We start from the raw sequence: 115,343 nt of genomic DNA, 5'->3' as shown, positions 1-115,343 counted from the left end.
ATATATTTAATATAATGTATAGAATATATTTATTGGGGGTTGAGTTATGGACTGTATGTCTTATTATTACTTCGAGGTACATGTTTCTTGCTATATAGATGAGTGTAACTTAAATAATAAATATTGTGATAATATTTTTGGATATGAAGTCAATGAAGTTAAAAAAGGTGTAGTAAAAAGCATAGAGGAAGGATTTAATTTTACTTGCGTGATCGATAATATAAAAAGAGATATTCTAAAAGAACTAAAGTGCAATTGCGATATTAATCATTCATCTATTAATATTTGCATAAATAATGTAATAAAAATAACATCATTTGATTATGATAAAATAAAATGTAAAAGAGAACAATACGATATATGTTATGTATTAGATTGTAGCAAATACTATTGTTAATAATAATAGCTGTTGATGGTATAAAATCAACAGCTCTCTTGTAAATAGGATATAATATTTATATTTTCAGATTTCATATCTTCTTCATACCAATCTATTATCTTTTGTAATTCTAATGTATACTCTTCATAACTTAATTTATATAACATTAAATCTTCTATTAATTCTACCATATCCCAATATACGTCTACTAGTAAATCAAATTGACCTTTATTTATATTTTTAATTTTATCAAAGACATTTATTTTCCTGTTTATATCTCTTATATCATCTATATTATTAATGTCTATATCTTTTATTAATACTAGATAGTCCCTAAATATTTTCAGTATCTCTATTGAAAGATCATTTAACTCATTTTGAATATTATCTTTATTTAGTGCCTTCCTATAGTTTTCAAAATAAATTTCAATTTCAGGATTTATATCCGTAAAAGGAGGTTTTATAACATCTTTTATTATAAATAATTCTTGTAGTTCCTCATTCTCACTTAAAACTTCGTCTAAAACTAATAAATTGTAAGCATCAGCTAGTGGATCATGTACATCTCCAGTAAATTTTATATTTGCATACTCCAATAAGTTCTTTAAAGATATATAATTTATACATTTTATGCCATAATCCATATACTTTTCCTTTAGATCTATAAACATGCCTTTTATATTATTTACAAATCTAGGATGATTGTATTTATCTGCACTTCTTCTGTCTGTATGTGTAAAACAAGTTAAATCTAAGTTTCCAAAAGTGTATATCCCTTCTATATTATTTAGATTCCCTAACCATTTCTTGAAATCTCTCATAACTTTCTCATAACTTGGGGCATACTTCATATCTTCATTCCCTATACCTGTTAATTCTTGTATATGCTCATATATACCTTGATTACTTACAGTTTTTATTAGAGATTTAAAAGTATTTGTTTCTTTTGTAATCTCATCGTACATAACTGCGCCAATAGCTATTATATCTGCATTTAATATATCTCTTCTACATTTATTACTTGGCATATTCATTTCAAAATCTATATATACTTTCTTCATAATACATTCCTTTCTATATGAAGTTATTATTACTTATATTGTATCACTTTTATATTAGTTTTTTCAGTTATTTACTACTAATAATATAATTATCTCAAAATAATAAGCTAGAGATCAAAAAATCCCTAGCTTATATTACTAAAAGCTTTGTGCTAATTTTAGCTTATTTATATTTTGTTCTTGTTCTTCTAAATACTTATTTATATGTTTTATATATATATTAGTATATTCTTCTACTTTGATAATAAAGTTATCTATTATATTATCAAAAGATATACTTATATTTATCTTTTCATATATAGATCCATAATCTTTTATATGTTCTAATATGTCTATTTGGCAATATTGTTCTATTAGCCCCAATTCACGTTCTAATATATTATAAGGTACATAATCTAGCTCCTTGCAATCTATTTCTAGAGATTCCATATTTTCTTTTAATGTAGTATTTATATTTTTATTTAATATATTAAACATTCTTATGAATCCTATTTCATCCCTTGCTTTTGATAGAATGTACCTAGTGTCTTCAATGGTTTTTACACTTTTTCCTCTGAACTTATTTTGTGCCCTATTTATATTTCTTTTTACACAATGTTCAATAACGTTTAACTCTATTTTATATGAATTTATATCTTCTTGCATTTTGCTCAACATTTCTGACACAGAATCCCCCCCTTGATAAACTAAAAAAAAATAATAATAATATAATTTATTCTACTTTGTATATAATAATTCATCATACTAAATAAAAATTCCTTTAAATTAAAAGAATATTTATACAATTAAACTTTGTAATAAAAAAAATAACAACCAAGATATCTTAGTCGTTATTTTTTAATATTAGAATTTATATTAAATATTTTAAGCTTCAGCTCCTGAAAGTTCTTCTAAATCTTCTTTTTCCCATTCTAAAGCCCTTTTTACCGCTTTTTGCCATCCTCTGTATAACTTATTTCTTCTCACTTCACTCATATCTGACATAAATTCTTTATCTACATTCCACTTTGCTTTAATCTCTTCTTTACTAGACCAGAACCCAACTGCAAGTCCTGCTAAATATGCAGCTCCTAATGCAGTAGTTTCTATAACTTTTGGCCTATTTACAGGAACATCTAATATATCAGACTGAAATTGCATTAAGAAATTATTAGCAGATGCTCCACCATCTACCTTAAGAGCCTTCAGTTCTATCTTTGAATCCTCTTGCATTGCATTTAAAACATCCTTAGTTTGATAAGCTATTGATTCTAATGTAGCTCTAACTACGTGTTCTCTCTTAGAACCGCGTGTTAACCCCATTATAGACCCTCTAGCATACATATCCCAATATGGTGCACCTAGGCCTGTAAAAGCAGGAACAACATATACTCCATTTGTATCTTCTACAGAATTAGCATAGAATTCTGATTGCTCTGCATTATATACTATTTTTAATTCATCTCTTAACCATTGAACAGCGGCACCAGCTATAAATATACTTCCTTCTAATGCATACTCAACTTTTCCATCTACTCCCCATGCTATTGTAGTTAAAAGTCCATTATCTGATTTAACTAATTTTTCACCCGTGTTCATTAACATAAAGCATCCTGTTCCATAAGTGTTTTTTGCCATACCCTCTTCAAAGCATGCCTGACCAAATAGTGCTGCTTGTTGGTCTCCTGCATCTCCACTTATAGGTATTTGTACTCCATCAAATAATTCAGGAGATGTGCTTCCATAAACATAACTTGATGGTTTAACTTCTGGCAACATAACTTCTGGTATATCTAGTTCTTTTAATAACTCTTCATCCCACTTTAATTCATTTATATTGTATATCATTGTTCTTGATGCATTAGTATAATCTGTTACATGTACTTTTCCTCTTGTTAAGTTCCATATTAACCAAGTATCTATATTCCCAAATAACAGTTCTCCATTTTCTGCTTTTTCTCTAGCTCCATGAACATTATCAAGTATCCATTTTATCTTAGTTCCAGAGAAATAAGCATCTACAACTAATCCAGTTTTTTCTCCTATTGTTTTTTCTAATCCTCTATCTTTTAATTCATCACAAATAGATGCAGTTCTTCTACACTGCCATACTATAGCGTTATGTATTGGCTTTCCTGTATTTTTATCCCAAACAACAGTAGTCTCTCTTTGGTTTGTTATACCTATTGCAGCTATTTCATCTGCCTTTATGCCAGTTCTTTCTAGAACTTCTTTTACAACTCCTATTTGAGTTCCCCATATTTCCATAGCATCATGTTCTACCCAACCACCTTTTGGATATATTTGTGTAAATTCTTTTTGAGCAACTCCAACTATGTTTCCATCATGATCAAATAATATAGCTCTTGAGCTAGTAGTTCCTTGATCTAAAGACATTATATACTTTTTTTCCATAATTTCTCCTCCTCATTAATATATAAATAAAATGCTATACATTTATAAAATCGTTTTCCACAGGATTATTTTCTTTTTCTTCTATTATTTCATTTGTTAAGTAAGTTCTGATACCTTTTTCATAAATGAATCCACCTATATATGCCCCTATAATAGGTCCAACAATAGGTACCCAGAAATAATTGTTTATTCCAAGGGCAGTGCTTCCCCATCCTGACATTAATGCAAATAACTTAGGACCGAAATCCCTTGCTGGGTTCATTGCAAATCCTGTTAAACTACCAAAACTTGATCCTATAATAGCAATAGTTAAACCAATCATTACTGGCGCTAAATTTGACTTTGGAGCTGCTGAGTTTTTCTCATCCCCTACTGCAAATATTACCATAACTAAAAACATCGTTATAACTATCTCTACAAGCAGAGCTTCAAAGTTGTTTAAATATGATTTTGGATAAGTTGAAAATATTCCTGCACTAGCTAAACTTTCAATTTTACCTCTAACTATGTTGTTAGCTGCTTCAAATTCTAAAAAAGCATCTTTATATAACATATAAGTAGTAGCAGCACCTGCAAAACATCCTAATATTTGTGATACTATATAAGGAATTATTTTATTTTTAGGGAAGTCCCTAAATGCGGCAAGTGCTAATGTAACAGCAGGATTTATATGTGTTCCAGATACAGCTCCTGTAAGGTATATGGCCATTGTAACTCCTAGCCCCCATATGACACTTATTTCCCATTGAGTTACTGTAGCACCATTTAAAACTAAAGATGCAACACATCCAGCCCCTATAAATATCAAAATCCAGGAACCGATAAATTCAGAAATACATTCTCCTAGCAAAGTTTTTTTCATACTCAATTCTCCTCTTTTCTTTATTACAAAAAAAGAAGAGCACGTTAATACTTAAAGTATAAACGGCTCTCTCTTCTCCTGCCAAATTAATTAAATTTATATACATTATACTATATAATAAAACTATTTTCAATTTAATATAAAATATTTTTTAAATCTTCAGAATATTTATTCCCATAAATACAATTTACTTGTAGATACTGATAATGCTCCACTTTTTAAAACGTCCATTACCTCAGCCTTAGTTTCTATAAGCCCACCTACTATTATAGGAATATCTACATTATCTCTTATTTTTTTAATAACCTTAGGCATTATACCTGGCATTAGCTCTATAGCATCAGGAGTAACTTTATGTAAACTTTCTATTATATTATTAAGAGATATAGAATCTAATACAAAGAATCTCTGTATTACTTTTACATTTTTTTCTATAGCCCTTTTTACTATATTTGTTTTAGTTGTTATTATGCCATCTACACTTGAATTTTCAGTTAGATAATCTATTATTATAGGATTTGGTGAAATTCCAGTTATCATATCTAAATGTACAAATACCCGTTTATCATTTTTTGTAGCTAAATCTATATTATATTTTAAATTCAATATATCTCCATAAAGTAAAAATATAACTTCGCAGTCTGAATCTATAGCTTTTTTAAGTTGTTCATAATTTTTTACTGCAGCTATAATAGGATTATCTTCAAGTAATTGTCTCAAGTGTACACCCCCAATTTTTCTATTTATATTGTTTTATGTATTTTAATATTAACATATTTCTACAAAATATTCTATATAAGTATACACTAATTAAATATAAATGCATATAATTAATATCTATATTATAATAATATATATATTATTACAATACATTATATATAAGAAGGGATTATATAAGATGATATATGAAAATAACCTATTGTTTTTATTTTATTTGTTTTTTAATATCCTAGCTTTTATTATTTATAAGATAGACAAAAACAATGCAATTAGTCATAAGTGGAGAATTTCTGAAAACAAATTAATTTTTTTTGGAATAATAGGACCATTTGGAGCTTATACTGGCATGAAGGTTTTTCATCACAAAACCCGTAAGACAAAGTTTAAGATTTTAATTCCTTTGTTTTTAATTATTCATATAGCTTTTGTATTATATTACTTTAAATTAATATAATTTTGTAATAAAAAAGCAGGAAACTAATCCTGCTTTTACTCTTTATTTTCATGATCATAAAAATCTAAAAATGAATATTTCTCTCCATCTTTTTGCCAACCTAATATAGCATCCATATTTACATTTTGAGCTGCTTTAAAAATAGATTTTTCTACATCTTGGAAATTAGGTTTTAATTGATTAATTAAATCCTTTATCTCATGTCTTTTATTGCCAGTCTTTTTAGCAGCAACCATACAAGCACAGTTCAAAGGCCATATACCGCTGTTTTGTATAAAACGTATAATATTTTCTTCTCTAACATAGTATAACGGACGTATTAATTCTAACCCTTCAAAATTTGTTGCATGTAATTTTGGAAGCATAGTTTTAAAATTACCTGCACATAGCAAATTCATCATAGTTGTTTCTATAACATCATCAAAATGATGGCCAAGGGCAAGTTTATTACACCCCAACTCCTGAGCCTTATTATAAAGTGCTCCTCTACGCATTCTGGCACACATATAGCAAGGATAATCTTGAGCTATTCTATCTGCTACCTCGAAGATCTGAGAATCGAACAAATGTATCGGTATATTTAAATACTCGCAATTGTCTATTAGCAATTGTCTTATATCTTTATGATATCCTGGATCCATGGCTATAAACTCTAGTTCAAAATTAATTTGCCCGTGCCTTTTTAATTCTTGAAATAACTTAGCCATAAGCAAACTATCTTTACCTCCAGATATAGCTACAGCTATTTTATCTCCTTCTTCTACTAAGCTAAAATCTTTTATAGCTTTTATAAATTTAGACCATAAATGCTTTCTATATTTTTTTATAACACTTTTCTCAATATCCTTAAGCGGTTGTCTTTCATCAAAGGGAACTATAATTTCACAGCCCTTTCCAGCTAAATTGCTCATTTTATCACCTCGGTTTTATATTTATAAATGAAATTACTATATATATTTTACATTACACATGAAACTTATTTTATCATAAAATATATTATTTTCAACAATTAGTTACAAACTTATCATTTTAATTTTTTTGTACAAAGCTGTAACAAATTTGTCCTATTCTCATAATCTATTATTAGGTAGCTAGTCTACTTAATATCAGCAAGGAGGAATAGACATTGAAATATAATAACCATCAATGTAATACATGCGGAACTGGCAATAATAACTTAGCCAGACCATTTGTAGAAAATCAAGTTTTTGATAAAATGTATGATCCTAAAACAGCGTTAAAATGTGGAACTATATTCCCAGAATTATATCTTTTATACCAACACCCATTCCCAGAAATATATCTTAAAGATTCTAACTACAAGAATAAAAAGAATGGGGGGAGATAATAATGGCTGCTATGAATAGATGTGAATTATTGAAAAAAATACAACAAATTGAATTTGTATGTTTAGATATGAACTTATATCTAGATACTCATCCTGATGATAAAAATGCGCTTGCGACTTTTAACTCATTTGCAAATCAGCTTGCTCAATTAAAATGCACCTACGAAAGTTATTATGGCCCATTATTAAACTTTGGCTTTTCTCTAAGTAAATATCCTTGGCAATGGATAGAAGAGCCTTGGCCTTGGGAACCAGAATATTATCATAATCAATAAATAGGAGGGTCAAAGTTTTATGTGGATTTACGAAAAGAAATTACAACATCCAGTTAATATAAAATGTAAAGATATAGAAATGGCTAAATACCTTATAACTCAATTTGGAGGACCAGATGGAGAACTAAGTGCAGCTATAAGATATTTAAGTCAAAGATATACAATGCCTACTGGAAAAGGAAATCCTTTACTGTCTAAAACCATATATGTATTAATTGAAATAGTTTATATCTACATTTAAATAATTTCAGAGTTAATTATCTTTTATTTAATTCTTATGTCTATATAATTCTATTAAATATGTTAAGTTATCTTACTATAGTTTTGTTATACTATTATTAATATAAATAATTCAGGAGGGAATCTATGAAACTGCAGAGATATACTAGATATACAAGAGAAAATGTACATGATATATTTTCACCAGATACTCCATTTTCACCTGGAACAGGTACATGGGGGCTTCAGGGTATAATTAGTTATGGAACTGATAAAAGCAACTTTGTGTTTTTTGTTACTTTAGAAAAAGGCCGTACACATAATCAATATAATTATAATGACTCAATATCTGAATCTGGTGTCTTAACATGGGAAACTCAAAACAAGCATGATTTACATAGCCCTACTGTTATTAAATTTATTGATCATGATTCTGATTTAAATGATATTCATTTATTTGTTAGAAAAAATAAAAGTGAAAAAGACTATATATATTTAGGAAGATTATCCTATTTATGTCACGATGCTACAAGTAGTAATCCCGTACACTTTAAGTGGAAAATAATAGATTGGGATCTAGATATAAATAGAGCAACAAAACTAGATCTTTCTTTATCTGATATAAAAAACCAACATAATCCCTTTGCTCAAAATGCTAATAAAAACTCTTTAACTTTAGTTACCGCCCCTAAAACTTTCCCTTCAAGTAAACAAGGTCTTCCACGCGATGATTTTCAAAGAATCGATATAGACTTTGATGAAAAAAATAAATCAAATACAATTAACGGTAACTGTGGTGAAGAACTTGTTATAAAATATGAGAAAGAAATGCTAATTGCCGCTGGCAAAATTTTATTAGCAAATAAGGTGGAATCAAGTCGCGACAAATATGGAAATGCTGCAAGATTTGATATCATTTCCTATAGCTTGGATGGTAGGGAAAAATATATCGAAGTTAAAACTACAAAAGGTAATATTTATTCTAAATTTTACGTTTCTAGTGGTGAAGTAAATTTTTCTAAAAAATACTCGGATCAATATTATTTATATAGAATTTATGATTATGACAAAACTACTAACTCCGGAAAGCTTTTTATAAAAGAAGGCTCCCTCGTTTCTTATTGTGATTTAAAGCCTACTAGCTTTGAGGCTACAATAAATAAATAGATAAATAAATAGAAATCTCCTTTACTAAAAATTAAAAAGCTTCTTGTTATCAAGAAGCTTTTTAAGCAAATATTTCTTTGTACTTATAGTACCATTCTGTATTCCATTCATTATCTATGCATAATTGTAATAACTGATCCTCATCTTGTATACCTGCACGGGTTATAATCGCATGAGTAGTATGATTTACTATAAGTCCATTTTCTACATTGTCATATAACATCGGAAATATAGAATAACTCCTTATATGAGAAAACTCACTATATTCTAATATATCATCGGTCAACTCATCATATTCTATTGAGTATTTATTCATTCTTTGTTTCTTTAAATTTTTCTTCGTTTCATCCATTAACTTATTATACTTAGCTGCTATAAGCTGAACCTTGTCTGAATCTCTTATGTTTTTACTAACCTGTTCTGAATATTCTAGATAATTTCTTCTTGATCCTACGCCTGCTTCTTCAATTTTTTTATATAAAATTTCCGCTATTTTATATACTCTTATATATTGTCTATTATCAAAATAAGTCTTGTCCATCTCTGGTATAAGCTCAGCATAATATCTTGCACTCGCCTTATCTGTTCTCAGTATACTATGTAGTTTATCAGTGCTAATCCAGAGATAACCTCTTTGATCAATTATAGTAGAACCTTCCCATGCATTATTTATTTCAGTAACAGTGTTTAAATTCATATTTTCTTTTTGTATTGGCCTAGAATAATCAGTGCCTTTGAATGGTGTATAGTTATTCGTTGGGTAATTATAATTATACATCTTTTGTCATCCCCTTATATATCTGATTTATCTTTTCCATAGCTTCTTCTGATTTAGGATGTTTACATTTATCTGGATGAATTATTTTTGCTATACTATCTCTCCATTCCCTTGCCTTTTTTTTATCATAGTAATGACCTTTATTTACATTTAGCTTTCTTAGTCTAATCTCACCATCTAATTCTAATAAATAATATATTAGTTCAGCTTCTTTTGAATAAAAATATTGGTTCTTAGATTTAGATAGATAAACATAATTCTTTATCATAAAAGACTTTATATTTTGTATACCCTTGTATATTGATTCCCAGCTTGACCCATCTATATTGAATAAATTGGTACTTTCTGAATTAATTTTCTCGGCTACTTCTTCAATAGTTCCTAATTGTTTCAATTCATCTATTGATTCTACTTTTAACCACTTCATACTACTCCTCCTTATATAACGCTATAGCTAAGATTTTATCCTGTTTATTATAAAATAATTCATTTATGATAATTTAGAACTAATTAAACTAATATATAAAATATATTTCAATAAAAATCTAACTACATAAAAATGACGCGCCAATTCATCATTATCACGCGTCATTCAAAATATTTTCTTATTTTGCTTCTTCCTCTACAAGAGACAAGATCTGCTTTAGTATTTCATATACTTCCACACCATTTATCTTATTTTTAAATGTATATTTTTTAAAATAATTATAATGTGATTTTGTATCTTCAAGTGCATCTACAATTTCTTCTTTGCTAGACTTGTCAATTAATTTTTTAAATTTATCATATTGATTTTCGAAATACGAACTATGATTTTGTTGTTCTATTTTATATTGTGCATATCTGTAAAAACAAAGTAATGAATCTTTTATTACTTCGATATCGTGAGCCGAGTTAATAATATCCTTCAATTGGTCAATATCTATATCATTACCTATGTCTTTATAATTATTTTCATTTATATATTTTAAACTAAATCCATTATCTCTATAGTTATTAATTTCATAAATTACATCTTCTAACTGAAGTTCCAATCCAAGGTCTATATTTTTACTACTTTCAAGCAAACTGCTTAATTGTTTATATCTGTCTATGTACTCTTCATTCTTACCAATTCTTTTTAATATTCCTGCCTCTTTAGTGCTTTCTATAATAAATCCATTCCATAATAATATATCAACCTCTTGACTATAGTCTTTATCTACATATGTAGGTTTAGTTAAATTACTACTTCCAATTAAAGCTATACTTGGTCTTAATCTTTTATTACTATTAGTAAATTTAATAGCTAACTTTTTATGGTATTGTCTATATCTTACTCGGTTATATATATTTTCATCTTTAATAATTACTTTTATTTTTATATCTGAAAATTCCTTTTTTATAGATAAGGCAGCATTTATATAGTCATCATAGTAGATTTTATTACTTCCTATTATAATAATTTCTTTATCTCCATCACTTTTCCACTTATTAAGATTATCTATAAATGACTTATCTATAGAGTATGATCCACTTATTACTTTTGAATCTAAATATCCATACCCTAATATAAGCTTTTCTCCTTCATATTTTAGAACTTCGTGTATACCTCTTTTAAATAAACTTTTACTTCCCATTCTATTCAATACAGCATATCTCATATAATACCTCCGCTAATCTTCTATATAGTCATAAACCAATACTTTTTCTTGATTTGTTTCTATAATAGATTTTAACAGGCTTTTATTATCCTCAGAGGTTTCGTTCTCATATATATGATGTATACTATCCAAATCAATTTTCAGTAAATCAACTCTTTTATCTTCTATTAAAAAATCTATTATACTCTTTTTACTATATTTACTTCTATCATTAACGTATTTTCTATAGTGACTCATAGCATCACTATTATTTGCTAGATACTCTAATAATCGCTTCCCTTCTATTAAATCCAATACTTCCTTGTACTCACTTTTTACTAATTTGGTAATAAAATCTTTGTTGAGACTTTTATTATTTTTGAATTCTATTTTTACAGAACAATAGTCTCCTTCAAAGTAATCTAATTCTGTATTTTCTAGGTATTTAATAATTATATTATCTATATGTCTCTGCTTCCTGTCTAACTCTTCTTTATATTCTCTAATTTCTACATAATGATCTACTAATTTTTTATTTATATCGATGAAACCATCTTTATTATAATTTAAATTTTCATTTGTATATTTATCTTCACTCATATAACTCCTCTAAATCGATTATTATATAATTCATTTATATATCAAAGACTAAATTATTCAGTTCATTCTTAATGTTTCTCCATTGAGGTATATATAAATCCATATAAGCTATAAATCTTTCTCCATGATTCGGTTCTAATAAATGAACTAATTCATGAACTATAACATATTCTAAACAACGAGTTGGCTTCTTAGCTAACTCAAGATTTAACCATATACGTTTAGCTTCTATATTACAACTTCCCCATTTTGTTTTCATCTTTCTAACATTCCAAGAGCTAACTTCTACACCTATTGCATTTTGCCATTTCTCTATTATTGGCATTATATCCTTTTTTAGTTGCTCTCTATACCATTCGATCATAACTTTTTCTCTTTGTTCTTTAGTACTATCTACTCTTACATAAAGATCTATATATTTCTTATTTCTTATTTCCAATTTATTCCTATTTTTAGTCTCTACTATATTTAATAAATATCTACTACCTTTAAAATAATGACTTTCTCCTGAAATATATTCTCGCTCTGGCTGCCTCTCCTGCTTTTCAAATTTTAGTTTTTGCTTCTTTATCCAAGCTATTTTTGATATAGCAAACATACGAACAGCCTCATAGTCAAATCTTAAAGGAGCAGCGATACGTACTCTACCTTCAGGCGGATATACTGCAAGGTGTAAATTTTTAATATTTTTTCTAATTACGTCAATTTCTATATCGCCTATACTAATTTTATGCATATTAATATTCTCCTTGCTCTTTAACTATTTCTAGTATAAAATCTACCTTTTCCTCATTTTTCATATATTTTTTTATAGCATTTCGTACTGCTTTTGTTTTAATCTTATTTCCTCTCCATCCATCCAGCTTAGATTTGCATACTTCATTATGAATAACCAAAGCTAAATCTTCATTTCTATCTAAATTATCATATAAGGCCATCAAACACTTTTTATTTATAGATTTTGGGTAGTCTTTTGATCCTTCAATTTTCTTAACTTTCTTAGATAACTCTATTATTTCTTTTAAATATTGCTCATAATTTTTCACTTGTTCTTTACGTTGTTGAATTAATTCATCTAGCAATTTTGACATTTTTTCATAATACTTTGGATTTGTAGGTGTTTCATCTATTATTGCTCTACGCACATTATTTTCAATAGTTTCTGCAACTGATTCTTTATTCTTTTTAATTCCCTCAGGCAAATGGTTAATTGCATCTTCGCCACGTTCTATAATCAACTCAATTAATGACATATCATCAAAGGCAGAAATCTTTTCACTATCACTTGCATCTATATATGAATCAATTAAATGTCTCATAGCAGGCTCATACAACTTTAAATCTATGTGATCTCCACTAGCTAGTTGCACTTCTTTTCTTACATTATCATAGTGTCTAACTTTATTTTGTATTAATTTAGCTTCTTCTAAAGTATATCCTGCTTGCTCCATTTCATTAGCTATATTAGCATAAGCTCTTATTAATTTAGCAGTAAACTTATATAAATTTTTTCTCTTTTGCTCATTTAACTTTAATTCTTCTTCATTTTCTGTATTTTTGCTAGCGAAGTAATGTCTATAATTAATAGTATCTTTTGGAGGTTCTACTGGTTCGCATAAAGCGCTTATACTTTCTAAAGCCATATCTAATTTTTCTTTGCCCTTTTCTAATCTATTTTTTAATAAACCTTCAATATCTTCTTTTTCATAGTCACTAAATACCTCTGATGTATAATCTGAAATAGACTTCTCCAGACTTTTAAATAAATCTTTATAGTCTATTACGCATCCATACTCCTTGTCATCATTATCTAATCTATTAACTCTACATATAGCTTGGAACAACCCATGATCTCTCATTTTTTTGTCTATATAAAGATATGTTGCAGATGGAGCATCAAACCCTGTAATTAACTTATTTACTACTATTAACAATTTCATTTGAGCAGGTTCTTTTATAAACTTCTTTTTAACTTCTTCTTCAAAGTCTTCTGGAGATTTTCCATTTAACATTTTCATATAAATCTCATATTTTTTTACTTTATCTGTAGTAGATTCATTATCTATACTTTCACCTTTTTGGTCACTAGCATTTGGTTTATATGATGTTATCATAGCACACTTCTTAAATCCGCTATTTTGGAACATCTCATAATACTTACACGCCTCGTATATACTTCCAGCAACTAGCATTGCATTTCCTTTACCATTTTGTAATCTATCTTTTGTTCCCATATCGAATAATATATCTGCAACTATTTTTTCTAGTCTAGACTTAGAACTTAAAACACTTTGCATAGTTCCCCATTTTTGTTTTAATTTTACTTTAGCTATATCTGTTAAACCTCTAGTTTTTACTTCAAACCATTGATCAACTTTATCTTGAGATATGATATTTTGATCAATATTTCTAGCTTCATAGCGTAAATCTAACACTACTTCGTCTATTACAGCTTCATCAAACTTATATGTATGAATATATTTCCCAAATATCTCTATACTTGTCTGTTTATCTTTTTTCAACAATGGAGTGCCTGTAAATCCTATAATTACTGAATCACCTAATATACTTTTCATTGCTTGATGTAATTTTCCACTTTGAGTTCGATGACACTCATCAACAAATATGTAAACATCTCCTTTAACTTTGAAGTCCTTAGGTAAATTGTTTTTAATTTCCTCTATATACCCCTCATAATCAACTTCATCATTTTCTCTATTTTTAAACTTATGTATTAGTGAACAAATCAAATTTGGTGTAGTAGAGTTTAATGTATATATTAAATCTTTTCCACTTTTAGTTCTATATATATCTTCCTCTATGCCCATGAATACTTTCTCTATCTGCTTATCTAACTCATCTCTATCAGTTATAATAAGTACTCTCGAATTATTTATATTTTCTTTTATCCACTTTGCAAGCCATACCATAGTCAAACTCTTACCACTACCTTGAGTATGCCAAACAATTCCACCTTGCCTTTTATTTAAACTTTCTTGCGCTGCCTTAACTCCAAAGTACTGATGAGGTCTACATATCTTTTTTATTCCTCTATCATAAGCTATGAAGTTATGAATTATCTCTACAATTCTCTCTTTGTTACATATTTGCTCAATATGTCTATCTAGTACATTTTCTGTGTCCCTATCTTCTTTCCATGTAAGATAGTATTTTTCTGGTGTTTCTATAACTCCATAACGAATACCTTCAGTATCATTACCTGCCATTACAAGTTGTATAGTAGTAAAAAAATTTTGTATAAAACTATTTTTTTGATTATCTAAATTTTGTCTTATACCTTCAGATACAGAAACAGTGCTTCGTTTAAGTTCTAATACTCCAATAGCTATTCCATTTATATAAAGTACTATATCAGGACGTTTCGTATTTTCGCCTTTTACTGTAACTTCTTCTGCTATGCCAAATTTATTATTTGATGGTTTTTCCCAATCTATAAAAAATACAGTTTGTTTATTGTGACTTACACCGGTCTTGACCTTTACACCATAGCGTAATAAACTATATATTTCTTTATTTACGTCATATAAACTTTTACTTTGATTGGTTGCAACTTGAACAAACTCATAAATAGCTTTATCTATAAGTTCCTTATTATATCCTCTTTTTGTTAGATATTTTTTTAATATATCTTCTTCAACATTACTATTATTTCTTTCATGCCAGCTACCTAAATAATCATATTTAAGCTGATCTCTAAATAATTTAACTATTCTATTTTGTGTAATACGCTCTTTTGCGCCTACATTACTCACTTTATATCAATCTCCTTTTACCTATTAAAAGTTCTTGCATCATTCCTTGTTTTATATTTTTGTATTTATTTAACTTTTTCTCAATTAATTCTATTTCTTTATCCATAGCAGATAAAATTCTAGATATTTCTATTTGTTCACTTATGTTAGGCTTTTTGAATTCAATCGATAAAATATTTTTAGAACTCAAACTTGGTACTCCTGACGCTTCACTATAGGATAACCAGTCTATCATACAAAATAAATAGTACATGAATTTCGGATCTACCGATTCTTTTAATTTCGTATAAAATAATGTATCAATTGTCCAGAATGGAGTATCTATATATCGTGGTACATTAATTGTTCCTTTTCTTCCTATTAATACAGATGGCTTATCATATAGAAAACTATTGCTTTTTCCAATCACTCCACCTGTACCTAAAATAGGGTATTTACCATTGTTAACTTCTACATTATGCTGAATTTTTCCATGAGCAATTTCTAATACGTCTCCAAATCTAACAAGATTCCACTTATCATTAAATCCATCTAACCTCTTTGTACCTGTAAGGAGTGCCTGCATTGTTCCTTCTTTTATCTTATTCTTCTTATCTATTAACTTTTCTATTGATATAACAAGGTTATCTATGTCAGAAAGGCATCTACCAATTGCCTTTTGCTCATCAATACTTTTAGGTAATGCTATTTGAAATTTAAATACTTCATCTAATGTAATACTCGCTTGATTTGCATTACCTCTAAATATTTTTTCTATATGATTTAAATACCTTTTAGTTTTTAAATTATAATATAATAACATTTGTAAATATATTCTATTATCCTTAGTTCTAAGTAAAACTGCATTTTGATTTAACAAACTTCCTTCATATTGTTTGTCAACTTTAATAACTTTTCCGACCATTGAATCATACATGGGAGGTTTAGATCCAACAGTCGATAAAATTATATCTTCCTCTTTTAGCTGCCACTTGTTATATAAATTTATATTATCACTGCTTATAAATATGGGATTTTCATCTTTTATTGAGCTATGTGTAGTATCACTCACTCTTATTATCCGAGTTCCATAATTTGTATAGTCAGATGATTTAAATGCATAGCCTTTTGTGTAATTAACAATATCTCCAATTGTATATACGTCCCAGTCAATAGGTGTAATACCCACATCAGTATTTTTATACCCATCAGGAATTCTTTTATTTATTACCATGTAAATCCCATCCTTTTTAAGTGATCTTCAACTTTAATGGTTAATCCTTCTACGTCAGATTCTATCATAAGAATAGTCTCCTCATATCTATTAGCAAGTTCTATAATTCTTTCTGAAAGTTTTTGAGATAACTCATCCAATAATACTTCTATATCATCATATACTTTTCTAAACCATTTATCATTTATAACGATTTCTTTAATTTCTTCTTCTGTTAATTCACTATATTTTTTAATAACCATCTTCTCTAATTTTATTTTAGATTCTTTAACTTCCTTATCAATAGATGATAACTCTGATATTAAATTTCCGTATAAGTTAAGTACTCTAAGCTCATCAGCATAGTCAGGTAATTTTTTTATTTGTTTTATGCGACTCTCCAAGTTTTTCTTGGTAACTTTATTATCAATTATTACTTCAGAAAGTAAGCCTTCCTCATCCCCATGCGCTTCTATGAATTCCTCTTGTTTTTTAATAATTTCATCTTTTTTATGTTGAAGGATATCTATTTTATTCTGATCTTGTTTAAAATATTTTTCGACTATTAAACTTGAAGGAATTATTCTACCTTCAAATCCCTTTGGCTTTTCTGATTTCTTTATCGTTCCATCTTTCTTTTTTGATTCTGAATATATCCACTCAAATTCCTTAGCAGATTCCCATCCATCTGTAGTAATGACATATACATCATCCTGCATTACTTCATTCCAGTATGTCATTAAGCATTGGTATACATCATAATAATCAACTAACTCAACATCTTTAAAAGTATCTAATACGTCCTCTGATATAATTTTGATAAATTCTTTATGGTTATTAGTATTTGATAAGTTTTCTAGCAAATACTTATTGTTGTTTCTCCACGCATCAAAGGCTGAATAAAATTTTTGTTGATGACTTTTGAATTCTATATGATTGAATATTGTACTTCTTATATCTTCTTTTTTTATTGCTAAATAAGAATAGTTTTCTCTATTACTTTTAATAAAAATTTCTGCTTTCAAATTTGGATATACATTCCAATACTCTTTCAAACTATCAATATCTGATTTAGGTATGCCTCCAAGTAAGTGCGCTGATATATCTTGTAAATCTTCATCTTCGCTAGATTCAATATATCGTGGTATATTAAGGTTGTATTCATTATCTTCATTTGATATCTCTGTTCTCGGAACCATGCGGCTGTATTTAGGTATTTCTATAGTATTATTAAACACATCAACTATTTTGTGGATATCTTGTTCTCTTAATCTATTCTTATTTCCATCCTTAACAAAACCTTTACTTGCATCTATAAAGAATATACCTTTTCTAGCTTCTGCGTTTTCTTTATCAAGCACTATTATACACGCTGGAATACCAGTTCCATAAAACAAGTTAGCTGGTAATCCTATAATACCTTTTATAAGACCCTTTTTAACAATATTTTCACGTATTTGAGCTTCAATATTACCTCTAAAAAGTACGCCATGAGGTAAAATAACGGCTGCTTTACCATCACCCTTTAGAGATTTGATTATATGTAACAAGAAAGCATAGTCACCATTTTTTACTGGAGGAATCCCATATCCATCAAAACGTTCATATATATCGTGTTCTGGATTGATTCCATTACTCCATGATTTAGTTGAGAATGGAGGGTTTGCTACAACAAAATCAAAAGTTTTCAGCTTTCCATTTTCTATAAAATGTGGACTAGCTATTGTATTATCTTGCCATATTTCGGCCATTGGTTGATTATGTATTATCATATTCATTTTAGCAAGTGCAGCTGTAGAGTTATCCATTTCTTGTCCATATATACTAATACCATTAGGTGCTTTATCTGCGGCTTTTAATAGCAATGACCCGCTCCCACAAGTTGGGTCATACACAGTCTGTTGCTGACTTGTAGATTTATCTATTCCAACAATTTTTGTAAGTATTCTAGATATTTCAGCAGGTGTATAAAATTGTCCCTTACTTTTTCCTGATTCTGTAGCAAAATGTCTCATTAGATACTCATAGGCATCTCCTAAAATATCATCACCTTGAGCTTTGTTTTTACTGAAATCCAACTTATCTTCAAATATAGCTACAAGTTTTGTAAGCTTATCTTGCATTTCTTTTCCCTTACCTAATTTATCAGGATCATTAAAATCTGCAACATCTATTATTCCTTTAAGATCATTAGCCTCAGCAAGCTTAGCTATTATCTTATTTATTCCATCCCCAATATCTTTTTTACCTTTAAGAGCCACCATATCGTCGAAACTTCCACCTTCAGGTACTTCAATTAATGAATCTGGATCGTTTTTATATTTATCTGTTACATATTTTACAAACAGTAGTATCAATACATAATCTTTATATTGAGATGCATCCATCCCACCTCTTAATTCATCACAGCTTTTCCAAAGTGAGCTGTACAATTCACTTTTTTTGATTGCCATAGTTTTCTCCCTTTCTTATCTAAAGTTATTATTTATCAAATTTTACAGGTCCATATATATTTTATTAGAATATAACTTTCATAACTTAAATTATATTATTAAGCACACATATAATCAATCTGAACAAGATTCTATGTAAAATTAACATATTAATATATGAAGTATAAAACTCATAAAAATAATATATAAACGATTAAATGTCTCTAAATAATATATAAATGAAAAGACGTGACTGATTGTTACGTCTTTAATCCTCATACCCGCATAAACTCAAACCTGAATCTATAGCTTCTTGCTTTGTACCTTCAAATATTTTACTCGCGCTAGATAATCCTCTACATTCTTTATTAAAATGGTACTTAGTACCTGTTCTTGTAGTATAAACTATATCCTTAGCATTATTAGGGCTATTACTAAGAGCTTTAGATTCATATACACTCATATCGTATTTATCACCTTTATTAGTTGCATAACCTTCTTTTTCCCATATGTTTGATTCATTATATTTTACATTTTCTTCAGCTTCACTTAAAATATCTAAGTGCTTTCTACTCCCATATATATATGCAACTTTAGCAAGAGAAGCTAAAATAATTTCTCTATTATATAACTTTAAATCTCCGTTTTTTTCATACCATATATAGCCTAAAAGTCTGTCGTACTTATCTCTATTTTCTACATCTGGCTCTATATAAACTGTTTTATTATTTAATTCTTTATAAGCAAAGTTTGAAGCTTCAGATCCGAACTTCTCATTTTTTTCAGGTGTATTAATAAGTAGTATTCTTATTGATTCTACATCTCCATTTTCAAATTTAACTTTTACAGTATCACCATCTATAGGATCTACAACTATACCTTTTCTAGCATTTTTAGGTATACTATAAGCTACATTATTTTGAGGTTCTTTCTCTGTATTAGATGGTTCTTCTACTATAGCTTCTTCTGATTCTTCATTATCTAATGTATTTTCATTATTAGTTATTTCAACAGTAGTAGTATTATTACTTTGGTCATTATATATGTCTATATCCTCTGTTGAGCAGCCAGTTAGATTTAATCCAAGTATTATAGTTAATATAAACAATAAATCCTTAAACTTTGTTATCACAATCTCTCCCCCTTAAAATAATCTATAAATACTTTCATTTATATTATATATTTTAATCATAAAAAAAGAGTAGCATATTCTACCCTTTCATTATACAAAAAATTACTTCTATATCTCAGATACTATTTTTCGTATTTGTACTTCACTTACATTAAACTTTCTTGCAAGTTCTTTATAATTCCCACCATTAAAACTTTCTCTAATAACTCTATTTCTAATAGGTTTAACAAGTGAATTTTCTGTAGGTATGTATAGCGAACTACCTCCACATAATTTGCATATTTTAATAAAGTCATCTATTCCTATTTCATCAACTATGTCTATAAATGAAGTCGGTATATCTTCTTTAGTTAAATACTCCAACATATTATCACCCCTACTAATAAAAAATAAATAAAGTAAAAACGGAGCTTATCTATAGTAAATATCTATTAAAATCGCCTATATTAATTATACCATTTAATGGAATAATTAATATAATATTGTTTTTTTAGATCTACCAATTGAACTTATTTTAATAATAGTTAATATAGTATATATGATAAAGACCATCATAAATACTATATATTTATTTATATTAAAACCTTTGATAATCGCCGCACAATAACAAAGAACGTTATAGTGATAGTTTTATCTTTCTTTCATCATTTTCTTGTAAGAGTTACTTTGTATTAGACCTCCCCTCTGTCGGTCTTGGCTTATCTTTTATTTTAGTTAAGGTCTAGTATCTATAGTTTCAATACAACCCTTTTCAAGGTAAGTATCATATCTTTCAGAAAGGATAGAAGCTTGCAGCTTCTTTTATTGTGGCCCCCCATACAAATATAATACCTCAATCTCCTCTTTTAAGACCTTGATATACCTAGAATTTATAACTTATTTGTTATATAATGTGTTACTTATGTCTGAGGTTATAATAATAATAGCCCTCTATTGAGGGCTATTTGCTAATTTAAGTATTATTCTATGTCTTCTATAGTATCTATATCAGTTTGCTTTATGAAGTCTTTTAATCTTAATTGTAGACTATCTATGATTTCATGAGTATAGTTTATATATTTTTTTCGGTTAGCTTGTAAAGCTGGATTTTCAAATAACCTCAACAAGTCATTTATATCATATCTTATATCTTTCATTGCATTACTTATTAAGCTGTTATGATTTGGCGCTTTACATATCATGCTTAACATCTCCTTATATTTAATTTATTTATAACGGTATCGTTAACAAAGTTACTTGTATAGTGATTTATATTCTATTTATAGATTGATTTAATAGCCCTCATATAAGGGCTAAAAAGGTATATATTTTAAGTCTATAAGCATACTATCCTCCCTTTTGTTAACCGCCTTATTCATAAGCTCCATATCATAATTATTATATTGTTCTTCAAATAAAGCCCATAATTCTTCTTCGTCATACTCTTCAACTATTGAAATTCTCTGCTCTTTTCGATATTCTTCTTCCAGTCTTAACATCTCTTCAAAATACTCTTCACTATCAAATAACTTTGTCATTTTATACACCCCTTACTGATTTTATCTAGTACTATTTTTCCCCTGTAACCGTTGTAATATGTGCGTTACAAGGAAAAATATATATAAATATAATGCATAATAATTAGCGATATGAGGAAAAATAAGTACATAAAATAAAACAAATATATAGGAGGAATAAATAATGACAGTAGAAAAAGTAAGTAAGGACTCATGTATAATAAAAACAAATAGAGGACAAGCAAAGGAACTCTTCGATGAAATCACAGATGTATTAGAAATCATAAGAAAACAAGGCCATATAGTAACTAGAACCATGGAAGATACAAAAGCTCCAGAAGGAAAAGTAAAATATCTAGTAAACGGTATGAGTATAACAAAGGTAAAAAATCTATTAGAAAAAATAATAAAAGCTGCAATGGTAGGAGCATAACAAAAAGCCCCAAGGTAAATCCTATGGGGCTATATTTTTGTCTAAAAATCTTGTAAGTAAATATGCAAAGCCTATATAAAACTTTAAAATCAGAACCACTAAGATCCAATAATCATATTACGTTGGAAAAAGTATAATAGGACACTAACACATCCGACGAAAAATAATACCCTTCCCACTATAAGCAAATGGTGAACAGCACTTCACTTTTGGCACCTATAAAATCCTTCGTTGCCCCATGAAAATATGGATTCTAGAGCCAAAGGAATGAACGGAAGGGCATAGCAGAGCAACGGTTTTATGCCCTGGAGTGGGCTAACTACTTTAAAATACCTTTATAATGTGAACCAATCCAGCTAAGTGTGCGTTCTTTGCACTCTTAGCTACATCTCGCTAAAATAAAAATAAAGGTATCTTGTCTGCAAGAGATGATACCTTCCTTAAGCATGTTCTTCATTGAAATTCTTTTAGATAAACTAAGCTCTTAGTACTTATGAACGGAGCTTGTGGCCGATTGCTCTTTATCGGGTGTTGCGAAATGAATATGTACGTTAACTCTACTAATTATATATTCTATGTAAACTAGCTTATTATAGTATGTATGAGTGTTAGTTCCAGGTGCTCTTTCCTGGACTATAATCGAAGTAATACTATTATAAGCGGATAACAAAATCATCTTAACTATGCTGCTTCTATATTTAGTAGTGTTGATAATAAGATTATTCCAAGTACATCTACTAATTATATTTTAAATATAATAACTCTTTTATATTATCAATAACATTGCCTATTAAATTTGTATATCTACTATTATATTTCTACAATGTTTTCTTTAGATTTAATAGCATTTTTAAATCTTTTTTCTAATTTTAAACTTTTTAAAGTATTACTAGATATTTTTATTGATCCCCCATCTAATTTTGTTACCCAGAATTCTAATTCATTATTATTATTAAACATATTGTAACCTACTATATTATATCCCCCATGCTTTGTTGTAATCCACATCATTATTCATCTCCTCTTATATTTATTTTTATCTAAAATAAGTATCTCCTGAAACTTTATACCCCTGTAGTTCACTTATTATGTAAGGACTAGGTTTATATTCATTACAATATGATTCTATTTTATAATTAAAACAATCTCTTCTATAAAAACAAGTTGCACATGTATCATTTTTTTCTATTCTTTCTATAATATACTTATTAATTGCAAAATCTTGATATGGAACCATTATACAATACCCCTTTTCAAAATTAATTTTTAATATGAGATTTAAGACTATTTAAAATTCAAAAATAAATTTGTATAAATTTTGTATTTAATACTAACTTAATCAAATATACTCAATTGTCTGAAGTCACGTTTTTCTTCGTATTCTATCCACCCTTCATATGGGTTACTTAATTTTTGATTACTATTTGATGATAAACTTATTTGTTCACTATAACTATCAGGGTATTTTCCTGTAGTTAACCATTCATTGTATATACTATTCGTTACTTCAATTTCATTTAAGATATTTTTTATGTATTCTCTAATACCTGTATACCCCTTTTTTATCCCTTAATATAGTCGCTTATATCAACAGCATCAATTATAGCTTGAATTTCTAAGTCTCCTAATTTAGCTAATTCAAGTTCTACTATATGAAGTATATAGTTTATAACATCTAACTTTTCGCTTGTATCTCGTGAGTTTAGAATATCTACAGTTAATTTATAGCTTGAATACATCCCATTAACGAATTCTTTTTGTACAACACCACTTATCGCATCATCATATGCATAAGTTTTCTCGTATATTATTCTACCTAAAGTAGTTTCTAGCATGTTTTTAACCTTTAGAAAGGGTAATTCTCTATTTATAACCATATTCCTATACCCCTTTTATTTTTATAATTTATTTATATATCGAAACTGTCATCATACTCTAATAATTCTTCAGCCGTAAATAATGGATTAAGTGGATATTTTGCAAGTGGTTCACTTCTTTCCCCATCCTCTTCTATATCAAAAAACTCATCCATGTAATACTCACTATTTTTATATGTATATAATTCATCGCATCCATAAGGTAGTATTCCTCCATTGATAGAAACCTTACAATCATTATTAATAATATCAATAGACCAATGCTTTGCCATTTCTTTATTTTTACCTTCTGTAATTCTGAGATTTATATCTATATAATCATTGCTATTTATCACGATTTCTATATTGTTATCTAAATTCATAGTAAAATATTTAACTCCATCTTCGTTGTGTTCATTTAATCTTATTTCTTTTGGCTTATAACTTATTTCTTGAGCAAAAGAATTAGTATCTATATAAATCCTCATAGCCTGTTTCATTTTAACACTTTCATTAAAGCATTCTGTTATAAAATCTACAGCTTGTTTGTATGTAGTAAGAACTTGGACTGATGAACGGTCTTCACCGTCTACAAATCTATTAAACTTTATTTTAGAATCAGCCAGATGTTCTAGTATTTCTCGTCTTATTAGATTTCTCATGAAGTCACTTGGCTTTATGTTTCTTTTTAAACAAATTTGATTAATTGCATCTTTTTCATCATCTGGTAATCTTACTTGCATTTTTGAATCTAAATTAGTGTTTTCAGGTTCATAAGGGAACATTCTACCTTCGTCATCAATCAATACATTGAATAGCTTATTATTTTTATTTCCATCTTTTTTTATAATTTTTTCTTCTTTTACTATGTTATATATTCTTTTTATTCTTGGTATCTCACTCTCAAGCATTATATAATTTATAGAACCCTCTCCGTAATAATCTTTTTCCCTATCAAGAACTCTGCGTTCAAACTCTATATGTAAAACTTTTTCTTCTTCTGATAAACTATTAAAGTTTTCTTCTAACTCCTTAGCATCTCGATCTCTACGCTCTAATGATTTTTTGCGGGACTCATCAGAAAATCCAAGTGATTTCATCATTATATTAAGTTCGCTTTTTTCTTCAACTGCTTTTTCTCTTAAACGTTTTTTTCTACCCACTTCCTTTGTTTCTTCTAGCTTATCTAAATATTCTTTAACTCTATCTCTCATTACCAACACCCCTTTATTTATTATTTATATTTGTAGTATAATACATATTTGTATCACAATCAAGTGTTTTTTATAATATTTGTACTACAAATATATTTAGTAATATTATAGGCTAATTTTTGTATTTTATACATAGAAGTTTATGTGTTGTATATTTAAGCTCAATACTTTATTAAAACTTTGATATTCTCATATTACTAACTAAATATGCACTCTTAGCGATATCTCTCAAAATAAAAATAAAGGTATCATATCTAGCAGGTATGATACCTTTATTTTTATAGTTTTTATTGAATTTCTTTTGATGAACCAAGTTCTTAATACTTATGAATGAGGCTTGTGGTCGATTGTTCTTTATCGGGCGCTGTACAATGAATATGTACGTTAAATACTATCAACTATCTAACCTAGATGGCTAGCTTACTATAGTATGTATTAGTGTTAGTTCCAGGCACTCTTTCCTGGGCTATAAGTGGAGGAATACTATTATAAGCGGATTAAGAAAATAGTATTAAGGATATAAAAATATAGTTTTCTATAGCTTGAAAAGATATTATACATCCAACTTCTTTAGTAAAAAAGATTAATATATGATTATAAAAAGGGCATATATCGATTATTACTCCTGTTTTATTTAGACTAATGTTATTTCTTTTTAATTTTAAAGAACACTAGAAAAATCTAGATTAACATCTGATGAATTCTAGCCCTTAAATTTAAACTACTATATATCTTAGCTTATTATTTAATATTGCCTTTTTTAGGTAATGTTGAAATTTTTAAAAATGAATTAACATTTAATATAGTAAAATATAATTAGTACACAGTTATATCAACCTGTGTACTAACTTATAGTTTAAATTTATATTTGTTGCTTATTTTAGCTATTTAATTTTTCTTGTCTTAACTCTTCAATCTTGTATTTTGTTATTTTTATAGTTTCTATGATTTTTAAATTTTCCTCAGTTTCATTTCCTATATCATTTATAGTGTCCCTTAATGAATCTAATGCAGAATTAAAGTAGCTTCTTAACTCTAATTCTAGATTTTCAAAAACTTCTGTTTTTATTCCTTCTAATGATTTAATTATCTCTAATTTATTTTCATGTAATTCTTTAAATCTCTTATTTTCCTTTACCTGAGACATAATGTTTAGAATCATCTCTAGTCCTGAAACTACAAATGGTATAGCCTTAACAGCTTTAGCTGCATTTCCTGCCATTTTTACCGCTTGATATGGTTTAAATTTATACCCAACTTTTCTTCCTACATTGTAAATAACTTTATGAAAGCTTTCTACAGGTATATTACCTGGAAGCTTTATTTTTCCTAACATCCCTACATTTATATTTTTCCCCTTATTTTTATCATCTATTTTATCAAATCCAATGCCATTAATATTATCCTCATATGATCTACCTTCATTGTTATATTCCATTTTAATTTTATTTGATATATTTAAGTACTCTTTTTCAAGAGATTTATAGAAATAAGATTCTTCCAGTTTAAGTTTGACTCTCTCGAGATTATTTTTAAATAAATCTTTAAATTCTAATATATTCTTCTCTATTGTTGAGTCATAGAATTCACCTATAATAGTATCTATATTATCTTCTGAAAGAGCTTTTAATTTATTCATTTCATCAGGTGAATTTATACTATTAACAGTATTTACAAAGTTATCATTAAATAAATTTGTAAGATTTCTTTTTTCCTTAGATATAGTTGTATTGCATCCTAATTTCATATTTTCAAGTATATCACAATACTTATTTGATAAAACATTATTTAATTCATTTAAACCCTCATAGTATTTATTTATTTCTATTAAATCATTTTTAACTATATCTATGTACTCATTAACTCTATCGTATATTCCAAGATAATTAGTTCCTTCATTACAATTATTTATTAAGTTATCAAATAAAGCCTCAAAATTCTCAAAGTAGCTTACTTCTTTACAATAATCTTCATTCCAAGCTTCCTTTGCCTCCTCAATATGAAGTCCATCCCCTACTGAATATGGGTCTGCACTTATTGCAACCATTGGTATATCCGTTTCTACTCCTAACTCTTTTAGTATACGTTTAACTTCGCTAAATTTTATATTACATATTTCATTATATTCCTCTTCTAATTCTATAGATCTTCCTGTTTGGTCAAGTCTATTTATTACTACTATGAATCTGTCTTCTTTATTTAAATCTTTTAATACCTTTTTTAAAATTGGTCTATGATTTTCAAGTATTAATCTATCAGCTTCACATACCCATACCACTATATCTGATTTACTCATATAGTTTTCAGTTATGCTATCATGATGACTTTGCGTTGATTTTAATCCTGGTGTATCTATTATATCTATACCGTTCCACTCAACTTTTTGTATATTTGCTGTTAATGGATTTGCATCAGTTTCTAAATTTTCACCTGTAAATCTCTTTATTATCGTAGATTTTCCTGAACTAAATGTTCCTAAAAATGATACTATAAGCTTCTTATCTTCATTTAATAATTTCTCTGCGTATTCAATTTCTTTATTTAAACCATACACAGATTTTAAATTCAATCCTTTAGTAGTGTTAACTATTATCTTACTTTTTTCTATATATTTAGTTATTTTATCTTTCATTATATTTCACCCCTAAATTCTACATTATGATTATACTTTACTTGTATTGTTGTACTAATAATATCTAACTGTCTCTTAACATTATTTTTACTTATATTAAATTCTAAGCAATTTCTGTCTTCACAATATATCATTTTATGAACTTATGTTGAACCATTTGTAACTTCACTAATTAGTTCTTTTAAATACAGCTCAGAATATTTGTTTTCTACTATGAAATATGTATCTTGATCTTGAAGTATAGAATCTATTTCATATTTTAATTTTTCTAATTGTTTTTTATCCTCAAATGATTTGCATGTTACAATAGAATAATCTCCTGATTTTCTAATTACAGATTTAATTTTTATATTTCCACTTGTTATTAAATTAATAACTTCTTGATATAATTTAGTATCTATTTTAACTTTTATATCGCTCATATCTCCTACGAATTTTTTTAATATATCAGAACCATAATCTGACGATTTATACATTTCTTCCAATGGTACACTAATCTGATTTCTTATGCTAGCTAATAATTGTTCGAATCCTGGAAAAGTATTTCCAGTACCTTTATCTGTGTAGCCACTCCAAAGTTTTTTGTATATCTCTTTCTCCATTTTAGAACACTCTTTACTAAGTCGATTTATAGCTTCACTCTTCTTTTCATTTCTTTTTCGATTATTTTCAGCTATGATATCTTTTGATTTTCCAAATATTTTAGATAAAAAACCTTTTACCGCCGCAACTATGAATCCAAATGCAATATTTATAAATGCTGCTATACCTTCTGCTATTATTCCTATAAATTCAAACGCAAGTACCATATTTCTTTTAAACTTGTTCTTCTTGAATTCTTCTAAAGCTGTCTTTATTAAATCACTTATATCTTCTATATTTATAAATCCTTTAAGTTCTAGATTCATAGATTTTTCAAGATCTATTAATTTTTCTTCAAGTCGTTCTTGAACTTCTTCTGATATTTTAGGAATTACTTCGTTTGCAAGTTTGCAATTAAAATCATCACATAACTTTCTTAGATGATTGTCTATATTCTTATCATTATCTGCAAATGCTTTATCTATAACTCGGATACCTTCACTTTTAAAATTTTCAATGCAGTCTAAGTTAGTGCTAATAATATTTCTAATTTCTAATCCCTTTTTTCCATAGTCTTGTCCTCTTCCAAATTGCTCTATAATATCATCAAGTCTTTTTTTCAAAAATACTTTACTTTCATAAAAAGAATTTTTATTTTTATTAGATTCTTCTATAGCATTATCTAAGTAAATTGATAGTGATTCGTATATGTTTTTTGTTTTCAATATATTTGAATCATTTATTATGATATTATTTATTTCTAATTCTAGTTCTCTAAAGTTACTATAATCTAACATATCTTGCTTGTTCTGATATTTTTTCATTTTGATATCTCTGCTTTTTATTAAATCTTGTCTTGATTCATCAATTTTAGTTTCTTTTCCAAAAAACGCAAGTTGAGCATTTATAGGTATAACTTTAAATCTTTTTAATTTAAGGTAATTTTCTAGTATATTTGTTGAGTAATTAACTACATTTTGTATTGGTTGAAATTCTTTTATATTACTTATTTTCGGTGGATCATTTTTGGAATTTATAACTAAAATAAATGGTAAATTATTTTCTTTGACCCATTGTGCAATCTTTTTAACTTCCGCAACTTCTGGAGGTTTATTTGCACAAACGAAAATAGCTAAATCAGTCTTTTTTATCTCTTCTTTAGCTAGTATCTCAAACTCTTCTCCACCTTCAAATCCAGGAGTATCTAATATTCTTAATCTACCGAAATCAGATGAAGTTACAGATTTAGTAGTATTTTGTTTGCCTATACCTATAGTTGTGCCATTGTTATTTTGTGTAAATGCTTCTATTATTGTACTTTTTCCTGCGTTAGTTATACCAAAAAATGATATTGTGAAATATTCTATATTTTCTTCTTTAGCTTTTTTTATAGAAATTATATCTGATTGAAACTTGTCATTTAATTTATCAATTATCTGAGCGAATTCATTAATATTTTTCCTAATATCATTTTGTTCTTTAGCTATATTTTCTTTATTATATTTAGACTCTTTTTTTAATTTATCTATTTCAGTTGTAATATTATCAAATGATGTTTGTATTATTTCTATATTAGTATTAAAATCTTGCATAAAAACTATATTATTTTTATAAGATTTATCTAATGCTTTTTTAATTTCTAAATTCACCTAATATCCTCCATATTTTATAAATAAGTTTTACTATATAAAAAGCTAATTCTTATTATATATTTGATTTGTTAGTTTACTATTTCATTTCTTAATATACCCTATTATATAATATTTTTTTCGAATTTTTTGTCGTATTTTGTGTTAATTTATATAGAAAAGATTTAAGAAATTTATTGAGTATTAAAAATGTATAAGATAGTTAACTGTATAAAGATCTGAAACTTATAGATAAGATATTGTAAATCAAATAAATATAGCTAGATGTGTACTCTTATCAACATCTCTCAAAAATAAAAATAAAAGTAACATGTCTGAAAGAGATGATACTTTTATTTAGTATTTCTTATATTGTAATTCCTTTAGATAAACTAAGTTCTTAGTACTTATGAATGAAGCTTGTGGCCGATTGTTCTTTATCGGGCGTTGCAAAATGAATATGTACGTTAAACACTATCAACTATTTAACCTAGGTACCCTAGCTTATTATAGTATGTATGAACGTTAGTTCCAGGTGCTCTTTCCTTGACTATAAGTGAAGGAATACTATTATAAGCTGATTAAGAAATAACCTATATAAACTCAAATAAAAACCATTGTATTAATATAATTAAATTTAAACTATATACATATCAATGGTTAATCATCTTCTATAATTTTTTAAATATGATTTGTTTCTTGCAATCCTATTCTTATTAATTCATACATTGCCTGTGCAAAGCTACTTATATCGTTAACTTCTTTATAATCCTCTATTTTCTCTATAAGCTCACAAGGCATTGTAAAACCTTTCTTTTGATTTATACTTTTTTTCTCCATATAATCACCTTTTATCAATATGTAAATTTTTATATAATTTAAATCCTATACCGTTTTAGTTTCATATTTACCATTTTCATAAGCTTCCTTATATTTATCAAAAGTACTCTTTCTGCCTACTTTTCTTTTAACATCCCTTTTTTCTGAGTTATCAATTACAGGTATAAATCCAAAGGCACTTACTAAAGCTTCTTCTCTTATAAGCCAAGTCTTACCAAATTTTTTTACATCTATATTCTCAATAAACTTTTTACCTATGTTATATCTTAAAGTAGATTGATCTATATTATACATGCTAGTTACATCTGCAAAAGTATATAAACCTTCAAAAGAACTCATAAAATCACTCCTTTAATTTTCATTCATATCGTGATTATTTCCTTATATCCTTATTTTATACATCTATATAATGATTTTTTATTCTAAGGAATCAAGACTCTACTCCTACATAGTTTTCAAAGATAATTTAATAAATTTATTTAACTTGTTTTTTCAACTTGCTTTCTGTCTTCTATATTTCACTCATTCTATAATTAATTTAATTCAATGAAAGGAGGTAGATAAAATGGCTGTAGAAATAAACAATCTTTCTTCTCTAAAGATAAAGTTATCTTTAGGACTTGATGGTGATGGTAAGTCTATAACTAGATCTAAGACATTTAGTGCCTTAAAGCACGATGCATTAGCTGATGATGTTTTAGCTGTTGCAAATGCTTTTGTTGGTCTTCAACCACATGATTTAATGGATGTTGTAAAGCAAGATGACACATCTATATCTGAGTAGTAATCTTAAAATTTTGAGATAGGAGGTGATTTTTATGGTTAAAACTAGATTAGTTATGACTTTTGTTGATGCCTTAGGGCAGAATATATCTATGTCTTTAGATGATCCTAGAGCTGATATAACTCAAGGTGAAATAACTGCAGCTATGAATTTAATAGTTGCAAAGAATGTGTTTAAGCCCAAAGGTGCTGATTTGGTAGGAATTGTAGAAGCTAAGATAATAGCTACTGATACTACTGAGTTTGAATTAGCATAGTAAGGTAGGAGCCCTTTTATAAGGGCTTTTTTAGTACAATAAAAAGGAGGTAAATAAAATGGACTACATAAGAACTCTTATAGCTGATGTAGGGTTTCCTATTGCTGTATCAATGTATCTTTTGGTGCGAATAGAACAAAAGCTTCAAGTGCTATCTGATAGTATTAATGACTTATCCAATAATATTTCATCTTTTAAATAACTAGAACTTTATTTAAATTATATTTATGTATAAAAATTAAGAGTAAGTGTGCATTGTGCTCTCGCCCTTTTGATGAGTTTATGTGTACACTCTATTTTCTCATATATGGGTATAATGGTTATTAAACTAGAGGTTTTCCCACTATGGGCAAACCTCTAACTTAAAATATGTCATACTATTAATATCTACTCCATCTTTTTTATATCTTCCAAACCCCCAACAATCATCTCTATCCATAATTACATTAAATACAATAAGTCCAAAGAACTTCCCTGCAGCTTTATCATTATTGTTGCAAGCATCATGTATAGGTTTAAATATTCCTGTCCAATCTGACCCTACTGGTATCCAACCAGCTGTATGAATCTCATTCCCATCTATTCTATTATTAAGCTCATCTGCAATCTTATTATAATCACAATTATTTATACTAGCTCTCCATTTTATAAATTCCTGTTTATGAGGTATTCTTTTTACATATTCTCCCTTATCAACTGAATATAACATTTTAATTCGCCCCTTTTTCTGCTATTTTAAATAATTTAATATACCTATAGCTGCACTTACCCTTATCTCTTCATTTTCAGATTCAAGTGCTTTCTTTAATATTTCTATTGCTTTATTCGCGATTTCTTTATCTATAGTTATATTTGTATCTAAAGAAGTACTCCTATTTAATACAACTTCTAATTCTGCTACATCATAAGGATGTTTAAATTTTGTGACTATACTCCTATTTCTAAGTAACTCTTTCACATGTTCATTCAATTTATACTTTTCTACTTTATCTATCCACTTAACATATCGCCTATGACACATTCCTTCACTTTCATATTGAGGTTCATATTTATACTCTCCAAGCTGTCCAATGTGAACCCAATCATTATCTGCTACAAGTACTATATCCCCTTCTTCCATAGTATTAACAAAAGCACTAACAACTCCAAGATGATTTCCTAATTGACTACTTTCCCATTTATACTCTTTATGAAGTCGCTCTCTTATTTCATCTTTATTTACATTTAAAAGATTCCCAACACCAGGATACCCTATGCAAACAAATCCTTCAGAAAGAAACATATCTTTCCTTTCAATCCCATGAGGCTGAGTCTTAATTTGAAAAATATTCATTAACAATACCCTCCTTGTCTGTAACACTACTTTACAGTTTTATTAGTCTAATAATATCATCTTTATTTCCCCTTGTCAACCGTATCTATGTGTTACAGTTTTTACAGTTTTTAAATTATATTTTATGCCATATAATAGTTTTAAAAATAATTTATTAACTTATTTAAAATACTTTATTTTTAATAATATTTATAATATAACCATATTAATATCAGGGAGGTTTATTTATGAAATGGTATTTGGACTTTGGTCATGGTGGTAAAGATCCAGGAGCAGTTGGAAGTAATGACACTAAGGAAAGTGATGTTGTTTTGAGAATAGGTATGTTAGTAAAGAAAAATCTAGAAGAAGCTTTTGAAAAGGTAGTAACTACTCGTGAGGATGATAAGTTCTACTCGTTGGATTATAGAAGTAATAAGGCTAATACAGAAAACTGCGATTACTTTATAAGTTTACATATGAACTCTTTTAAAAATAAAGAAGCTAAAGGTACTGAAGTTTGGGTGTATACCTTAGATAGTAAATTAACTGCTTTAGCTAAAAATCTTTGTTTTAATTTATCTAAAACCTTAAATACTCCCAATCGAGGTGTAAAAGTTTCTCAAGAATTATCAGTGCTTAAAAAAACTAAGATGCCTGCTATTTTAATAGAAATAGACTTTATATCAAATAACTATATCGAAGCTTCTTGCTCCTCTAATGTATATAGACAGGAAGTAGCTAACACTATAACTTCTACTCTTCTATCTTTTGTAGATAAACCTATAGTAAAAGAAGGTCCTTTTTATAGGGTATGTATAGGTACTTTTAGTAATAAAGATAATGCTATAGAACTTAAAAATGAAGCTATTTATAAAGGCTTCAATGATACATATGTAGTAACAGAGTAATAAAAAATCCAAGGGTGAATTATTTTCACTCTTGGATTTTACTTATATTAATAAACTTTTATATTTTACACTTATTCGTATCCTAATGTAATATATGTATCAGATTTAATACTTATATTTGATTATGTCTAACTATTCCTGTTCCTTCAAACCTATATTCACACACAGGTATATTTAAACTTTTTAATTTATACTTAAATAAACTACTTAAATTATCATCACAAGTGGAAAATACTAGCTGATCTATAAATGACTCATTTTCTGTATTAGCTAATTGATACTTAATTAAATCTATAAAAGATAATATATTTAAATCATCCATTGTCTGAATAGGTTCATCCATAAGATAAAGTTTAATATTATTGTTTTTATTCAGATATGCTTTAGATAGAAATATTGATATTGCCAACGTTGATAGTTGTCCTGCACTAAGTATACTTGCAAATGATGTTTCATTTCCATCTAAATCTATGATATTTAGTTCTGCTGACTCCTTAGCTTTAGCACGCGAAAGTTTAATTTCTCTTATATTTGTATTTCTTGTTATTTTTCTATATATCTTATCTAAGGGCTCTTGTATTCGCCTTGTTTGCTCTATCTCATCATTCTTTTTAATATTATTGATTTTTTTTATTATGTTTTTATTCAAATTAGTCAGTTTTGTGTTTATTTCTTCTAGTTCAATTTGCTTATCTTTTTCTTTAGTCTCACATTCTTTAAATTTTGCTAATATCATATTTTTTTCTATCTGATTAATAAAAGATTTACATATTAGAATTCTTTTATCAATATTAACTTTATCTTCCTGAAAATAATCTACTATATGTATATCATCATTTAATGCTAAATTAAATTTATGTATTATTTCTTTAGTCAAGTTAATCTTTTCGGTCAAACTTAATTTATAGTATTCATCATGATTTAATTTATATTTAAAATCATTTAAAAACTCATAATCTATAGTTTGTAAATAATTTAATATATCATAATTGTCTATATCTGTATTTGAATTTAATTCATTTTCCAATATATATTTTTTAATATCTCTAATGGTAAATTCAGTATATTCTATATCTAAGCTTTTAATTAGACTCTCAATTCTATCAATAATTTCTTTATACTTTAACTTATTATTCAAAATAACCATATACTTTTCTATATCAATTGTTATTTTGTCTTTGACCTGTTGAAATTTGCCTTGTTTATCACTGCTTAGAACTTTTATTTCTTCAACAATTTTTTGTCTTTTAAAATCATTTTGACCTAACGCTTCTTTTGCTATATATCCAATTTCTGAATTTTTAAAGGTTTCTTTATTTCCACATATAGGACAATTTTCATTGGTATCTCGATAGTCTTTTAGTTCATTGGTATGATCTACTATATACCTTAAAACTTTTACTGTTGGATTACTTTCGTTATATATTTCAATATTTTTATCTAACAATTCTAACTGATTATTTATCTGATTTAATATATCAAACTCTTGATTCCACTTATTTAAATTTAGATTAATAAATTTATCTTTATAAATTATATGATCTTGTATTTTTTTATAATCAGTTGTTAATTTTACAAAATTATTAATACTTTCAAGTTCTCTTATTTCTTGTTCTATATTATCAAAGCTTTCTTTTCTAAGTTCTTTATAAATATTTTCATTTTCATCTAATTCTTTTAATAATTTTTTATAGTTATTAAGTTTATTTTCTTTATTGATCGATTCTAGGTTCTTCTGTAAATCTCCTATTACATCTAGATTTCTGATATTTTCTAATATTTTTATCTGGTTTTGTATCTCGTCTTTATTTAATTTCTTCAAATCATCTTCAATCAATATTATTTCACTATCAAAAATTTTATTTTCAGGATAATCTTTTGATGTATTTGTTAAATTATGTTCATTATTTAAGTCCTCATATATTATTTTTGCCTCTGTTATCTTCTTCTTCTCTTGTTCTACTAATTTGACCTTTTTTTCTAAATCATCTTTTATAACTTCCAAATTATTAATTATATTTTTAATATTATATGAGTCATTATATAAATGTGAAAATATTTCATATATATCTTTTCTTCCTTTGTTATATAAGTCTATATTCTTATCATAAGAACATAAATTATCATTATTAAATCTTGTTAACTTATCTTTTAATTTATCTTTAGTAGGTTCGTCATCACATTCTATATAAAGTTCACTGTTATAGCCATTTAAACTACTTGATTCTTTTTCTTCACCGTCAAAAACTCTTTTAATAGTTACATCTTTTCCTAAATAACTTGCATGTATAAGTACCTCTACTTCATCATCTTTAGAATTTATATTTTTTATTAATCCTTTATTATTGTTAATATTATCTTTATCTGAGCTATTACTCCTTTCTTGAAACGAATCATATAGCCTTCTTATTTTTCCTGTTAATCCCCATTCAATTGCATCTATTAAAGACGTTTTTCCATATCCATTAGCTCCCGTTAGCAGTATAAATTTAGGTATTTCGTCATTCGTAATAAATTTAAATTTTGTAGTATTAATATACCCTCTAAAATTAGTTACCTCTATATCTTTTATAAAAAACTCTTTATGTTCATTATTATTTTGTATTTTATTCATAAAATTCCCCCGTTTTAACTGTTCAATAAGCTTACTAATATATTTTCTATATCTTCTTGATTTATTTCATCTTTTATCAGTTGATTAAATATATCCTCTGACTTTATTACATCTTTTAAATTTTTCTCTATAGTACTTTCTTTCATATGAGAACTCTCACTTACCTCTATATCTACAAATGGAAGTATATATATATTATCTTCATTGCTTATATCTATAAAAATCTTTTTGCATATCTGAGAATTCTTTTCATATTTTTCTACATATTTTCTAAAATTGCTATCTACATCTGACTCACTATATAAAATTATTAGATTTATATTATACTTTAGATAATAATTATCTGTAAAATTTTCAAACCATAATATTTCTTCTTGATATTTCTCTATTCTTTGTTCAAAGGTTTCATTAGAATCATACTCAACAACAATATAAACTTCTGTAGAACTTTCATTTATATAAACATTATCAAACTCTAATTTTTCTTTATTCACATATAAATCTTGCTTTATAAATCTATATTTTAAAAACAGGTCATCTACCTTTTTTATCTCCACAAGTTACACACCTTTCATTAAATATATGTTCTATACATGTATAATTAGTTACTTCATCTATGTTTAGACAATCCATACATTCTATATAAAAATAATTATCCTTTGGATTAGTAATATAGGGAACATTATTATTCTGTTCTATTTCTGTTATATATGTACTGTATAAATTTTTCTTGCTATATCCATTAGTCTTTTTTTCTATATTGTTAAAATACCATACTTTAGGTTTTGAATATTGTTCAGGAAGTTTATTTATTCTATTTATAATAGATTTATATGTGTTTTTCGTTCTACCTACCATACTATTAGGCAAAAATATAGATTTTATTCCTAAACTATTATTATTAAATATCCATAATACCTCATCAATTTTAAACCAATCATCTAAATTTATTTCATTATTTTTAGTAATTCTATCCCAGCACATAACTTTTAATATTCTTTGACATAAATTTATAATTCTGTCCTTACTTCCATTTATTTGACTATATTCGTCTATAGGTGATAAACCTAAATATTCTTGCCTACTCATAAAATCATTATTTGATATTGTATTTAAAAACGAATATCTAATCCCCTTATCACTTAACTTCTCTTGCATAAATTTGAGTAATAAATCTAGCAACCTATTTATTTCGCCTAGTGTTTCTTCTCTTTCTGATATATCTTCTATCTCATCTTCTAATCCATCTTCTATTATTTTTAAAGTTTCTTTAAAATAATCTATTAGTAAATTATCTATAAGAATATCAATAGAAATTCCACTCGTATTTATTTGTTTTATATAGTCTATGATGTCATTTAATTTTATAGGTTTTCTTTCTTCTTTATCCTTTTTAGATTGCCATTCATTTATTATAAAATTTACCCCTAATGAATATAGCATATCTTTCTTTCCTATTTTTTCACTCAATGAATAATTATCATCTAAAATAAACCCATACTTTTCTATTAAAATATCTTTGATATTAATTATTAGGGTTTGTCTCTCAGGTACTTTTTTAACAATTAATATATTATTAATAAACTTATCCAGGATTTCATCTGAGTGAATAGCGTTAATTAAATAATTAATTCTTTTTTCTAAATTTTTGCCCTTTAAATTGTTATATAATTCTCCTAAATCTAAATCTACAGCTATCAAATCTTCAAATTTTTTGCCATCTTTTTTACTATCTTCTATCCACTTTTTAAGTTTTTCTTCTTCTTTTTTTACTATAGAATTTAATATTTTTTTTAATCTTTTAGTACTTGTATTATTTTTTAATTCATTCCCTATATTATAATATAACAAAGCGCACTTTAAATTAAATTTAGGACAACCTAGTGTATACGACTTTAAATACATATAATACAATGTTCTTAAAGCGTCTTTATTTTGGTCATTAGAAAAACTATCACTTTTAGCATGATACTTGACTTGAGCTAATCTAATATTAAGCTTGTCATCTGTTATAAATTCCTTACAGTAGTCCTCTATCATCTCAGCTTCATATATTATTTCTGTAGAAGCTTTGCTAATAGTATCAAATTCATCAAATAAGTCCTTTTCGATATTATCAGTTAACATATCATAAAACATTAAATCAAATTGATATAAGTACCCCCATATACTATAATCAGCTTTACGTGACTCCTCAAATTTATCCATTTCCTCTAATACATTCGTTCCATCTCTTAAAACTAAACTACTTGCCATATATAAACTCCCTTTTATATTAGTAATATATAAATATTAACATGTTATCTCGTAATTTTACAATATTTTACATTTTGGGAGGAGTTTACGTTCTATAAATTTACCATTAATCTATATTTCCATGTATTCTAAAGTTCAACTTAAATCCCTTAATCTCTATCAAATAATCCTTACTCATCTCAATTAGCCTACTACCCACAGCCTCATCAATTTGTAGCAGTTCATCAGCACACTTCTCACAACTCACAATCATAGCTAAATTATTTAAATATCTATAATCAATAAGTTCATACATAATATTGACATCACTTTTCGTAATACTTCCCTTGAATAAATCATCAATCAAAAGAACTCTAGCTTTCTTATATCTATTCATCAACCTATGATAACTTTCCTGGTGCATCATATTCTGTTTTATTTGTGTTATAATATCTCTGTAAGGCAGATAAACTACACCAACACACTCGCGCATTAGTTTATTTGCTATAGCAAGAGACAAGTGGGTTTTGCCCGAACCTACTTGCCCCATAAACATAATAGAATTATTCTTGGCACCTCTAGATATATTAAAACTTCTATAATATTCAATAGCTCTCTTGAAAGAATCCATAGCCTGCAAGTTAATCTGATAGTTGAAATTATCAAATGTCTTTTTTCTAAACTCCTGACTTATTCCACTAGCTTTTAAAATATTCTCAGCTTCTCTTAGTTCTCTACATTCACAAGGAGTTGCAGTATCACCATCTAATATATACTGTAAATCCTTACATTTATAACATTTATACTCCGTTGACTTCTTCAAGTAATCTTCTTGCTTCTTCAAGCTGCTCTTTTGTTGGCTTTTGATAAAGGTAATCTTCTTCATATCTGCTATCTCTGATATTGTCGTTGCTATATTCTCCATAATTATTAGTCCCCCTATTTTTTACACTTACATCATACGCTTTTAAATCTTCATAGCTTTTTATGTTTTTACTTTCCCATTGCTTTAAGATTCCATTTATATATCCTTTGTTACATCTACCATTATTAGTTGCAATTTCTATAGCTCTTTTAAATAATTTTATATCTACATAATTACTTATATCAATTAACCATTCACTAACTACTCCATTAACTAATCCTATATTTTGTTCATAAAGCTTAGCAAATTCTTTTATTTTATATTTTTGTTTTTCTTTTTCTTCTTCTTTTTCTTTTTGTTTTTCTTTTTCCCCATAGTGGTTCTCAAATTTGCTTTCACCTTCAGCACCTGTATCCATACTATATTTATAGTCTATAGATAGGGTATCTATACTGTATCCATACCTATTGCATTCTTTTATAAATAAATTTACAAAGTGTTTATTTTTTATTTCCATGAGTTCTTTTTCTATACATTTTTTCACCTTTGGACTTGTTCCCTTATTATATTTAATCCAGTTTTTAATAAATATTTCATTAGTTTCTTTATCGTAAAATATCTTTTTATATTCCTCAAATCTCATAAGTAATTTCTCAACTGTCTCTCTGTTATATCCTGTTTCCGTTTCTATAATTCTCTTAGGTAATTCATATATTCCACATTGGCTTGTCTTGCTGTTGGTCATGAGATATAAATAGAAGTATTTCTCCTCTGGTGTAAGTTCTAATACAAAACCATCTTGCCAAAAATCTATATGTATATGTCTATATACAGCCATTTTAGTTTCCCCCTGTTTAGTTGTTTTCAGCTTCTTCAATATCCATTTCTATAACATTTACTTGATCATCAACAAACAACATATCACTATCTATTTGTGATTTAACACTTTCATCAAAGTTAATTGCCTTTTGCATCTCTATACTTAGTGGAGCATATTTAAGAAGTTTCTTTATAACTGTTTTTTTAGCCATAGCATCAAATTCATTTTCCCAAGGTCCACTACCAAACCCTTTAGAATACTTCTTTGCATGAGCCATTATTTCATCTTTAGTCATAAATATAAAACTATATCCACTAGGCTCTAGGTGATAAACTGCATAATATCCTATTACATCCCCTCTATCACCTTCTAAAAGTGGCTTATGTGTAAGCTTTTGTTCTAGGCCATAATCTATATCAAATACATCGTTTTTTCTAACTTCATGGGCATATAATGTCTTTAGCTTTCCACTTCTATGTGCAAGTTCTAATAGCCCTTTGTATCCTAATTGAAATTGAACTTTGTCTACTCCCTTAACTTTGTATGGTATAAGGTATGATTGACCAAGTGGTGTGTTTGGTTCAAGTCCTAGTTGTGCTGATTGCATCATAGCTGCAATAAAACTCATAGCTTCACAGTTTTGTAATTTTGGATTGGAATTAAATGCAGTAAGTGCTACTCTTTGAAATCTCTCACTACTTAGTTGTGACGGAAGAGCTGATTGTATTTCACCTTTCATTTTTATCATAAGTTGTTTCATTGCATATGATGGTTTTATTTCTAGTGCTTGTCCTTTATCTTGTTGCTTTAAAAGTGCTTCTTTTAAACTATTCATATTATTTCTCCCCTTGATTGTATGTTTTTGGTAATCGTTATATAATTAGCATATATTTTAGTTATTAAATCCTAGGAGGTATTATCTTGAACAAATTCTTTTCCATGAATGCTAGATTTAATATATTTTCATTAGTAGGACTTATAATTATCCTCTCTAATTTTTTCATTTTGGAATCTTCACTGATTATGATAGGCCTTCTTATTGCTTGGATTCCTGATATAAGCAAAGGTGTTACCAATTATAAGAATACTGGTAAGATAAACTCTGCTTTGATTTGTAGCAGTATAGCACTTGTATGCCTAATCTATAATATTACCTTCAAAATAATTTAAAATTTATACTCTAAATACCCTTGAGGTAGTTATTTTAGTGTACTTCTCTACTATCTCTGGGTGTTCTTCTTTTAATCTTTTAGTATCTAAACTGCTTCTACTTTGACTTTTCCAAGTTATCTTTTTATCCCCTATATAAGCTATTTCATGTTCTTTCATTTCATTTTGAATATATTGCTCTATTGCTTTTTTCTCTACTTCAAGATCCTTTATAAGTGAAGTTACTTCATTATGGCGACTTAGCTTGTCCTCTTTCATAAATATTATTAAGCTTTCATCTTTAACTTCTTTATATTTTTCTTTTAAAAACTTTGAGTAATCTTCACTTCCATCAGCTTGTGGTATCTTCTCTCCTAGTATGTATTCATTCCAAAATAATTCTTCTTGTTTCATAAGTGAATCTATTACTTCTTCGTCTCTGTCTAGTTTATGTACTATAAGTTCTTCATTTCCTATTAAAGCTGCTATATAACAGTGAGTTGCTCCAGTTACAGCCATATAGTGAAAACACTGTATTTGGTAATGTATTGGTGGTTGCTCTTTCCACTCTTTTTTAGAATATGAATTTGTAACTTTACACTCTAAAAATGCTTTTTCTCCAACTATTGCTTTATCTATATTTGCTATTGAAAATGGATATTTATCACTTTTAAGTATTCCGTTTACATTTCTTACATCTTTACCACTTATTAATGAAAATTCTCTAGCAACGAAATCTTCTAGCTTTTGCCCTAGCTCCATTCTATAATTTTTTATTTCTTTAACTTCATTACTTATTTTATCTGTATATACACTAACTGCACTTTTAAATGGATTTAGTCCAACTACACTTGCTGCATCGCTTCCACCTATCCCACTTTGTCTGGCTCTTAGCCATTCTTCTTTTGTTATGTTGTTAGTATTATATATAACTTGTGAATCTAAATATTTTCTCATTTGTTTCTCCCCTTTTTATCCTTATAAAGTATATAAATTAAGTACCTAACATTCTTTAACTTCTGTTTCATCTTCACTTCTAAATCTTCTTATAGCTTCTTTAATATCTTCTTCTTTATATCTATTTCTTAGAAGTACTAGCATACATTCAACTTGTTTTCTGTTTAACTCATCCATTTTTTCAGGAGTTGTAGGTAAAACTGATGTAACTTTTTTTATCATACCCATGGCTAAAATCACCCCATAATATCCTATGAAAATTTAACTTTGTCCTGATACTACTTTTAGTGAGAAAAATGGTTTTTACGGATTTTTTCTAAAAAGTACATCTGTCCTTTCCCTGTTATCAAAGTACTTGTGGATAATATATCTCCATCTATTGTATTTACTAACCTTTCAGATATTTTAAATAATCCTTGTTCTATGTATATCTGCTTTGGTATATTTTTTTCTTTACCAAATTTAATAAAATATCCATTGCTTCTAAACCATTCATACAATCTATTTCTACCTATATTGATATTGTTATTATTAAGAAGTTTAGCAAATTGACCTATAGTTATAGCATCTGATGTAGCTGCTATACTTTTTCCAAAGTGGGTATATGGTCTGTCTAGTGTTATTGTAGCTTCTAATTCTTCTGCTCTTTGATTTGCTAGTCTTGCTTTTTCTTTTTCTTCTTTTAAATTTATAAGAAGTTTTATCATATAATTTGGATCTTCTAGGGTTTTTTCTATTACTTTATCAGTCATATATGCTCCATTTTTTCTTATGCTAGGCAGCACTTCATCAAATATCCATCTTTCAAATTTTTGTGCACTTGGTAATTTTGATGTAATAATTAATCTGTATAAATTACCTTCATCTATAAATTTTTTATTTACAAATTGAATTGCATCACTTCCATCTGCTTTTTTTCCTGTTACTACCCCTACTGAACGAATGGTTACCCCGGGGTCCTTACAGTGATCTCTTATTGCTTTTTGTGGATTTAAGTATCCAAGTATGCTTGCTACTGTAGTAGCTTCAAAGTACTCTTTGTTATTTTCAATTATTACTGAAACTTCTCCAAACTCTTCATTCATAAATAATTTCATATTATTCATTATTGTTTTCCCCCTATTATTTATATAAGTTACCGATTTATTATTTTCTCTGTTGTTTTATTACCTTATTGGTAACCTGTTTTGCAAAAAAAATATCCTCTACCTTTAACCCAAACACCTTTGATATTTCAAAAGCTTCTTGTATATTAAATAGACTTTGTTGGTTTTCTTTCTTAATATAAGTAGATGTGGGCATATCTATGAGTTTTGATATATCTGATTGTGTTAATCCCCTTTGAACTCTAAGACCCTTTAATCTTCTACTATAATTCATAATATCACCTCCTTTGTAACCTTATTGGTTACTTATTGTGTTTTTATTTTATTACCTTAATGGTAACTTGTCAATGATTTTTTATAAATTTTTTATTATTTTCGGTAACAACAGTTTACTTTATGGTAACAATATATATAATTAAGTTAAAGGTGGTGAACAAATGGAAACTTTAGCAACTATATTGAAACAATTAAGACTTGAAAAAGGCTTAACTCTTGAGCAATTGGCAAAGGATTTAAATACCACTAAGGTTACTCTTTCTAGATATGAGAATTCAGTGAGAGAGCCTAAAAGCGATACTTTAAAACAATTATCAGATTACTTTGATGTGTCTATAGATTATTTATTGGGGAAAACCGAAGAGAGAAAACATATTACTGATGATGAAAAAGAAGTTCAAGTAATATTAGAAGAAACTAGAAAAAAATTAGAAAATAATGAAGGTTTAATGTTTGATGGGGAGCCAATGTCTGAAGAAGCCATAGAAAGTTTACTTCAAGCTATGGAAATAGGCTTGGCTATGGTTCAAAAGAAAATGAAGAAATAGATTTATTAGGGGGATTTTTAATGAGTATAAAAAATTTAGCACTTAGTCTTAGAAAAAAATATAAAACTAACAATCCTGTGGAGATCATACACTCAATGGACATTACTTATTTTGAATGTCCATTGAGTGAGTTTAATGGTTTTTACAATAATAGACTTAAACCTTTTATTTGTATTAGTAGTGATTTATCAGATGAAGAAAAAACTATTACTGCAGCCCATGAGCTAGGCCATGCTCTACTGCATCCTAAGTTAAATACATTATTTTTGTCTAGATATACATTGGCTGTTAAGGGAAGATACGAAAGACAGGCAAATATTTTTGCTGCTGAACTTTTATTAGATGATAATATTTTTGAAAAATATTATGGTCATACTATGGAATATATAGCTAAATGCGAAGGTGTATCTCATGAACTCATTGAATACAAATTTAATAATTTATAGGACTTATTTTTTTGTCCTTGTGTCGAACATACATTCGTTTCTATATAGGAGGTTTATTATGAGTAGATTTAAAGCAGAAGATGGAATGTTGAATTATGAGAAAGAAGAATATATGAAGTTGGTTCATATATTAACTAAATATGGTTATTTACATGTAAGTGGTAAAAATGAAGTGCTAGAGTTAGAACAATTACGAGATCTAGTTCCAGTTATAGAAGATTTACGTAAAAAGTATGGGAGTAAATAATTACTAGTCTATTTTTAAAATCTATGTTGAAATTTAGAAACGTATAAATAGATTTTATAGAATCAGATATAATGATATATTTAATATATAGTTTAACCAGTTATTATTACATAGTTGTATAAAACTGTGTACTGATTTATGTTTTCACTATATATTAAACATAAAAATATTTATCTATTTGGAAGACATGAAGGAGAACAGAATATATGAGAACAACTGAACCGCAATACCTAAAGGTAATAATCTTGGCTATTATATTTCTAATTCATATGGGAATGTTTTATTACCTTAAATATAAAAAAGCAATGGCAAATGATAGATCAATTCATATTATAATTACTTCTATTTCTTTTTCATCAAGCGTATTCTTATTTGTCAGTGCGATGCTTAATGAATATCCTTTACTTGAGTCAATCGGAATTTTTATATTTTCCTTTATAATTTTATTTATATTTGGGAAAGCACACCATAAATCAATAACTAAGTTACGTGGAACCTTTTCAAAGAAGAAATAAATATTACAGAAAAAGGAGTGATTTTTAAACTAAAACTGCATTCTTTTTATTTGGGAAATATAGCGTCATCTATTACATCGTTTTTATATACTATGAATTAAAAGTAGGAGAACTATTTCTCTTCCTTCTCAATATATACTTAATTTCAATACTATATTAAAACATAGCCAATTAATAATACATATAATTTTAAAAAGTGATATTCCATATATTTTTATAAATTTCATTTTAGGGGTGTATATAAATTATGAAGAAATATTGTGATACATTTGATGCTTACTATACAGAAAATGAATGGTTAGAAAGAAAATGTTGTACTGAGCCAAGTGATGATTGTTTTTTTAGGTGTTGGGAAAGACCTGATGTGCCATGTGTCGATTGTAAATACAAACTAGAATGTGAAGATCTAGAAAATCAATGTGAATAGGTTTTATTTTATTATTAGGTTATGTTTTAAGTGAATATTGAAATTTAAAACATAAATAATTAAATTTAATATAGAGTTATAGTTACAGTTATATAAAACTATGTAATAATAAGCAAATTATAATTTTATAGATATCATGGGGTGAAAAATGTATTGTCCAGAATGTGAAGAAAAATATATAGACGGAAGCATGAAATGCAAAAAATGCAATGCACGATTAGTAGTAAGGTTACCTCAACAACAAAAAATACATATTCTTTGTAATGTTTTTTTCACTGTTTTAGTTATAGAATTTTTATTATATCTTTTAGGTTTAGATTTATTTATAAATCTTTATGGAAGGCAAAATGCCATTTTAATAAGAGACATATTAATGAGTCTTATCTTCTTTACAATGTTTGTTTTTGCTTCAATCGGATTGTATTTAGGGGTAGATGTCTGGGATGATGGAAAAGCGTTAAATATTGATAGTAGATTTAAAAATATAGCCATCAAAAAAATTTCACCTATTATAATTATGTTATTTTGTATATATATGCTAAATGATTCCTTTACTGATTACATATTAAGAGACTATCAGGTAATTAGAGGAACTGTTGATAATATAGTTCGTGATAAAGGTGATGATATTTTGTATATTGATGATAAAGACTTTTCATATGATAACCATATATTTACTAATATAAAGGAAGATCACGTATATACTTTTATCTATACAAAAAGAACCAGAATAATCTTAGATATAAAATAATATATTCAGTCAAGTGTTTATAAACATTATACTTTGAATCAGCTTTTAGTTCATAGTTTTTATATACTATACAGTAAACGGTGGAGAAATATTTCTTCTCCTTTAATTATATACTGAATCTTAACACTATATTTAAATATATCCTATTATTTCAAGACGTGGTAATAATTACTTATATTTTTGCTGCATATAATTCTATATACTCTTTATATGAGACATAGGGGGGTGACATAAATTGAAAGCTGCCATATATTCAAGAAAGTCCAAGTTCACAGGTAAAGGTGATTCTATAGGAAATCAAATTGAACTATGTTCTAACCATGCCAAGAACTTAGATATATATGATTTTATTGTATATGAAGATGAAGGCTTCAGTGGTAAAAATACCGATAGACCTGAGTTCCAAAGAATGCTTCAAGATGCAAGAGATAAAAAATTTGATGTACTTATATGCTATAGATTAGACCGTATAAGTCGTAGTGTATCTGACTTCGCTACATTACTTGAAGAACTTAATAATTTAGAAATATCTTTTATAAGCGTTAGAGAACAATTTGATACATCTACCGCTATGGGTAAAGCCATGCTCTATATATCTTCTGTATTTGCTCAACTTGAAAGAGAAACAATTGCAGAACGTATAAAAGATAATATGTATGAACTTGCAAGAAATGGTAGATGGCTCGGTGGCCCTCCTCCACTCGGATACAAATCTTTATCAGAAAAGTTTATTGATAAAGATAAGGAAAGAAAAAGAACAAACCTTATTGTAGATAAAGAAGAATCTGATAAAGTTAAATTTATATTTGCAACTTATCTCAAAGTTAGATCTACTCAAAAGACTATTAAGATATTAGCTGAAAACGGTATAACAGGAAAAAATGGTATACCAATAAAAAAAGGTACTATAGCAAATATTCTTAGAAATCCTGTATATGTAAAAGCTACTGATGAGGTTATTAAATATCTTATTGAAGTTGAAAATATAACTGTTGTTGGTGAACCAAACGATTTAAATGGCATTTTAACGTATTCTAAACATAAAGGTAGTGTTCAGAAGGATAAGGACAAATGGATAGCTTCTATTGGGCCTCATGAAGGTATTCTTGATTCTTACACCTGGTTAGAAACTCAAATGATTTTATCTTCTAATGCTGAAAAGGCTCCTCGTTCAGGAACTTCTAGAACTGCTCTACTCTCAGGATTTATAAAATGTAAATGTGGCTATGCTATGGGAGTTAAATACGGTGTTAAAAGAAAAGATGGTACTAAACCTGCTTATTATGCTTGTACAGTAAAAGAAACTGAGGGTATCTCTGTATGTGATAGTAAAAATATAAGGATTGAAGAGATTGAAAGTGCTGTTATAGAAAATCTTAAAAATATTGATAAAGCTACTTTATTAAAAGAGCTTCCTGTTATGGATGATGATGTTTCTAACAATTCGGCTGAAATAGAGTTTATTAAAAAGAGCATTGCTGATAAGGAGGCTGCTATTTCTAATTTAGTTAAACAATTAAGTTTATTGTCTGGTGATTCTTCTAAGTATGTTATTGGTGAAATAGATAAGTTAAGTGGTGATATCACTATTATGAAGAAGAATTTAGATAGCATGACTCAGGCTAGTAAGAGAAAATCTAATAAGATTCTTGATGTTGATCTTATTTTAGAGAATATAAATAAGTTTAATAGTTTGATAGGCAGTGCTAGTTTGGATGAACAGAGATTTATTTTAAGTAATATTATTAGTAAGGTTGTTTGGGATAGTGATCTTGGTGAGGTTAAGGTCTATTATGTGGGTAGTTAGTGTGTAACCTAGGGCTGTATAGCTCTAGGTTTTTCTATGTTGTTTTGGATAATAAGGCAAAAGCACTATTAACAGATATAGGAACAGAAGAACTTGCTCATGTTGAAATAATATCTACTATGGTATATCAACTTGTGAAAGATGCAACTCCAGACGAATTAAAAGCAGCAGGTCTTGGAGCTCATTATGCACAACACGCTAATGCACTATATCCATCAGATGCAGCTGGAATTCCATGGACTGCAGCTTATATACAATCTGTGGCAGACCCTATAACTGATTTACATGAAGATATGGCAGCTGAACAAAAAGCTTTAGCAACATATTATAGACTTATAAGTATGACTGACAATGTAGATATTAAAGAAGTTCTAAAATTCCTAGCAGAAAGAGAAGTTGTTCACTATCAAAGATTTGGTGAAGCTTTAATGGATGTATACGATTTTGGAAATTGCAAAAAGGTATATTAGAAATAAGGAGTCTTTAGGACTCCTTATTTAAATTCGAATTATTATATTCTAATAATCCTAATTTATTAGTTAACATATGTTTGCGCTAAATTAATAATACAATATTAATTTTTTATTAAATAACAAAAGAACTTGATTTAAAATCAAGTCCTTTATTTTATAATTAATTTTAAATTATTGCACCTTTTACCTTACGTTGTTTCTGAACTTCTTCCTCTTCTAATACTCCTAATTTTCTAGCTACCAATTTAGTTGTACTAGCTTGAACTACTAGTGTTATTAGAATTGTCATAAATACTACTGATGATATTACATCTGAATTAGGTAAATTCATAGCTACTATTATACCTGCTAATGCAGCTGGTATTACCCCTGTTTCTCTAACCCACATCATAAATAGCATTTCTTTTAATGACCACTTAGCTTCTCTATCAGGTAAAACACTTATAATTACAGATATTGGTCTTGCTATAAACATTAAAACCAGTACTATTATTAATGAAGGTAACCAATATTGACTAAGAGCAACTATATCAACTTGGGTACCTAGTATTACAAATATACCCATACGAGCTAAAGTACTTAAGCTTTCTCTAAAATGCAACTCTGATTGGAACGATTCTTCTGGCACCCATAATCCAAATACTTTTTTATTTCCACTTATAAGTCCAGCAATAAATACTGCCATATATCCACTTCCGTGTAATAATGTAGCTATTTCGTAAGATAATGCAACTATTAATACTGAAATTATAGGGGCATATTGATGAAATATACCTGATTTTTTATCACATACAAGTAATGAGAATATATACCCAAGTATTACGCCAACTAAAGTTCCCACTACTATCATGACAAGAAGCTCTTTGGCATTTTGACCTATAGATATTTTTCCTGAAGTAATTATAGTAAGAACTGCACTAACAAGAATAGCTCCTACAGCATCGTTAAATGCAGATTCGCTAACTACTGTTTGCTTTAATCTATCTTTTATAGTAATTTGTTTGAATACAGGTATCAATGTAGCTGGATCTGTTGACGCTATAAGAGAACCTATAAGTAATGCATACATAAAATCTATATTAAATATTTTCTGAGCTGCTAATGCTACCACAACTGCCGAAATTACAACTCCAATTGAAGATAATAACCCTACACTTATTTTAACTTTATTTAAAACTTTAAGCTTTATTTCTCTTCCACCCTCATAAAGAATAAAGGCTGATCCAAATGTAAGTAATAGATTATTTTCAATAGGAAATGACTCTATACTTATTAAATTTAAAAAAGCTGGGCCTATAACTATCCCTGCTAATAAATATAATACAACATCTGGCAATTTTACCTTTTCACTTAGTTTACCAAAAACTATACCTGTTATAGCTATAGCTGAAAATATAAGTAATAAGTTACTTGTAGCTATAGCCGCTGAAGTATTTTCCATATTATCACCCCATTTAATTATTAATTAAAACCTATGAGTTCTGTATACAAAATTTCAATTTATCTCAGTATATTCCCATTCAATATTAAAGTCAACACATCTAAAAATTATTATTATTTTGAGAATTGTAAGTAAATTCAACCATTATAACATATCTAGATAGTTATATTATTATCAATTAAAAAGAGCTTATAAACTCTTTTATAAACTCTTTTTAATTAATTTATATAATTTTATGACCTCTAAATCTTACTACATCTCCTGGTATCCCAACTACAGTCCTATCTGAATCAACATCATTAAGTACAACCGCATTACAACCTATTTTAACGTTATCTCCTACATTTATAGGGCCTAATAATTTAGCTCCAGCTCCTATGAATACATTATTTCCAACTGTTGGGTGCCTCTTTCCTTTGTCTTTTCCCGTTCCTCCAAGAGTAACTTGATGGAATATTGTAACATTATCTCCTACCTCAGCCGTTTCACCTATAACAACACCCATACCGTGGTCTATAAAGAACTTTTTTCCTATCTTAGCTCCTGGGTGTATTTCTATTCCAGTGAAAAATCTACTTATCTGTGATATAAGTCTTGCTGTAAAAAACCTTTTCCTATTGTATAACTTATGTGCTATTCTATGAGTTATCATAGCATGAACACATGGATATAGTATCATAACCTCTATAAAACTCGGGCTAGCAGGATCGTTTTCTTGTATATTTGCTATATCTTCTTTAAATGATTTAAACATATTAACCCTCCATTTTTTTAATATAATCCCTATCATTTTAGTATGATTTAATTATATAATTTAACATGCGATTATGTCAATAATCAGAATTATAAATTGTCACAAATATGTCATATGAAAATATTTACAGCAAAAAAATAGTAGAGTATTGACTCTACTTAAAATAACGTGGAATTTTTTTTATATATTATTAGATAGTAATTATATCTTGGCGATTATACAATTTACTACTAATATTATATTCGAACTTATATGTATTTATTCACCTTTTCTCATTTCTACATATCCTCTTGTATCATATTTCTTAATTGTTGAAACAATTCTTCTGCACTATCCGTTTGTATTATTTCATTGTTAACTATAGCATAAGGCCCTTCTGCACATTCTCTGCACAATTCTAAACATGGGAAAACCTCAATATCTGCTTCATCAAATTCTTCCATTAATCTAGACTTTACCTCTTCTGAACCATATTGAAAATTATTTTCACAAAATTGTATTCTTATACCCATAATATATACCTCCTTGTATTTTTACATATTTGTTATATTTAACAATTAGTGCAATTTTTATACTTTCGGATAAATTATAATATCCTTGCATTAAAAAAGTTCCAACATGCATTTTGCAAGTTAGAACTTCTCTTTTATGTTCTTATGTATATTTTATTTTATGGGAAATATACATAACAATATTAATTTCTATAGTTTTGCAAGAATAATTGCATAAGTTTCTTACTTTATTGCATCTTGTAAAACAACTTTCAAATTTTATTGATAAGTATGCTCTGGATCATAATCATAATCCATATCTAATTCATAATCAAAATATACTAAAACTTCGTTGTTTTCCATATCTCCATACCTCCTATAATAATATTAGTTTTTATAATAAAATTTTCTCTTATTTAATAATTTTCATACATTTGAATGTTATATTTATATTCTATCATTTTATTATATTTTATGCAATATTAAAGCAAAAATGAACCAAAAAAATAAAAAAATCTTATCAATTTTTTGATAAGATTTTTTTGAAATTATATCATAGATAATACTCTTATTTTTACATCTTCATCTAAACTGCTAAATCCAGATATATGCTCTATGTCTTCTAGTAAAAACACTTCAATATAATCATATAATGCTTTCAAAACATAGTAATCTGGCCTATCTTTAAAATATAAATATAAGTTTTTTATATATTTTAAATAACATTTATTTAATTTTAAGTTAACATACTGAGTATACTGTTCTCTTCTAGTTTTTTGGAAATATTCTTGTAACCTCATATAAGCACATTCTGTATCTCTAGTTCTTACATAATTACTAAGCCTTTCATTTAGAGCCTCTTCGATTATTAGAATTGCATCTCTATTTACTTGCATGTCAATATAATAAGAATTTTTGCTGTATTTAAATTTGTAAAAGTCTTGAATTAGCGCCATTTTATCTCTCCTTGCATTTTATATTCCTACTTTAATATTATTTTCAAAAAAATATATTTTTAATACAATAAAATGCAAAAAAGAGCTTTTAAATTATAAAAGCTCTTTTTATATTTTGTTATCTTTTACCCTTGTTCATATCTATAGCCCCTAAAGCTACATGGGCAACACCTGCACCTACTAAAAGTGCTCCTGCCATATTCATATAATCATTTTTTTTCCAGTTTTGTTTCTTCATTTGCATAGCATCAAGAGCTAGACCTGTAGCAGTAACTGCAGTACCTAACGCAACTGGTATCATTCCTTTTTTCATAATGACAACCTCCTTGTGATGTAGATTGTTATTATTGTGTGCAAATATATATATAATATTAGATGTAAAAATTTATTAAATTGTTATTTTAAACCAGTAGAGCCAAATCCCCCAATTCCTCTGTCTGAATTATCAAGTTCATCAACTTCTTTTATATATACTTTATATGTAGGTTTTATAATCATTTGAGCTATCTTCATATGTTTTTCAACTTTAAAATCTTCCTTACCGTGATTTATTAATATAACTCCTATCTCTCCTCTATATCCTTCATCTATAGTTCCTGGAGAATTTAAAACCGTAATACTATGGTTTAATGCAAGTCCGCTTCTCGGTCTTACTTGAGCTTCAGTATTTTGTGGAAGTTGTATTAATATTCCGGTTTTTATAAGTCTTGTTTCATTAGTTGGTATTATAATTTCTTCAATTGAATATAAATCCATTCCTGCATCATCTTCATGAGCAAAATTTGGAATTATTGCATCTTCATATAACTTTTTTATTTTTAATTCAAACATACTTATCTCTCCCTTATAATGTTTCATTTATTAAATAACACAATTATATATTATTATACCCTTAATGTACTTTTTAAAAAAATCTATTTTTTATCAATTTAATATTACCTATCAATATACCCTATATAGTATCGGTGTACAAAAAAGGGTTATATCAAGCCCTTTAGTTAGTTGTTGAATATACCACTTCACTAAATGAAGATTTGACTCCATTTTTTACTAATTTAATTTTATAAAAATAAGGTGATATTGGCCTTAGTCCTGTGTCTATGTATATATTACTATCAGTCTTGCCTATTTCTATATACTCACCTTTTGCTGAGTTACTTCTATATATAATATAATAATCAGCTTTATATGTTTTATCCCATCTTAAATATATGGCACTACTAGATACAGCAGATATATAAATTGATTTTGGAGGACTTATATTTGGCATTTCTACAGATACTATGTCACTAAATTTGGATTCAACTTTATCTTTTACAGAAGTTATTTTATAAAATACTTTACTTCCTGGTCTTACATTTTCTATTGTATAAGCATTGTAATATGATTTATGTATTATTTCGTATGATCCATCTTTTTTATTACATTTATATATATTATAGTAATCTACATCATCTATTTTCTCCCATTCTAAATATACTTTATTATTAGACAAAAATACAATTCTAATTCCTTGAGGAGAATCTGTTTTATCCAAAGCTACTATTGTACAAGTTAATAAAAAAGTAAAAATAGTACATATCCATATATACTTTTTTATATTTTTCAAACAATCACCTCCATCATTTTATTTTTTGTATATTTAAAGTTTTTATGTAAAAATTTATTTCCTCTTATGAGAAAACAATATGGATTTTGCTTATTGTTTATATTCTATACAAAATTTAATAAATATGTTAATATTAATAGTTGCTAACTAGTGAACCAGGAGGGATAGAATGAAACTTATATTGGCTGAAAAGCCATCTGTTGCAAAAACAATAGCATCTTTTTTAGGTGCTAGCAAAAAACACGATGGATATTTTGAAGGTAGTGGATATATAGTAACTTATGCTGTAGGCCACTTAGTTTCTTTATATGATACAAAAGACTATGACAAATCCTATTCTGGAAGTTGGAAAATAAACAACTTTCCTTTTATACCAGATAAATTTAGATTTAAAGTTGAAAGTAGTAAGTTAAAGCAATTCAATATAGTAAAAGACCTTTTACATAGAGATAATATAGAACTAATTATAAATGCAACAGATAATGATAGAGAAGGTGAACTTATATCTTTTCTAATATTTTTGCTAGCTAAAAATAAAAAACCAATAAAAAGAATACTAGTAAATGAATGGACTCCTGAGGATATACAGAGAGGCCTTTCTACTTTAAAAGATGATATGGATATGAGAAATCTTCAAGCTGCCGGATATACAAGGCTTGTTATAGATTGGCTTATTGGTATAAATTTCACAACTGCTGCAACTTTAAAATACGGTAATGGAAAATTACTAAATATAGGGCGAGTTATACTTCCAACAGTTAAACTCGTATATGATAGAGATATGGAAATAAAAAACTTTATACCTCAAATTTATTTTGAGCTTCATGGAACTTTTTCGGCCTTAAATGGAAAGTATAATGGAAAGTATATAAAAAATAAAGATTCAAGATTTGATAAAAAAGAAGATATACAAAAAATCTTAGATGATATACAAAATAAAAAAGGTTTTGTAAAAGATAAAAAAGTTTCTAAGTCTAAGGAATATGCACCTAAATTATTTAGTTTAACATCATTACAAGGATATATAACTTCTAAACACAACGGTTGGACATCTGATAAAGTTCTTAAAGTATGTCAATCGCTTTATGAAGGTAAGGGATCTGGGGGTTGTATAACATATCCTAGAACAGATTCTGTATATTTAGAGGAAAGCTTAGCAGGCAAAGTGTCTCAAACACTTGATAAACTTAAAAAAGGCCTTCCCTATGAAGACAAAATAAAATTCGCTAAAACAAAAAGAATATTCGATTCTTCTAAAGTAGATAGCCATAGTGCTATAATCCCAACTTATATAATACCTAACAAATTAACACCTGATGAAGAATTAGTATACAAAGCAATTAAAGACAGGTTTTTGGCAAACTTCATGCCTCCTGCTGAATATGAAAACACAGAGATAATTACTGATGTAAATAATCATAAATTTATAACTAAAGGTAAGGTATTAAAATCTAAAGGATATCTTGAGATTTATGGTAAAGAAGAAGGCGATGAATTGTTGCCATCTGTAGATATAAATGAAGAAGTAGATGTTGAAAAACTAGAAATAGTTGAAAAACAAACAACACCTCCAAAATCATATACAGAAGATACATTACTTAAAGCTATGAAAAATTGTGGTAAAAGCGTTTCTGAAGAAGATACATCAGTTTTATCAGGATACTCTATAGGTACATCTGCTACCCGTGCAGACGTACTAAAAAAAATATTAGATGTTGGATATGTAAGCAAAAAAGGAAAATCCTATTATGTAACCGATCTTGGCATAAACTTAGTTGAAATATTTCCTATAAAAGAACTATTAGACGTAGATTATACAGGTAAACTTGAAAAAAGCCTTTCTGATATACAAAAAGGACAATATACTAAAAGTGATTATCTTAAAAATATGATTGAGTTTGTATTAAAGGGAGTAGAAGTAATAAAAAAAGATACTAATAGATCTATAAATACAACTATTTATAAGTATAATTCCACTACTAAATCATATACGACATCAACTGATAAACCCAACGAGAAGTCTAACGATTTAGAGTCTTTAGGAAAGTGTCCCGTGTGTAAAGGTGATGTTGTAGAAATATCCAAAGGATTCATTTGTCAAAATTACCAGGAATGCAAATTTGGAATCTGGAATGAAGATAAATTTTTAAAGGCATTAAAGAAAAAACCTAATAAGACTATGGTAAAAAGTATATTAAAGAGTGGTCAAACAAAGGTTAAAGGCCTTACATCTAAAAAAGGAAATAAATTTGATGCTACACTGAAATATACAAAAAAAGAAAATGGATATTGGGGCTGGGATATGACCTTTGAAGATAATAAAAATAAAGAAAAAGAGAAATAGACATCTATTTCTCTTTTTTAATGTGTATCTAATGCTTTGCTTTCATACATAGCTTTTTTTCCATTCATATTCTTTTCTATATTTTTATAAAAAGCCGATAGTATCAATGTTAATACAGATAATATAACTATTGTTCCACCTGGAGCTAAATCAAAGTAATAAGAAGTAAATATTCCAAGTATAATAGATGCTTCTCCAAATAAAACAGACCATAACATTGCATTTTTAAAACTCTTAGCTATTTGTAAACTAGCTGCTACAGGAAGTGCTATTAAAGAAGATACTAAAAGTACCCCTACTATTCTAAGTGTCAATGTTATAGTAGCCGCAACTAATATCATAAATATATTGTTTATTAAACTTACTGGAATTCCTGAAAATTTAGCACTTTCTTCGTCAAATGATATATAAACCAACTCTTTATAAAATAATTTTATAAATAATAATATCACTATACCTACAAACACAATAAGCAATATATCTTCTTTAGTAACTGTGGTTATACTTCCATACATAAATGAAAATAAATCGAAATTTACATCTTGAGAAAAACTCATAAGTATTCCCGATACTCCAACTCCAACAGCCATAATTATTGCTATAGCAAGATCTGCATATTGTTTATAGCCTTTTCTAAGCTTTTCTATAACTATAGATGCAATTGTTGAGGCAGTGAGTGAACCTACTAAAGGATTTGAATTTAATATAACAGCTCCTGCTATCCCAGATAAAGCTATATGAGACAAGCTATCTCCAATTAAAGACATTCTCCTAAGTACTATAAACATTCCCATAATTGGACATATAAATCCAACTATTAATCCGGATAGTATGGCCCTTTGCATAAAGCCGTATTGAAGTATTTCCAAGAAACTAACCTCCCCTCTAATAAAAACAATCTAATATTATTTCTTTTGAAACTGTTTCCCTACAGTTATCATATACATCTATTTTTTTACATTTAAGACATACAAGTTTTTTTACTTCGTGTTTAATTATTGATATATCATGAGAAATCATAACTATAGTCAAGTTCAATCTTTTATTTAATTGAGATAGTAATGAATAAAAATCGCTTTGTGCCGATAAATCAATTCCTACAGTTGGCTCATCTAAAAACAATATCTCTGGAGAATTAACTAATGACCTAGCTATAAATACCTTTTGTTGTTGACCTCCAGATAGTTCTCCAATTAGTTTATGTTTGTTTTCTTCCATACCAACTAACTCTAAAACCCTATCAACTTCTTTTAAATGATTTTTATTTATAGATCTAAAAAGTCCTATTTTAGAGGATAAATTCATAGCTACTACCTCTTGTACTGTTGCTGGAAATGATGACACGAAGGAATTTGCCTTTTGATTTACATATCCAACCTTTTTCCAATCTTTAAATTCATTTATTGGAGCTCCAAATATATCTACCGATCCATCTAATGGCTTTATTTCATTTAACATAAGTTTTAGGAGTGTACTCTTGCCTACTCCATTAGATCCTATTATACCTACATAATCTCCTTTATTTATATCTAAATTTATATTATTAAGTATTATATTATCTTGATATCCAAATGTAACATTTTTAAGTTTAATTATTTGCTCCATAATATCTCCCCTATTTTAAAGCTTTGGTCAATACATCTAAATTCTGTTTCATTAAAGATATATAAGTTTCTCCATTTTCAAAATCTTTTTTACTAATTCCATCTATAGAATATAGCGTAGCTGTTTGTATTCCAATTTCATTTGCTAGAGTCTGAGCTGTTTTTGGATTTACAAGTCCATCAAAAAATATATATTTAGTATTATTTTCTTTGGCGTATTTAGTTAACTCACCTAATTTAGCTGGAGATGGTTCTTGATTTGGAGATAATCCAGTTATAGATATTTGTTTTAGATTATAAGCCCTAAACAAGTATTCATAAGCTCCATGAGATACAACTGCCGTATCTGTCTTTAGATTAGTTAAATTATTTTTATAATCATTATCTAGACTGTCAATTTCTTTTATGTAGTCATTGTAATTTTTTTCATAGTAATCCTTATTATTAGGGTCTGCTTTTATCAATGCGTTTTTTATGTTTTCACATTCTTTTATTGCATACTCAGGATTTAGCCATACATGAGGATCATATTCTCCATGATCTTCATCTTCGTCTTCCTCTTCATGATCTTCTTCATTATATTTTAATGGTGTTATATTATCTGTAGCTTCAACTACTACAAGTTTTTTATTTTCAGATGAATCTATTATATTTTCTGCCCAACTATCTATACCCAATCCGTTGTATATAAAAACATTAGAACTTTGTATTTCTCCCATTAACTTTGGACTTGGTTCCCATTCATGAGGCTCTCCCCCTGGTGGAACAACATAATTTAAATTTATTTTATCTTTACCTATATTTCTTGTAAAATCATATATTGGAAATATAGTAGTATATACAGTTATCTTACCATTGCTTTGACTTTCAGCTTTGCCAGAATCGCTACATCCAATTAAAGATATTCCCATTACTATACTTATAATTAAAGTTAGAACCTTCTTCATATTTCCACCTTCCCTACTAAATATTACTTTAAATAATTATTCTCATCTTCTTTAATTGAGAATTCTTATCATTATTATAGACCTTTATTTGAAAAATATCAACTTTTATTCTAATTTTACACTTTAATATTCTACCACATATATCCATAATTTCAAAATAAGTACCTATTAACGTTTTTTAATTATTTACATAATGTATAACTTTTATACTAACATTAAAAGATTGCTAGAAGTATTCCTAGCAATCATCAAATATATCTTGTATCTTACACTCTATCATCTTTAGCATTTCCATAAGTGTTGGATTTCTAAGTTTACATCCACACTTAGGACAATATAAATATTTAGAACTTACTAGTGCTCTACATTTCGGCTCTGGACAACATACCTTTTCTATTTTCAATATTACTTTATACCCACATCTAGGGCATATTGAACCAGGTCTAGAAGATATTTCTCTTCCGCATTTAGGGCAACTAATCATATTACCCACCCCCAAGATGTCATTATCAATAAGTATCCAAAATATGATACTTTGTTATATAATATTCATATGTGTCCCTATTTGTTATCATTTTTTTAAGTAATATTCTAAAGCCTTTAATACATTTGACACTTGCATTGCAACACCTATAGAAAGAGCATCTTCATCTATATCAAACGTTGGGGTATGACCTCCGTATACTATACCCTTTTCTATATTGCTACATCCTAATCTATAAAATGCAGACGGTCTAGCATCTGCAAAATAGGCAAAATCCTCAGCTCCCATTCTAGGTTTAGTTATATTTACAATGCTATCATTTCCTAAAATATCTAAAACAGATTCTCTAACTATATCTACTACTTCATCTGAATTTACTAACCCTATATATTCTTTTATTTTTATAATTTCGCCTGTAGCTCCAAAAGATTTTGAGATATTATCTACTATTTCTTCTATTCTTTTTATTGTTTTACTTCTTATATCTTCATCTAATGCTCTAATTGTACCAACTAGAGTAACCTTATCACACAATATATTACCTTGTATCCCTCCAATTATTTTCCCTATTGTTATAACTACAGATTCAGCAGATGAGGTATTTCTAGACACTATTGTCTGTATTGCGTTTACAACATTTGTAGCTACCACTATAGCATCTATACCTAGTTCTGGATATGCTCCATGGGCACTTTTACCATATATATTTATTTCAATAGTATCTGATGATGCGTTCATTCTTCCATATCTTATACCAATTTTACCCGTTTCTATATCAGTAGCCATATGAAGTCCAAATATAGCATCTACATATGGATTTTCTAAAACTCCTTCTTTTATCATAGGATATGCTCCTCCTATATTCTCCTCAGCAGGTTGAAATATTAATTTTATATTCCCATATAAATTTCCTCTCATTTCTGATAGTATCTTCGCGGCACCCAAAAGTACTGCCATATGAGCATCATGGCCACATGCATGCATCTTGCCATCTGCTAATGATTTATAACTAACATCATTAGCTTCCAATATAGGAAGTGCATCCATATCTGCTCTAAGACCTATAGTAGGTCCAGGATATTTTCCATTTATTAATCCAACTACTCCTGTATTTGCTACTCCGGATATAAATTGTATATTCATTTCTTCTAAATAATCACATATTTTTTGAGATGTTCTAAATTCCTCCATACCAAGTTCTGGATTTTTATGAAAGTCTCTTCTTACATCTATAAGCCAGTTTTTTATAAGATTAGACTTAGTTATTATATCGTTCATATAACCCCTCCTAAAGGTAAAACAAGAACACTATAATATTAACTTATTAAAATAACAAAAAAAGGTTGCTTGTATAAGCAACCTTTTTATATATTTATTTAAGCATTTTCTCTAGATTTTCTTATGTCAGCTTGTGCTGCAGCAAGTCTAGCTATTGGAACTCTAAATGGAGAACAAGAAACATAATCAAGGCCTAATTCGTGACAGAAGTTTATAGAGTTTGGCTCTCCTCCATGCTCACCACATATACCTAATTTTATGTTTTCTCTACTTTGTCTTCCAAGCTTAGCCGCTAATTTAACAAGTTTTCCAACACCATTTACATCTAATACTTGGAAAGGATCTTTTTCAAGTATATTTTTATTTACATATTCTCCTAAGAACTTGTTTGCATCATCTCTTGAGAATCCAAATGTCATTTGAGTTAAGTCATTAGTTCCAAAGCTGAAAAATTCTGCTTCTTCTGCTATTTCATCAGCAGTCACACATGCACGTGGAACCTCTATCATAGTTCCTATAGTATATGGTATTTCAACTCCTGAAGTAGCTAATTTATTATCTATTAATTCTTTTATCATATCTTTTATATATTTTAATTCTTTTACTTCACCAATTAAAGGTATCATTATTTCAGGTACTACATTTATTCCTTGCTTTTTAACTTCTATAGCTCCTTCAATTATAGCTTGAGCTTGCATCATATACATTTCAGGATAAGTTATAGCAAGACGACATCCTCTATGGCCTAACATTGGGTTAACTTCTTCTAGGTCATGTACTCTCTTTTTAAGTTGTTCAAAGTCTACATCCATATTTGAAGCTAATACACGTATATCAGAATCTTCTTTTGGTAAAAACTCATGTAGAGGTGGATCTAATAATCTTATATTAACAGGTCTTTCTCCCATAACTTTGAATATTTCTATAAAATCTTGTCTTTGCATTGGAAGAAGCTTATCTAATGCTTTTTGTCTTTGATCTAATGTTCTAGATATTATCATTTCTCTAACTGCAGGTATTCTTTTTTCATCAAAGAACATATGCTCAGTTCTACATAGACCTATACCTTCTGCACCAAACTTAATTGCAGTTGCTGCATCATGTGGAGTGTCAGCATTAGTTCTTATTTTTAATTTTCTAAATTCATCAACCCAAGTCATAAATTCTTCAAATTTACCGCTTAAATTCGCTTCAACAGTATCTATTTTATCTAAATAAACATTACCTGTTGTACCATCAAGAGATATATAAGAACCTTCATTTACAACCACATCTTGCACGCTCATTACCTTTTTCTCTTCATCTATTTTTACTTCTCCACATCCACTAACACAACACTTACCCATACCTCTAGCTACAACTGCAGCATGAGAAGTCATTCCTCCTCTAGCTGTAAGTATACCTTCACTAGATATCATTCCTTCTATATCTTCAGGAGATGTTTCTACTCTAACAAGAATTACTTTATCTCCTCTTTTATTTGCTTCTACTGCATCTGCTGCTGAGAAATAAACTCTACCACTTGCAGCACCAGGAGATGCCGGTAATCCTGTAGCTATTACCTTAGAATTTTTTAGAGCAGTTTCTTCAAAGTTAGGATGAAGAAGTTGATCTAATTGGTTTGCTTCTACTCTAAGTATAGCTTCATCTTTTGATATAACATTGTCATTTACTAAATCAACAGCTATATTTATAGATGCTTGAGATGTACGCTTTCCGTTTCTAGTTTGTAATATATATAACTTTTCGTTTTCTATAGTAAATTCAATATCTTGCATATCTTTATAGTGACCTTCAAGTATATGAGTTACTTTTACAAATTCATCATATATACTTGGCATTATATTATTTAATGTATCTATAGTTTGAGGAGTTCTTATTCCTGCAACTACATCTTCACCTTGTGCATTAATTAGATACTCTCCATATAATTTATTTTCTCCTGTAGATGGATTTCTAGTAAATGCAACTCCAGTACCACTAGTTTCACCCATATTTCCAAATACCATAGATTGTATATTTACAGCAGTTCCTAGTTTATCTGATATATCATGTAATCTACGATATACTATAGCACGTGAATTGTTCCAAGAATTAAAAACAGCCGTTATTGCTAACATAAGTTGCTCTTTTGGATCTGATGGAAACTCTGCTCTAAGTTCTTTTTTGTATACTTTTTTAAATTCAACAACTAAAGCTTTTAAATCTTCTGGTGTAAGATCTGTATCAAATTCATAACCTTTTTGTTCTTTAACTCTTTCTAATATATGTTCAAATTTATATTTAGGCACACCCATAGCTACATCAGAGAACATTTGTATAAATCTTCTATAACTATCGTATGCAAATCTTTCATTGTTAGTAGCTTTAGCTAAAGCTTCTACTGATATATCATTTAAACCTAGGTTTAATATAGTATCCATCATTCCTGGCATTGAAAATACTGACCCTGAACGTACAGATAATAAAAGTGGGTTTTTATCGTCCCCTAACTTTTTTCCTAATTTATTTTCAAGATTTTCTAAATGTTGTTCTATTTCTTTAGCTAATTCAGTTGTTACTGTCTTTTCTTTTTCATAATAATAGTTACATGCACTTGTTGTTATAGTAAATCCTGGAGGTACTGGCAAACCTATTTTAGTCATTTCTGCTAAATTTGCTCCTTTTCCTCCTAATAAACTTTTCATTTCCTTAGTTCCTTCACTAAAGTCATATACATACTTAGTACTCATTTTGTAATCCTCCATTTGCCCCCATGGCATTTTTATTTGTCATCTTCAAAATTTATACTTATTCCACTTTCCTTTATAATATCCAGTATAATTCCTGCTGTTTCCTCAATAGCTTTTTTTGAAACATCTATAACTGGACAACCTACTTTTTTCATTACCATATCTGAATATTCAAGTTCTTGAAGTATTCTATCCATCGTAGCATAACTTGCACTACTTGATAGGCCCAGAGTTTTTAATCTTTCTTGTCTTATAACATTTAACTTCTCTGGTGCATTTGTAAGTCCTATTATTTTCTTATGAGGAATTTCATAAACTTCTTTAGGCACAGGTATTTCTGGAACTAAAGGTACATTGGCAACTTTTATATTTTTATTAGCTAAATACATACTAAGAGGTGTTTTAGATGTTCTAGATATACCAAGTAAGACTATATCGGCCTTTAGAATTCCTCTAGGATCTTTTCCATCATCGTATTTTACTGCAAATTCTATTGCCTCAACCCTTTTAAAGTATGCTTCGTCTAGTTTTCTAATAACCCCTGGCTCCCTTTTAGGTTGTAAATTTGTAATATTTGATATTGCCTTTATTAGAGGCGTCATCAAATCTACACAGTTAATTTCGCCTACCCTACAATTTTCCTCTAAGTAAGAAGTAAGTTCTATATCTACTAACGTATAAACTACTATAGCTTTTTCTCTTTTTGCTTCATCTAATATTTCTTTTATGTATTCTACATCTGTAACATAAGGAAACCTTCTTATTTCGTATTTTCCATCTAAATCAAACTGCGATGCAACTGCTTTTGTAACCTGTTGAGCGGTTTCACCTACTGAGTCTGATATTACATAAACAACTAAATTATCCATAATTTCCTCCCTACCTAGTTGCTTGCTAGTTCTACAAGTAGTTTAGTTATATTTGTTTTAGAGATTCTTCCTATAATTTTTGTTATTTCTATGCCATTTTCACTTACAGTTTCTATTACGGGAAGTGAATCGATCTCATGTTCTATTATCTTTTTACTTGCTACAATTACATTGTCTTCTGGTTTTGCAGTTACAACATTAGGCATTCTAGTCATAATAAGTCCTACAGGTATTTTATTTATATCACTTCCACCTATAGTATTTTTTAATAAGTCTTTTCTAGAAACCACACCACATAATTCATTTTTTTCATCTGTTATAAATATTGTTCCCACATCTGATAAAAACATAGAAACTATAACATCGTATACTGTTGTATCTTTTTTTACCACTATAGGTAAACTCATTATATCTTTAACTTTTTTATCAGTTAATTTTTTATTTAAAAGATTGTTTTCATTTATCCCCGAATAAAAATACCCTACTTTAGGTCTTGCATCTAATATTCCCGTCATAGTAAGTATTGCAAGGTCAGATCTTAATGTTGCTCTAGTTACACTTAATATTGATGCTATATGCTCACTAGTTATGGGTTCATTTTCTTTCACTATTTCTATTATCTTTTGTTGGCGTTGATTAAGCTGAATGATAATCACCCTCTTTTCATATATGCTACACTAATTATTATTTTTTCTTTATATAGTATATTATATATCTATATAGTATATTCTGTAAATATTTTTTTGATAGATTATATAAATAAAAGCCGAGGATAATCCCCGGCTTAAATTTATGATATTATTTGTAAACTATTTTTGATAAATCACATATTGTAAGCATGGTATCATATATTTGTCTAAGTAATGCTAATCTATTGTTTTTTATATCTTCATCTTTATCCATTATCATTACAGAGTCAAACATGCTATCAACTGGCTGCTTTAATGTAGCAAATTCATCAAGTGCTTTTGAATAATCCTTATTGCAAATATATTCTAAAACATTAGTTCTAACAGCTATAAATTTATTGTATAAATCTATTTCTGATATTTCTTTTAATAAAGATTTATCTACATTAGAATGTTCTGATTTTTGAGCTAATGTTGCAACTCTGTTAAATGCAGTTAACATTTCAACTAATTCATCTTTATTTAACCAATTATTTAATTGCCCAGCCCTTATATACATATCAGATATATCATCTATCTGTGCACTAAGTACTGCATCTACAACATCATATCTTATTCCTAAATCTTTAAACATATTTTTAATTCTATCTTTAAAGAATTCAATTATTTCATTAGATACTGTATCTTTATTTATATTTAAGAATTCATAGTTATTAAGAGAATAGTTTATCAAACTTCTTAAGCTAACATTTATATTTTTATCCATTAATATATTTATTATACCTAAAGCTTGACGTCTAAGTGCATAAGGATCGTGTGATCCAGTTGGCTGTATTCCTATAGCAAAGAATCCTGCTATTGAATCTAGTTTATCAGATATTGATAATACTATACCTAAATTAGTTTGAGGTAAAATATCTCCAGCAAATCTTGGTAAATAATGTTCAAATATAGCTTCACTTACATTGCTATTTTCATTAGATAACTTTGAATATTCTCTTCCCATTACACCTTGAAGTTCTGTAAATTCAAATACCATAGAAGTTACTAAATCTGCTTTACAAATCTTTGAAGCTCTTGATGTATTAGATAAATCTTCTTTATAACCTAATTCATTTAGTATATCTTTAGATAAATTTTCTATTCTTACAGTTTTATCGTAAATTGTTCCAAGTTTATCTTGGAATACAACAGTCTTTAGCTTTTCTACATATGACTCTAATGGCTTTTTAGTGTCTTCTCTATAGAAGAATAAGGCATCTGCAAGTCTAGCTTCTAACACTCTTTCGTTACCTTTTTTGACATTTTCTATAGCATGACTATCACCATTTCTAACGGCTATAAAATTAGGAAGAAGTTGTCCATCTTTTTCCACAGGGAAATATCTTTGATGTTGTTTCATAGGAGTTATTATAACTTCTTTAGGTAGTTTTAAGTAATCATTATTAAATTCTCCATAGAAAGCAGTTGGATATTCAACTAGATAATTAACTTCTTCTAGCAAATCTTCATCAAATACAAGTTCTCCACCTAATGATTTAGCAACATCAATACATTGATTTTTTATAATACTAGCTCTTTCAACATGATCTAATATCACATAATTTTCTTTTAACTTTGATAGATAGTCTTCTAGTGAATTAACTTCAAATTCTGTCTTACCTAAGAATCTATGTCCTTTTGTTATATTAGAGGATTTTATTCCTTCTAATTCAAAGTTTAATACCTTATCATTATAAAGAGATACTATCCATCTTATAGGTCTTGCAAATCTTAAACTTTTTCCTCCCCAACGCATAGCTTTAGGAAAGTTTATAGATTTAATTACCTCTGGAAGTATTCTTTCTAAAACTTCTTGAGTGTAGTTACCTTCTTGTCTTATTTTAGCAAATACATATTCATCTTTTCCTACAGTTTTAAAGTATAGATCATTAATATCTACACATTTACTTTTCATAAACCCTTGAAGAGGTTTTGTAGGATTGTTATCACCATCAAAGGCAATTTTTTTAGCAGGTCCTTTTAATTCTTCTTCTAAATCACTTTGTTTATCTGCTATATCTTCAATTATTAAAGCTAGTCTTCTAGGTGTAGCATATGTCTTTAAATTTCCAAAATTAACCCTATTTTCTCCTAGAAGTTTTTTTATTGAAGTTTCTAGTTGCCCAAGTGATGAATTTATAAATCTTGAAGGTAGTTCTTCAACTCCTATTTCAAATAAAAGGTATTTATTCAATTTTTTCACCTTCCTTTAAAAGAGGTAATTCCATTTCTCTTCTTTGATTAACGTAAGTTTCAGCTACTTTTCTAGCCATATTTCTAACTCTAGATATGAAAGAAGCCCTTTGACTAACTCCAATTGCTCCCCTTGCATCTAGTACATTAAATGTGTGTGAACATTTTAAAACATAATCGTAAGATGGTATTACAAGACTTCTATCCATAAGTCTTAAAGCTTCTTTTTCATAAATATCAAATAAATTAAATAACATATCTGTATCAGCTTCTTCAAAGCTATATACTGAGTTTTCGTACTCAGCTTTTTTAAATATATCACCATATTTTATATTATCATTCCACTGTAGATCATAAACATTTTCCACATCTTGAATATACATAGCTAGTCTTTCAAGACCATATGTTATTTCTCCTGATTCTAGTTCACAGTCTATACTACCTACTTGTTGAAAATATGTAAATTGAGTTATTTCCATACCATCTAACCATACTTCCCATCCAAGACCCCAAGCACCTAAAGTTGTAGATTCCCAGTTATCTTCAACAAATCTTATATCATGTTCTTCTGGAATTACACCTATAGCTCTTAAGCTTTCTAAATATAGCTCTTGAATATTATCAGGAGATGGTTTTAATATAACTTGAAATTGATGATGTTGATATAATCTGTTAGGGTTTTCACCATATCTAGCATCAGCTGGTCTTCTAGATGGCTCAACATAACATACTTTCCATGGCTCTGGTCCTAATGATCTCAAAAATGTATTTGGATTCATAGTACCTGCACCTTTTTCTGTATCGTAAGGTTGCATAATGATACAGTTTTGCTTAGACCAATAGTTTTGCAAAGTAAGTATCATATTTTGAAAGTTCATATACTTCCCTCCTATTATTTATGTAAAAAATATAGCCTCTCGTTTACACGAAAGGCCCTTAATTGATGATTTCTAACTTTTAGGTTAACAAAATATGCATAATTTGTCAAGTAAGTTGTATTATTCCATTATTACATCGTTATTATCTGTACTTTCTTTTTCTACACTTACTGTTACAGTAGCATTTTCTTTATTAGTATTAGCAGTAGCATTGGCAGTAGTTGTTGTAGTCGTTGTAGTTGTATATGACTCTTTCATTAAATCTTCTGTTACATCTTTGCTATCTGTAGTACAATTTTTTGGGTTCATCATATTTTTTAAGAAGTTTATTTTTTCTTCTGTTAATTCTCCTAAATCTAGTATTACTTCTTCATTTTCCTTAGTAATCTTAACGTTATATTTAGTAAGCATAGCAGCTGATAATCCTAATACAGTAGCCATAGGCCCTAAAACTAATGCTGCAGCTCCAACTGTTATAGGTAAGTTTATAACTTTATCTCCGTCTTTTTCTATAACTACTCTTACAACGTTTCCTTTTTTAATCATATCTTTTATATTACTCATCATTTCACTATTCATATTGCCCATATTTTCAAACATTGAATGTAGATCTATATTCTTTTTATTACTTTTATTTTCTAGATATACTATCGCCTCTATTACATCTCCATTAGTAGCAAGTAATGCTTCTTTTGCATCAGCATATGATACTGCTGGCATTCTATGTAGGACCTGGTCTATTTGTTCTAGTGTTATATTATTCATATTTACCACTCCTTGGCTTATTATTATTTATAATTATATATTATCCATATTTTGTAATAAATATAACGATTTTAAATTTAAATTATCTAGATAGTTTTGCATATACATTCTTAATATTTTTTCTAGTTCATTAGTTATATATTTAGATACTTTTGCTTTATTGCAAGTTAGTATATCATTATTCAATATATATTCCATAAGTTTTATAGTAGTTTGATCTATTTTTAAATTTTCTTCAAATTTATTTTGACAATTACTACATAATACTCCACCTTCATATATGTTAAACATTCCATTTTGTAAATTTGCAGTCTTACAATTTGCACATTTATTTACTATTGGTTTGTATCCTATATATTCTAAAAACTTTAGTTCAAAAGCACGGGTTATATATTTATAATCTATATCTAACGTAGAATATAAATACAATGTTTGAGCTAATAGTATAAATAATCTATTATTTGTTTGATTTTCAAATATAGAATCTTCAACTAATTTAGTTATATAAGTTGCATAAGAAAAGGCTTCAATATTATATGATATATTGTAAAAACTTTTTATTATATCAGTTTGACTTACCTTATACATTGTACCGTATTTTCTCAAGGTATAGTTTGAATAAGATAGTGGTTGTGACGTTGCAAGTAATGAACTTTTGTTTCTTTTAGCTCCTTTTGCAAGTACAGATACTTTTCCAAGTTTTCTTGTGAATACTGTAAGTATTAAATCATTTTCTTTATATTTCGAAGCTCTTAAAACTATCCCCTGGGTGTTGATTATCATCATAATTACTACTTATCTCCCTTATATCTTCATTTGTGACTATGGAGCTAGTGTATTCTTTTATATATAAATACGCTTCTATACTTCCTGTCTTTTTAAAAACTTCCCAACACATATTGTTCATTTTTAAAAACCCCCTTCTTACGGTTATATTATAGTTTTAGTAAGAAGAGGGAAAATAATTCATGTTATTTTTATACAATTTTTGACAACAGAGTATTTACAACTATAAAATAAACTGTAATTCCTGTTATATCAAGTGTTGTAGATATAAGAGGAGCTGATACTATAGATGGGTCAACATCTAATTTTTTAAATATTACTGGAACTAGTGCACCTATAATAGCACTAACTATCATATTAAATACAAGTGATAAAGATACTATAAAAGATATACTTAAACTTTTTATCCAAATGTACGTAGTTATAAATATTATTAAGCTACAAGTTATACCGGTTAAAGCTCCTGTAGCTCCTTCAACTAGAATATTTCTAATTTGCCCATCTTTAGAAGAAAGTGCTCTAACAGTAAGTGCAGATGCTTGTGTTCCTATATTTCCACCCATACCTAATATAAGTGGAATGAAAAACACTAAGAATATATATTCTTGATTTAAAATAATATCTAACTTTGAAAAAACCATAGTTGAAAGAAACCCACCAAATAAAGTTACTATAAGCCAAGGAAGTCTGGCTTTTACAGATCCTATTGCTTGAACTGATGGTCTATCTTCTTCAGTATTTTCACTTTCATATTCCGATGTTCCAGCAAATTTATACATATCTTCAGTTGCTTCTTCTTCCATTACGTCTATAACATCATCTACTGTTATTATTCCCCTTAACTTCTCGTTAGAATCCGTTACAGGAATAGCCAGTAAATCGTATTTAGACACTAATTTTACAACTTCTTCTTGATCATCATCTAGATACACAGATATAATGTTTTCACTCATTATATTTTCTAATATATTAGATGGTCTTGATGTTATAAGCTCTCTTAAAGATAATACTCCAACTAATTTATCTTGTTGGTCAACTACGTATATATAGTATATTGTTTCAGCGCCTGGAGCATTTTCTCTCATATACTCTATGGCTTCACCTACAGTCATGTCTTTTCTTACAGCCATAACATCAGTTGTCATTATTCCTCCAGCTGAGTCTTCTTTATATACCAAAAGTTCTTTTAAGTCTTTTGCATCTTCATGATTTAATAAATCTATTATTTCTTCTCTTTTTTCTTCTCCTAATTCCCCCAATATATCAGCCATATCATCTAGTGACATAAGTTCTAATATACCCTTTTTATGCTCTAAACTTATCTTCGATAAAATAAAATCAAAAAGTTGAGAATCTGCTTCATCTAATATAGTGGCAGCTAAGTTAATAGGCAGTATCTCAAATAACATTAACTGCCTATTTTCATCTAACATCTCTATTATTTCTGCTACATCTTTTGGATGATATTCTTCTAGTAATTCTGTAACTTCTAATATTTTATTGTTGTCTATTAAGTTTATAACATCATCTAATAGTTTCTTGGACACCTCTTCATTCTTATCCATAAAACCCACCTTTACTTATTTATCTGTATATCCAAAATTATTTATAGAATTTTGTAAATTTCTCCAATTTTCTTTTACCTTAACCCACACTTGTAAATTAACTTTAGATCCTAAAAGTCTCTCTATATCTTCTCTAGCAGATTTTCCTATTCCTTTTAGTTTTCTTCCATTCTTACCTATTATTATACCCTTATGTGAGTCTCTTTCACAATATATAATTGCATTTACATCTATTATGTCCTTTTCATCTCTAGATTTTATCTGCTCTATTTCAACTGCAACTCCATGTGGAACTTCATCATGTACGAAGTGAAGCACCTTTTCTCTAATAAGTTCTGCAATTAATACTCTTTCAGGTTGGTCCGTAATCATATGGTCTGGGAAGTATTTAGGACCTTCTTCTATATATTTTCTTATAACCTTTAGTAATGTATCTATATTTTTTTCTTTTATAGCTGATATAGGAACTATATCGGCAAATACATTTTCATTATGATACTTTTGCATCAGTACTAATAATTCTTCTTTTTCCAACTTATCTATTTTGTTTATTACTAATACAACAGGAGATTTTACATTTCTTAAATCTTCTATTATTCTTCTATCTCCAGGTCCTATTGTTTTTGATTCATCTACAACAAATAAAACAACATCTACATTTCTAAATGCCTCTGATGCAGCTTTTACCATATACTCTCCTAATACATTTTTAGGTTTGTGAATTCCTGGAGTATCTAAAAATACTATTTGAGAATTTTTATCTGTATAAACTGCTTGAATTGTATTCCTAGTTGTCTGAGGTTTATCGCTCATTATGGCTATTTTTTCACCTATCATACTATTCATAAGTGTAGATTTTCCTACATTTGGTCTTCCTACTATACTAGCAAATCCTGATTTAAACATATTGTCACTCCTTATTTTAATCTTATCTAAAGTCTGATGATTCGAATGAATGGGGAAGTAAGTCTTCTATAGTAAACTCTTTTATATCTCCATCCGATACACCTAATATTATTCTTATATCTTTTCCAAATTCGGCTACTACCTGTCTGCATATTCCACATGGAAATGTGGCTAATCCTTTTTTAGAATTATCGCTAGCAACTGCTATAGCATCAAATTCTCTTTCTCCTTCTGATATAGCCTTAAATATTGCCGTTCTTTCAGCGCAATTTGTTCCACCATATGAGGCGCATTCTACATTACATCCTGTGTATACTTTCCCTGATTTTGTAAGGAGTGCTGCTCCAACATGAAAGTTAGAATAAGGAACGTATGCTTTACTTACAGTTTCCTCTGCTATTTTTAACAGCTCTTTATTATCCATTAAAAAACCTCCTAATTATTTTGAAACCTTATTATTTATATTTATGAGTACTAATCATTATACCAAAACAACACAAAAGTGGGAATATATATATTATCCCCACTTTCTAAAATAAACTTAATTGGAATACTAAAATAGTTACTAAAACTCCTAAGAGAGCACCTGCCACAGTCTCCCAAAAGGTATGTATTTTTCCTTCTATCCGGCTTTGGGCAACTAAGACTGCCATAATATAGGTAAGTGTTGATGCCACTACCTTTTCTGTAATAAATGTAACTGCAGTCGCAATTGCAAATGCAAGTGCAGCATGGCCACTTGGCATACCTCCTTGAAGAGGAGTTCCTGTATCAGTCAACGCTTTTACCACTACAACTGCAATTAATACCATAACTATACATATTACAGTTACGTGTAATTCTGATTTTCTTATAGTGTAGAAAAGCGAATGAGACAAATCATTTATTTTATCGAAAAATAGTATGTATCCTACAACTACTGAATTTAAAGTAGCTATTAAAACAGCACCAGCAGCAACATCTTTGGCTATCTTTGCCAAAGGATGGTATTCATCTGTTATTATATCTACTGCCTTTTCTACTGCTGTATTAAACATCTCAGAAATTACAACTAAACTTATGGCGAATAAAAGCAATAACATTTCTTGCTTTGTAAAATCGAAAAACAAACTAGCTATAAGAACTAAAACTGCAACTAAATAGTGAACTTTCATATTTCTTTCATGTTTAAATGTATATATTACACCATCTATTGCGCAGTTAAAAGCTTTCATTAAACTTTGACGTTTTTTTCCTTGTTTCATTATACTTACTCCCTTATAATACCAAGCTTATTTAAAACAGCCTCCTCTTTTTTTCTCATTTCTTTGGTGTTTTCATCATTATCATGATCATACCCCATTAAATGAAACATACTATGGCAAACTAAAAAGCATACTTCTCGCTCAAAGCTATGTTTGTATTCTTCACTTTGCTCTAAAGCCTTTTCTAAAGATATAACAATATCTCCTAATATTTTTTCTTCAACATCTATGTCAAAATCAAATTCATCATCTATAAGAGGAAAAGATAATACATCAGTAGGTCTATCTACTGATCTATATTGTTTATTTAAGCTGTGTATTTCTTCATTATCCACAAATGATAAACTAACTTCATATTCTTCATCATATTCTTCATATCTTAAACATTCTAACACAACTTCTTCCATTTGTTTTATAAGTTCATTAGATATATTAATTTTATTTTGTCTATTATCTATTATAAGTTCCATATATCCACCTTCTTTACCTTTTGTTAGTATTTTTTCCTCTAAATTTATTTTCTATATTATTTTCGATATTTTTAGGTTTTTCATGTTTTTCATATGCTGCTATTATTCTTTGTACAAGTTCATGTCTTACAACGTCTCTTTGAGTTAAAGTAATAATTCCTATTCCTTGAACATCTTTTAATATGTTAGATGCATGTATAAGCCCTGACTTTTTATTTGATGGTAAATCTGTTTGAGTTAAGTCACCTGTTACTACAGCCTTTGATCCAAATCCAAGTCTAGTCAAAAACATTTTCATTTGTTCAGGAGTTGTATTTTGTGCCTCATCTAATATTATAAATGCATTATCTAGAGTTCTACCTCTCATAAATGCTAATGGTGCTACTTCTATTAGTCCCCTTTCTAAGTATTTAGCAAATTTATCTCCACCTAATATTTCAAATAAACTATCATATAAAGGTCTTAAATAAGGATCTACCTTATCTTTTAAATCTCCAGGTAAAAATCCTAGACTTTCTCCTGCTTCAACAGCTGGACGAGTAAGTATTATTCTACTTACTTCATCTTTTTTAAAAGCTCTAACAGCCATAGCAACAGCTAGATATGTTTTACCTGTACCTGCAGGACCTATACCAAATGTTATATCGTTATTTCTTATTTTATTTATATATTCCTTTTGGCCTAATGTCTTTGGTTGTATTGTCTTTCCTTTTTCAGTCATGATTATTACATCATCTAATTCTTGCATTTTATGCTCAGTTCCTTCAAACAAAAGACCTATAGCATAAGATATATTTTGTTTATTTAGTGAATTGCCTTTTCTAACTATTTTATATAACTCATCCATTAATTTAAGTGCTGCGTCTACATTTTCTTCTTCGCCTAATAAAATTATATTTCCTTCTCTTAATAATACATCTATATTTAGATTGTTTTCTATTAATTTTATATTTTCATCAAAATTTCCAAATAGTTCTCTTTCAAAATTTTGATCTTCAATTTCTATTTTCTTTTGTATTATCAATCTAAGTTCCTCCTTAGTTTTTATTGATTATCTTGTTTATTATCTTTTTGACTATCTTCTGAATTATCTAAGTTCATATTATTTCTTGGATCATTAATAGGCATTTTTTGAGGATTTCTAGGTTGTGGTTGAATCTCATTTTGTTTTGCTTCTTGCTCTTTTAATATTTGTTCTGCTTCAGATTTATTTAATGGCTGAATTTGTGCTATATTTTCTGAAGTTTCTACTGTAACTATATATTCTAAAATATCTTTCTTTATATTGTAGTCATGTTTTACATCTACTATTCTAGCATCAAGAGGTATTATATATTCTAATTCTTTTAATGCCTTTTGTTTTAAGTTTTCTTTTATTTCATCTGGGTTTTTTTTAACTGATTTTAAATTAACATCATAAAATGTACTTACTTTTATTTGAACAGGAAATGTATAATCTCCTATTGATACTTTGTAATTTTCGTTTTCTATAGTATAATTTTTATAGTCTATATTTCTTCTTATACTATATTCTTTGTCATAAATACCTATAGTATATACTCTTTTTTTATTTCCTGTTTTAACTTTCTCATCTTCTATGTATTTCGCATTTTGTTTTGATTCATAAAAGGTTTTAGCCCAAACCTCTGGTACAGCATTTGTACTTCCTGCTGATATTAGTAAGTTTCCTTTTTGAACTATATCTCCTTTGCTAACTATGGGATTTCCACTTCTTGGAATTACCTTTTCTATTATACCATTTTTTTCTGCTATTATATTACAATAATTAGTATCGATATTTTGTTTTAGACTCTCTGCCTTTTTAGTTATAGTAACAAAAACATTAGTACCTTTTATATTTATAGAAACATAAGCAACATCTTCAAATTTACTCATTATATGATCTCTTATTTGTTTTCTATCTATTTTCTCTTTATAAACCCCAGGTTTTAGCCCAAAACCATATAACTCTTTTCTTATAGCGTATTTATCTATTCCTTCTGGCGCTTGAATATATATATCAGTTACAAACAAGGATGTAGATATTAATAATAATAGTGATATTATAGCTCCTATCCACAGCGTTTTTCTTTTATATATTCTCTTCATTATAAACGGAAGACCAGATGCTCTTTTTATTTTCACATCAAAATTTGAACTTCTATATATTTTAGTAAGTTTTCTTAAATCCTTTCTGTATATGCTTAGCTCTACTTTTGTATTTGATATTCTATTCACATTATAAACATATACCCCGTTTCTTATAAGGTGATTTATAAATGTTTCTACATTTAATCCCTCGATACTTACTAGACAATACCCTTTTATAAAACTTATCAATGGTATCTCCCCCTAATTACTATACTCTATCCCGTGTATTATACCTTTTATTCCTAATTCTGCATCTGTTATATATTTTAGACTTAGCTTATCACCTAATATCTTTATTACATTAGACTTTGTTTTTACTCTTATAATATTTGTATCATATTCAAGTATTGATATATAGTTTTCTATACATACAAATCTATTTCCTACAAGTGTTACAGTAGGTTGATTAACTTGTAAATCGCTCGGCAATTCAATCATATACATAACCCCCTTAATATATTCTATGAGTATTTATATTTAAAATTACCTTTAATTGTTACTCATTATTTATATTTATTTTTTATAAATTTTATGTTTTTAAATAAAAAATGTTTATATTTCTTTTTCCTTGGGAATATATATATTGTGTTAGTTAATAAATAACAAAAAAAATTAAGGGGGTAATTCCTATGATAAAAGATTTAATACAAAGTGGCGATTGGAAAGGTGAAAAACACGTTCCTGTTATACATGCTCCAGAAACTGTTAAACCTTCAGAAGAATTTGAAGTAAGGGTTTCAATAGGAGATGAAATACGTCATCCAAATACAATAGAACATCATATAAATTGGATAAAACTATACTATAAAGCATACGACGAAAAATTCCCTGTTGAATTAGCTTCTTTTAACTTCTCTGCTCATGGAGAGTACGATAAGTTTACTAATCCTTTAGGCGTAACTAAAGTTGTAGTAAGTAAACCTGGTATTTTATATGCACTAAGCTATTGCAATATACACGGTTTATGGGAGAATAGTAAGGAATTAATAGTTGAAGAAAAATAACAAAAACGAGCGCGTTTTTTAACTAAAAACACGCTCGTTTTATTTTGAAAAAATAAATTATAATATATTACACAGTTTACAAATATTGTTCATTAGTATTTTTAAATATTTAGTAATGCTTTTGAAATTTCATCAAATCTTTCATCAGATATACCAAGTTTCTTCTTAAATATTTCATCTTCCATTCTTGCAATAATTATCTTGTTAGGAGATATTTCCTTAATAATATTTTTTATCTTCTGAATTGATTCTTCATCATCGTTATATCCCTTGATAATTGTTACTTCTAATATAAATTTTCCTTTATACTGTTTATTAAATGAAATCATATTTGAAATATATTCTTCTAATGTGTATCCTTCAATTGGTCTTTGAATTTTTTGAAAATCTTTTTCTGTTATTGCTTTTATCTCTCCAATAACTTCATCACATACATTGGCTACTTTTATAGATTCATCTTTACCCAGTAAATATCCATTAGAAAGCAATCTTACAGGTACCCCTTTGCCCTTTATAAGTTCAATAACATCACAAACTTTATCATTTACTAGGGCTTCCCCTTTTGAGTTAATAAAAACTAGTTCTGCTTTATTATCTTCTATCATACTTTCTAGTTCTTTTAATGAGTTCTCCATCTCATCAAAGGACTGAGGTGTATCTACTTTATTATGTGACCTTCCAATAGGACAAAATATACAATCAAAGTTACAATACTTTTCAGGAAGTATGTTCACTTCTAGTACCCTTTTGCCATCCTCAACATAAATATCTTTGTAACTGAAACCACCCATAACTTTACCTCCTAAATTAATTTATTGATATTTCCTTGTTATTAATATCTAAAATTGAAATTTTACATGTTCCACCTAAATTCTCTTGAACTGTTTTTGCCAAGTCATTTAAAGCATTCTCAAATTCTTCAAATCTACTTTCGTCTACTAATTCGATACATAAAAAGGCACTTTTTGTATTTTCTGTAAGCATTGTTCTCACTGCTTCACGCCAATTCCAACATCTACAAATTGCTCCACCATTATCTTTATAAACTATTTCTCCTTCATATGGTGGAGAGTTTTCATCTGTTCCTAATGGAATAAATTCTTCATCTCCAATTGCTCTAGTCAATTTAATATCTCCTATAAATTTATCTATATCTTCACCACCACAAGGAAGTGCATATTTTAGTGAAATAGAATTGTAGATATCCACTAAGGGGTTAATAGTTCCTATATGATTTCCATTATTCACTCGCTTTAGTAATGCCTCAATAGATGACCTTGCACCTTTTTTAGTTTTAAATTCTTTGAATACTTCTCTCCATACTTTAATTACTTGGTTATTGCTAAATTCTGCATCCTTTAGGTGCTTTAGCGCTTCTTCTTCTCCCTGCAAAATCATTTCCTTATATTCTTCTTTATCTTTTATAGTGTTATCTATGCTATTACAAATAACAACTCCAATCTTTGCACTAGGAAACAGGTTCCAAAACTCATCTTCAATAACAAACTTTTTCATTAGAATACCTCCTCAATTTTAAAATATGTAAAAATAAAAAAGCCTATAGAAATATTATTAAATATCTCCCAGGCTTTTATCCTTCCGTGTACACAGTTAACTGTGCGTTTTCTCTTGGACCTGACCATTATAAAATGCGGAACCCTAGAAAACTAAACTATATGTTTTTATAATTTATATAAATGGATTTTAGCATAATATAACATTTAAAACAATACAATATTTTTTTTAAGTGTATTATACAAACATGACTTTGATACATCTATATGTAATTTATGTTAATTATTATATATTCACTCACCTGATTAAACATTTATAATAGAAAGGCTTTTTTTGTTTTTTTTATTATATAATATATAATGTTATATAATTTATTTTGGAGGAAGTTTACATGATTGAACAGTTGATATTTTTATGTATTGCAGGATTCTTGGCTGCTTTTATTGATGCTATAGCCGGAGGCGGTGGTATTATAAGTTTGCCTGCTCTTATGATAAGTGGTGTATCTCCACATTACGCACTTGGAACTAATAAATTTGCATCTTCTACTGGGTCATTTACAAGTGCTCTTAGATACATAAAATCTGGAGCTACTAATAATGACTTATTAAAAAAACTTATACCCTTTACTATATTAGGCTCTATATTAGGAGTTAAAACTGTACTTAATATAAATGAAAACATACTAAATATATTAGTTTTGGTATTAATACTAGCTGTTGGAATTTATACTATTAGATCTAAGTCACTAGGTGCAGAAAATACATTTGAAGGTCTTAATGATAAAAACATAAAACTTGGTATTATCCTTGCATTTTCTCTTGGATTTTATGATGGATTTTTTGGTCCTGGTACAGGTACCTTTTTAATGTTTGGACTAATAAAAATATATGGCTTTGATTTTTTAAATTCATCTGGCAACACTAAGGTTTTAAATTTTGTAAGCAACATAACATCTCTTATTCTTTTTGCTATAAATGGTCAGATACTGTATAAAATAGGTATCCCTTTCGCTATATCTATGATATTAGGAGCTCAGCTTGGTTCTAGGCTTGCTATATCAAAAGGAGTTAAACTTATAAAGCCTATATTTATAAGTATGTCTTTAGGGGTTGCAATTAAAATGTTATATCAAATAATTTAAAGCCTTGGGTAATATCCAAGGCTTTTTAACATGAGTGAAACGAATTTTTACTATTTATTTTTCTTAAATAGATTAACAACTTTATTCAATTTAGTTTTTTCCAAAATATTATTTAATTGTATCTTATTTAGTCTCTTTGATAATTCATCTTTATATTTTAGTGCTATATCGGTTTGATAGTTATTGCTTAATTCTTCTAATAAAACTTTTATATTTTCAACAGAATCTAAATCTGCAGCAGCATACATTTGTCGTATGCTCTTTTCTTCTTGTTTTTTGAGTATTTCATTATTTAATTTTGCCTTATAATTTGATAAAACACTAGTTTTAAAATCTGATTCTTCTATTTTTCTTTTTAGTTCTATTAATTCATTTTCTCCTAATAGTTCAAAGTTTTTAAACATAAAATCAAGCTTTTCTTTTTCTTGTATTACTAAATTAGCTTCTTCTCTACTTTCAAATAACACACCATTTACAGTTCTTTTTTCTATATCTATCTCACTTAGCCTTGTATCTATTTTAGATATATATTTAGGAACTATATTACTTATAAATTTATCACTAGATATGACTTCTTTTAAATCTATTAATTGATCTTCATTAAATTTATAAAACTCATCAAACATAAAATCTAATTTTATTTTTTCACCTCTAGCTAAATTTGCTTCTTCTTTAGTCTCAAATACTATATCATCAACAGTTCTAGATTGTAAATTGAATTCTTCTAATATTCTTTTTAATTCACCTATTACTGTATGTTCCTTTATTCCAATAAACTCTATTTTATTTTGTATTTGTTTAAGAGCTTCTATGGTATCTTCTTCATTTTCTAACTTAATATCGTGATAAATCTCATATATATAAGATACTTTGTATTTATCCAAATTTATATCAAAATAATTTGCTATATTTTCTATTTCTAGATTTTCATCTCCATAATTATCTATAATATACTCATAATATTTAGATCTATAAGGATTTAAGTTTATTATTTCTCCTAAGAGATTTATTTTTTTATAATAATCAAAATCACCTAATTCTAAATTATTAAATATTCCTAACGCCCTTTTTGCATTTTCATAATTTGGAACATCATATACATGAGCATCTAATCTATTATTAATAATTTCTATTAAATAAAATTGCATTCTATATACATATTCAAATATGGTCAAGCTCATGCCATCTAATACTATATTAAAGTTAAGTCCTTTAGGTCTTTGGTATTTAAATATATCTATATAATATAAATCTCCATATTTATGTCTTAGTTCTTTATCATCAGAATCATAGTCACTTAAAAATTGTTCTATATCTATATCGTATATACCATGAGATATAAGAATTTTTATACATTCCTTAGCAACTGGTTGCGCTATCTTTTTTACTTGGCTAAATGTTTTAAATAGTCCTATTTTCTCATCTAAGTGTTGATTTTCAAATTCGCTAGATAAATCATAAGCAAGATATATAAATTTTTTTCTTAATTCATTATAGTTTCGTCTATTTTCACTTATATTTAACTTAGTATTCATAAAAGCATATTCCATAATTATCCCCCCATATTTTCTAATAATTAAAAGTAAGCCCTCTTTTTTATAACAAGAAGGCTTGATTTCTACTTATTTAACATCCACACATAGTAATTCAATACACCCGCGTATGTCAGCCATAATAAATACGGTATATTTAAGTATGCAGTTTTCTTATTTATTTTATTAAACTTTAAATTCATTATTATCACAACTACTATAAGTAATAGTAAGTCAATAAGTGCAGTAAGTCTTAGCCCTAGTCCAAAGAACAATATAGACCATATAAAATTTAAAAATAACTGTAGATTATAGTAAAATAAAGAATCTCTTACAGGTATCCTATCATATCCTAATTTCCATATTTTATATGCCGCTATACCCATTAATATGTATAAAATAGTCCAAACTATAGGAAATACTAAGGCTGGAGGTGCAAAAGTCGGCTTTATTAAGTCTGAATACATTGCTACATTAGTTATTTTACCTATTATTATAGATAACATATAACTTGTTGCCCCTACTAATAAAGGTATTAATATACTTATTAGAAAATTTCTTACATCTCTAACTGATATAATCAATTTTTTCACCTTCTTTCAATATCCTTTTATTTATAAATATGAAATATGAGATATGGTTATGATTAAAAAATTAATTTGTCCCATATAAAAATTCGCTTCACTCAAAAACATAAAAAAGCCTAGAGTATACTCTAGGCTTTTAATCTATTATAAGTTTTTTTTAACTAATTCATTTATAAGTTTTCCATCAGCTCTTCCCTTTACTTTAGGTCTTACAGCTGACATGACTTTACCCATATCTTTTGACGAAGTTGCTCCTACTTCAGCTATAGTTTCTTTCACTATTGCTTCTAGCTCTTCTTCACTTAGTTGCTGAGGTAAGTACTCTTTTAAAACTTCGATTTCAGCTTCTATCTGTTGTACTAAATCATCTCTTCCTGCTTTTTGGAATTCAGCTAAAGAATCTCTTCCTTGCTTTAACTGTTTAGCTATAACATCTATTACTTGATCATCATTAAGCTCTACTCTATTATCAACTTCATATTGCTTAATAGCAGATCTTATAAGAGTTACAACAGACTTTCTAACTGTATCTTTGTTTTTCATAGCAAGTTTTAAATCATCTTGTAATCTTGATTTAAGGGACATGCTGTTTCACCTCTTATCTTAATTATTTCTTAGCGTTTTTTCTTCTAGCAGCTTCAGCTTTCTTTTTTCTCTTAACACTTGGCTTATCGTAATGTTCTCTTTTTCTTACTTCTGACATTATGCCTGACATTGCACATGAACGCTTAAATCTTCTTAAGGCGCTGTCCAAAGTTTCATTTTCTCTTACTCTTACTTCTGACATTCCTTTTTCCCTCCCTCCGATACCGCAATTATGCTGGGACTGTAACTACGACTATAACTAGGTTTATTACTTACAACCTCACACCTTGTTTATTATAAACTAAAATTTAATTTTTCGCAACCCTTTTTAATTTGGAAGGAATTGGTTTAATTTTTTGCCTGCAAGTATGTGGAAATGTATGTGTTTTACTTCTTGACATCCATCATCCCCACAGTTGTTTATTATTCTGAATCCAGTTTTATCAAATCCATTTTGTTGAGATAAAGTTTTTATAACCTTGTGCATATGAGAAACAATATCCATTTCTTCATCTGGAATATCTATTATTGATTCATAGTGTTTTTTTGGTATAACTAACATATGTACTGGAGCAACAGGATTTATGTCATTAAAAGCAATAACTTTATCATCTTCATAAACTTTTGTAGATGGAATTTCTCCATTAATTATTTTGCAAAATATACAATTTTCCAATGCTACACCCCCTATCCTACATCTTCTTTAAATTTATTATTTCTACGTATTATTCTAAATTTCCTTCTATATATTCATCTTTTACTTTTGTAATTTTAACATTTAATATTTTTCCTTCTATATCACAATTACTTTCAACTACTACTCTTATATAGTTAGAAGTTAATCCTTCATAATGTTTCTCATCTATTTTTTGTTCAAACAATACAGGTAATGTCTTATCAATAAATTTTGACGAGAACTTTTCAAAATTTGACTTAGAAAGACTTAGTAGTTTTTCACTTCTCAGTTGTTTTATTTGAGGATCTATCTGATTTTCCATAGTAGCAGCTGGAGTCCCTTTTCTAGGAGAATATTTAAATACATGCATTTGTGAAAGCTCTATTTCCTTTAAAAATTCATAAGTAGCTTGGAATTCCTCATCAGTTTCTCCTGGAAATCCTACTATTATGTCAGTTGTTATTGCAACATCAGGAATAAATTTTCTCAATTTTTCAACTATATCTTTATACTCTTTTGTTTTATATTTTCTATTCATTCTTTTTAATGTTTCATCACATCCACTTTGTAGTGATAGATGATAATGTGGACATACTTTGGGCATCGATGCCATTTCAGCTATAAATTCATCAGTCATTAAAAGTGGCTCAACTGAACTTAATCTTATTCTTTCTATTCCTTCTATTTTATTTATTTCTTTTATAACATTTAATATTGTTAAGTTTTGTTCCTTTAAATCTCTTCCATATGACGCAACATGTATCCCTGTTAAAACTACTTCTTTATATCCATTATCTGCAAGTTCCTTTACTTCGTTTACTATGTTTTCTATTTGTCTACTTCTAATAGGTCCTCTTGCGAAAGGAATTATACAATATGAACAAAATCTATCGCATCCTTCTTGAATTTTGAGAAATGCCCTAGTTCTTCCATGTGTTTCTGTTATTTGCATTTCTTCAAATTGACGAACCTTCATTATATCATCAACTGTACTTAATTTATCTTTTACAGTTATATTTTCTATAACTTCAACTATTTTATTTCTATCATTAGTACCCATAACTACATTTACTTCTTCTATATCTATTATCTCCTCTGGAGATACTTGAGAGTAACATCCAACAACAGCTATTATAGAATCTGGGTTTGTCCTTTTTACCCTTCTTATATACTGACGTGATTTTCTGTCACTCATATGTGTAACTGTACACGTATTTATTACATAAACATCAGCATATTCTTCGCTACCTACTACATCATAATTTGCCTTTTTAAATAATTCAGACATAGCTTCTGTTTCATATTGATTTACTTTACATCCTAAGGTGTAAAAAGCTACTTTTTTCAATTTTACTCATCTCCTCCTAAATCGCTTAACTCATATAATACTATAGAAGCTGCTACAAGAGATGCAGTTTCTGTTCTCAATATTCTAGGACCTAATGTTACAGATACTCCGTCATTGCTTTCTATATCTTGTATTTCTTCTTCTTCAAAGCCCCCTTCTGGGCCTACAAAAATTCCTATACTATCTATATTCAAACCCTTAATTGCTTGTTTAATAGATTTTGTATTTTCTCTTTCATAAGGCACTATGTTCATGTCATTATTTTTCATATGTTTTAGTGATTCATCAAATGTAAGAACATTAGATAATTTAGGTATCACTCCTCTTTTACTCTGTTTTGATGCCTCGTATATAATTCTTTCCCATCTATCTAACTTTTTATCTTCTTTTTTATCGTCAATTTTAGATACACTTCTTTTAGTAATAACAGGAATTATTTCATAAGCTCCAATTTCAGTTAACTTTTGAAGTATAATTTCCATTTTTGAGCCTTTAGGTAATCCTTGGTACACTCTAACCTTTAGTGGAGACTCTCTGTTAATTTCAACCTTTTCTATTATAGATAAGGTTACTTCATTTTTATCAATATCATTTATTTCGCATATATATTCATTATTTTCATTGTCGCAAACTTCTATTTCTTGTCCAATTTTATATCTTAAAACTTTTGATATGTGCTTTACATCTTCACCTTTTATTAAGCACGATTTTTCATCTAAATTTATATCTTCTTTTTGTACAAAAAACCTATCCAAAATATCACCTACTTAGCTTTTTTAGATACTATTGCCGACCATTCACCTTGAGTTCTTACATCTATTATTTCAAATCCATCTTCTACTAAAGAACTTTTTACTTCTTCTATTTTGTCTAGTATTATACCAGATGATATAAATACTCCGTCTTCTTTTAAGGAGCCTTTAACATCTTTAGCTAGTATTTTAATTATATCTGCCATTATATTTGCAACTACTATGTCGGCTTTATCAGAGACAACATCCATTAAATTTCCATATTTTATTTCTACTATATCAGAAACATTATTTTCCTCTACATTTTCTTTTGAAACCTTAACAGCAACTTCATCTAAATCTACACCTATAACTTTTTGTGATCCAAGTTTTGCTGCAGCTATAGATAATATACCACTTCCACACCCTATATCAAATACTACGCTACTAGGCTTTACATACTTTTCTAATTCTACTATACACATACTAGTAGTTTCATGTGTACCCGTACCAAATGCCATTCCTGGATCAAGTTCTATTACTATATCGCCTTCACTTTTTTCGTATTCTTCCCAAGTTGGCTTTACAACTATTTTTTCTCCAATTTTAGCAGGTTTGTAGTACGCCTTCCATGAATGTGCCCAGTCATTTTCATCCACTTCTATAAGGCTGACGCTACCTTCACCTATATTTATCCCGTATTCCTTTAGCATTCCCATTTTTTGTGTTATTTCTTCTATAGATGCTATTACATTTTTCTCTTCTGATAAATAAGCTTTTATAATAACTCCTTCATATCCGCTTTTTTTGTATAAATCTTCATCTACATAATCCCATGATAATGCATCTTGTTTTTCAAACAAAAAATCTTTTGGGTCTTCTATTGCAACTCCTCCAACTCCTTGTTCATATAATATACTAGTTACAGCTTCAACAGCTTCAGTCGTAGTTTTAATAGTTATTTCAAGCCATTTCATAAGCAATCCATCCTTCATCTTATATTTTTCGTTTTTCCCATAACTTTTATTATACCAAATATTATTATAAAAAAACATATGTAGTTAACTTTAGTATTTAATATTATTATTCACTTTTAAATTATACAATTATACATAAATGAAACCCTAGGCTATTTAGTCTAGGGTTTTTTATAAAATTTACTTTTTATCAAAGAGATCCTTTAACTTATCCATAAAGTTTCTTTTTCCTTCATGAACTTCATCTCCGCTTTCTTTTGCAAACTCTATTAGCAACTCTTTTTGTTTTTCATTTAACTTTTTAGGGATTTCAACTATTATTTTAACGTATTGATCTCCTCTACCATTACCTCTGATTCTTGGTATACCTTTATCCTTTAGTCTAAATACTGTACCACTTTGAGTTCCTTCAGGTATTTTATACTTAACTTTACCATCTATAGTTGGAACCTCAACTTCATCCCCAAGCGATGCTTGAACAAATGTTATAGGCATTTCTAAATAAACGTCACTTCCATCTCTGCTAAATAAATTATGAGACGCAACATTTACAACTATATATAAGTCTCCCCTTGGGCCACCTTTACGTCCTAGTTCCCCTTGTCCATTTAACTTTATCATTTGTCCGTCATCTATACCAGCTGGTATATTAACTTCTATCTTTTTAGTTTTTCTTATCTCGCCACGTCCTCCACATTTACCACACGGAGACTCTACTACACTACCTTGACCGTCACAAGTATCACAAGTTCTCACATTCATTATGTTTCCAAATGGAGTTCTTTGAGCTGTTCTTACTTCTCCTGTTCCTGAACATGTTGGACATGTTTTTTTAGATGTTCCAGGCTTAGCTCCACTACCGCTACATGTTTCACATTCTTCACTTCTAGATATTGAAACATCTTTAGTAGTACCAAATGCAGCTTCTTCAAAAGTTATATTTACAGCATATCTTAAGTCTGCCCCTCTTTCAGGGCCGTTTTTTCTTCTTCCTTGCCCTCCAAAGCCGCCGCCAAAGACATCTCCAAATATATCTCCAAATATATCTTCAAAGCCGCCAAATCCTTGACCACTAAATCCTCCTTGGCCACCAAATCCACCGTTCATTCCTGCATGGCCAAATTGATCATAAGTGCTTTTTTTACCTTCATCTGATAAAACTTCGTATGCCTCATTTATTTCCTTGAATTTTTCTTCTGATTCTTTATCTCCAGAATTTTTATCTGGATGATATTTCATAGCTAATTTTCTATATGCTTTTTTTATATCCTGTGCAGATGAACTTTTATCTACACCTAAAATTTCATAGTAATCTCTTTTTTGCGCCATATATTGTCACCACCTTAACTTAGTATACATAAGAATAGCTTGCAGTTGCAACTACAAGCTATTCCATAATAAATTATATCCTTATATAATTATATACAACTATTGAAATTTGTTGAACTATTTATTATTTTCATCATCCACAACTGTATAGTCAGCATCTACTACATTATCATCTTTTGGTCCGCTTTGAGCACCAGAATTTCCTTCTTCTGTTCCTTGAGCTCCAGCTTGTTGATACATTTGCTCAGATATTTTATGGAACTTGTTCATAACATTATCTATAGCAGTTTTTATTTCCTCAGTTGATGAAGATTCATTATCTTTAACACTTCTTAAATTGCTAAGTTCAGCTTCTACATCTGACTTATCATTTGCATTTATTTTATCTCCTAAGTCACTTAATGTTTTTTCTGTTTGGTATATAGTTGACTCAGCTTGATTTAATATTTCTATTTTTTCTTTTCTGTTTTTATCAGCTTCAGCGTTCATTTCAGCTTCTTTTATTTTTCTTTCTATTTCTTCTTCTGATAAGTTAGTGCTAGAAGTTATAGTTATTTTTTGTTCTCTTCCTGTTCCTAGGTCTTTAGCAGAAACATTAACTATACCATTTGCATCTATATCAAATGTAACTTCTACTTGAGGTACTCCTCTTGGTGCTGGTGGTATTTCTGTTAATTGGAATCTACCTAATGTACTGTTGTCATTTGCCATTGATCTTTCACCTTGTAATACGTGTATATCAACAGCAGTTTGGTTGTCTGCAGCAGTTGAGAATACTTGAGACTTTTTAGTAGGTATAGTAGTATTTCTTTCTATTATTTTAGTAAATACTGAACCTAATGTTTCTATACCTAATGATAATGGAGTAACATCTAATAATAATAAGTCGTTAACTTCTCCAGTTAAAACTCCACCTTGTATAGCAGCTCCTACTGCAACACACTCATCAGGGTTTATACCTTTGTGTGGTTCTTTTCCTATGAATTTCTTAACAGCATCTTGAACTGCTGGTATTCTTGTAGAACCACCTACTAATAATACTTGATCTATATCTGATGGATTAAGACCTGCATCTTTTAAAGCTCTTCTAGTAGGTTCCATAGTTCTTTCTACTAAATTAGATGTTAATTCCTCAAATTTAGCTCTTGTTAAGTCCATATTTAAGTGTTTTGGTCCTGTAGCTGTAGCAGTTATAAATGGTAAGTTTATGTTAGTAGTCATAACACTAGATAATTCTTTTTTTGCTTTTTCTGCATCTTCTTTTAATCTTTGTAGAGACATGCTATCTTGTCTTAAGTCAACGCCTTCTTGTCTTTTGAATTCTTCAGCTATATAGTTTATTATAACATTATCAAAATCATCTCCACCTAAGTGGTTATCTCCACTTGTAGCTAGAACTTCAAAAGCTCCATCTCCTATTTCAAGTATTGATACGTCAAATGTACCTCCACCTAAGTCAAAAACTAATATTTTTTGATCTTGATTAGCTTTGTCAAGTCCATAAGCTAGTGCTGCTGCAGTTGGTTCATTTATTATTCTCTTAACTTCAAGACCTGCTATTCTACCAGCATCTTTAGTTGCTTGTCTTTGAGCATCAGTAAAGTATGCTGGAACTGTTATAACAGCTTCAGTTACTTTTTGGCCTAAATAACCTTCAGCATCAGCTTTTAATTTTTGAAGTATCATTGCTGATATTTCTTGTGGAGTATATTTATTGTTATCCACATTAACTTTATAATCTGTTCCCATATGTCTTTTTATAGACGCTATAGTTCTATCAGCATTTGTAACCGCTTGTCTTTTAGCAGGTTCCCCAGCTATTTTTTCTCCATCCTTTGCAAAAGCAACTATTGATGGGGTAGTTCTCATACCCTCAGCATTTGCTATAACTTGTGGTTCTCCACCTTCTAATACGGCAACACAAGAGTTTGTAGTTCCTAAGTCTATACCTATTATTCTACCCATATGTAACATCCTCCCTAAATTTATATTTTAACAAGACACCTTTACCATTGATGGTCTTATAACTCTATTAGATAGTTTATATCCTCTTTGAAGTACTTGTATTACTTTATTTGGTTCTACTCCTTCAACAGGTTCTTGCATTACAGCCATGTGAAAGTTAGGATCAAAAGTTTCATCTTGTGCAGCTATTTCTTCAACTGAAAACTTTGCTAAAGTATCTTTTAGTTGTTTATAAACTAGTTCAATCCCTTTATACATATCACTTTCTTTATCATCACATGCTTCTAATGCTCTCTCCATATTATCAATAACAGGAAGTAAATCTGTTATTATCTTTTCATTAGCATATATACTTAAACTTTCTTTTTCCTGTTGAGTTCTTCTTCTAAAATTATTAAAATCAGCTTGAAGTCTTTGTAGAGTATCTTTTAATGTTTCTATTTCAGTTTCTTTTGAATCAGACTCTTCAGCCTTTATATTTTCTTCATTTATAACTTCTTCATTGATTACTTCTTCTGCATTTAAATCTTTTTCTTCCAAGTCTTGTCCACCCCTTAGAGTATATTATTTTTGATTTATTAATAGACCCATATAATTTATCATAGAATAAATTTTGGCATAATCCATTCTAGTAGGTCCTATAAATCCTATCTTACCTACTCCAACTCCATCAATTATATAAGTTGCAGTTATTATACTACAGTCTTTTGCTATATCACAGCTATTATCGCTACCTATTATTATATTTACATTTTCTTTTACTATTCCTTTTGAATTAACAATATCTGCTAATACATCTTTTTCTTCTAACATGTTTAAAAATGCTTTAGCTTTTAGAATATCGTTAAACTCAGGGAAGTTAAATATATTGGTAGCTCCACTTAATGATATATCAGATTCCTTAGTTACAATATTATTACTTATAATATTTAGCAACTGATCAAAAAACATAGAGTAATCACTTATTTGCGATTTTATATACTTTATAAAATCCTCGTCTAAGTCTACTATAGATTTATGTTGTAACTTACTAGTAAGAATATTAGATATTATATTTAGTTTTTCTTGATCTATATCTATGTCTTTACTTATATTAATATTTTTCAAATTCCCTTTTTCAGTTACAACTATTAGCATCATATTTTTAGCATTTAACTCTACAAGCTGTATATGTTTTATTTTACTTTGTTCTACAAAGTTAGAAGACAAAGCAACAGTTGTGTAGTTCGTAAGTTTTGACAATAATTTAGATGTATGTTGCATTAATTCTTTTATTTGATTAACATTATTAGCTATACATTGTTGCATTAAAATTTTATCATTTTCATCTAAATCAGTTTTCTTCATCAAAGAATCTACATACAACTTATATCCCTTTTCAGAAGGTATTCTCCCAGCAGAAGTATGAGGTTGTGTTAAGTAGCCTAAATCTTCTAAATCAGCCATTTCATTTCTTATAGTTGCTGCGCCTACACCAAAGTCATACTTTTTAGATATAGTTCTTGACCCTACTGCTTCTGCAGTTTCTATATAATCCCTTACTATGGCTGTGAGGATTTTAAGTTTTCTATCATTTAAGTCCATATTAACACCTCCTGTTTCTGCTGTTAGCACTCATCATCTTTGAGTGCTAAAAAGATTATATATATTATATAACATTATAAACTTTTTTTGTCAATAGTTTATGTTATTAATCCAAAAATTCTACAAATACAGAATTAGAAACTTCGATTCCCTTTGGAGTTAAATATAGTATTTTATCATCATAATCAATTAAATTATTTTCCTTTAGTTTTTCAATAACAATTTTGTATTTTTCTTTGAAGTTTATATTAAATTTCTTTGCAAAATCGCTAAAATATATACCTTCATTCATTCTAAGACCCATAAATATTTTTTCTTCTATTTTATCTTGAATTGATAATATATTTTCATCTTCTATTGGTTTATTTTTGTTATTTATATTATTAAAATAATTATCTAAGTTTTCAACATTTGAATACCTAATTCCACCTACATAACCAGATGCACCTGGGCCTAATCCTAGATATTCTTCACATTTCCAATAAATAATATTGTGTTTACATTCATATCCTTTTTTAGAGTAATTAGATATCTCATATTGATTATATCCATATTCTTTTAAAAATCTTATAACATGTCTGTACATTTGTATATCCAGTTCTTCATCTGTAGCTTTTAATTCCTGTTTTTCGTATAGTTCATAAAACTCAGTGCCTTCTTCTATTATAAGAGAATATGCAGATATATGAGTCGGATTTAACATAACTACCTTTTGTAGAGTCTCCTTCCATTCATCTAAACTTTGATTTGGAAGTGCATACATAAGATCTATATTTATATTATTAAATCCTATATCTTTTGCATCTTCATAGTTATTAATAAACTCTTCAAAAGTATGTATTCTCCCTAGTTTATCTAGGTGACTTTGCTGATAAGCTTGAAGACCTATACTCAGTCTGTTAACACCTATATTATATAGAGTTTTCAATTTTGATTTTGTCAAAGTTCCAGGATTTGCTTCAATACTTATTTCTGCATCAGTAGATATATTAAAGTTAGAATGTATATTATTAAATATATATTCTAATTCATCTTCTTTTAATATAGTAGGAGTACCTCCTCCTATAAATACACTTGTAAATACCTTATTCTTAAAATCTTCTTTATATAAATTCATTTCTTTTACTATACTATCTAGATACTTAGTTTTATCAACATTATTCATTGAGTATGAATTAAAATCACAGTAATTACATTTTTTAACACAAAAAGGAACATGTATATATAATCCTAACATTTTTGCCTCCATTATAAAAATTCGCTTTGCTCAAAATTCGTTTAAGTTAATTGTATCATTTATCAAAGAAAATAAAAGCCTTGGAATATATTCCAAGGCTTTTAATTATTTAGAATCTCTTACTTTCTTCTTTATAGAATTATAAACTGGCCAACCTATAGCAGTTACTATAAGGCCTGCTATAGCATAAGTTGTTTGAGTTATTAATGTATTTATGACAACATAAGCTCCACCTATTATAGCTATAAGAGGCACTATAGGATATAGCGGAACTTTATACGGTCTGTGTAAATCCGGTCTTTTCTTTCTTAATATCATAACTCCTATAAATGTCATTATATAGAATATCCAGACTATGAATACAGTTAAGTCGGTTAATAAGTTAAATTGGCCTGACAATGCATATATACATGATAATATTGCAATAAACCATATTGCATTAGATGGTACATTACTAGTTGATAATTTAGATAATGATTTATAACCAGGGAAACTTCCTTCAACTGCTAGTTTATATGGAACCCTTCCGGCTGTTAAAGTATATCCATTTAAAGCTCCAAATACAGATATAAGTATACCAACAGTTATTACAGTCCCTCCAGTTTGCCCAAATATAGCTGTAGCAACTTTTGCTGCAGGAGTTGCAGTAGCTGCAAGTTCTGATGCTGGAAGTACCCATAAATATGCTATATTTATTGCTATATATACCGCCATAACTAATGATAGACCACCTACTATAGCTCTTGGTAAATCCTTTGCTGGATTCTTCATTTCACCAGCTATAGAACCTACGTTTATCCAACCATCATATGCAAATAGTGTAGCTATTAACGCTGAACCAAGTGCTGTACCTGTGTTGACGTTAGGGTCTGTCATAGGAAATAATCTAGTTTCTACATTTCCATTTCCGCTCACAAAACCGAATATTATTATCATTACCAAAGGTATAAGTTTAGCTACAGTAGCTACCGTTTGTATACTACCTGCTGTTTTTGATCCTAATGTATTTAAGAAGGATAAAAATAAAATTGTTATTATTGCTATTGTTATTATAGTCGTAAAAGATCTATCTACATCCATTCCCAATAAAACTACTACCTGTGTAGCAAATATAACTGCAAGTGCTGCTATTGTACCTGGGAAGAATAATACAGTTTGCATCCATCCTGTTAAGAATCCCCACACATCTCCATATGCTTCTTCTATATAAGTCATCATACCTCCAGTTCTAGGTATTGCTGCTGCAAGTTCTGCTGCTGTAAGACCACCACATACAGTAAGTATACCACCTATTACCCAGGCCATCATCCCCAATCCTGGCGCTACTGTTGCTCCAAATACTGCTTGAGGTTTAAAAAATACTCCTGAGCCTATAACCATACCTACAACTGTTGACAAAGCCGCTGCTAGACCCAGGGTTTTTTGAAGTCCTTTATCACTCATATTTTTCCTCCTTTTCGTATTTCAAAATACTATTTGTAGTTTTTAATCCTTTTTTAATGAAAATCTTATCTCTTAGTGTATTTTCTGACATTTTCAAAAAAATATCCCTATATAGATTAATTACTAGTTTTTGTATATCAAAACTCGCTTTGGTCAAATTTATAGGATTGAAATAATAATTTCCTTAAATATAAAAAAGAGTAGATTTAAAATCTACTCTAATTATTTAATCATCTAATTTAAGAACTGACATAAATGCCTTTTGAGGAACTTCAACTGATCCTATTTGTCTCATACGCTTTTTACCTTCTTTTTGTTTTTCAAGAAGTTTTTTCTTACGAGATATATCTCCACCATAACACTTAGCTAAAACGTCTTTTCTAAGTGCACTAATAGTTTCTCTAGCTATAACCTTGGCACCAACAGCAGCTTGTATAGGTACAGGGAATTGATGTCTTGGTATTTCTTCCTTTAATTTTTCACACATAGATTTACCTCTAGAATAAGCACGAGATTCATGAACGATAAAGCATAGTGCATCTACTTGTTCTTTATTTATAAGTATATCTAGCTTAACAAGTTCTGATGGTACATATCCTTTAAACTCATAATCTAGAGATCCATATCCTCTAGTTCTAGATTTTAGAGCATCAAAGAAGTCATATACAACTTCATTAAGAGGAAGATTATAATGTAGCATTACCCTTTTAGGGTCTATATACTCCATACTTATCATATCTCCACGTCTTTCTTGACAAAGCTCCATAACAGCACCTACATAGTCTTTAGGGACAATTATATCGCCCTTAACTATAGGCTCCTCTATCATTTTTATTTCTCCTGGCTGTGGTAGATTAGTTGGGTTTTGTATCATTTCAACTTCACCATCATTTTTAGTTACTCTATATATAACAGATGGGGCAGTTGTTATTATATCTAAGTTAAATTCTCTTTCTAATCTTTCTTGTATTATTTCCATATGAAGTAATCCTAAGAAACCACATCTAAATCCAAATCCGAGGGCTACAGATGTTTCTGCTTCAAATTCAAGAGCTGCATCATTAATCTGTAGTTTTTCTAAAGCATCTCTTACATTTTCATATTTTTCTCCTTCGCCTGGATATATACCACAATAAACCATAGGAGTAGCTTTTTTGTATCCTGGAAGAGCTTCTTTTGTAGGATTAGTTGCATCAGTTATAGTGTCCCCTACACGACAACTTCTCATATCTTTTATACTCGCTGCAATATATCCAACATCCCCGGCTTTTAACTCAGCTAAAGGAACTTGACCTGGAGACATTACACCAACTTCTGTTACTTCAAAAGTCTTTCCAGTATTCATCATTTTTATAGTAGTACCTTTTTTAACAGTACCTTCAAATACTCTTACATAGGCTACAACACCTTTATAGCTATCGTAGTATGAATCAAATATAAGTGCCTTAAGTGCACTATTTTCATCTCCAGATGGAGCTGGTATTTTCTCTACTATAGCTTCTAAAACATCTTGTATATTGATTCCGTTTTTAGCTGATATTAAAGGTGCCTCTGATGCATCAAGTCCTATTATATCTTCTATTTCTTCTTTTATTTCATCTGGTCTTGCACTTGGCAAGTCTATTTTATTTATAACTGGTAGTATTTCTAAATCTTGATCAAGGGCCAAATATACATTTGCAAGGGTTTGAGCTTCAACGCCTTGAGCCGCATCAACTACAAGTAAAGCTCCTTCACAGGCTGCCAAACTTCTTGATACTTCGTAGTTAAAATCTACGTGACCTGGAGTGTCTATAAGATTTAAGAAATATTCTTGTCCATCTTTAGCTTTATAAACTAATCTTATATTTTGAAGCTTTATAGTTATACCTCTTTCTCTTTCAAGATCCATGTTGTCTAGTAACTGATCTTTCATTTCCCTTGCGCTAACTAAACCTGTTTCTTGTATTAATCTATCTGCTAAAGTAGACTTACCGTGGTCTATATGTGCTATTATACTAAAGTTTCTAGTTCTACTTTGTTTGCTACTCAATTAGTCATCCTCCTTACTTTGTGATGTTACCATAACTTCTATTTTATAATATATCTGGACTTATGTAAATACAACATACATAAAGAAAGGTTTATCATTTAAAATGATAAACCTTATGTTTATTTTAATAATCCTTTTGCTTTGTTGTAAACTTCATCATAAGACTGTATACATGAATCTTTAAAACTTATAAAAAAGTTACTTGTATGGTAATTTTTATTATTATCTAACATAGATGATACATTTTTATCTACTTCTATAATACTTAATGTACAAATTAAAATCATTACTATAATAAGTATTATATGTACTATAAGCTTGTATTTTCTCTTTTTATGCTTATTTTCTAGAGTTCTCTCTAATCGGCTCATTATATCACCCTATTTTAGCATTTCTTTAAATACACCATCTAGTATTTCTGCTACATATTTAGCTGTGGCTTTTGACTCGCTACTTGACGTTGCATTACTTCCTATTTCTAATAATAAGTAGTTATTAGATAGAAATGAATTAAATCTTGCATAGTCTTTTTCAACTATAGGAAGTGCTATTCCTGGATACTTTTTATTTGCATAATCAGTTACATATTGAGCAAATGCTCTTGTTTTATCTGCATTTGGGCTTTTACCACCTATTACAAATAAAAACTTAGCTACTTTTTGTCCATTTATAGTTACAGTTCCTTCATTATTTGCTTTAATAGCCGCAGCTTCTGTAGCTGTATCTTTTGCATCTCTATGAAGGTCTATTATGACTTTTATATTTTTATTTTTATTTAAAGTTTCTTGAGCTGTTGCTAAAGATCTTGAGTAAGACTGATTATAGCTAGTATCATGGTATTTGGAATTATGAATTACACCATATCCTCTTTTAGTAAGCTCGTCTGTCAATACTCTTCCTACTCCAATAACAGACTTATCTTCCTCTTTTGCATGGAAGTTATCCCCTGGAGAATCGGAGTATGTTTCACTTCCATGAGTGTGATATATAAATACTTCCGGATTTTCTTTTGTCATTACAACAGTTGGAACATCTTCTACATTTGTTTCTGGTGTTTTATTTTCTACAGCAGTTTGTTCTGGTTTAGGCTGATTTTCTGCTCCTATATGAATTTTCACATAATCTTCACTGTTTTTATTTTCTTGGGTTTGCGTAGTATTATCCTGAGTCTGATTACTAACTTCTGGATAAGTAGATTTCATTAAAAACTTTAAAAAGTCATCTTCCCCTAGTGCGTAAATACTCGATGGTATAGAAATAAATAACAACGAAGCTATGAGAGTTGTGCTTATAACCTTTTTTATCACTAGTTATCACTCCCTATTTAATTTAATCTTCCTGGATGTAGAGATCTATTTAGACCTTCGCTTATTATTACAGATAAATTTTCTATAGTTTCATCTATATCCTTAGGTGTTACTACAACGTTTTTATCATAAGGATCTAGTGCATCTTTAATTAAATGGTATTTTTCTTCTTCTTTCAATTCTTTTAACATATTGTAAAAAGCACCACCAGCTCCAGATTGCTCCATTAAACTATCTATAGCTATGTCAATAATATCTGATGTAAGAGTTGCTGCATCTACAACTGTAGGAACACCTATTGCTATAACTGGAACTCCTAAATATTCTTCATTTAGAGATTTCCTTTTATTTCCTATTCCTGCTCCAGGTGCTATACCTGCTGTTGATATTTGTATAGTAGAATTAACTCTTTCCATCTTTCTTGAAGCTAATGCATCTATAGCTATAACTCGATCTGGCTTTAACATTTCTACTAGAGACTTTACCGTTTCGCTTGTCTCTATCCCTGTAATTCCCATAACTCCAGGACTTAATGCTGAAACTTCAGTAAAATCATCGTCATAGTCTTTGTTATAATTCTTAAATATATGTCTTGTAACCAAAGTTTTGGATACAGTTTTAGGTCCAAGCGCATCTGATGTTATATTCCAGTTTCCAAGGCCTATAACCAAGGTTTTTTTTGTTTTATCATTTCCAAGTACTCCTTGTAGTTCTGTAGTTACATATTGAGTTACTTGTTCTCTTGATTCATCATCATCGTACTTCATTAGCTTAGTTTCTATAGTTATGTATACACCTTTTTCTTTACCCATAACTTTGGACCCTTGGTCATTTAATATTTCAACTTTAGTTACTATGCAATCTTCAAGCTCTTTTTTATCTACTTTAACACCAGGTATTTCAATATCTTCTCTATTTTCTTCACTATACATTTCTCTAGCTTCTAGAGCTAAATCTGTTCTTATATTTCTCAAATAATATCCCTCCTAAAAAACATATAGATAAACCATACTTATCATTGTTGACAAAATTTATTAATTTATAACAAAACAATAAATATTTTTAAAAATTTTAGAAAAATTAATATATGTGTTGTAAAATATTAGATTTTGGGTTATAATTTTTAAGGTCAATTGCAAACCATATAATCAAAGTCAATAATAATTATCTTGATTTTTAGATTTATATCTGATAAAATCTAATATGTTGACTATGAGTAACAATAAATATTGAGCATGAGGGGGTGAACGTGTTGGCAAATATAAAATCAGCTAAGAAGAGAATAAAAGTTATCGAAAAGAAAACTGCATTAAATAGAGCGAGAAAATCTCAAGTTAAAACAGCTATAAGAAGATTTGAAGAAGCTATAGTTGCTGGTAATAGAGAAGAAGCTTTAGTAAGATTCCAATCAGCTCAAAAGAAAATATTCCAAGTAGCTTCTAAAGGTACTTTACACAAAAATGCAGCATCTAGAAAAGTTGCTAAATTAGCTAAGAAATTAAACAGCATAAACGCTTAATTACTTATTTAATAAATGTGTCTATTTTCCCCAATAGATATCAGCCCTTAGTCATTTACTAAGGGTTTTTTGGTGTTTTTGGACATAAAAAAAGCTAGGAATATAATTCCTAACTCTAAGCACAGTATTTACTTACTATTATTTCTATTGCTAATGTATCCTTTATAAGTCCATTTTTAATCTTATAATCACTTTCCAATATATCATTTAATAAAGATAATATAATTTCGTTACTAAAGTTATTAGACTGTTTTAGAGCCTTTGTTACAGCAAAGGGATGAACACTTATTTTTTCCGCTATTAACTTTGAAGAATATCCCTGGTTTTGTAAATATGTTGATTGCATAACAATTTTAAACTGTCTAGATATCATTGCAAATATTCCCAGAACAGATTCTCCTTCTAGTATCATATCGTCTAATATTTTTAGCGCATAAGATGAATTTTTACTTCCTATAGCATCTATAAGTTTAAATATGTCATTTTCTACTTTTCTTTGAGATAGTTTATCTATTGTATCTTTCTTTACTTCATTACCTTTTCCTGTAAAGGATACTATTTTATTTATTTCATTTTCTAAATCAGATAAAGTTTTATCACTGTTCTTTGATCTATAGTCTTCTTTTTCTATAAAATACATAATTGCAGAATCTGATATATTAACTTCTTTTTTCTTGAATTTACTTTTGACCCACTTAAAAAGTTCTATATCATTTAATTTATCGCAATTAAGAACTACACCTTCTTTTGAGATAGTCTTAACTAAGCTTTTTCTCTTATCTATATCTCCATATATTATAAATACAAGAGTAGAAGTGCCTGGTATATTATGTATATAATCTATTAGCCTTTTTTCATCTTCTTCTGAAAAATTCTTTCTTTTCCCTTTTAATAACTCAAAATCCTTAACAAATACTATTTTTCTATTATCCATAAAAGGAAGAGTCTCTATACTGCTTATAAGTTGGTCTAACATAAGCTCTCTTCCATCTAGTACGCTTAAGTTAAAGTCTATCATAGTTTCATTTAAGCTTTCCTTAAAAGTTTTCATTATATTTTCTAATAAGTAAAATTCTCTTCCATAAAATAAATAGACATTTTTAAAGTTATTTTCTTTAATATTTTTAACTATATCCTTGTATTCCATTCTTTTGCTCCTTTATAATCGTCAATTCTTTGTATATCATATAGGTAAATACAATTATATAATATAGTACCACTATTTTAAAACTACTTTCTTTAAATTCTATAAAACTATATGTTAAATTGTAAAAATAATTTAGTACAACAAATATATAATCTATTATAAATTTATTTATATACACTAAAATATCAGTAATAAACATACTTATATTTAAGGTTATAATGCTCAACATTGACAATATCATTATTATACTTATACATGGCACAACTAACAAATTGCTTATTAATGAGACTAACGATATATTTTTAAAACTATAATACATTATTGGCAATGTAAGTATATTAGCAGCAATAGTCAAAGATATCAATGGAAATTTTATATAGCTGTTTATATAGTTATAAAAATATATAATTGAAAGAGTTGCTAAAAATGATAACTGAAAGCTGGCATTGTATATTACATATGGATTGAGTATAATAAGCCATGTTCCTATTATTGAAAGAGAACTTATACCATCATAGCACCTTTGTAAAAATATAGCACTGAAAAGCAAAACTGCAAATACACAAGCCCTTACTATAGAAGGTCCAAATCCAACCATAAAACTAAAAAAGAACAATATAGATATTAGTATTATAAGTTTATAAAATCTATTTATATTCCTTATAATAAAACAAACAAAAGAACATATAATACCTATATTTAACCCCGATAAAGCCATTATATGAGCTGTTCCAGTTTTACTAAACAAATCCATTGTATAATCATCTAAATCATCTTTTATTCCTAAATTAATAGCTATTATAAGGGGTGAATGACCTTTGTATAAATTCCTGAATTCATCTATTAAATAACTTCTAAACTTAAATGAGTAATAATATAAGTAAGTTTTATCATGCACTTCATAATTATCTAATAATATAATTCCCTTATATCCATTACTTTTTAAATATCTGCCATAATCAAACTCACCTATTTTTAGATTATCTAATTCCTGAAGTTCTCCTTTAATATTCACCTTATATCCTATTGGAATATTTTTGTTTTTAAAATCTCTTACTATAAAATCTCCTATTATGTACTCATTGTATCTTTCTTTTTTCTTAATATCCTTTGATGTCCCACTTATGCTAACATATTTATTATTGTAACTATATTCATTTTTATTGCTCTTGTTAGTATATATAAAGCTTATAACTAAACTTATTATAAATATAATTAATAGAGGCCTCCTCATAAACATTTCCTTTCTTTTTTATAATATATTTATTATTGTCAAAAAAAAGAAAATCTAGAGCCTAAGAAGCTCTAGATGTTTTTTTAAAGTATGGAATTTTATTTAATGATATTGCAAGTGGTACACCTATTATTATACTTGCTAATGCCTGTATAGCATTCCCTGGTATTGAGTGAAGAGAAACTATAAAGCTTCCTTCAAGTATTCCTCCTGCTATATAGTAACCGCCTATCATTATAATAGACCCTATTATAGAAGCTATTATGCTTTTAGTTTTTGTTACGTTTTGTCTAACTATAATACCTACAACATATCCTTCTAATCCTTTTATAATAAGTGTAAATATAGCCCACTGTGAATATCCACTTAATATATCTGCTAGAGATGAACCAATTCCCCCTGCTATCATTCCAGGTATTGGACCAAATACTATAGCACTAATAAATATTATACCATCACCTATATTTACATACCCATTGGTAGCTGGCATAGGTATTTGTATAATCATAGTTCCAACACATACCAAAGCTATCATAAGAGCATTTAGTACCATTTTATGTGTTTTATTCATAAAAAACCACCCCTTAATATAATAATTATAATTTTATTATATCAACGGGTGTTAAGGTTAACAATCTGAATTGTATCCATACAATTTCTATTTTTATTATACATATTCATTTATATAGTTTATTTTTTTATTAAATATGGATTTTAAAGTATTCATAACTTCACATTTATTATATGAATTTATTTTTACTAAGTCCATAAACATAGCTTCATCTATATCTATATAAGAAAATGCAAGCTGACTTAATGTGTTTATGTCTATATTAACATCAGGATTTTCATCGCTTTCATATACTTTTATATTCTCATCTAATGTTATTTTAAATACCTTGTTATTTTCATCTATAAAATCGTCTACAACCTTTATATTTATAGATGATTTTTTGTTGTAATTTAATTTAAGAGATTCTATAAAACCTTTGAAGTTTATAATTCTCCCCATCATAAAAGGTTTTATTTTAAGTTCGCTATTTTTTAAGTTTGGAAGTATATATCTTATTTTATCATTAATAGGGGTACTTATAACTACCTTTTTAACCTGGGTATTGTGATTATATACAAACTTTAAAATAGATTTTAGAGAATTCATATCCTTATAAAATAATTCTCTTATAAACATATTATTATCATTTAAAAAATACATTATATACCCTTTATAGTTGCCATCTTCATCAACATTAGCATATATATATCCATTTTCACTTTCTACTTCTTTGAATATATTTTGGTAATATAATTCATCTCTTTTTATATATCCGTTATTATTACTCATAAATTCACTATATATATCTATCAGATATTTTATATGACTGGCCTTTAACTTTTTAAAATTTCCATTAATCTTAAAATTTCTTAAGTCATTTATATCTAAATTATATTCTATTTGATCATAACAATGTTCATATCCATAACTTCTATACAGCCTATAATCTATAGGCATTAATATAGATACTAGCTGATTTTTATTATAAAGTTCGTTTAATGTATATGACATAAGGTTTTTCATATAACCTTTACCTCTTCCTTGAGGAAAAGTAGATACTCCTACTACATAAGATGTATCATATATTTCATTATTAAGACTTATTTTGTATTGATTTAACTGAAGTGATGATATTATTTCTTTTTCATCTTCAACTATTATAGTATTATAAGGTTTATACTTATTGTCAAAATAATAATTAAAAAAACCTTCTTCATCTCTAAAACAATATCTCCATATATCCTTTATATCATTTAAGTCTTCGTCTTTTGCATATCTAATATTCATACTAATCCTCCAGTACTGTATACTTCTCTGCAAACTTATAAGGATGATATGATAACTTAGCTTTTCTAAGCCCTTCTATTCCTAAGTCTTCTTCTCTATTTACAAATTCTACATCAGGGAATTCGTTTTGTAAAAATAATTGGTTTATAATAGGGTATAATCCCCTTATATCTGGATTTGCTTTTTCAACATGGATTACAGCCATATTCGGATTTAAATATTCTCCAAATGTAAAAGATTCTAAATTGCCATCTATATACACGCCACCTATTTTTAGAGTGCTTTTAAGTTCATCATAGTTGTCGAATATTTTTTTGACAGCTACATATTCTTCATCCATTCCTTCTTCTATATTGTCATGTTCTTCTTTATCCTTGTTCCATTTTTTTAGAACTTGAATACACTCATTTAAATTATCTTTTTCTAGAGTTTTATATTCATATCTTCCTTCATACTCTTTTTTGAATGAATTTATATGATTTCTTTTCTTTTGATTTTTTCTTCCGCCTAATTCTCTTAATTCTTCTCCTAAGTAAACATAGTCAAAATAATCTCTTTCTTCTATATACTTATATTTATTTGGATATTTATCTTGTAAAAATTCTACAACTTCTTTTGTTACGGCTCTTAAATTAAATTTCACATCGTGTTCTTTAAAATAATTTAATATAAATTCAAATGCCTTAGGAAGATTTTCCATTGTAGCTAGAGGTATAACTGTAAATTTATTTCCTTCATACTCTCCTACTACAATAGCAAAATCTTCTTCTACATGATAATAAGTTTTGTACATATGTTGCCACATAAATAAAGTTGTAAAACAGTATTCACAAGCTTCATGGCTTACCTTTTCAAAGAAAGGATCTAATATTTGTTTTGAATTAATGTCTATTTCTTTAAAGCTCATAATCTACCTCCTACCGATATCATTATATCACTATATATGGATTAACTCAATATCGATAACTTTTTATATAATAATTGTAATATTTTACAATTTTTAGGACACAATAATAGTGTTTTTATCTTTATATTTATACTACCCTAATTATGTTCGTCTAAACATACATATATTTCTAAATTACAGGAGTAATTAAATGAAAAAAATTTCTTTATTGGTTTTTATCTTTTTATTTTTAACCGGATGCAACAAACATTCAAATGAAGTTTCAATACATATAATAGATGTAGGCCAAGGAGATAGTATACTTGTGCAAACTCCAGATAATAAAAATATGTTAATAGACTCTGGAGATGAAAATAGTGGAAAAACAGTAAAAAGGTATCTTAAAAAACATAAAATATCTAAAATAGATGTTGTTATAGCTACACACCCAGATAGCGATCACATCGGAGGATTAGATGATATACTTTATAATTTTGATGTAGATAAAATATATATGACTGATAAAAAAAATAATACAAGTTCCTATAATGATCTTATAACTGCCTGTAATAAAGAAAATATAGATATAATTAATGCCTCTAAGGGAATGACTTTAAATTTAGGTTCAAGTGTTAATATAGACATATTAAGCCCTTCTTCTTTATACGATGATACAAATTTAAATTCAATAGTGTTAAATTTGTCCTATAAAAATAAAGACTTTTTATTTACAGGAGATGCCGAATACAAAAATGAGACTGATATTATAAGTAATTACACCTTAGATGATGTAGATTTCTTAAAAGTAGGACATCACGGAAGCAAAACATCTACTAGCGACCTTTTCTTAAAAAATACTTCTCCTGATGTGGCGATAATATCCTGCGGATATAAAAATATGTACAATCATCCCCATAAAGAAACTTTAGAGAGCCTTATGAAATATGATATTCCTATATATAGAACAGATACTCAAGGAAATTTAGTATTTTACTCTGATGGTAGTACTATATACACTTATAAATCTCCAAGCAATTAAGAATTCTCTGCGCTCATATCCCCAACGACCTTGAAAAGCAGGTCCGTTGCTCAAAAAAAAGACCGTTGAAATCAACGGTCTAATTAAGAAGATAATAATTGGGATTTAACGAGAGGAGAATTTTAAGCCTCCTGTAACACATGAATCTTTAGCAGCCTCTTTAATATTAATATAATGTTTTTTTATGAAGTTATTGTGTGGAAAATATATACTCTTTATGAAGTTTTACATTTCTAAAAGTTCTCTTACTACTACTGATGCTAACGTTAATCCACTAACAGAAGGAACAAATGATATACTTCCCGGAGTAATTTTTCTACCATTCATTATTCTTTCCTTTAGTTCGTAAGGTTGTTCTGTTGAATAAACCACCTTTAATTTTTTTATGTTTCTATCTCTTAATTCTTTCCTTATAACCTTGGCCAATGGACAAGTATGAGTTTTGTGTATATCCGCAACTTCTATCTTTGTAGGATCTAATTTATTTCCCATTCCCATAGAACATATTATTCTTATATTTTTTTTCATACAAGTTTCTATAAGATGTATTTTAGATGTGACCATATCTATTGCATCTACAACATAATCATATTCCCCGTCTAATAACATTTCGCTGGTATCTGAGTTATATAGTTCCTTATATATAGTTATATTTATATCTGGGTTTATGTCTAGTATCCTATCTTTCATAATATCGACTTTAGCTTTTCCTATTGTTGAATGAAGAGCTGGTATTTGTCTATTTATATTAGTTATATCTACAGTATCAAAATCTATTAATGTTAAATTCCCGACTCCTGCACGAGCTAGAGCTTCTGCCGTAAAGCTTCCAACTCCTCCAACTCCAAATACTGCTACTTTAGCATTTTTTAATTTTTCTAATCCATGTTCTCCTATTATAAGGCCAGTTCTCATTCTAAAACTCTTTTCCATATGATCACTCCATCTCTTAAGTTATTTATTTTCTGTCTTGAGAATATATATTAAATAATAAATTTATTTTAAAGGGTGATAATTTTGAGAAAACTTATAAATATTATAACCAATTTATTAATTATAAATTTCTGTATATTTTTAGCTATATTTATATATAATCTTACTCTTCCAATTAGTGTAGATGAACATTATATAGAAGCATATAATAACAACGAAGATAATTATAATCTAATAACCAGAATTTTACAAGATACTGAAAAAAAAGACTGGATTAAATATGTAGACTACATAGAACTAGAAGCATATAAAAATATAGCCAATGATAAAGGCAATTCTACTGCATTTATTTTAAGTTTACCTAAAAAAACCTCATTAATTGCATTGTATGAAAAACAAAGTGAGGATAAATACATATATAAATCAAAAATAACAGATTTATACCCTATTAAAAATATATATTTTTACAAAGATTTTTTAGTAGTAGAGCAATTGAATGAAGAAGAAATAACTAATCCTATACAAAATCAATTTATAGAAGTATTTTCAAACACAACAGGTAGTTTTACATCAGTTTTTAAAAAATCAATATTTTTAGATAAAACATATAAAAAAATATCTCTAAACGATAATGATGATAACGAGGAACCAACATGGTTAAGATACACAGAAAACTCATCAATAGACTACTTAGATGAAACTACACCTAAGATAATGGCAATTACATCTTATGTGACCTATGAAGGTAAATCTAAGAATATACCTAAAGACGATGAACTCAAGGAAATAAAAAATAATATGCAAAAAGAACTGTATATCTGGAACAATAATACAAAAAGATTTGAGTTATTAGAAAAAATTGAAATAAAAAATTAGGAAAAATAAAATTCGCTACGATCATGTCGCCAATGGCCTTGAAAAGCAGGCTCATTGCTCAAAAAAAGGACTTCTATATTTAGAAGTCCTTTTTATAATGGCGGGAGTGCGTGGGAATCGAACCCACCTAAGAGGCTATTAACCCCTCATACTGGTGTTGAAGACCAGAGGGCACACCGGCACCCATCCACCCCCATGTTATGGTTTTTGTACAAGTATAATATTAACATTTTACAATATATTTTTCAAGTAGTTTTCAAAAAAAGAAGCCACAAAATTGTGGCTTTTATTATAAATTTATTTTAATATATATAAAGTTATATTTTTAACTCCCCAGTTTATTGCCTGTGTTTTACTGTCCATATATATATCTATTTTATTTCCTTTTATAGCACTTCCAGTATCTTGTGCAATAAATGTTTGCTTTAATTTAGGAATATAAACCCTTGTCCCATAAGGTATTACACTAGGGTCTACTGCTATAACTCCCCATCTTGCCTTAGTCCCTGTAGACGTTGTTCCACCACCTGTATATGCAGTTGCAGTAACAGAAATCTGTTTTGAATACTCAGATTCTGTAGATACATTAGTAGCATTAGTTCTAGATGAACTTCTATTAACATTACCTCTAGATACTACTTGTACTACCTTTTCTTTAGTTCCTTCTTTTATAATTTTATCAACGGGATCCATTGATATGTACTCTTTTACAAGTTGCTTATCTATGTTTTTACCATCATGATAAACTAATTTATATACCAAGTCTCTTTGACCTTCTTTTCCTTCCTGTTTAACTACAGTTTTTCCCTTATTTAGCTCATTATCTTTTTCTATTTTAACTTCATAGGGTATACTTTGTGTCTCTGTTATTTTAGATTCTTTAACTCTAGTTATTTTTATATTCATATTATCTTTTAATTTAGAATCTAAATCTACACTAACCATATCTTTTGAGTTTAGTTTTACGTTTTGTTCAATTAATAACTCTTCAACATTAGATTTAAAAGTACTTATTTGTTTATTACTACCGTCTACAACTAATACCAATTTTTTATTTAAAGTTGTATACGCCCCCACAGTTATAAATGATAATGCTAATACTGTCAAAGTTATCATGAACAATTTAAGTTTTTGTTTTTTCATGAGTTACTCCTTTCCTATAGCAAGTTTAAAAAATATGTAACTAAATTGTAACCAATTATGGAAGCTTTGTCAAATTGACAAAAAATAAAAAATGTGCATGCCTAGTATTTTCAAGGACATACACATTTTTTGCTATATATTTTTTATTTGCCAATCTATGCCTGATTTACCTAAATTATTTAATATATTATTTGTATTTGAGAAATGTTTACATCCAAAAAATCCTTTTCTTGCAGACAGAGGACTTGGATGTGGAGCCTCTAGTATATAATGATATTTATTAGTTATTATTTGGGATTTTTCCTGTGCATTTTTTCCCCATAATAAAAACACTATGGGTTCATTTCTATCATTTAATAACTGTATAATTTTATCCGTAAATATCTCCCAACCTTTTTTTCTATGGGAGTTCGCCTGTCCTGCTTTAACAGTTAAAACTGTGTTCAAAAGAAGTACACCTTGTTTAGCCCAATCCACTAAATATCCATTGTTAGGTATAAAACAACCTAAATCACTATTTAGCTCCTTATATACATTAAGTAAAGACGGTGGAATAGGTACTTCAGGTTTTACGGAAAAGGACAACCCATGTGCTTGATTTGGCCCATGATATGGATCTTGTCCTAATATAACCACCTTAACATCATCATAAGATGTTAATTTTAAAGAATTAAATATATCATCCTCATTTGGATATATTGTTTTACTTACGTATTCTTCGCTTAAAAATCCCATTAGTTTTTTATAATATTCTTTTTCAAACTCATCTTTTAATAAAACCGTCCACTCATTTTCAAAATCTACCATTATTATCACCTACTTATCTAGTTTGACATTATATCTATTGTATCTCCATCTCCACCTACTATTTTTACTTGTACCTTATGTGGTATACATACAATGCCTCTAGACTTAGTATTTACAAATCCAGTTTTAACACATACATCATCTGGACAATTTGCATCTTCTATTTCAACTCCACCGTCATGAACGTGTACTACATTTATTTTTCCATCTTGGTTTATAGTTATATTTTTTTCTTTATTTAAAGATACAGTTTCATATAATTTTTTATTTACATATATTTCTGCCTTTAGCTCGCCTTCTTTGCTTTCGTTATATTTAGTTATACCAAAATAAGCTCCAACAGCTAATAAAATAATCAATATTAAAATAATGTCGTTTCTTTTCATAAATGCCTCCTTAATTATATATAAATATATTATATCATTAATTAATTTAAATTAAATAAAGGAGTTCAATTTGAACTCCTTTATTTAATAATAAACATCAGAAAACTCTACTTTTATTTTTTCCTCTATATTGTTACCCTCAATTTCAAAATCATTATAATCATTATTATCTAATACATTAGCTGGTAGCGTTATTATAAATTCAGTTCCTACTCCTATTTCACTATTTACTTTTATGTGTCCATTATGAAGATTTAGTAAATGTCTTACTATTGAAAGGCCTATGCCGCTGCCTTCAGCATTTCTAGATAAAGTTTTATCTACTTGGCCAAATTCTTCAAATATAAAATCCAATTTATCTTTAGGTATACCCATACCTGTATCTCTTATAGATATCTCAATATGATTATTTTTATTATATATATTTACATATATACTTCCACCTTTGTTAGTAAATTTTAAACAATTAGACAGTAGATTCAAGATAATTCTTTCTATCTCGCCTTTGTCTATTTCTATTATCTTTTCTTCTATTTCTGTATCAAATATAAGGGTTATATCTTTTCTTTTGGCATATTTATCTACAGCCATAAATAAATCTTCTATTAAACTAACTATATCTTTATTTTTAGTTCTTATCTTATAAAATCCAGATTCCATTTTAGTTAAGTCTATTATATTATTTATAAGCCTGTTTAATCTATATGAATTTTGTCTTACAAGTTCTATATGGTTTTTTATATTGTCATTATAGTCGTGTATTTTATTGCTTTCATAGAAAGATTCTAATAGTTGATTGCAACTATATATAACATTAAGTGGAGTCTTTAATTCGTGAGACATATTTGCAAAGAATTCAGTCTTTACCTTGTCTACTTTCAATCTTTCCATTAATTCATGTTCTGCTTCTTCAGTGTTTTTCTTATAGGTTAAATCCTTTGCTATAAGAATTATATGTTTTTCATTATCTACATCAAAAGGAAGTGCAATTAATTCAACATAAATACGATTTCCCTTTACAGATATAATTTCATGTTCTAAAAGAAGTACATGGTGTTTTTTTATAAATACTTCTTTTAATTTTTCATTAAATATATTTTCATCTTCAAAGTTTATTTTTAAAAATTTTTTTATATTTTTATTTATAACTTTTTTATAGTAATCTATTTCTAACATATTACTCATAGATTTATTGAGATAGTGTATATTTAAATCTTTATCTAATAAACATATACCATCTGGTAATATGTTTATTAAAGAATTATAAGACCTTTTACTATTTTGTAATTTTAATTGAGCAAGTTTACGACTTGTTATATCTCTTATAACTGCTATTGTTTTTTTTGTATTATCTTCATAAAAATGTGAAAAGCTAATTTGTACATATACCTTTTGTGAGTCTATGTTAAATTCATATTCCTTATCCTCGTCATTAATATTTTCAAATTTTATATTGTATAACTCATCTTTAAATATTTTTTTACATGAATCATTGGCATAAACTACCCTACCTTCTTCTAGAACAGCTATTCCATCACCTATATTTTGTAAGAAGTTTTCGTGTTTTTCATTAGCTTCTACTATATTCTTTTCAAACTCTTTTCTCGTAGTTATATTTATCCATATACATACAACCCCTTCTTCTTTTGAATCTACAGTTAAAGGTGCATATATACATTTATAAGTTTTGTTATCTTTTGTATATAATCTATTCGTTTTTACATCTGAACATGTAATCATAGATTCTATGCTTTTTTCAAAATCAGAATAATTAGTGGTATAATCTTTTATTACATCTAATAGCCTTCCTTCTTTTTTTACATTAAGTATATTTTTTAAACTATTATTTATATATATAACTCTTTTGTTCTTATCAATGGCTATAATACCATTTATAGATGAATTTAGCATAGAGTTTAACTTTGATTCTTTTTGGGCTAAATCTATTTGAAGTTGTTGTATCGTTATATTTTCATTTAATAATATTTCATTATTTTTCTTAAGTTTATATGTTTTAGTTAACAACTCATCATTTATTTGTTTTATCTTTTTATATGGATTTGTAACACTGACACTTACTATTAATTTATATATATAGTATATATACAAACTTTTTAATAAAACAGATATCATTATAGGTAAATACCAATCTGTAGATATAAGCGTCACCATTGAGTACAAAAACAATGTAAGTATACTGTATTTTAAATTTTTATACACATTTTCACTAAGCATATTCTTATTAACAAAAGTTTTTCCATAGAGTAAAATAGATACTAAAATTAAAATAGATGTTACAGATTTTATAGTCGTCAATATACTTTCATCAAAAAAGTAATTTAAATATAGGTATACAGATATAATACCTAACGTTATTATAAGAAAAATTAAGTTTAAAATAGCATATCTTAGTTTATACTCTTTTTTATTTAGAAATTTAAAGCTATAATACAATGCAAATCCAGGTATTAATCTACTCATCGCTAAGAAAATTGTCTTCATATCAGCAGCATTATTAATATTTTTAATAGGGTCCATATAAGTAAAGGTATATATCCCCTCCATTATACCTGACATTAAAAATCCTATTGCCAATATTAAAGAAAATTTATCGTTACTAAATTTATATGTATTAATTACTATTACAAACATTGCCCAACTCATTATAACGTATATCCCTTGTATTGCCATATAATAGTACGCTGTATTTTTATATATAATAGATGAAAAAAATACTACAGCTAAAATAACGAAGTAGAAGTTTATATTAAATTTTTTCTTTTGCTTAATTTTATCTTCAATTGCTATATACTCCATTTCTTGTCCCCCAATTTTTAGAGTAATTTTTACTATTAAATATAGATTATCATAAATTTTTTAATTTTTTTGTCGTTTCTTGTTGATCGAATTAAAAAAGCATAGGCTTTGCCTATGCTAGTCATTAGTATAAATATCAGAGAATTCAACATGGATTCTTTCTACATTTAAATTGTGATTATTTACAAATTCATACTGATTATTATTTTTTATAACATCTACTGGTAAATCAATTTTAAATGTAGTTCCTATTTCTAACTGGCTGTCTACAGATATTTGGCCTTTGTGTAAATCAACCAAAGATTTCACCAAGGCCAATCCTATGCCGCTTCCCTCAGCATTTCTAAACATATTTTTATCTACTTGCCCAAATCTCTCAAATATAATATTTAGCTTATCTTGCGGTATACCTATTCCCGTATCTCTTACTTCTATTTGTACTATATCTTCATTATCATATACATTCACATATATATGTCCACCAGGATTTGTAAATTTTATAGCATTTGATAAAAGATTTAATATAACTCTTTCTAATATATTTGTATCTACTGCCATAATTTTTTCCTCAGTATCTGTATCAAATATAATTTCTATACCTTTGTTACTAGCATAGGTGCTTACAGATAAAGTTATATCTTCTACTACGTCTATTAAATTATGATTTTCTAAATTCACTTTATAAAACCCTGATTCCATTTTGGTTACATCTATTATATTACTTATAAGTCTAAGTAATCTATAACTATTTTGTTTTGTAAGCTTTGTATGTCTTTTAATTATATTATTATAATCTTTTACTTTTTTATTTTTATATAGCATTTCTATTAACTGATTTGAGCTAAACATAAGATTAAGAGGAGTTTTTAATTCATGAGATATATTTGCAAAGAACTCCATTTTTGTCTGATCATATTGTATTCTTTTAGTAAGCTTTTTCTTCATAGATTCTGCTTTTTTTATTTCTTTTAAATCTCTTATTATAGTTAATTTTAATGTTTTGTCTTTAACAACAAATGGAATACTAGCTATCTCAACATCTAATGATTTATTGTACTTATCTAAAAGTTTTATTTTTGTAAAAGGAGCTACCTCCTGGTTTTCTATTTTTTTTACCCTTTCAAGTACAGTATCCTTATATTTTGGATGAACAAATATATGGTCTTCTCCATAAATCCCCAATTCATCTTCTTTAAGTGATTTATCTACGCTAAACATATCCCTTAATTTTTTATTCATATATATATATTTACCCGTTTGTAAATCTTGTAAATATATACCTTCTGGAACGTTATCTAGTAATCTTTTATATATCTTCTCTGACTTTTCTAATTTCTCTTGTGTATTTTCAAAATCCGTAACATCTTTATAAGTTACTATTTGGTATTTTTTACCTTTATCATAATATATAGTAGTATAAGTTTCTATCCATCTAACATTATTGTCCCCATCATATACTCTATATTTAGCTATCCCCTTATTATAAAGTTCAGAATTCGAAGTAGCTGCTTTATTTGCAGACACAATGTCATCATATATATTTTTATCTTCTGGATATATAAGTTTATCTATTGGATCTGTATCATCAAAACTATCTTGTACTAAGTCTTCCATTGATATGTTGAATATATTAATAAAAGCATTGTTAATATCTATAACCTTTTCTTTATCTCTTATAAGAACTGGTGAATGTATATTCTCTATTAAACTTTCATATGAGTTGTTCATTTCTATTATTTCTTGTTCTATAGCTTTTTCATTTGTTATGTCAATAAATATACACATACACTTTCTAGATTTATCATTTGAGTTAATAGGAGCGTAAATACATCTAAACACCCTATCGTCATTACAAAATATTTCTTCGTCTAATATTTCTTTATTAATATGAACTTTATTAATATTAGATTCAAAATTATTGTAGTCTAGAAATATTTTTTCTATATTTTCTTTTAATTTATCTCTTTCTCCAAAAAAAACTTCAGCATTTTTATTTAGATCTTCTACTTCCTTTTCATCGTCAAATACTATCCAAGCATTTATAGTTGCATTTAGTATTGTACTTAGTAAACCTTCTCTTTGAATTAAATTCTCTTTCATGTTATTTTGTATACTGTTTATTCTTTCAAGTAAAACATTAGTATTTTCTAATAAACTTGATTTATTATTTAAATCATCATTTGCTTCAATAAGATCATAGTAAGGTTCTACTAACCTATCTTTAACTATAGTTTTATATATATAGTAACTATATATTATAAGAAGATTATGTCTTACTATGTTTACTATTAGAGAATTATAGGTTGTAAAGTTATATATAATAGTCAATGCTATATATGCTCCCATAAGTAAAATTGCAGTTCCTGTATAGTTATAAATATCATTTTGGATAGATTTCTTGTTTAATTTCAAAATTCTTAAAGCATAAAGTACTAATAATAAATTTGCAATTAAGTGTGGAAGGTATAGTATATAAATATTTTTACTAAAATCAATAATATTTATATATTTATACAGTAAAAACACACATATTAAGAATATTGCTGAATAAAGATAATATATTTTTTTATAATTTATATTATCTTTATTTATAAACTTTATAGCTAATATAAATGAAATCATTTCTACATATATGCTCAACATGTTTGTTTCTAGAAAGTACAAATCCATATTTATAGTCAATGCATGCATTATATTAAATAAACTTGCATATATAAATCCTATTCCTATAAAATTCATATAGTTATTTTGTTTACCATAATATGAATTTAAGGTTATTATAGATGCTAAAAAACTTACGCAGCTTTTTATTACTGTAATTAAAGTATGATAAACTCCATAGTTTATATAACCTATAATAGATATAGCTAAAAGCATACCTAGATACAGTATAACAATTAACATATTGTTTTTTTTAGTTTTTCTTAATACTTCTACCTTATCTATCATAATATTACCCCACTAAAATTTTAATAATAGTATACATCTGAAAAT

Annotated in this window: 123 protein-coding genes, 1 tRNA gene and 1 riboswitch (1 of these 125 cut by a window edge); of the genes, 25 read left to right on the top strand and 99 right to left on the bottom strand. The window is 28.0% G+C overall.

The window, feature by feature from the left end; all coding sequences use genetic code 11:
• Positions 1–46 precede the first annotated feature (46 nt).
• A complete protein-coding gene (locus ACUSRV_RS07510) occupies positions 47–397 on the top strand; it encodes a hypothetical protein (RefSeq protein WP_490141315.1) in 351 nt (116 codons plus the stop codon).
• A 26-nt stretch (positions 398–423) separates the two neighbouring features.
• Here the strand turns inward: ACUSRV_RS07510 and ACUSRV_RS07505 are convergent, their stop codons facing one another.
• From ACUSRV_RS07505 to ACUSRV_RS07485, 5 genes are all read right to left on the bottom strand, one after another.
• Positions 424–1,440: an exonuclease domain-containing protein gene (locus ACUSRV_RS07505; RefSeq protein ID WP_490141314.1), complete on the bottom strand. Its 1,017-nt coding sequence runs from the start codon at positions 1,438–1,440 to the stop codon at positions 424–426.
• Between the two features lie 138 nt (positions 1,441–1,578).
• Positions 1,579–2,106, bottom strand: a complete 528-nt coding sequence (locus ACUSRV_RS07500; protein ID WP_490141313.1) for a hypothetical protein — start codon at positions 2,104–2,106, stop codon at positions 1,579–1,581.
• A 198-nt stretch (positions 2,107–2,304) separates the two neighbouring features.
• Positions 2,305–3,834 (bottom strand): glycerol kinase GlpK, encoded by a 1,530-nt coding sequence (gene glpK, locus ACUSRV_RS07495; protein ID WP_490141312.1) that lies wholly within the window; start codon positions 3,832–3,834, stop codon positions 2,305–2,307.
• 34 nt (positions 3,835–3,868) lie between these two features.
• A complete protein-coding gene (locus tag ACUSRV_RS07490) occupies positions 3,869–4,696 on the bottom strand; it encodes an MIP/aquaporin family protein (protein ID WP_490141311.1) in 828 nt (275 codons plus the stop codon).
• A 168-nt stretch (positions 4,697–4,864) separates the two neighbouring features.
• Entirely contained in the window at positions 4,865–5,416 is a 552-nt protein-coding gene (locus tag ACUSRV_RS07485; protein WP_490141310.1) for a glycerol-3-phosphate responsive antiterminator, read from the bottom strand.
• A 100-nt stretch (positions 5,417–5,516) separates the two neighbouring features.
• On the opposite strand from ACUSRV_RS07485, the gene ACUSRV_RS07480 reads away from it, so the two are divergent.
• The gene (locus ACUSRV_RS07480) at positions 5,517–5,870 is read left to right on the top strand and encodes a DUF1294 domain-containing protein (RefSeq protein WP_490141309.1); all 354 of its coding nucleotides are present in this window, start codon (positions 5,517–5,519) and stop codon (positions 5,868–5,870) included.
• A 35-nt stretch (positions 5,871–5,905) separates the two neighbouring features.
• Here the strand turns inward: ACUSRV_RS07480 and ACUSRV_RS07475 are convergent, their stop codons facing one another.
• Positions 5,906–6,781 carry a tRNA 2-thiocytidine biosynthesis TtcA family protein gene (locus ACUSRV_RS07475; RefSeq protein WP_490141308.1) on the bottom strand — a complete coding sequence of 292 codons (876 nt, stop codon included), beginning with the start codon at positions 6,779–6,781 and terminating at the stop codon, positions 5,906–5,908.
• Between the two features lie 215 nt (positions 6,782–6,996).
• Here ACUSRV_RS07475 and ACUSRV_RS07470 point away from each other — a divergent pair, with 215 nt between their 5' ends.
• From ACUSRV_RS07470 to ACUSRV_RS07455, 4 genes are all read left to right on the top strand, one after another.
• Positions 6,997–7,218 (top strand): spore coat associated protein CotJA, encoded by a 222-nt coding sequence (locus tag ACUSRV_RS07470; protein WP_490141307.1) that lies wholly within the window; start codon positions 6,997–6,999, stop codon positions 7,216–7,218.
• Between the two features lie 2 nt (positions 7,219–7,220).
• Positions 7,221–7,493, top strand: coding sequence for a spore coat protein CotJB (locus tag ACUSRV_RS07465; RefSeq protein ID WP_490141306.1), 273 nt, complete (start codon positions 7,221–7,223; stop codon positions 7,491–7,493).
• A 19-nt stretch (positions 7,494–7,512) separates the two neighbouring features.
• Positions 7,513–7,734 (top strand): manganese catalase family protein, encoded by a 222-nt coding sequence (locus tag ACUSRV_RS07460; protein ID WP_490141305.1) that lies wholly within the window; start codon positions 7,513–7,515, stop codon positions 7,732–7,734.
• A 125-nt stretch (positions 7,735–7,859) separates the two neighbouring features.
• Positions 7,860–8,879 carry a DUF3427 domain-containing protein gene (locus ACUSRV_RS07455; RefSeq protein ID WP_490141304.1) on the top strand — a complete coding sequence of 340 codons (1,020 nt, stop codon included), beginning with the start codon at positions 7,860–7,862 and terminating at the stop codon, positions 8,877–8,879.
• A gap of 61 nt (positions 8,880–8,940) precedes the next feature.
• Here ACUSRV_RS07455 and ACUSRV_RS07450 read toward each other — a convergent pair whose 3' ends face one another.
• The 12 genes from ACUSRV_RS07450 to ACUSRV_RS07395 form a co-directional block, all read right to left on the bottom strand.
• Positions 8,941–9,657, bottom strand: coding sequence for a hypothetical protein (locus tag ACUSRV_RS07450; protein WP_490141303.1), 717 nt, complete (start codon positions 9,655–9,657; stop codon positions 8,941–8,943).
• Positions 9,650–10,084, bottom strand: coding sequence for a hypothetical protein (locus ACUSRV_RS07445; RefSeq protein WP_490141302.1), 435 nt, complete (start codon positions 10,082–10,084; stop codon positions 9,650–9,652). Before ACUSRV_RS07445 ends, ACUSRV_RS07450 begins: the two co-directional genes overlap by 8 nt.
• 178 nt (positions 10,085–10,262) lie before the next feature.
• A complete protein-coding gene (locus tag ACUSRV_RS07440; RefSeq protein ID WP_490141301.1) occupies positions 10,263–11,300 on the bottom strand; it encodes a hypothetical protein in 1,038 nt (345 codons plus the stop codon).
• 12 nt (positions 11,301–11,312) lie between these two features.
• Positions 11,313–11,879: a hypothetical protein gene (locus ACUSRV_RS07435; protein WP_490141300.1), complete on the bottom strand. Its 567-nt coding sequence runs from the start codon at positions 11,877–11,879 to the stop codon at positions 11,313–11,315.
• Positions 11,880–11,913: 34 nt separating this feature from the next.
• Entirely contained in the window at positions 11,914–12,615 is a 702-nt protein-coding gene (locus tag ACUSRV_RS07430) for a M48 family metallopeptidase (RefSeq protein WP_490141299.1), read from the bottom strand.
• A gap of 1 nt (position 12,616) precedes the next feature.
• Entirely contained in the window at positions 12,617–15,652 is a 3,036-nt protein-coding gene (locus tag ACUSRV_RS07425) for a type I restriction endonuclease subunit R (RefSeq protein WP_490141298.1), read from the bottom strand.
• 1 nt (position 15,653) lies between these two features.
• The gene (locus tag ACUSRV_RS07420) at positions 15,654–16,865 is read right to left on the bottom strand and encodes a restriction endonuclease subunit S (protein WP_490141297.1); all 1,212 of its coding nucleotides are present in this window, start codon (positions 16,863–16,865) and stop codon (positions 15,654–15,656) included.
• The gene (locus tag ACUSRV_RS07415) at positions 16,859–19,297 is read right to left on the bottom strand and encodes a type I restriction-modification system subunit M (protein ID WP_490141296.1); all 2,439 of its coding nucleotides are present in this window, start codon (positions 19,295–19,297) and stop codon (positions 16,859–16,861) included. Before ACUSRV_RS07415 ends, ACUSRV_RS07420 begins: the two co-directional genes overlap by 7 nt.
• A gap of 247 nt (positions 19,298–19,544) precedes the next feature.
• Positions 19,545–20,408 (bottom strand): thermonuclease family protein, encoded by an 864-nt coding sequence (locus ACUSRV_RS07410; protein ID WP_490141295.1) that lies wholly within the window; start codon positions 20,406–20,408, stop codon positions 19,545–19,547.
• Positions 20,409–20,516: 108 nt separating this feature from the next.
• Positions 20,517–20,774: a Mor transcription activator family protein gene (locus ACUSRV_RS07405; protein ID WP_490141294.1), complete on the bottom strand. Its 258-nt coding sequence runs from the start codon at positions 20,772–20,774 to the stop codon at positions 20,517–20,519.
• A gap of 593 nt (positions 20,775–21,367) precedes the next feature.
• The gene (locus ACUSRV_RS07400; protein WP_490141293.1) at positions 21,368–21,589 is read right to left on the bottom strand and encodes a hypothetical protein; all 222 of its coding nucleotides are present in this window, start codon (positions 21,587–21,589) and stop codon (positions 21,368–21,370) included.
• 111 nt (positions 21,590–21,700) lie between these two features.
• Positions 21,701–21,925: a hypothetical protein gene (locus ACUSRV_RS07395; protein WP_490141292.1), complete on the bottom strand. Its 225-nt coding sequence runs from the start codon at positions 21,923–21,925 to the stop codon at positions 21,701–21,703.
• Positions 21,926–22,088: 163 nt separating this feature from the next.
• On the opposite strand from ACUSRV_RS07395, the gene ACUSRV_RS07390 reads away from it, so the two are divergent.
• A complete protein-coding gene (locus ACUSRV_RS07390) occupies positions 22,089–22,337 on the top strand; it encodes a hypothetical protein (protein WP_490141291.1) in 249 nt (82 codons plus the stop codon).
• Between the two features lie 810 nt (positions 22,338–23,147).
• On the opposite strand, the gene ACUSRV_RS07385 is transcribed toward ACUSRV_RS07390, so the two are convergent.
• The 8 genes from ACUSRV_RS07385 to ACUSRV_RS07350 all read right to left on the bottom strand — a co-directional run bounded on the left by ACUSRV_RS07385 (position 23,148) and on the right by ACUSRV_RS07350 (position 31,428).
• Positions 23,148–23,348 carry a hypothetical protein gene (locus ACUSRV_RS07385; RefSeq protein WP_490141290.1) on the bottom strand — a complete coding sequence of 67 codons (201 nt, stop codon included), beginning with the start codon at positions 23,346–23,348 and terminating at the stop codon, positions 23,148–23,150.
• A gap of 25 nt (positions 23,349–23,373) precedes the next feature.
• Positions 23,374–23,574: a hypothetical protein gene (locus tag ACUSRV_RS07380; protein ID WP_490141289.1), complete on the bottom strand. Its 201-nt coding sequence runs from the start codon at positions 23,572–23,574 to the stop codon at positions 23,374–23,376.
• 325 nt (positions 23,575–23,899) lie between these two features.
• Positions 23,900–24,214 (bottom strand): hypothetical protein, encoded by a 315-nt coding sequence (locus ACUSRV_RS07375; RefSeq protein WP_490141288.1) that lies wholly within the window; start codon positions 24,212–24,214, stop codon positions 23,900–23,902.
• A gap of 32 nt (positions 24,215–24,246) precedes the next feature.
• Positions 24,247–25,407: a hypothetical protein gene (locus tag ACUSRV_RS07370; protein WP_490141287.1), complete on the bottom strand. Its 1,161-nt coding sequence runs from the start codon at positions 25,405–25,407 to the stop codon at positions 24,247–24,249.
• A gap of 880 nt (positions 25,408–26,287) precedes the next feature.
• On the bottom strand, positions 26,288–28,039 hold the full coding sequence (locus tag ACUSRV_RS07365) for a dynamin family protein (RefSeq protein WP_490141286.1): 1,752 nt from the start codon (positions 28,037–28,039) through the stop codon (positions 26,288–26,290).
• Positions 28,040–28,182: 143 nt separating this feature from the next.
• Complete coding sequence (locus ACUSRV_RS07360; protein WP_490141285.1) at positions 28,183–30,270, bottom strand: GTPase; 2,088 nt, start codon at positions 30,268–30,270, stop codon at positions 28,183–28,185.
• 660 nt (positions 30,271–30,930) lie between these two features.
• Positions 30,931–31,089: a hypothetical protein gene (locus ACUSRV_RS07355; RefSeq protein ID WP_490141284.1), complete on the bottom strand. Its 159-nt coding sequence runs from the start codon at positions 31,087–31,089 to the stop codon at positions 30,931–30,933.
• Positions 31,090–31,134: 45 nt separating this feature from the next.
• Entirely contained in the window at positions 31,135–31,428 is a 294-nt protein-coding gene (locus tag ACUSRV_RS07350; protein ID WP_490141283.1) for a helix-turn-helix domain-containing protein, read from the bottom strand.
• A gap of 226 nt (positions 31,429–31,654) precedes the next feature.
• Between ACUSRV_RS07350 and ACUSRV_RS07345 the strand changes: the two genes are divergently transcribed.
• From ACUSRV_RS07345 to ACUSRV_RS07335, 3 genes are read left to right on the top strand one after another with little or no spacing between them, the layout of a single operon-like run.
• A complete protein-coding gene (locus tag ACUSRV_RS07345) occupies positions 31,655–31,873 on the top strand; it encodes a DUF1659 domain-containing protein (protein WP_490141282.1) in 219 nt (72 codons plus the stop codon).
• 34 nt (positions 31,874–31,907) lie between these two features.
• The gene (locus ACUSRV_RS07340; RefSeq protein WP_490141281.1) at positions 31,908–32,129 is read left to right on the top strand and encodes a DUF2922 domain-containing protein; all 222 of its coding nucleotides are present in this window, start codon (positions 31,908–31,910) and stop codon (positions 32,127–32,129) included.
• 58 nt (positions 32,130–32,187) lie between these two features.
• Positions 32,188–32,331: a YvrJ family protein gene (locus ACUSRV_RS07335; protein ID WP_490141280.1), complete on the top strand. Its 144-nt coding sequence runs from the start codon at positions 32,188–32,190 to the stop codon at positions 32,329–32,331.
• A 141-nt stretch (positions 32,332–32,472) separates the two neighbouring features.
• Here ACUSRV_RS07335 and ACUSRV_RS07330 read toward each other — a convergent pair whose 3' ends face one another.
• Positions 32,473–32,838, bottom strand: a complete 366-nt coding sequence (locus ACUSRV_RS07330; protein ID WP_490141279.1) for a hypothetical protein — start codon at positions 32,836–32,838, stop codon at positions 32,473–32,475.
• A gap of 21 nt (positions 32,839–32,859) precedes the next feature.
• Positions 32,860–33,462 carry a hypothetical protein gene (locus ACUSRV_RS07325; protein WP_490141278.1) on the bottom strand — a complete coding sequence of 201 codons (603 nt, stop codon included), beginning with the start codon at positions 33,460–33,462 and terminating at the stop codon, positions 32,860–32,862.
• 227 nt (positions 33,463–33,689) lie between these two features.
• Here ACUSRV_RS07325 and ACUSRV_RS07320 point away from each other — a divergent pair, with 227 nt between their 5' ends.
• A complete protein-coding gene (locus ACUSRV_RS07320) occupies positions 33,690–34,352 on the top strand; it encodes an N-acetylmuramoyl-L-alanine amidase family protein (RefSeq protein WP_490141277.1) in 663 nt (220 codons plus the stop codon).
• Between the two features lie 112 nt (positions 34,353–34,464).
• Here the strand turns inward: ACUSRV_RS07320 and ACUSRV_RS07315 are convergent, their stop codons facing one another.
• From ACUSRV_RS07315 to ACUSRV_RS07270, 10 genes are all read right to left on the bottom strand, one after another.
• Positions 34,465–36,966, bottom strand: a complete 2,502-nt coding sequence (locus ACUSRV_RS07315) for a hypothetical protein (RefSeq protein WP_490141276.1) — start codon at positions 36,964–36,966, stop codon at positions 34,465–34,467.
• Between the two features lie 14 nt (positions 36,967–36,980).
• Positions 36,981–37,523, bottom strand: a complete 543-nt coding sequence (locus ACUSRV_RS07310) for a hypothetical protein (RefSeq protein ID WP_490141275.1) — start codon at positions 37,521–37,523, stop codon at positions 36,981–36,983.
• Positions 37,501–39,222: a hypothetical protein gene (locus ACUSRV_RS07305; protein WP_490141274.1), complete on the bottom strand. Its 1,722-nt coding sequence runs from the start codon at positions 39,220–39,222 to the stop codon at positions 37,501–37,503. Before ACUSRV_RS07305 ends, ACUSRV_RS07310 begins: the two co-directional genes overlap by 23 nt.
• 106 nt (positions 39,223–39,328) lie before the next feature.
• Complete coding sequence (locus ACUSRV_RS07300) at positions 39,329–40,087, bottom strand: ATP-binding protein (RefSeq protein ID WP_490141374.1); 759 nt, start codon at positions 40,085–40,087, stop codon at positions 39,329–39,331.
• Positions 40,002–40,904 (bottom strand): DnaD domain protein, encoded by a 903-nt coding sequence (locus ACUSRV_RS07295; RefSeq protein ID WP_490141273.1) that lies wholly within the window; start codon positions 40,902–40,904, stop codon positions 40,002–40,004. Before ACUSRV_RS07295 ends, ACUSRV_RS07300 begins: the two co-directional genes overlap by 86 nt.
• 16 nt (positions 40,905–40,920) lie before the next feature.
• Positions 40,921–41,721 carry a recombinase RecT gene (locus tag ACUSRV_RS07290; protein ID WP_490141272.1) on the bottom strand — a complete coding sequence of 267 codons (801 nt, stop codon included), beginning with the start codon at positions 41,719–41,721 and terminating at the stop codon, positions 40,921–40,923.
• Positions 41,722–42,059: 338 nt separating this feature from the next.
• On the bottom strand, positions 42,060–42,992 hold the full coding sequence (locus tag ACUSRV_RS07285; RefSeq protein ID WP_490141271.1) for a YqaJ viral recombinase family nuclease: 933 nt from the start codon (positions 42,990–42,992) through the stop codon (positions 42,060–42,062).
• 45 nt (positions 42,993–43,037) lie between these two features.
• On the bottom strand, positions 43,038–43,220 hold the full coding sequence (locus ACUSRV_RS07280) for a hypothetical protein (protein WP_490141270.1): 183 nt from the start codon (positions 43,218–43,220) through the stop codon (positions 43,038–43,040).
• 56 nt (positions 43,221–43,276) lie between these two features.
• Entirely contained in the window at positions 43,277–44,098 is an 822-nt protein-coding gene (locus ACUSRV_RS07275; protein WP_490141269.1) for a phage antirepressor KilAC domain-containing protein, read from the bottom strand.
• Between the two features lie 40 nt (positions 44,099–44,138).
• Entirely contained in the window at positions 44,139–44,372 is a 234-nt protein-coding gene (locus ACUSRV_RS07270) for a helix-turn-helix transcriptional regulator (RefSeq protein WP_490141268.1), read from the bottom strand.
• Positions 44,373–44,535: 163 nt separating this feature from the next.
• Here ACUSRV_RS07270 and ACUSRV_RS07265 point away from each other — a divergent pair, with 163 nt between their 5' ends.
• The 8 genes from ACUSRV_RS07265 (at position 44,536) to ACUSRV_RS07230 (ending at position 49,585) form a co-directional block, all read left to right on the top strand.
• Positions 44,536–44,922, top strand: a complete 387-nt coding sequence (locus tag ACUSRV_RS07265) for a helix-turn-helix domain-containing protein (RefSeq protein WP_490141267.1) — start codon at positions 44,536–44,538, stop codon at positions 44,920–44,922.
• A 20-nt stretch (positions 44,923–44,942) separates the two neighbouring features.
• Positions 44,943–45,368, top strand: a complete 426-nt coding sequence (locus tag ACUSRV_RS07260; protein ID WP_490141266.1) for an ImmA/IrrE family metallo-endopeptidase — start codon at positions 44,943–44,945, stop codon at positions 45,366–45,368.
• 58 nt (positions 45,369–45,426) lie between these two features.
• A complete protein-coding gene (locus ACUSRV_RS07255) occupies positions 45,427–45,615 on the top strand; it encodes a hypothetical protein (protein WP_490141265.1) in 189 nt (62 codons plus the stop codon).
• Between the two features lie 206 nt (positions 45,616–45,821).
• Positions 45,822–46,130, top strand: a complete 309-nt coding sequence (locus ACUSRV_RS07250) for a hypothetical protein (RefSeq protein ID WP_490141264.1) — start codon at positions 45,822–45,824, stop codon at positions 46,128–46,130.
• A gap of 247 nt (positions 46,131–46,377) precedes the next feature.
• Complete coding sequence (locus ACUSRV_RS07245; RefSeq protein ID WP_490141263.1) at positions 46,378–46,557, top strand: hypothetical protein; 180 nt, start codon at positions 46,378–46,380, stop codon at positions 46,555–46,557.
• Between the two features lie 148 nt (positions 46,558–46,705).
• Positions 46,706–47,308 carry a hypothetical protein gene (locus ACUSRV_RS07240; protein WP_490141262.1) on the top strand — a complete coding sequence of 201 codons (603 nt, stop codon included), beginning with the start codon at positions 46,706–46,708 and terminating at the stop codon, positions 47,306–47,308.
• A gap of 235 nt (positions 47,309–47,543) precedes the next feature.
• Positions 47,544–49,115, top strand: coding sequence for a recombinase family protein (locus tag ACUSRV_RS07235; protein ID WP_490141261.1), 1,572 nt, complete (start codon positions 47,544–47,546; stop codon positions 49,113–49,115).
• A 44-nt stretch (positions 49,116–49,159) separates the two neighbouring features.
• The gene (locus tag ACUSRV_RS07230; RefSeq protein ID WP_490141260.1) at positions 49,160–49,585 is read left to right on the top strand and encodes a manganese catalase family protein; all 426 of its coding nucleotides are present in this window, start codon (positions 49,160–49,162) and stop codon (positions 49,583–49,585) included.
• Positions 49,586–49,754: 169 nt separating this feature from the next.
• Here ACUSRV_RS07230 and ACUSRV_RS07225 read toward each other — a convergent pair whose 3' ends face one another.
• From ACUSRV_RS07225 to ACUSRV_RS07195, 7 genes are all read right to left on the bottom strand, one after another.
• A complete protein-coding gene (locus ACUSRV_RS07225; RefSeq protein WP_490141259.1) occupies positions 49,755–51,029 on the bottom strand; it encodes a cation:proton antiporter in 1,275 nt (424 codons plus the stop codon).
• Between the two features lie 223 nt (positions 51,030–51,252).
• Positions 51,253–51,783, bottom strand: a complete 531-nt coding sequence (gene epsC, locus ACUSRV_RS07220) for a serine O-acetyltransferase EpsC (RefSeq protein WP_490141258.1) — start codon at positions 51,781–51,783, stop codon at positions 51,253–51,255.
• A gap of 278 nt (positions 51,784–52,061) precedes the next feature.
• Positions 52,062–52,295, bottom strand: a complete 234-nt coding sequence (locus ACUSRV_RS07215; RefSeq protein WP_490141257.1) for a DUF1450 domain-containing protein — start codon at positions 52,293–52,295, stop codon at positions 52,062–52,064.
• Between the two features lie 527 nt (positions 52,296–52,822).
• Entirely contained in the window at positions 52,823–53,230 is a 408-nt protein-coding gene (locus ACUSRV_RS07210) for a hypothetical protein (protein ID WP_490141256.1), read from the bottom strand.
• 118 nt (positions 53,231–53,348) lie between these two features.
• Complete coding sequence (locus tag ACUSRV_RS07205; RefSeq protein WP_490141255.1) at positions 53,349–53,543, bottom strand: asparagine synthase; 195 nt, start codon at positions 53,541–53,543, stop codon at positions 53,349–53,351.
• A gap of 83 nt (positions 53,544–53,626) precedes the next feature.
• Entirely contained in the window at positions 53,627–54,061 is a 435-nt protein-coding gene (dut, locus tag ACUSRV_RS07200) for a dUTP diphosphatase (RefSeq protein WP_490141254.1), read from the bottom strand.
• A 163-nt stretch (positions 54,062–54,224) separates the two neighbouring features.
• Positions 54,225–54,839 carry a fibronectin type III domain-containing protein gene (locus tag ACUSRV_RS07195; protein WP_490141253.1) on the bottom strand — a complete coding sequence of 205 codons (615 nt, stop codon included), beginning with the start codon at positions 54,837–54,839 and terminating at the stop codon, positions 54,225–54,227.
• Positions 54,840–55,008: 169 nt separating this feature from the next.
• On the opposite strand from ACUSRV_RS07195, the gene ACUSRV_RS07190 reads away from it, so the two are divergent.
• Complete coding sequence (locus ACUSRV_RS07190; RefSeq protein ID WP_490141252.1) at positions 55,009–57,183, top strand: type IA DNA topoisomerase; 2,175 nt, start codon at positions 55,009–55,011, stop codon at positions 57,181–57,183.
• Positions 57,184–57,200: 17 nt separating this feature from the next.
• Here the strand turns inward: ACUSRV_RS07190 and ACUSRV_RS07185 are convergent, their stop codons facing one another.
• The 21 genes from ACUSRV_RS07185 to ACUSRV_RS07085 all read right to left on the bottom strand — a co-directional run bounded on the left by ACUSRV_RS07185 (position 57,201) and on the right by ACUSRV_RS07085 (position 77,164).
• Positions 57,201–58,052, bottom strand: a complete 852-nt coding sequence (locus ACUSRV_RS07185) for a metal ABC transporter permease (RefSeq protein WP_490141251.1) — start codon at positions 58,050–58,052, stop codon at positions 57,201–57,203.
• 16 nt (positions 58,053–58,068) lie between these two features.
• Positions 58,069–58,788 carry a metal ABC transporter ATP-binding protein gene (locus ACUSRV_RS07180; RefSeq protein WP_490141250.1) on the bottom strand — a complete coding sequence of 240 codons (720 nt, stop codon included), beginning with the start codon at positions 58,786–58,788 and terminating at the stop codon, positions 58,069–58,071.
• A 10-nt stretch (positions 58,789–58,798) separates the two neighbouring features.
• Entirely contained in the window at positions 58,799–59,734 is a 936-nt protein-coding gene (locus tag ACUSRV_RS07175; RefSeq protein ID WP_490141249.1) for a metal ABC transporter substrate-binding protein, read from the bottom strand.
• Between the two features lie 238 nt (positions 59,735–59,972).
• The gene (locus ACUSRV_RS07170; RefSeq protein ID WP_490141248.1) at positions 59,973–60,218 is read right to left on the bottom strand and encodes a hypothetical protein; all 246 of its coding nucleotides are present in this window, start codon (positions 60,216–60,218) and stop codon (positions 59,973–59,975) included.
• 87 nt (positions 60,219–60,305) lie between these two features.
• Positions 60,306–61,496 (bottom strand): M20 metallopeptidase family protein, encoded by a 1,191-nt coding sequence (locus ACUSRV_RS07165; protein WP_490141247.1) that lies wholly within the window; start codon positions 61,494–61,496, stop codon positions 60,306–60,308.
• Between the two features lie 98 nt (positions 61,497–61,594).
• Positions 61,595–64,228 carry a pyruvate, phosphate dikinase gene (ppdK, locus tag ACUSRV_RS07160; protein ID WP_490141246.1) on the bottom strand — a complete coding sequence of 878 codons (2,634 nt, stop codon included), beginning with the start codon at positions 64,226–64,228 and terminating at the stop codon, positions 61,595–61,597.
• A gap of 32 nt (positions 64,229–64,260) precedes the next feature.
• Entirely contained in the window at positions 64,261–65,097 is an 837-nt protein-coding gene (locus ACUSRV_RS07155) for a pyruvate, water dikinase regulatory protein (RefSeq protein ID WP_490141245.1), read from the bottom strand.
• Positions 65,098–65,111: 14 nt separating this feature from the next.
• On the bottom strand, positions 65,112–65,753 hold the full coding sequence (gene ccpN / locus ACUSRV_RS07150) for a transcriptional regulator CcpN (RefSeq protein ID WP_490141244.1): 642 nt from the start codon (positions 65,751–65,753) through the stop codon (positions 65,112–65,114).
• A 142-nt stretch (positions 65,754–65,895) separates the two neighbouring features.
• Positions 65,896–67,962: a glycine--tRNA ligase subunit beta gene (gene glyS / locus ACUSRV_RS07145; protein WP_490141243.1), complete on the bottom strand. Its 2,067-nt coding sequence runs from the start codon at positions 67,960–67,962 to the stop codon at positions 65,896–65,898.
• Positions 67,955–68,839 (bottom strand): glycine--tRNA ligase subunit alpha, encoded by an 885-nt coding sequence (gene glyQ / locus ACUSRV_RS07140; protein WP_490141242.1) that lies wholly within the window; start codon positions 68,837–68,839, stop codon positions 67,955–67,957. The genes glyS and glyQ overlap by 8 nt, the downstream gene beginning before the upstream one ends.
• A 120-nt stretch (positions 68,840–68,959) precedes the next feature.
• Positions 68,960–69,604, bottom strand: a complete 645-nt coding sequence (locus tag ACUSRV_RS07135; RefSeq protein ID WP_490141241.1) for a DUF4342 domain-containing protein — start codon at positions 69,602–69,604, stop codon at positions 68,960–68,962.
• Positions 69,605–69,637: 33 nt separating this feature from the next.
• A complete protein-coding gene (gene recO, locus ACUSRV_RS07130) occupies positions 69,638–70,390 on the bottom strand; it encodes a DNA repair protein RecO (protein ID WP_490141240.1) in 753 nt (250 codons plus the stop codon).
• Positions 70,341–70,511 carry a YqzL family protein gene (locus tag ACUSRV_RS07125; RefSeq protein WP_490141239.1) on the bottom strand — a complete coding sequence of 57 codons (171 nt, stop codon included), beginning with the start codon at positions 70,509–70,511 and terminating at the stop codon, positions 70,341–70,343. Before ACUSRV_RS07125 ends, recO begins: the two co-directional genes overlap by 50 nt.
• Before the next feature lie 70 nt (positions 70,512–70,581).
• Positions 70,582–71,955 carry a magnesium transporter gene (gene mgtE, locus ACUSRV_RS07120; protein WP_490141238.1) on the bottom strand — a complete coding sequence of 458 codons (1,374 nt, stop codon included), beginning with the start codon at positions 71,953–71,955 and terminating at the stop codon, positions 70,582–70,584.
• A 15-nt stretch (positions 71,956–71,970) separates the two neighbouring features.
• A complete protein-coding gene (gene era / locus ACUSRV_RS07115) occupies positions 71,971–72,861 on the bottom strand; it encodes a GTPase Era (RefSeq protein WP_490141237.1) in 891 nt (296 codons plus the stop codon).
• 22 nt (positions 72,862–72,883) lie between these two features.
• A complete protein-coding gene (gene cdd, locus ACUSRV_RS07110; protein WP_490141236.1) occupies positions 72,884–73,285 on the bottom strand; it encodes a cytidine deaminase in 402 nt (133 codons plus the stop codon).
• A 106-nt stretch (positions 73,286–73,391) separates the two neighbouring features.
• On the bottom strand, positions 73,392–74,105 hold the full coding sequence (locus ACUSRV_RS07105; protein ID WP_490141235.1) for a diacylglycerol kinase: 714 nt from the start codon (positions 74,103–74,105) through the stop codon (positions 73,392–73,394).
• Positions 74,106–74,110: 5 nt separating this feature from the next.
• Positions 74,111–74,575: an rRNA maturation RNase YbeY gene (gene ybeY / locus ACUSRV_RS07100; protein WP_490141234.1), complete on the bottom strand. Its 465-nt coding sequence runs from the start codon at positions 74,573–74,575 to the stop codon at positions 74,111–74,113.
• A gap of 13 nt (positions 74,576–74,588) precedes the next feature.
• Positions 74,589–75,599 (bottom strand): PhoH family protein, encoded by a 1,011-nt coding sequence (locus ACUSRV_RS07095; RefSeq protein WP_490141233.1) that lies wholly within the window; start codon positions 75,597–75,599, stop codon positions 74,589–74,591.
• A gap of 20 nt (positions 75,600–75,619) precedes the next feature.
• Complete coding sequence (yqfD, locus tag ACUSRV_RS07090) at positions 75,620–76,915, bottom strand: sporulation protein YqfD (protein ID WP_490141232.1); 1,296 nt, start codon at positions 76,913–76,915, stop codon at positions 75,620–75,622.
• Between the two features lie 12 nt (positions 76,916–76,927).
• Positions 76,928–77,164 (bottom strand): YabP/YqfC family sporulation protein, encoded by a 237-nt coding sequence (locus tag ACUSRV_RS07085; protein ID WP_490141231.1) that lies wholly within the window; start codon positions 77,162–77,164, stop codon positions 76,928–76,930.
• A gap of 191 nt (positions 77,165–77,355) precedes the next feature.
• On the opposite strand from ACUSRV_RS07085, the gene ACUSRV_RS07080 reads away from it, so the two are divergent.
• Entirely contained in the window at positions 77,356–77,730 is a 375-nt protein-coding gene (locus tag ACUSRV_RS07080) for a class II SORL domain-containing protein (RefSeq protein WP_490141230.1), read from the top strand.
• Positions 77,731–77,831: 101 nt separating this feature from the next.
• On the opposite strand, the gene ACUSRV_RS07075 is transcribed toward ACUSRV_RS07080, so the two are convergent.
• On the bottom strand, positions 77,832–78,521 hold the full coding sequence (locus tag ACUSRV_RS07075) for a radical SAM protein (RefSeq protein ID WP_490141229.1): 690 nt from the start codon (positions 78,519–78,521) through the stop codon (positions 77,832–77,834).
• 16 nt (positions 78,522–78,537) lie between these two features.
• The gene (locus ACUSRV_RS07070; RefSeq protein WP_490141228.1) at positions 78,538–79,245 is read right to left on the bottom strand and encodes a B3/B4 domain-containing protein; all 708 of its coding nucleotides are present in this window, start codon (positions 79,243–79,245) and stop codon (positions 78,538–78,540) included.
• 63 nt (positions 79,246–79,308) lie between these two features.
• A riboswitch (guanidine-I (ykkC/yxkD leader) is annotated at positions 79,309–79,404 on the bottom strand.
• A gap of 232 nt (positions 79,405–79,636) precedes the next feature.
• Here ACUSRV_RS07070 and ACUSRV_RS07065 point away from each other — a divergent pair.
• Positions 79,637–80,389 (top strand): TSUP family transporter, encoded by a 753-nt coding sequence (locus ACUSRV_RS07065; protein ID WP_490141227.1) that lies wholly within the window; start codon positions 79,637–79,639, stop codon positions 80,387–80,389.
• A gap of 50 nt (positions 80,390–80,439) precedes the next feature.
• On the opposite strand, the gene ACUSRV_RS07060 is transcribed toward ACUSRV_RS07065, so the two are convergent.
• The 18 genes from ACUSRV_RS07060 to gpr form a co-directional block, all read right to left on the bottom strand.
• Positions 80,440–81,939: a hypothetical protein gene (locus ACUSRV_RS07060; RefSeq protein WP_490141226.1), complete on the bottom strand. Its 1,500-nt coding sequence runs from the start codon at positions 81,937–81,939 to the stop codon at positions 80,440–80,442.
• 68 nt (positions 81,940–82,007) lie between these two features.
• Positions 82,008–82,514 (bottom strand): TspO/MBR family protein, encoded by a 507-nt coding sequence (locus ACUSRV_RS07055; protein ID WP_490141225.1) that lies wholly within the window; start codon positions 82,512–82,514, stop codon positions 82,008–82,010.
• Positions 82,515–82,652: 138 nt separating this feature from the next.
• Positions 82,653–83,093, bottom strand: coding sequence for a GatB/YqeY domain-containing protein (locus ACUSRV_RS07050; RefSeq protein WP_490141224.1), 441 nt, complete (start codon positions 83,091–83,093; stop codon positions 82,653–82,655).
• A 22-nt stretch (positions 83,094–83,115) separates the two neighbouring features.
• Positions 83,116–83,295 (bottom strand): 30S ribosomal protein S21, encoded by a 180-nt coding sequence (gene rpsU, locus ACUSRV_RS07045; RefSeq protein ID WP_490141223.1) that lies wholly within the window; start codon positions 83,293–83,295, stop codon positions 83,116–83,118.
• A gap of 126 nt (positions 83,296–83,421) precedes the next feature.
• Complete coding sequence (locus ACUSRV_RS07040; protein WP_490141222.1) at positions 83,422–83,769, bottom strand: histidine triad nucleotide-binding protein; 348 nt, start codon at positions 83,767–83,769, stop codon at positions 83,422–83,424.
• 49 nt (positions 83,770–83,818) lie between these two features.
• Positions 83,819–85,117, bottom strand: coding sequence for a tRNA (N(6)-L-threonylcarbamoyladenosine(37)-C(2))-methylthiotransferase MtaB (gene mtaB / locus ACUSRV_RS07035; RefSeq protein ID WP_490141221.1), 1,299 nt, complete (start codon positions 85,115–85,117; stop codon positions 83,819–83,821).
• A 2-nt stretch (positions 85,118–85,119) separates the two neighbouring features.
• The gene (locus ACUSRV_RS07030) at positions 85,120–85,872 is read right to left on the bottom strand and encodes an RsmE family RNA methyltransferase (protein WP_490141220.1); all 753 of its coding nucleotides are present in this window, start codon (positions 85,870–85,872) and stop codon (positions 85,120–85,122) included.
• Between the two features lie 8 nt (positions 85,873–85,880).
• Positions 85,881–86,825 (bottom strand): 50S ribosomal protein L11 methyltransferase, encoded by a 945-nt coding sequence (gene prmA, locus ACUSRV_RS07025; protein ID WP_490141219.1) that lies wholly within the window; start codon positions 86,823–86,825, stop codon positions 85,881–85,883.
• Between the two features lie 180 nt (positions 86,826–87,005).
• On the bottom strand, positions 87,006–88,154 hold the full coding sequence (gene dnaJ, locus ACUSRV_RS07020; RefSeq protein WP_490141218.1) for a molecular chaperone DnaJ: 1,149 nt from the start codon (positions 88,152–88,154) through the stop codon (positions 87,006–87,008).
• A 117-nt stretch (positions 88,155–88,271) separates the two neighbouring features.
• Positions 88,272–90,119, bottom strand: a complete 1,848-nt coding sequence (dnaK, locus tag ACUSRV_RS07015) for a molecular chaperone DnaK (protein WP_490141217.1) — start codon at positions 90,117–90,119, stop codon at positions 88,272–88,274.
• A 27-nt stretch (positions 90,120–90,146) separates the two neighbouring features.
• On the bottom strand, positions 90,147–90,659 hold the full coding sequence (gene grpE, locus ACUSRV_RS07010; protein ID WP_490141216.1) for a nucleotide exchange factor GrpE: 513 nt from the start codon (positions 90,657–90,659) through the stop codon (positions 90,147–90,149).
• Positions 90,660–90,683: 24 nt separating this feature from the next.
• Positions 90,684–91,703 (bottom strand): heat-inducible transcriptional repressor HrcA, encoded by a 1,020-nt coding sequence (gene hrcA / locus ACUSRV_RS07005; protein WP_490141215.1) that lies wholly within the window; start codon positions 91,701–91,703, stop codon positions 90,684–90,686.
• 106 nt (positions 91,704–91,809) lie between these two features.
• On the bottom strand, positions 91,810–92,940 hold the full coding sequence (gene hemW / locus ACUSRV_RS07000) for a radical SAM family heme chaperone HemW (RefSeq protein WP_490141214.1): 1,131 nt from the start codon (positions 92,938–92,940) through the stop codon (positions 91,810–91,812).
• Positions 92,941–93,045: 105 nt separating this feature from the next.
• Entirely contained in the window at positions 93,046–94,383 is a 1,338-nt protein-coding gene (locus tag ACUSRV_RS06995; RefSeq protein WP_490141213.1) for an APC family permease, read from the bottom strand.
• Between the two features lie 226 nt (positions 94,384–94,609).
• Positions 94,610–96,415 (bottom strand): translation elongation factor 4, encoded by a 1,806-nt coding sequence (gene lepA / locus ACUSRV_RS06990; protein WP_490141212.1) that lies wholly within the window; start codon positions 96,413–96,415, stop codon positions 94,610–94,612.
• Between the two features lie 119 nt (positions 96,416–96,534).
• A complete protein-coding gene (locus ACUSRV_RS06985) occupies positions 96,535–96,786 on the bottom strand; it encodes a hypothetical protein (RefSeq protein ID WP_490141211.1) in 252 nt (83 codons plus the stop codon).
• A gap of 9 nt (positions 96,787–96,795) precedes the next feature.
• Positions 96,796–97,722 carry a stage II sporulation protein P gene (gene spoIIP, locus ACUSRV_RS06980; RefSeq protein WP_490141210.1) on the bottom strand — a complete coding sequence of 309 codons (927 nt, stop codon included), beginning with the start codon at positions 97,720–97,722 and terminating at the stop codon, positions 96,796–96,798.
• A 17-nt stretch (positions 97,723–97,739) separates the two neighbouring features.
• On the bottom strand, positions 97,740–98,696 hold the full coding sequence (gene gpr, locus ACUSRV_RS06975) for a GPR endopeptidase (protein WP_490141209.1): 957 nt from the start codon (positions 98,694–98,696) through the stop codon (positions 97,740–97,742).
• Between the two features lie 278 nt (positions 98,697–98,974).
• On the opposite strand from gpr, the gene rpsT reads away from it, so the two are divergent.
• Entirely contained in the window at positions 98,975–99,241 is a 267-nt protein-coding gene (rpsT, locus tag ACUSRV_RS06970) for a 30S ribosomal protein S20 (RefSeq protein ID WP_490141208.1), read from the top strand.
• Positions 99,242–99,356: 115 nt separating this feature from the next.
• Here the strand turns inward: rpsT and holA are convergent, their stop codons facing one another.
• From holA to ACUSRV_RS06945, 5 genes are all read right to left on the bottom strand, one after another.
• Positions 99,357–100,388 carry a DNA polymerase III subunit delta gene (holA, locus tag ACUSRV_RS06965; RefSeq protein WP_490141207.1) on the bottom strand — a complete coding sequence of 344 codons (1,032 nt, stop codon included), beginning with the start codon at positions 100,386–100,388 and terminating at the stop codon, positions 99,357–99,359.
• Positions 100,366–101,622 carry a ComEC/Rec2 family competence protein gene (locus ACUSRV_RS06960; protein ID WP_490141206.1) on the bottom strand — a complete coding sequence of 419 codons (1,257 nt, stop codon included), beginning with the start codon at positions 101,620–101,622 and terminating at the stop codon, positions 100,366–100,368. The genes holA and ACUSRV_RS06960 overlap by 23 nt, the downstream gene beginning before the upstream one ends.
• Before the next feature lie 61 nt (positions 101,623–101,683).
• On the bottom strand, positions 101,684–102,193 hold the full coding sequence (locus tag ACUSRV_RS06955) for an ECF transporter S component (protein ID WP_490141205.1): 510 nt from the start codon (positions 102,191–102,193) through the stop codon (positions 101,684–101,686).
• Between the two features lie 96 nt (positions 102,194–102,289).
• On the bottom strand, positions 102,290–103,462 hold the full coding sequence (locus tag ACUSRV_RS06950; protein WP_490141204.1) for a GNAT family N-acetyltransferase: 1,173 nt from the start codon (positions 103,460–103,462) through the stop codon (positions 102,290–102,292).
• 1 nt (position 103,463) lies between these two features.
• Positions 103,464–104,369 carry a DUF2156 domain-containing protein gene (locus tag ACUSRV_RS06945; protein ID WP_490141203.1) on the bottom strand — a complete coding sequence of 302 codons (906 nt, stop codon included), beginning with the start codon at positions 104,367–104,369 and terminating at the stop codon, positions 103,464–103,466.
• A 190-nt stretch (positions 104,370–104,559) separates the two neighbouring features.
• Between ACUSRV_RS06945 and ACUSRV_RS06940 the strand changes: the two genes are divergently transcribed.
• Positions 104,560–105,387 (top strand): ComEC/Rec2 family competence protein, encoded by an 828-nt coding sequence (locus tag ACUSRV_RS06940; protein ID WP_490141202.1) that lies wholly within the window; start codon positions 104,560–104,562, stop codon positions 105,385–105,387.
• A 225-nt stretch (positions 105,388–105,612) separates the two neighbouring features.
• Here ACUSRV_RS06940 and ACUSRV_RS06935 read toward each other — a convergent pair whose 3' ends face one another.
• On the bottom strand, positions 105,613–106,320 hold the full coding sequence (locus tag ACUSRV_RS06935) for a tRNA threonylcarbamoyladenosine dehydratase (protein WP_490141201.1): 708 nt from the start codon (positions 106,318–106,320) through the stop codon (positions 105,613–105,615).
• Between the two features lie 84 nt (positions 106,321–106,404).
• Between ACUSRV_RS06935 and ACUSRV_RS06930 the strand changes: the two genes are divergently transcribed.
• Positions 106,405–107,196: a hypothetical protein gene (locus tag ACUSRV_RS06930; RefSeq protein ID WP_490141200.1), complete on the top strand. Its 792-nt coding sequence runs from the start codon at positions 106,405–106,407 to the stop codon at positions 107,194–107,196.
• Between the two features lie 98 nt (positions 107,197–107,294).
• Here the strand turns inward: ACUSRV_RS06930 and ACUSRV_RS06925 are convergent.
• The 7 genes from ACUSRV_RS06925 to ACUSRV_RS06895 all read right to left on the bottom strand — a co-directional run.
• Positions 107,295–107,391: transfer RNA gene (locus ACUSRV_RS06925), tRNA-Sec, on the bottom strand.
• Between the two features lie 102 nt (positions 107,392–107,493).
• Positions 107,494–108,339: a resuscitation-promoting factor gene (locus tag ACUSRV_RS06920; protein ID WP_490141199.1), complete on the bottom strand. Its 846-nt coding sequence runs from the start codon at positions 108,337–108,339 to the stop codon at positions 107,494–107,496.
• Between the two features lie 132 nt (positions 108,340–108,471).
• A complete protein-coding gene (locus ACUSRV_RS06915; protein WP_490141198.1) occupies positions 108,472–109,146 on the bottom strand; it encodes a uracil-DNA glycosylase in 675 nt (224 codons plus the stop codon).
• Positions 109,147–109,163: 17 nt separating this feature from the next.
• Complete coding sequence (locus tag ACUSRV_RS06910) at positions 109,164–109,532, bottom strand: NusG domain II-containing protein (protein WP_490141197.1); 369 nt, start codon at positions 109,530–109,532, stop codon at positions 109,164–109,166.
• An 84-nt stretch (positions 109,533–109,616) separates the two neighbouring features.
• A complete protein-coding gene (locus tag ACUSRV_RS06905) occupies positions 109,617–112,349 on the bottom strand; it encodes an ATP-binding protein (protein ID WP_490141196.1) in 2,733 nt (910 codons plus the stop codon).
• 117 nt (positions 112,350–112,466) lie between these two features.
• Entirely contained in the window at positions 112,467–115,298 is a 2,832-nt protein-coding gene (locus ACUSRV_RS06900) for an ATP-binding protein (RefSeq protein ID WP_490141195.1), read from the bottom strand.
• A gap of 20 nt (positions 115,299–115,318) precedes the next feature.
• Positions 115,319–115,343: the 3' portion of an ATP-binding protein gene (locus ACUSRV_RS06895; protein WP_490141194.1), read on the bottom strand. 2,621 nt of this gene lie beyond the right edge of the window; only the last 25 of its 2,646 coding nucleotides appear in the window; its start codon lies off the right edge, out of view — the gene reads right to left on this strand; its stop codon occupies positions 115,319–115,321.

Source organism: Sporacetigenium sp. TC11 (genome assembly GCF_058146105.1).
Note: the sequence above shows the minus strand (reverse complement) of the source record. Positions and strands in the feature narration are given on the sequence as shown.

Coding starts and splice junctions, on each gene's coding strand:
- ACUSRV_RS07395 (WP_490141292.1), bottom strand. CDS start 21,925: ATGACAAAGTTATTTGATAGTGAAGAGTATTTTGAAGAGATGTTAAGA.
- ACUSRV_RS07290 (WP_490141272.1), bottom strand. CDS start 41,721: ATGAATAGTTTAAAAGAAGCACTTTTAAAGCAACAAGATAAAGGACAA.
- ACUSRV_RS07060 (WP_490141226.1), bottom strand. CDS start 81,939: ATGGAATATGCTTTTATGAATACTAAGTTAAATATAAGTGAAAATAGA.
- recO (WP_490141240.1), bottom strand. CDS start 70,390: ATGATGATAATCAACACCCAGGGGATAGTTTTAAGAGCTTCGAAATAT.
- ACUSRV_RS07405 (WP_490141294.1), bottom strand. CDS start 20,774: ATGTTGGAGTATTTAACTAAAGAAGATATACCGACTTCATTTATAGAC.
- epsC (WP_490141258.1), bottom strand. CDS start 51,783: ATGTTTAAATCATTTAAAGAAGATATAGCAAATATACAAGAAAACGAT.
- ACUSRV_RS07285 (WP_490141271.1), bottom strand. CDS start 42,992: ATGAGAAAATATTTAGATTCACAAGTTATATATAATACTAACAACATA.
- ACUSRV_RS06945 (WP_490141203.1), bottom strand. CDS start 104,369: ATGAGCTTTAAAGAAATAGACATTAATTCAAAACAAATATTAGATCCT.
- ACUSRV_RS07415 (WP_490141296.1), bottom strand. CDS start 19,297: ATGGCAATCAAAAAAAGTGAATTGTACAGCTCACTTTGGAAAAGCTGT.
- ACUSRV_RS07335 (WP_490141280.1), top strand. CDS start 32,188: ATGGACTACATAAGAACTCTTATAGCTGATGTAGGGTTTCCTATTGCT.
- ACUSRV_RS06915 (WP_490141198.1), bottom strand. CDS start 109,146: ATGGTAGATTTTGAAAATGAGTGGACGGTTTTATTAAAAGATGAGTTT.
- ACUSRV_RS07270 (WP_490141268.1), bottom strand. CDS start 44,372: ATGAATTATAGTAGAAGATTAAAGGGTCTTAGAGTTCAAAGGGGATTA.
- era (WP_490141237.1), bottom strand. CDS start 72,861: ATGTTTAAATCAGGATTTGCTAGTATAGTAGGAAGACCAAATGTAGGA.
- dnaK (WP_490141217.1), bottom strand. CDS start 90,119: ATGGGTAGAATAATAGGTATAGACTTAGGAACTACAAACTCTTGTGTT.
- ACUSRV_RS07420 (WP_490141297.1), bottom strand. CDS start 16,865: ATGGTAATAAATAAAAGAATTCCTGATGGGTATAAAAATACTGATGTG.
- ACUSRV_RS07465 (WP_490141306.1), top strand. CDS start 7,221: ATGGCTGCTATGAATAGATGTGAATTATTGAAAAAAATACAACAAATT.
- dut (WP_490141254.1), bottom strand. CDS start 54,061: ATGTTTGAATTAAAAATAAAAAAGTTATATGAAGATGCAATAATTCCA.
- ACUSRV_RS07350 (WP_490141283.1), bottom strand. CDS start 31,428: ATGAGTTCTTTTGAAGGTTTATATACTTTTGCAGATGTAACTAGCATG.
- ACUSRV_RS06920 (WP_490141199.1), bottom strand. CDS start 108,339: ATGAAAAAACAAAAACTTAAATTGTTCATGATAACTTTGACAGTATTA.
- holA (WP_490141207.1), bottom strand. CDS start 100,388: ATGGAATACAAGGATATAGTTAAAAATATTAAAGAAAATAACTTTAAA.
- ACUSRV_RS07260 (WP_490141266.1), top strand. CDS start 44,943: ATGAGTATAAAAAATTTAGCACTTAGTCTTAGAAAAAAATATAAAACT.
- ACUSRV_RS06905 (WP_490141196.1), bottom strand. CDS start 112,349: ATGGAGTATATAGCAATTGAAGATAAAATTAAGCAAAAGAAAAAATTT.
- ACUSRV_RS07170 (WP_490141248.1), bottom strand. CDS start 60,218: ATGATTAGTTGCCCTAAATGCGGAAGAGAAATATCTTCTAGACCTGGT.
- ACUSRV_RS07375 (WP_490141288.1), bottom strand. CDS start 24,214: ATGGTTATAAATAGAGAATTACCCTTTCTAAAGGTTAAAAACATGCTA.
- ACUSRV_RS07505 (WP_490141314.1), bottom strand. CDS start 1,440: ATGAAGAAAGTATATATAGATTTTGAAATGAATATGCCAAGTAATAAA.
- ACUSRV_RS06900 (WP_490141195.1), bottom strand. CDS start 115,298: ATGATAGATAAGGTAGAAGTATTAAGAAAAACTAAAAAAAACAATATG.
- ACUSRV_RS07345 (WP_490141282.1), top strand. CDS start 31,655: ATGGCTGTAGAAATAAACAATCTTTCTTCTCTAAAGATAAAGTTATCT.
- ACUSRV_RS07355 (WP_490141284.1), bottom strand. CDS start 31,089: ATGGAGAAAAAAAGTATAAATCAAAAGAAAGGTTTTACAATGCCTTGT.
- ACUSRV_RS07450 (WP_490141303.1), bottom strand. CDS start 9,657: ATGTATAATTATAATTACCCAACGAATAACTATACACCATTCAAAGGC.
- ACUSRV_RS07370 (WP_490141287.1), bottom strand. CDS start 25,407: ATGAGAGATAGAGTTAAAGAATATTTAGATAAGCTAGAAGAAACAAAG.
- ACUSRV_RS07265 (WP_490141267.1), top strand. CDS start 44,536: ATGGAAACTTTAGCAACTATATTGAAACAATTAAGACTTGAAAAAGGC.
- ACUSRV_RS07435 (WP_490141300.1), bottom strand. CDS start 11,879: ATGAGTGAAGATAAATATACAAATGAAAATTTAAATTATAATAAAGAT.
- glpK (WP_490141312.1), bottom strand. CDS start 3,834: ATGGAAAAAAAGTATATAATGTCTTTAGATCAAGGAACTACTAGCTCA.
- ACUSRV_RS07325 (WP_490141278.1), bottom strand. CDS start 33,462: ATGAATATTTTTCAAATTAAGACTCAGCCTCATGGGATTGAAAGGAAA.
- ACUSRV_RS07105 (WP_490141235.1), bottom strand. CDS start 74,105: ATGAAACAAGGAAAAAAACGTCAAAGTTTAATGAAAGCTTTTAACTGC.
- hemW (WP_490141214.1), bottom strand. CDS start 92,940: ATGTTAGGATTATATATACATGTTCCTTTTTGTGTTAAAAAATGTAAT.
- ACUSRV_RS06955 (WP_490141205.1), bottom strand. CDS start 102,193: ATGAATAAAACACATAAAATGGTACTAAATGCTCTTATGATAGCTTTG.
- ACUSRV_RS06950 (WP_490141204.1), bottom strand. CDS start 103,462: ATGAATATTAGATATGCAAAAGACGAAGACTTAAATGATATAAAGGAT.
- ACUSRV_RS07440 (WP_490141301.1), bottom strand. CDS start 11,300: ATGAGATATGCTGTATTGAATAGAATGGGAAGTAAAAGTTTATTTAAA.
- ACUSRV_RS06995 (WP_490141213.1), bottom strand. CDS start 94,383: ATGAGTGATAAAGGACTTCAAAAAACCCTGGGTCTAGCAGCGGCTTTG.
- ACUSRV_RS07390 (WP_490141291.1), top strand. CDS start 22,089: ATGACAGTAGAAAAAGTAAGTAAGGACTCATGTATAATAAAAACAAAT.
- ACUSRV_RS07480 (WP_490141309.1), top strand. CDS start 5,517: ATGCATATAATTAATATCTATATTATAATAATATATATATTATTACAA.
- ACUSRV_RS06940 (WP_490141202.1), top strand. CDS start 104,560: ATGAAAAAAATTTCTTTATTGGTTTTTATCTTTTTATTTTTAACCGGA.
- ACUSRV_RS07165 (WP_490141247.1), bottom strand. CDS start 61,496: ATGAACGATATAATAACTAAGTCTAATCTTATAAAAAACTGGCTTATA.
- ACUSRV_RS07075 (WP_490141229.1), bottom strand. CDS start 78,521: ATGGGTGGTTTCAGTTACAAAGATATTTATGTTGAGGATGGCAAAAGG.
- prmA (WP_490141219.1), bottom strand. CDS start 86,825: ATGAAATGGCTTGAAATAACTATTAAAACTACGACTGAAGCTGTTGAA.
- rpsU (WP_490141223.1), bottom strand. CDS start 83,295: ATGTCAGAAGTAAGAGTAAGAGAAAATGAAACTTTGGACAGCGCCTTA.
- ACUSRV_RS07475 (WP_490141308.1), bottom strand. CDS start 6,781: ATGAGCAATTTAGCTGGAAAGGGCTGTGAAATTATAGTTCCCTTTGAT.
- ACUSRV_RS07210 (WP_490141256.1), bottom strand. CDS start 53,230: ATGGCGCTAATTCAAGACTTTTACAAATTTAAATACAGCAAAAATTCT.
- ACUSRV_RS06985 (WP_490141211.1), bottom strand. CDS start 96,786: ATGAGCCGATTAGAGAGAACTCTAGAAAATAAGCATAAAAAGAGAAAA.
- ACUSRV_RS07205 (WP_490141255.1), bottom strand. CDS start 53,543: ATGAAAAAAGGAATGATACCAGTTGCGTTAGGTACTGCAGTTACTGCT.
- ACUSRV_RS07190 (WP_490141252.1), top strand. CDS start 55,009: ATGAAACTTATATTGGCTGAAAAGCCATCTGTTGCAAAAACAATAGCA.
- ACUSRV_RS07385 (WP_490141290.1), bottom strand. CDS start 23,348: ATGATGTGGATTACAACAAAGCATGGGGGATATAATATAGTAGGTTAC.
- ACUSRV_RS07365 (WP_490141286.1), bottom strand. CDS start 28,039: ATGAAAGATAAAATAACTAAATATATAGAAAAAAGTAAGATAATAGTT.
- ACUSRV_RS07315 (WP_490141276.1), bottom strand. CDS start 36,966: ATGAATAAAATACAAAATAATAATGAACATAAAGAGTTTTTTATAAAA.
- ACUSRV_RS07380 (WP_490141289.1), bottom strand. CDS start 23,574: ATGGTTCCATATCAAGATTTTGCAATTAATAAGTATATTATAGAAAGA.
- ACUSRV_RS07125 (WP_490141239.1), bottom strand. CDS start 70,511: ATGAACAATATGTGTTGGGAAGTTTTTAAAAAGACAGGAAGTATAGAA.
- ACUSRV_RS07250 (WP_490141264.1), top strand. CDS start 45,822: ATGAGAACAACTGAACCGCAATACCTAAAGGTAATAATCTTGGCTATT.
- ACUSRV_RS07460 (WP_490141305.1), top strand. CDS start 7,513: ATGTGGATTTACGAAAAGAAATTACAACATCCAGTTAATATAAAATGT.
- dnaJ (WP_490141218.1), bottom strand. CDS start 88,154: ATGGCGCAAAAAAGAGATTACTATGAAATTTTAGGTGTAGATAAAAGT.
- ACUSRV_RS06960 (WP_490141206.1), bottom strand. CDS start 101,622: ATGAGGAGGCCTCTATTAATTATATTTATAATAAGTTTAGTTATAAGC.
- ACUSRV_RS07320 (WP_490141277.1), top strand. CDS start 33,690: ATGAAATGGTATTTGGACTTTGGTCATGGTGGTAAAGATCCAGGAGCA.
- ACUSRV_RS07085 (WP_490141231.1), bottom strand. CDS start 77,164: ATGATTGAATTGCCGAGCGATTTACAAGTTAATCAACCTACTGTAACA.
- ACUSRV_RS07050 (WP_490141224.1), bottom strand. CDS start 83,093: ATGTCCCTTAAATCAAGATTACAAGATGATTTAAAACTTGCTATGAAA.
- ACUSRV_RS07455 (WP_490141304.1), top strand. CDS start 7,860: ATGAAACTGCAGAGATATACTAGATATACAAGAGAAAATGTACATGAT.
- ACUSRV_RS07080 (WP_490141230.1), top strand. CDS start 77,356: ATGATAAAAGATTTAATACAAAGTGGCGATTGGAAAGGTGAAAAACAC.
- ACUSRV_RS07510 (WP_490141315.1), top strand. CDS start 47: ATGGACTGTATGTCTTATTATTACTTCGAGGTACATGTTTCTTGCTAT.
- ACUSRV_RS07135 (WP_490141241.1), bottom strand. CDS start 69,604: ATGAATAATATAACACTAGAACAAATAGACCAGGTCCTACATAGAATG.
- ACUSRV_RS07490 (WP_490141311.1), bottom strand. CDS start 4,696: ATGAAAAAAACTTTGCTAGGAGAATGTATTTCTGAATTTATCGGTTCC.
- ACUSRV_RS07240 (WP_490141262.1), top strand. CDS start 46,706: ATGTATTGTCCAGAATGTGAAGAAAAATATATAGACGGAAGCATGAAA.
- ACUSRV_RS07330 (WP_490141279.1), bottom strand. CDS start 32,838: ATGTTATATTCAGTTGATAAGGGAGAATATGTAAAAAGAATACCTCAT.
- ACUSRV_RS07175 (WP_490141249.1), bottom strand. CDS start 59,734: ATGAAGAAGGTTCTAACTTTAATTATAAGTATAGTAATGGGAATATCT.
- ACUSRV_RS07065 (WP_490141227.1), top strand. CDS start 79,637: ATGATTGAACAGTTGATATTTTTATGTATTGCAGGATTCTTGGCTGCT.
- ACUSRV_RS07280 (WP_490141270.1), bottom strand. CDS start 43,220: ATGGGTATGATAAAAAAAGTTACATCAGTTTTACCTACAACTCCTGAA.
- ACUSRV_RS07070 (WP_490141228.1), bottom strand. CDS start 79,245: ATGAAAAAGTTTGTTATTGAAGATGAGTTTTGGAACCTGTTTCCTAGT.
- ybeY (WP_490141234.1), bottom strand. CDS start 74,575: ATGGAACTTATAATAGATAATAGACAAAATAAAATTAATATATCTAAT.
- ACUSRV_RS07225 (WP_490141259.1), bottom strand. CDS start 51,029: ATGGAAAATACTTCAGCGGCTATAGCTACAAGTAACTTATTACTTATA.
- ACUSRV_RS07300 (WP_490141374.1), bottom strand. CDS start 40,087: ATGAAGAAGATTACCTTTATCAAAAGCCAACAAAAGAGCAGCTTGAAG.
- ACUSRV_RS07340 (WP_490141281.1), top strand. CDS start 31,908: ATGGTTAAAACTAGATTAGTTATGACTTTTGTTGATGCCTTAGGGCAG.
- glyQ (WP_490141242.1), bottom strand. CDS start 68,839: ATGAACTTTCAAAATATGATACTTACTTTGCAAAACTATTGGTCTAAG.
- ACUSRV_RS06935 (WP_490141201.1), bottom strand. CDS start 106,320: ATGGAAAAGAGTTTTAGAATGAGAACTGGCCTTATAATAGGAGAACAT.
- cdd (WP_490141236.1), bottom strand. CDS start 73,285: ATGGATAATAAAGAGCTGTTAAAAATAGCAGAGGAAACTGTAAGTAAA.
- ACUSRV_RS07215 (WP_490141257.1), bottom strand. CDS start 52,295: ATGGGTATAAGAATACAATTTTGTGAAAATAATTTTCAATATGGTTCA.
- mgtE (WP_490141238.1), bottom strand. CDS start 71,955: ATGGATAAGAATGAAGAGGTGTCCAAGAAACTATTAGATGATGTTATA.
- ACUSRV_RS07295 (WP_490141273.1), bottom strand. CDS start 40,904: ATGGCTGTATATAGACATATACATATAGATTTTTGGCAAGATGGTTTT.
- ACUSRV_RS06910 (WP_490141197.1), bottom strand. CDS start 109,532: ATGAAAAGAAACGACATTATTTTAATATTGATTATTTTATTAGCTGTT.
- ppdK (WP_490141246.1), bottom strand. CDS start 64,228: ATGAGTACTAAGTATGTATATGACTTTAGTGAAGGAACTAAGGAAATG.
- ACUSRV_RS07445 (WP_490141302.1), bottom strand. CDS start 10,084: ATGAAGTGGTTAAAAGTAGAATCAATAGATGAATTGAAACAATTAGGA.
- ACUSRV_RS07430 (WP_490141299.1), bottom strand. CDS start 12,615: ATGCATAAAATTAGTATAGGCGATATAGAAATTGACGTAATTAGAAAA.
- ACUSRV_RS07155 (WP_490141245.1), bottom strand. CDS start 65,097: ATGGATAATTTAGTTGTTTATGTAATATCAGACTCAGTAGGTGAAACC.
- ACUSRV_RS07180 (WP_490141250.1), bottom strand. CDS start 58,788: ATGGAGCAAATAATTAAACTTAAAAATGTTACATTTGGATATCAAGAT.
- hrcA (WP_490141215.1), bottom strand. CDS start 91,703: ATGGACTTAAATGATAGAAAACTTAAAATCCTCACAGCCATAGTAAGG.
- ACUSRV_RS07305 (WP_490141274.1), bottom strand. CDS start 39,222: ATGGCAAGTAGTTTAGTTTTAAGAGATGGAACGAATGTATTAGAGGAA.
- ACUSRV_RS07275 (WP_490141269.1), bottom strand. CDS start 44,098: ATGAATAATATGAAATTATTTATGAATGAAGAGTTTGGAGAAGTTTCA.
- ACUSRV_RS07400 (WP_490141293.1), bottom strand. CDS start 21,589: ATGATATGTAAAGCGCCAAATCATAACAGCTTAATAAGTAATGCAATG.
- ACUSRV_RS07255 (WP_490141265.1), top strand. CDS start 45,427: ATGAGTAGATTTAAAGCAGAAGATGGAATGTTGAATTATGAGAAAGAA.
- ACUSRV_RS07245 (WP_490141263.1), top strand. CDS start 46,378: ATGAAGAAATATTGTGATACATTTGATGCTTACTATACAGAAAATGAA.